Source organism: Calothrix sp. NIES-2100, assembly GCF_963875285.1.
Lineage (GTDB): Bacteria > Cyanobacteriota > Cyanobacteriia > Cyanobacteriales > Nostocaceae > Aulosira.
This window is the reverse complement of record NZ_CAWNLA010000001.1, coordinates 1-115,343: the sequence shown is the minus strand read 5'-3', so window position 1 is coordinate 115,343 and position 115,343 is coordinate 1. Positions and strand designations below refer to the sequence as shown.

Sequence of the window (115,343 nt, the reverse complement as noted above, 5' to 3'; positions counted from 1 at the left end):
TTTGATTTTAAATTTGATTTCCATATTTTTTAGTTTATTAAGAACAAATTGAGTATTTGAGCAAAAATTATTGATTTTTCTCATGACTTTAGATAATGTCAGGGAAAAACTCATTTCTTGAGTACAAATTTTAGCTAGCAAGTAACTCGCAAAAAACCAACCTATAACATCCGTCAGTCCGGCTTTAAGCTTGAGTACAAAAGACCCCGCACCCTAAATCCTAAATACTAGGACATTACTCTAAAAATACTAGTACCTATACCCTAAAAAATTTTTGAATCCCTGATGAAATAAAAGCTCTAGCCTTTGAGTACAACTTTAATAACTTTAATAAATATGATCCCACTCAACTAAACTGCTATTGAGGGAAGCGGCTGATATAAATCGTATAGGATTTACGCAGAGATTCCCCTCTACCCCCCAACATTCCCAGGATAAAACCTGGAGATGAAGGGGGGACTTCTTAACCCCCTAATTATCAACACAAGCAACTACCTTTTATGCTTTTAATGCACCAGCTTTAACCTCAAAAATAAATTATTTCAGTATGATTGAATACTAATTTACAAACAGGTTAATGTTTTTCAACATATTTATGATATTAACTTAATGTTTGCCTTAAACAAGCCTCGTTTAGTAGTTAGTTCAGCATAAACTTACTGAAAATTGATAAATGTTAACTGATAACTTTTTAGATATCAGTTTTGTTTTTGTAACCAAATAACAAAAGTTCTTATCTTACTGGGTGCATACTACCTAGGAAGGGAAAAACAACATGAAAGTCAAGCTTTTAAATGTTCTCACTGTCTGTGTAATTACCTTAGCTGTGCTATCTCCAGCCATATTAGTATTTAGCATAGTTTGGGAACGTCATATAGAGTTAGCAAAAGCACAGAACTCAACTTGTGAATTGAACAATAATACTAAAGCAAATGACTTCTTGTTTTCCCAGAATGAGGGTGTAAATTCCTCTAAAAATCAGGCAAGTATTAACACCTTTCAACCTCAACTAAAAACCCAAACTTTGACGGCTGTAGAACAATATCAACTGGCAACTATGCTCGAATGGTTTTTCTTACTCACACCTATTTGTGTTGGGTTGGGAATTATTGTTTACGACAGGTATCTTGTTTATCGTAATGCTGTTTTTAGAGAACAAGTAGAAATGCTAGAACGCCTGTGGCAGCAAAGTATCGAGCAGTAAGCATTTGCCAATTCACTCCCATTAAATTCACAAAAGTACCATGACAGAAGAACGCCAAGGTTTGTATTTTGATTTAATCGATCAGCTACTTAAATGTCCTAATGGTGAAGAGCCAGATGTTTTAGAAGCAAATCCAGAATTAATTGATGCTGATTTTGTATATGCAGTACTAAAAGTAGCGACTGTATTTGCCCATGAAGGTAATCAAGAAAGTGCCAAATTCTTATTTTTTATCGGGCGTGAATTAGCAAAGCAACTGGGATTATATCCGGAAACTGAAGCGGCAAATTCTGAATCTAATTCTGAACCAGAAGTTTCAACTAAGGAGTAGGAATGCTATTGACTGCAACTGACGCTGGAAACATAGCGTTAGAGTTTCTCATGGCAGAATGGAATATCTCAGAATCCGACAGAGAGTGGTTTATAATTTTAAATTCTCGTCTAATTGGTGAGAGTTGGTACATCGTAGAATTGGGTGTAGCCGGATTTCCTGATCGCTGGTTTATCCAAGTTTATGATAACGGAGCTTGTGACCCAAATTATACATTTATTTCACCGATCCGGGGTTCAGATGGATATATTGACCTCGTAGATTTACCACACCTTGTCGCAGAAGTTTTAGTCTCGGAACGGAATGCTCGGTAATTCGTAATTCGTAATGACGCTCGTTCCTCGCTACCGCTTCGCTAACGTAATTCGTAATTCCAAGGCAGTCACAATTAAATTTTTAATTTAATTAAGACAATTCATCTTGAGGGTGTGTTATGTCTAAAGTTGATGCACATTGAATTCTTGATGATGCTGTAACCTAAGCCATAAGACACCCTAATAATTAGGAATTATCAATTACGAATTCATCTAATCCTGAATTTGTTATAACATCTTTTATTCTTTAGCTTTCTCTTTTTCCAGCGGTCGTAGGGGCGGGTTAAGTGAGATAGTCGTGAATAATGTGATCATATCTGTGAACCCGCCCCTACTGCTTGTGAGAACTGCGCAATGACTCAATATAAATATTTATTTAAGGTGATATTTAATTAAATATCACCTTTTTTATATAGCTGTAGCCAGATAGATTAGGACATCAAGCTAAGATTAAACCCTGACGATAAAACGCTTTCAAGTCAGTCAACCATCAACAGTCAACAGTCAACAGCTATATATTTTGAATAGCCGGGTAAATATTTAATATTTCTTACCAAAGAAGTAGCACCAAATGTCAGCTTTGAATGACAAATGTATGTTATATTAATATCGTGATGAACGCTACAGAAATATCAATTGCTATGATTGCCGAAGACATCCTAGCCAAAGAATTTAAAAGAGTCGTCAATCACTATTACCCCAGCGTTGGAGAATTACTTGATAATTGTTATGTGAAGGTAATTACCTGTTTTTGGGGAAGGCCTGCTAGACGATTACAGTATATAGGGATTTATTGTTCTGACGAAATACTTCCCCTTGTACAAGGCAAAAAAGAGGTACTTAGAGAAATAGCAGATAATATGGGACTAGTTCAGGTAGTGTGTATGAATGCAGGGCGATTGCTACGCGATCCGATGTCGAAGTTAAAGCAGAACAATCCGCGCCTATGGTTAGAGTTACATTGGGTTGCTGCATCTTAAAATAGCGAGTACCTGCGGTAGGCACAAAGTGCCAACGCCAACCAAAAATGAAAACAGGACTTTTCTGCAATTACGATAATTATCATCAGGATGCCCGCCGTGCCATCTTAGAACAAGTTGCATTGGTAAAAGAGGCAGAAAGCCTAGGCTTTGAAGAAGCTTGGGTGAGTGAGCATCATTTTAGTGAATCCAATCTTAGCCCATCGATGTTGCTGTTAATGGCACATTTAGCAGCCTTAACTTCAACGATCCAACTAGGCACAGCTGCGGTGTTACTGCCGTTTTATAACCCAATTCGGGTAGCGGAAGACATAGCCACTTTGGATAATTTGTGCAATGGCAGATTGTTATTTGGGATTGCCAAAGGCGGGCCATTTCCCGAACAAAACAAACATTTTGCCACACCAATGGGAGAATCTCGTGCCCAGATGCTAGAGGCGATCGCATTGATTGAGAAGCTTTTATATGAAACAGATGTATCATTTAATGGGCAATTTTATCAATGCGATCGCCTGAGTGTTTACCCAAAACCATTGCAACGACAAATTCCCGTATATGTAGCCAGTGGAGATGATGACGGTATAGGGTTTGCCGCCAAACATTCCTTTGGTTTAATGGGGGGGCCACCATTTTCTCTGCCCAGATTGCGGAATACTGTTGCTAAATACCGTGCCTTAAATTCTAGTGGTTCCGAAAACCTAATACTGACTCGTTTCTTTTATGTTGCCAGGACATACGACGAAGCAGTAACAGAGGCGTTGCCTTTCATCCGCAAATTCAGCCAGAAAATGACAGCAAATGCAGCTGTCGTCATGCAGAAAAGTTCTACCGGACATAAACCATTTGATCGCACCAATATTTGTTTTGAAGAAGACTATTTAATTGAAAACTCAATTATTGGTGATGTCAAAACCTGTCGAGACAAAATCAAATTATTTCAGGATGAATTAAATCTAGGCACGCTGGCACTCAAACCCTCATCATGTGATTTGCAAAAAAACCTGGAGAGTTTGACGCGCTATAACCAAGAGGTGCGGAATTATGTCTAAATTACCCTTGCTGCCTCCAGATGATTTACCGCCAACGGAAATCACAAAAATGGATGGCATGTTGCATCTGGAACTGGAACAATCGATTGGCAGATGCTTTTATCAAGCCTGCGATCGCATTACGCAAGCATTATTAGCTCAATGCCAATGGTATCTCACAAGTAATAGTACTACCTTGATGCTGATTATTGACTGCCCTGATATAGTTTCTTACTGGCATATAGTCAGCAATATTCCCCAACTGGGCAACAGATTAGAACGGTTTACTACTAACGCCAAAATCCGCGTTTATCCCCCATTTGGTAAAGGTGGGCCGTTTGAAATTAGCGTCAATGAAATCTCTGCTTATCGCGATTGGATTTAATTAAGACAGGGAGATATGGGGACGCGGGGACACGGGGAAAATTTTCTTTGCGTCCCCGCGTCTTATATTCACCCCGTCTGCTTCGCCACCTATAATAAAAGAACTCAACGCCAGCGAGACAACGGTTATGTCCTCACCCGATCTCAAAAATGCGTTACCAAGTACTGATGAATTGCCTTGCAGTGACGATACACCAGTGGATAACGTAGACCGAAGGGCTTGGCGAAGCCTAGATCAGAATTTTTTGCCCAATGTTTTACTTTTCTTACTCAACACAATTTGGGCCAAGCGGATGGATTGGTACTTTGGTGTAGACATGGCTGTGTATCACACCACAGGGGTGAATCCGAGAGTACCTGTAGTCCCAGATGCGTTTTTGAGTGTAGGCGTAGAACGCAAAAAAGGTGGTAAATCGCGCACAAGTTATGCAGTCTGGGAAGAAAACGAAATTGTACCCATACTCACACTAGAAATGGTATCGCAGACACCAGGGGGCGAATACGATGAGAAAATGGCGATATATGCCAAACTGGGTGTGTTGTATTATGTGATTTACAATCGCGAATTTTGGCGACGTGACCAACATCAACCGTTTGAAGTGTATAAGTTGGTGAATGGAAACTATCAATTACAGATAGGTGAACCCTACTGGATGAGCGAAATCAGTTTAGGAATTGGACGATACCAAGGTATAGTAGCTGGTATTCCTCAAGAATTATTGTCTTGGTATGATGAAAATGGCGATCGCTATTTGACAGCCGAAGAACGTGCGGAAAAATTAGCACAGTATTTACGCTCTGTTGGTATCGATCCTGAGAATCTACCTAGTTAGTAAGCAGGATTGAAGTATGCCTTATAGTGAGTTTACACTCCGCCGTGTAAAACAAGATTTTAACTTGACTATATTAGAGCAACCGACTTTTTTAAATAATCCTCAGTCTATTGAACCTAGTGCATTTTTGGCATCATTTCTAGAAAAATATTTACCGCTGGCTTTAGCCCTGAACACTGAAAAAGCTCGCTCAGAAATGCTTATATGTCCGATCCTGTTAGAAGTAAAAGAAATTCTTCAACAGAAAATTAGCCTATTTTCGGGTAATGACTTTACTATAGATCCTGTTTTAGGACTGAGTGGTGTTTGCGACTTTTTGATCAGTCTTTCTCCCGAACAGTTATTTATCGAAGCACCTGCGGTAGTTGTCGTGGAAGCTAAACGTGAAGATCTCAATAGTGGATTAGGTCAATGTGTAGCCGAAATGATTGCTGTACAACGTTTTAACGAACAGAACCATCAAACCCTAGCTGTGATTTATGGAACTGTGACCACAGGCGATCGCTGGAAATTTCTTAAACTAGAAGGTCAAACTGTTACCATTGGATTATTGGAGTATACTATTCCTCCTGTAGACAAAATCCTTGGTATTTTGGTGAGTTTTGTTCGTTAATTTTGAAGAAGACACGGAGACGCGAGGACAATACCCAATAAATTTGTAGTGCGTTCGCGTAGCGTGTCCGAAGGACAAACGTCTCGCTCGCTGATGTGCAAAAGCGAGCAATAGCATAAATATTGGTAATAGTCAAGGTAATGCAGTTTAATTTTCCTGTACTGGAAAACTCGACCTGAAAGCATTCTTATTAGATCATGAAGAATGATTACAGACAACGAGTAAAAAACAATTACGATGAATTTCTTAACTAAAGGCTGGGCTGGGATTGAAGGCCAATTCCAAATTAATTGGGATTTGCTCAATACCTGCTTGCAATTTACGCTTTGGGGAATATTCTCGCTGCTGTTGGCTGAGGTAGTCAGAGATAGCTATCACGCCTTGTGTCACCAGTTTACTTGGCTGAGTAAATGGCACAACAAGCACCACATGGCATATCGCCGAGATTTATCGATAGTTTCCCCAAAAATTTACCAAGAATCCCAGCTATATAACGACATTGTCGAGTCGAGTATACTGGTAGTTATCGTCACAATAGTTGCTTTGTTGCTCAACCAAATGGGTTTTTGGTTAGGAGTAGCCTATGCTTTTACCTTCTTATATGGTGCGTCTCGAAGATATTTCCTAGGGAAAATTGACACCGATTACACCCATCTTCCTGGGCCCTTAGAAACTATTCCATCAGCTTGGTGGGTGAATCGGTCTTATCACTGGCGTCATCATTTTGATGATGTTAACGCTTACTACAGCGGTGTATTTCCCTTAGTAGATACCATATTAGGAACCGGGCTGTCCCTGAAGGGTAAAACCATCGCTTTAACTGGCGCTTCCGGTACTTTAGGGCAAGCATTAGCGGCTGAACTGCTCAAGCATAATGCTAAGGTTGTAGCATTAACTACTCATCCAGAAAAATTACAGGTGCAAGATAAGCTAGCGGTCATTTCTTGGCAATTGGGTAATGAAGCGGATTTGAGAAATAGTTTAGAGAAAGTCGATATTTTGATTCTCAATCACGGAATCAATGTCTATACTAGCCGGACACCAGAGGCAATTAACTCTTCTTATGAAGTCAATACTTTTTCCACGTTGCGGCTGATGGATATATTTATATCAACTGTGACAGGGCCACAATCAAAAGCAACTAAAGAAATTTGGGTAAACACTTCTGAGGCTGAAGTATCTCCGGCTTTGAGTCCCCTTTATGAACTAAGCAAACGCGCCTTAGGTGAGATTGTGACGCTGAAGCGTTTGGATGGGGATTGTATAATTCGCAAGTTAATTTTAGGGCCGTTTAAAAGTCAACTCAATCCTTATGGAGTCATGTCAGCCCAGCAAGTAGCTAGTGCCATACTGTTTTTAGCAAAACGAGACTTCCGCAATATTGTTGTGACGATAAATCCTTTAACATATCTACTTTTTCCGGTGAAAGAAACTAGCACTTGGCTGTACTATCAAATTTTCAGCAAGAAAGCTAAGAATGAATAATATTTCTTAATGCATGAATGCGTGAATTTTGAATTATTTCGCCGCTTGCTTCCTCTTTCATTCAGAAAAAATCAAAAAATAACCCTCTTCTTTCACTTTTAGCAGATAAAAATCATACTCTGGAGTTTTAGCATTTTATTACCAACAAAAAAGCTAAAACTTTGATTAATAGATAACAGTCTTGGTAAATCAGGGTTTGAGATTATATCTGGGGATGGTGATGAAGAGGGTTGATAACGTTAGTTAGGTAAATACAAGTATCAAAAGATATCAGCGCCTGAAAATGGTGAAATACTGGCTAGGAGTTATGGTTGGGTTTGAGCAAATGAAGAGCTGAACTACAAGCAGTATTTGCTAATTTGATACCAATTTCAGACACAGTATCCTATTGGCACTCACTAACTTTGACAGAACAGAGTGCCAATTTATGGCTCAGGTAAAAGAACTTATCCTGATTTTATTCCACAACTGATGTTGAAGCTCCTTCAGCAGATGGAGGGACGCTTGGTAACTCCAGACAATATCCAGCACCGTATACTGTTTTGATATAGCGGGGATGGCGGGGGTCTGGTTCGAGTTTTGTTCTGAGGTGGCGAATATGTACTCGAATGGTTTCAATGTCGTCATCTGGGTCGTAGCCCCAAACTTCCCGGAGGATTTCGCTAGGAGAAACTGTCTGTCCGTGGCGCTGGAGTAAGCAATGAAGTAACTCAAATTCCAAGTGAGTCAGTTTTACGGTCTCATGAAACCAGATGGCCTCAAATCTTTCGGGAACAAGGGTCAGTGGGCCATAATTGAGAATCTCACTGTGCTTTGCTGCTTGAGGAATACGGTCTGTGCGCCGCAACAGTGCGCGCACTCGTGCCAGCATTTCTTCAACTTCAAAGGGTTTGGTAAGATAGTCGTCGGCTCCGGCGTTGAAGCCTTCCACTTTATCTTGAGTTTGGCTTAAAGCCGTCAACATTAACACGGGAATCTCAGATGTCCGCTCATCCCGACGCAGGCGCTGACAAACGGTAAAGCCATCAACCCTGGGCAACATTAAGTCCAGCATAATCAAGTCTGGTTGTAGCTGGAGAGCTAAAGCCTGACCTTTGATCCCGTCTTCTGCTTGACTAACATCGTAGCCAGCCATTTCCAAGTTGACGGCAACGAGTTCTGAAATTGCTGGGTCATCGTCTATGACAAGAATCCTCGGCATTCTTAAAAAATTATTACTACTTATTAAGGATAAATAAGAACCTTTGGTAGATACAAAGATTTCTGTATTGATTATAAAAAAGAATTGAAATCTAACATAAAGCTTAAGATAACAAGATTGAGAAATCTTTCTTAGAGTACACTACATTCTCTATATGATGTGTTTCCCCCCCTACAATCCGGCTTTTTTACTAAAAAATGGTGTGGCTATGACTGTATACACCGCTTTGTGGGGAAGCCGTTATTGGCAAAATACAATTCAACATCCAGAGCCGAAATACCATAAAACAGTCGTAAATGGTGGGCACGGTGTGCCAATTTTTTGTTGGGTGGCAATACCAGAAAAAGCTCGCGGTACGATTATTGCCACCTATGGGATTACAGGAGAGTTAGGTAGGGAATGGTTTTTGAGACTCTTCGGACGTAAAGCTTACGCCGCCGGGTATGCTGTGATGTTATTTGATTGGCGCGGCCACGGTAAGACAGCAGAATTATCGCCGACTTTGACATCCGATGGCTTGTATGAAGGAGAAGATTTTGTCTGCTTAGCCGCCGCCGCTGCATCGATGGGCTGTCCAAAGCAATTTTGGTTTGTGGGGTTTTCTTTGGGTGGACAATTGGCGCTGTGGGGGCAAAAAGCGGCGATGGATTTAACTAGCAGCGATCGCGATTTAGGAATAAAATTCAGCGACATTGGCGGGAGTGCGGTGATTTGTCCGAATTTGGATTCGGTGCGATCGCTATCTTATTTAGTTAAAGACCCCTTTGGCAGATATTTCGAGGCAGCAATTACTAAAAATTTGAAAAAACTAGCTTGGCGAATACATGACGCTCACCCTGGTAGCCTTGACCCGGAAGCGATTCAACGGGCAAACAGTATCTGGAATTTTGACAAGGAATTAGTAATTGAGCGATTGGGTTTTCCCTCTGTAGAAGCTTATTACCAAGCCAGCAGTGCTTTACCATTACTGCCTCATCTTTCAAAGCCGACTTTGATCGTATATGCCGCTGATGACCCTTTTTTTCACCCAGCTATCATCCCGGAATTAGAATCTGCTAGTAAGAGCAATCCGATGATAGATTTACTACTCACCCGTTACGGTGGACATATTGGCTATTTAAATAGTAAAGCAGGTCAACGCCAAGCACAAGATCCAGACCCTTGGTGGGCATGGAATCGAGTTTTACAGTGGATTGAACACCAGCGATTGTCCCACCCTTGAGAAGAAAATTTTCCTACTGAGGTTGGAAGATTTGTGATTGAGACTGGCTAATAATTGATTGTTCAGCTCTAGCTAATAAGTAAGTTCCGATCTTACGTCTAGTTGATTGTGCTTGGGCAGTTGAAGGGTGAGGCAATGGAAACTCCTAAAATTAGTAATTCCGCTTTCAGAAGGCTTTCAGGACAGCAGGGGCTGTTGGTAGGCTTGGGGCTGGGTCTCGTCTTAGCTATTGGCGGGATGACTATGTTTTCACGTTTTGGAGGGCGTTCAACTGCTCCCACGCAAACTGCTCCCGCCGCAAATGCAAAAAACTCGGCATTACCGGTGCAAGTTCAGCAAGTTGGCACTAGTACGACCGAAGAAAGTTCCGATTTTGTGGGAGCCTTAGAAGCGCAGCAAAAAGTCACGCTACAACCGCAAATTCAGGGGCGAATTGAAAATATTCTCGTGTCTAGTGGTCAGCGGGTGCAGAAGGGAACACCCATCGCATCTTTGAGTTTAGATCAGACTCAGGCAAATGTCGCCAGTTCCATTGCACAGTCCAGTGCCGCACAAGCAGGGTTAAAAACGGCTCAAGCACAGCTACAACAAGCCCAGGCGCAGCGTACTAAGGTGGCTGCAAATCTTCAGCTTCAACAAACCCAATTTAACCGCACCCAACAATTAGTGAGTGAAGGAGCCCAGGCAAAACAAGAGTTAGATGTTGCCAGGAATAATGTCCAAGCGGCGATCGCGGATTTACAAGCCGCAGATAAAGAAGTTACAGCCGCTAATGCCGGGATTCGGCAAGCCCAAGCCAATATCCGCGCAGCCCAAGCAGGTACAGCGGCTGCCCAAGTCAATGTAAATCAGAAACGAGTGGTATCACCGATTACTGGCGTAGTCGGTGAATTTCCTGTCAAAATTGGCGATTATGTCAGCACTGGACAAACAATCACCACAATTATCCAAAATGATGCACTGGATCTGAATCTTTCTGTGCCTTCAAATCGCTTGAAGCAACTGCGAATTGGCTTACCCGTGCAGTTAGTCGATCCCACCACACAGAAAGTCATCGGCACTGGTACGGTTAACTATATTTCGCCAACGGTCAGTTCTAATCAGCAGTCGATTTTGAGCAAGGCACGCTTTGCCAATTCTCAAGGGCGATTGCGCGATGGGCAATACGTTCAAGGGCGGATCATTTGGAATCGACAACCAGGAATATTAATTCCTACCGTCGCCATTTCTCGGATTGGTGGACAAAGTTTTGTCTTTGTCACAGAAAATACAACTGTCAATGGCAAACCGCAGCAAATTGTGCATCAGCGTTTAGTGCGTCTCGGCGATCTTCAAGGGCCCAATTATCAAGTTCTTGATGGACTCAAAGTCGGTGAAACCATTGTTACCTCTGGCATTCTCAAACTGCGAGAAGGCACACCCATTCAACCCCAATCGTAAATCCAGGACACTCGATCATGTCGATCGCCAATACCTTTATCAAACGCCCGGTGCTAACTACCGTTTGTACCTTAGTGATTCTGATTGTGGGGTGCGTGTGTATTCCCCTACTACCACTCAATTACTTGCCAGATATTGCCCCGATTCGCGTTCAAATATCAGCGAATTATACCGGGGCGGATGTCGCCACTGTTGAAAGTGCAGTCACAACAACGTTAGAGCGGCAAATTAACGGTGTCGAGGGAATGCAGTACATGACCTCGAACAGTTCAGCGGGAAGTAGTCAAATCTCAGTATATTTTGGGTCACAAACTGATAAAAATATCGACCAGGTGAACGTGCAAAATCGCATCGCTAGGGCGACACCACGCTTGCCAACGAGTGTGCAACAACTTGGAGTGACAGCACAAACGGCTTCCACAAGCATTTTGTTAGTCTATACGTTTTATGCAGAAAATAATGAGTATGATCCGCTATTTATAAGTAACTATATTGACTTGAATTTACGAGATCAACTGCTGCGAACGCCAGGAGTTGGCGATTTGACAATTTTTGGGGAAAAGCGGTATGCAATGCGGCTGTGGCTCGATCCCAATGCCTTAGCGAGTCGGCAATTAACCGTAGCAGATGTAGCAACAGCATTGCGATCGCAAAACATTCTCGCTGGAGCCGGTACTTTAGGTCAAGCGCCCATACCCCCAGGTCAAAGTTATGAAATTCCCCTGCGGGTAAATGGTCAGTTTCAAAATGCATCGCAATTTGAGAACCTGGTGATTAAAGCCGGTAGTAATGGTAATTTAATTAAACTCAAAGATGTGGGTCGTGCGGAACTCGGCTCGGAGACTTACGCCAGCAATGCGAGAAATAATGCTAAGCCAGCGATTGGTCTTGCAATTTATCAGTCACCAGGAAGTAATGCGCTGGATGTGGCGAAAAACATTGAAGCGCAGATGGACGAACTAAGTAAAGACTTTCCACCGGGATTAAAAACCAAAATTGTCTACGATACCGTTGGGTTTGTGCAAGCTTCCCTGGAAGAAGTGGTGAAAACCCTAGCCGAAGCGATCGCTTTGGTGGTATTGGTAATTTTTCTGTTTCTCCAAGACTGGCGCGCCACTGTTATTCCCATTGTGGCGATTCCGGTTTCCCTAGTCGGCGCATTAGCATTTGCTTACATATTTAAATTTTCACTCAATAATTTAACTTTATTTGGCTTAATCTTAGCCACAGGGTTAGTAGTTGATGATGCCATTATCGTTGTCGAAGCGATCGCCCGCAAAATTGAACAGGGAGTTAGACCATTACAAGCTTCCTTTGAAGCAATGGAGGAACTGACTGGTGCAGTGGTTGCAACATCCCTGGTGTTGATGGCGGTGTTTATTCCGGTAGCATTTTTCCCCGGTTCCACCGGTAAAATGTATCAGCAATTCGCCTTAGTAATTGCCTTCTCCATCGCCATTTCAACATTTAACGCGCTGTCCTTCAGTCCCAGTATGGCGGCGATTTTACTCCGTCCGCCCCAACCCAAACGCGGCCCATTGGGCTGGTTTTTCAACAAATTTAATCAAATCTTGCAATGGATTATTGACCGGTTTTTAGCGATCGTCAATTTTTTAATTCGCCTGCGTTACGCTGTCGTAGCATTGTTTGTTGTGGGTTTAGCTGGGACTTATTTTATGTTCACCCATGTCCCCACAGGATTTGTCCCCAATGAAGACCAGGGGATTGTCTTAGGCATTATTCAAGGCCCGGATGGAGTCGCCCTCAACTATACAGATGAAGTAATTACCAAACTTGAACAAATTCTGCAAAAAGAACCAGAAATTGAGAACGTTTTTGCGACTTCGGGATTTGGTTTTGCTGGTAGCGGCTCAAATCGCGGTGTATTCTTTGCCAAGCTGAAACCTTGGGAGGAACGTACTAAAACAGAGCAAAGCGCTTCGGCAATTTTAGGGCGAATTAATGGCGCATTTCAAACCATCCCAGATGCGATTATCACCGCAGTCAATCCGCCACCAATTCAAGGTTTTAGTACTTTGGGCGGATTTGAGTTACAGTTGGAAGACCGCACCAACGGGCGATTGACAATTGATGACTTTTTTGCAAATGCCCAAGCGGTGATCGCCCAAGCAAACCAACAACCAGCCCTAGGTGGTGGCGTATTTACGCAGTTTACCGCCAGTACACCCCAGTTTCAAGTTGACTTCGATCGCAATCGTTTAGAAGCGCTCAACGTCGATTTTCAGCAAGCTGTTAACACCTTAGGCGCTGCGATTGGCTCGCAATATGTCAACGATTTTACTCTGGGACAGCAGAGCTATCGCGTTTATGTGCAAGCTGATGGCAACTATCGGCGATCGCCAAATGATATAAATCAGCTGTATGTGCGATCGGCAAATAATCAAATGGTGCGATTGAGTGAAGTAGCAAAACTCACACCCATTACAGGCCCAGCCGTCATCTCTCATTACAACGGCTTCCGTGCTATTAGTATCCAAGGTAGAGAAGCACAGGGTTACAGTAGCGGACAAGCGATCCAGTCAATGCAGCAAGCAGTCACCGCCGCAGCCATACCAGGCGTTGGTAGCGATTGGACAGGAACCGCCCGGGAAGAATTATCCGCAGGTAACTTGGGGATTCTAATTTTTGGCTTCGGGATCATTATGGTGTTTCTCACCCTAGCTGCGCAGTATGAAAGTTATGTTGACCCCGCAATTATTTTGTTAACTGTACCTTTAGCGTTGTTAGGTGCGTTAAGTGCCCTATCGTTGCGCGGTTTGGTGAACGATGTCTACGCCAACGTAGCGTTGGTAATGTTAATCGGACTCGCCTCTAAAAACGCGATTTTGATTGTGGAGTTTGCTAACCAAGCCTATGAACAAGGGATGACAATTCCCAAAGCAGCCTTGACAGCAGCCCAAGAACGATTTCGCCCAATCGTCATGACTTCATCTGCGTCATTGCTGGGATTTTTCCCCCTGGTTGTCGCCTCAGGCGCAGGTTCAGCCTCGCGCTGGTCGTTGGGAACGGCGTTATTTGGGGGGCTACTGGTAGCAACAGTTTTGAGTTTGCTGATTGTTCCAGTGCTGTATGTGATTATCAAGAATTTGGAAGAACGCTTCTTAAAGCGCAAACCTTCCCATCAAACTAAAAAGTCTACCGCCGATAGACAGGACGAAGAACAAACAACAGCGATCGCTCAATCACAATCGGCTGCGGTGGGAACTCAAACCGGCGGCGATCGCCCATCGAATGATTCCTGATAAAAAACCACCCATGAAAACAGATACAGCGTTTTTTAGGTAAATAAAGTATACAGGTAGGGGCACAACAATGTTGTGCCCTTACAATTATCTGTACTTCACCAAGTAGCAATCTGCTACAAGCCTTTAACACTTGTGAGCGAGCCTTTAATACTCGTGAATGAGTCTTTGATACTCGTAGGTGACTCTTTGATACTTGTGAACGAGTCTTTAATACTCGAATTTCTATCAGATTTTGATATTAAAAGATTTAAAGATTAAGATCCCACTGAGAAATACACTGTGACAATGAAAGTGTACCCTCATCATCCACCTGGGGTATTAACTATCAAAGCAAAGCAAATGAACGCCAAACTAATCGCTTTCTCTAGTATTGTGACTGCATTTTTAGGCGCAGGAATTGGTTTTATTATTGCCTATTTACTTCCTTGCCCCTATACAAGTTCAATGTATAAAGATTTGGCTCAAAAATACGCCATTATTGGTGGAGTTGCTGGCTTGCTGATTGGCTCCAGTCAGGAAATGGTTCGCGAACTCAAGCAAGAACGGGACGCGGAAGAAGAATTACTGCGGGATTTAGATAAAGCGATTCGCTCAAATACAAATAAAGAAAAGTAGGGGCGTACAGCTGTACGTTCCTACAGATAATAGATTCAATCAAAGACTTACAAAAAATAAATTACCCATATTCCGTAGTACGAGCATCTTGCTCGATGAATGAACATCAGCTTCCGAGACGCTCGCACTACATATTGGGTATTTAAAAAATTGGATATTCCTTAAGACTTTTACTCAGGAATTTACCAGCCACCCGCCTCTAAACCATATCGAGCTTTAGTGTAAACATGATCGCCACCATTTTCAAATTTAGCTCGAGTCACAGGAGGCTTAGGAGTACCGCCAGTTTCGCTTCCTGGACATGGAGCAGAGATACACTGGATACCACCACTACCACCTTCCTCACCTAAAGCTAAGGTAGTTACTTCTCCGCCTTCTTCATTTAAAGCTTTGGTAGTTACTTCTCCACCTTCTTCACCTAAAGCCAAGGTAGTAAAAACAGTTCCACCTTGGACTTGGACAGCTTCCTCTTCTGAAAGGTTTTCTTCAAAATCGCATTCGATCATTTCTAAGTCAGAAAGGTTGAGAGCAAAAGGGTGTTGCATAAAATCTTTCCTCAATTTAAGCCACTATTAACCAACAAAATCTTGCCAATGGGAAATTTCAAAATCATTAATGAATCCCAGCCATCATTAGTTGCAAACTCTACTGTTAGCTAGATTCAATTAACTATTTTCTAGAGTAAATCAATTTGATATATAGTTATAGTGATTTTGGTTGGCTTATTAAAAAAAGACAGCCAAAATGGCTAGATTTTTTTCTAACTCTTTAATAAAGTCTTTGATAAAGGATAAATTGGATTTAACTTAATTCATAAGTAAACTCAGCAATTTGTCTGTAATGGGATAACCTGTTTGTTTTTCAAAGTGCAAAAACATTGGACTAGGATTTGCTTCTAAAAATATATATTCGCCCGTGGGTTTTAACCGCCAATCAATCGCCGTCCACTCTAACTTTAATGCTTGAGTAATGGCTAGACATTGCTGTTGTACTGATTCAGGTATTTGGATGGGAATTAACTCAGCTTCCATATCTTCCCGGAAATCTAAAGCAGGGCTACGAATTTCCGCAGAGTAAACTGCATCAGCAATCACATAAGTACGAATATTTGTCCCGGGAATATATTCTTGGAGGGTGACAGGAGAAATTTTTAAAGCCAAATTCAATCGTTTGGGATCTAAATGCGCCTCTGTGACTAATTGAGTATGCGCACCACCATACACTGGCTTAAAAATAACTTTTTCTAGAGACTGCGCAAACTCTGTAATTTCCTGGGGATCGTTACCAATGAGAGTGGCGGGAATCTCGACTCCAATTTGTTTAACTGCTCTGAGTTGTAAGGGTTTCTCTTTATGATATTCGTAAGCTTGCCAAGAATTTACCCAGCGACATGGACAAGCTTGCATGAGCGATCGCAATGTACTCATAGAATCATTGATGGCGATTCTTTTTTGCTCGGAATCCTTTAACTCAGGTATATAAACCCCAGACAACTGTCGCCAAAATACACTTTTAATATCTGTAAAATTTAAGCGCCGCTCTCCTGGTAGTATCAATCCTCCCATTTGAGTGTCAGGTCGCCAAAACATTTGCAACTGCGAGGGAAATAAAGTAGTATCTACATAATCTGCACTTACCCCTGCTTGGGTTAAAGATTGTTGAATATGTGCAGCATGTGCATCTTCAGCATTTCCCAAAACTAAAATATTCATGTAACAAATAATTAAGAATTAATACTAAGTTTGTCATTAACGTGAGTTTGACCAGTAATTGTTCTTAACATCACCTCCCTGCTAAGAGAGGTTCGGTTGCTGGGGGAGGTTCATCGAACTGACTGCTAATGGGTGGTTGATTAACGCGATCGCTGTATTATTTATCTGCGGTCAAAAATCTGAAAGTGATATTTCAATTCGTTAATTTAAACTTTAACTGTTTAGCTTACAGTTTTGTGGTCATTTTGGCGCGAAAATTTTTCAATCCTAGAGACGGGCTATGTAGGGAAAACAAAAGCATAGATTCACAAAGCGTAATCAGACTATCAACAGCCGACACGAGGACAGACTAACGTAAAGAAAATTCATGCAAACATAGATCAGCACCAGGATACTGATGTGTAACACCCGAAAACTCTGTTTACCTGAGGCTATGCGCCTACCAGGATGGAAGATAAGGTATAGTTACCAAAAGACACATCTGTCCGATCTCCGCAGCCGTTTGTCCGGAGATTATGCCATCTTGTCTTCAATTAGATACTATTGATGCTAGATAATGGGAAAGCTTTGTGATTTACTTGCCCATCTAGAGCCAAAGAAAAAATTAACACCTATGCGAACTCACTATTGCGGCGAACTCCGAAAAGAACATATTGGAGAAACTGTTACCTTGTACGGATGGGTAGACCGTCGCCGCGATCATGGGGGCGTGATATTCTTAGATTTACGCGATCGCTCTGGCATTCTCCAAATTGTCAGCGATCCCCAACGCACCCCAGATTCCTATGAGCAAGCTAATGCTCTGCGGAATGAATATGTTGTGGCAATCACTGGTAGAGTGACACAACGTCCCGACGAATCCCTAAATCCTCGCCTACCTACCGGCGAAATTGAAATCTACGCCGATAAAATTGAAATCCTCAATGGTGTGCGCAAACAGTTACCATTCCAGGTTTCCAGCGCTGACACCGAGAATGTGCGCGAAGAATTACGGCTGAAGTATCGTTACTTGGATTTGCGACGCGATCGCATGGCGAAGAATATACAATTGCGTCATCAAGTTGTCAAAGCCATGCGTCGCTATTTGGAAGACATCGAAGGTTTTATTGAAGTTGAAACCCCGATTCTTACCCGTTCCACCCCAGAAGGGGCGCGGGATTATATCCTTCCCAGTCGCGTCAACCCTGGTGAGTGGTTTGCTTTACCGCAATCACCGCAATTATTTAAGCAATTGCTGATGGTATCCGGTCTAGACAGATACTATCAGATAGCCCGTTGCTTCCGCGATGAAGACTTACGCGCCGACAGACAACCGGAATTTACGCAGTTGGACATGGAAATGAGTTTCATGTCTCAAGAAGAAATTATCCAACTCAATGAGAAGTTAGTTGCTTATATCTTCAAAACTGTTAAAGGAATTGAGTTACATCATCCTTTTCCCCGTCTTACCTATAAAGAAGCGATGGAACGCTACGGTAGTGATAAACCAGATACTCGTTATGGTTTGGAACTAGTTGATGTTTCTGATATCTTAAAAGATTCTGGGTTTAAAGTTTTTCGAGATGCGATCGCCAATGGTGGTATCGTCAAAATCTTACCCATTCCCAATGGTAACGATGCTATTTCCAATGTCCGCATCAAAACAGGCGGTGATATTTTCAAAGAAGCGAGTGAAGCAGGCGCTAAAGGTTTAGCTTACATCCGCGTTCGCGAAGAGGGTGAAATTGACACCATTGGCGCAATTAAAGACAACCTCAGCCCTGAACAAAAAGCGGAAATTTTACGCCGTACAGGTGCAAAAGCCGGACATTTGCTGCTATTTGGGGCTGGTGATACCGCCACAGTTAATAAAACTTTAGATAGATTACGGCAATTTGCTGCTAAAGAATTTGGCTTAATCGATCCAGAAAAAATTAACTTGCTCTGGATTACCGATTTCCCCATGTTCGAGTGGAATGCTGATGAAAAACGCTTAGAAGCGCTACACCACCCCTTTACTGCACCCCATCCCGATGATTTACATGACTTAAAAACCGCCCGCGCCCAAGCCTATGATTTAGTATTCAACGGCTTTGAAGTTGGCGGTGGTAGTCGGCGGATTTATCAGCGCGATGTTCAAGAACAGGTGTTTGAAGCCATCGGTTTGTCCCCCGAAGAAGCCCAGAATAAATTTGGCTTTCTTTTAGAAGCCTTTGAATATGGTACACCGCCGCATGGTGGTATCGCCTACGGTTTAGATCGGTTAGCGATGTTGTTAGCGAAAGAAGAATCCATTCGCGATGTCATCGCTTTTCCGAAGACACAACAAGCCCGTTGCTTGTTGACAGATGCGCCTTCTGGGGTGGATGCGAAGCAGTTGAAAGAATTGCACGTTGCTTCAACTTACAAACCAAAAACTTAGTGAACTAGCGAATTGTCTAATTAGGTGGGCATTGCCCACCAATTACCTGAATTGAAACGGCAAAGAAATTAATAATAGACCTCTTTGCTAAGAGCTATAATTTGTTTCAAAATTAATGTGTAGATGACAACAAACAAACTTAAAGCCTTAGAGCTTTTTGCTGGTATCGGTGGATTTCGCCTGGGTATGGCAAATTCAAACATTCAAACAGTATGGGCAAATGATATCGATCAACTGTGTTGTAAAGTTTATGAAAGTAATTTTGGTAAAGACTCTATTGTTTTAGGCGATATCAACGAAATATCTTTATTAGACATTCCCAGTCACGATATTTTAACTGCTGGCTTCCCTTGCCAACCTTTTAGTCCTGCTGGTAAAAAACTCGGTGTGAGAGATAGATTTAGGGGAACACTATTTGAGCGAATTATACAAATACTAGACCAGAAGCAACCAAAATATTTTTTTTTGGAAAATGTCAAAAGACTTTTGACAATGGAAAATGGCTATCATTTTCGATTAATTTTAAATGCACTTTCTGAATTGGATTATTTTATTGAATGGCGACTAATTAATCCATTGAGTTTTGGAATACCCCAAAATCGAGATAGAATTTTTATCTTTGGCACGAAAATTAGCTCAATAGATATAACACCTTTTGATTTAGAAAAGCTATCGGTTTTTTTGACTCAAAATGACAATATTTTATGGACAAATCTCGAAGAGCCATTGGTAAAATATATGTGGCCAATTATGGCTATGAAAAGTAAAAATGATAATTGGGGAGTTGCCTATAAACATAAGATGTTCAGTCAAAAGATTTCATCATTGCCTGATATCCAGCCTAGAAAAAGGCTTCAAGATATTCTTCAAGATGAGTCAATAGTGGACACTCAATTTGATTTTACTGCCGAGACGCTGGAGCGGATTAAGCAAAGTAAGCCTGTCAATCGCTATTGTAATGGAGTTGAAATTTTGTACAACCAAGATGGAGGGGCGAGACTTGGTTATACTATTTTTGGAATTAATGGTATTGCATCAACACTGACTGCTTCAACATCTAGGCATTATGAACGCTACCAAGTAGGTGATAAATTTCGACGTTTAACTAATATTGAATATGCCCGACTTATGGGTTTTCCTGATACTTGGTGTCAAGTTGCCAGAATTTACGATCAATACACATTATTTGGAAATGCCATTGTACCAGCTTGTGTAGAGTGGGTATGTAAAAGAATTGGTCAAAGAAATTTTGAATTGTGTAAACCTAATTGGCAGCAATTAAGTTTGGCTATTTAAAAAATGCAACCTCTCACCTTATCTTCCCTCAAAACTGCTGCACGGGATTTTTGTACTGTAATTAGTGCCACACAAATTCCGAATCTATACGGGGTTACAGATGGTAAAGCTGTAGGGACATACGTTGAATTTACTTTTAATCAATATTTATCGATAAATTACGAATACACGATTGGTAGTGCTGCTTTGGGAATTGATTTTCCTGAATTAGAAGTTGATTTGAAAGTAACATCAATTCGACAGCCCCAGTCTTCTTGTCCCTTTCGGAATGCTAGTCAAAAAGTATATGGATTGGGCTATCATCTGTTGATATTTGCATATGAAAAGATTGATGAACATAGCTCTCGCACTGCTAATTTAAACTTCCAGAACGTCGTTTTTGTAGCCAGAGAACAAACTGGAGATTACCAAACAACCTACGGGTTAAGAGAAATCTTACGTCGTCATGGTAACAAAGAAGATGTCATAGCATTTTTAGAGGAACGTAACTTTCCTTTAGATGAAATTGGCCGTGAGGTACTTGCAGAAAGAATTTTGCAGCAACCGCCAGAAATGGGCTACCTGACAATTTCTAATGCACTACAATGGCGGTTGCAATACAGTAGGATTATTCAGGTAGCAACTACGACGACAACGATAGGTGTAGAAAATCTACTGCTAGGGTGACGGGTGGGATAATTTCATACTTCATACTGAGCGCCTTCAGTTGACTCTTGACAAACAAAAACCCGCCGTAGCGGGCTTATGCACAACAAAACTAAGCACAATAAAAGCTTCATTTAGGCGAAGTATCTCAATTCAGCTTCTAATTGACGAACTAGCTTTTCGTCGCCCTGGGTTCTGGCTACTTGCAAGCGGCGTTCTATATCTCTTTGAATGTTTTGTCTGTGGGCATCTCTGGCTCTGTTTGCAGCTTGTAATCTATTTGTATTCATAATGATTACCTCTTTAAGATTTCACCTTTTTATCTTGTTTTCCTAATATAGCACAAATTTCGTAGCGGTTGTTACAGAAAAATATTCTTTTTTGCATGTGTATAGATATACGTCTAATGTACCAATGGATAAAGTAAGAATCTCTGATGCATCCTGGACTGAGGAGCAACAATTACCACCAGCTAAAATCCTGACTTTATTGAGCGATTTTGGCGATCGCGATGTCTATGTGGGGGTGATGAAGGGAGCGATCGCGCAAATCAACTCTCGGCTCAAGGTGATCGATTTGACGCACCAGATTCCGCCGCAAAACATTGCTGCTGCTAGGTTTTGCTTAATGAATGCTTATGCTTATTTTCCGCCGGGGACAGTGCATGTAGCGGTGGTAGATCCGGGAGTGGGAAGCCAGCGCCGAGCGATCGCAGTCGAATTTGCTGGTGGATTTTTGGTAGGGCCAGATAATGGCATCTTTAGTGGAGTACTCAGTCAAAATCCAGCGATCGCAGCGGTTGAGTTAACAAATTTTAACTATTGGCGCACCCCCCAACCCAGTAACACATTTCATGGTAGAGATATATTTGCACCAGTGGGAGCTAATTTGGCTAGTGGCGTACCGATCCCAGAACTAGGAAGAGAAATAGATCCCGCAACCTTGGTTCAACTAAATATAGGTGAATGCCAAGAAACAACAACCGGTGTAGTAGGTTGTATTCAATATATTGACCACTTTGGCAACTTAGTGAGTAACATTCCCGGAAGATACGTCCAAGGCAAAACCTGGCGCGTGCAAGTCCGTGGATTGAGTATACCAGGGTGTGAAACCTATAGTGATGTAGCAGTGGGAGAAGCGATCGCTTTAGTTGGGAGTCACGGCTGGGTAGAAATTGCGATCAATAGCGGTAATGCACATTCACAATTGCAAATCAACTTGCAAGATAGGTTAGAGGTCATTTGTCATTAGTCATTAGTCATTTGTGATTAGACTAAGTACGAGGGACTCATTCGCAATCTAGATTCATAACTGATTTACTATGACTACACAAACATTATCAGCCCCAGAAGTATATCAAGGTCAGTTTGGGGAATTTACAATTACTCAGAGCGATCGCATTGGTGTGATTATCTACCGCGCTGGATTAATGATAGCTGCACTCAGCTTTGCTATAGGTAGCGCTTTAGTATTGTTCAACAATCAGCCAATTAACTTTACCATCTTAACTTGGCTATACGCCTGTTTTACCCTCGCTCTCGGTGTGAGTTTATTGACCATCCATATATATATGGCATTACTGCACCGATTTTTACAGATTTTTTGGGCGATTGGTAGCATTGCAGCCATCGGATTGGCGCTATCTAACAATGAACCTTTGGCTGTTTACGTTTACAATCATCCTCTTAGCTTATTCGGAATTGGATTTACCTTTGTTGCGCTCACAGGTATTTATTTCAAAGAAGCTTTTTGCTTTAATCGCCTGGAAACTCAAATCTTAACCTTCACAGTACCACTGTTGTTACTCGGTCATTTAGTCGGAATTTTACCAATTCAGGGGGAACAGGTGCTATTGGGAATTTGGGCAATTTTGTTTTTAGTATTTGCTTTGCGTAAGACAGTGCAAGCAATTCCGGCGGATATTGGCGATAAATCTGTGTTTACTTATTTGAAACAACAGCGTTCACAACAGGTTTAATAGAGAAGCGAAAAAATCGCCAACAAATAAAACTTCCCAAAATCAGATTAATCAAACGCCAATAAATTTGGACAGTAACGGTTCAGGGATAGATGATTTTCACGATTCTGTCCGTTACTTCTCCCATCAAATCAGCAGAAATCTTGGTTGTGCAAGGATGGCTACCAGACTATGCAATACAAGAAGCTGTGGCTGAATTTAAAAGCAGTAATTATCGCCAAATCATCACCACAGGAAACTAAAGTTGTATCTAGTGGTCTATCAAAATAAAAATTATGGACTGTAGTGCGGGCCGAAAAGCCCGCGTGAGCGAGACGTTTGTCCTTCCCTGCGGGAGGCTGCGCCAACGGACACGCTACGCGAACACACTACCAAAAATCCCTCAAAACAAAATTGACAGACTACTAGTGGTTCACCACATTGATTTTGATGGGGAAATCAAATTTTAAATTTCTCTTCTTTCCTTCTCACTTCGTGTACTTCGTGCCTTTGCGGTTCGTTTTTTGCCCATCGTATTTAGTGTGGTGAACTACTAGTAGGTATTTTTCAAACATTGCAGCTAGTTGAGCTTCATATCCATCCAACCCACTCTCAAAAGCTCCACCTTGCTGTCTTGGTTGTACATGACCTTGAGTCTGATTCTCAGTATATTAGTTTTTATACAAAACTTTTAGCTACAGCAAACCTTAGAGCCACTTTCTGATTGGGATATCACCTTGAGAATCAGCCTTTAGTATTTGTTCTCGCAAGTCGATGGTATCAGCTTTGATTGTACTCTTTCCTGCACTACTGAAGTGTACCTCATTTACAGGCAATCTGCTGTAATTTACCTAAGTGTATCAACTTTTATGCTTATAAAAAACATATAAAACTTACAGAAAAATCCATAAATCAACTGAGACAGTTAAGGGTTGGGAACGAACAAAATAGAAACAAATAGCGTTTCTATTTGCTCTACTCATGTCTCATTTACTGAAAGCGACTAGTTTAGAAAGCCAAGATACGTTGATCTCCAAGCAAGTTGAGGGTATTGCTTCCTACAGCGATTTTAATAACCAGACGAGCGATAATTACACGGCTTTGGTTCAGAACACCAACTTTCTCCGGACAGCTTTGCTCTCACACCCTGTTTATACTCAGGTCAATGATCTTGTCGCCCTGAGAGTCTTTATGGAATCCCACATCTTCGCTGTTTGGGACTTCATGACCTTGGTGAAAACGCTTCAGCGACGGTTAACTTGTGTAGATATACCGTGGATACCTGCCAAAGTTGCAAGTTCTGCCAGATTTATCAACGAAATTGTTTTATCCGAAGAAACCGATGAAGTTAAACCGGGTTACTACATCAGTCATTTTGAGCTTTATCTATTAGCTATGGAGGAAGTTGGCGCAAATTGTCGGCCTATGCAAGCTTTCCTTGAATGTCTACATCAAGGTGATATAGCTGAGCAAGCGCTAATATCCCTTCCCATTCCTGCAACAACTAAACAATTTGTGCTGAACACTTTAAGCAGTGTTCAGGGTTCAACTCATGAAGTTGCTGCAACGTTGCTTTTTGGTCGTGAGGACATCATTCCCAAAATGTTCAGCCGCTTATTGGAGCAAGTCGAACAGGCAAAAGGCGTTCGCTGTCATGCTTTTCGTCTCTATCTTGAGCGCCATATGCATTTAGATGAAGAAAGCCATGCACCTATGGGTAAGAAATTGCTGATCAATCTTTGTGAGAACGATGTCAAGAAGTGGGAAGAAGCTCAGCGGATGACTGAACAAGCACTGCGATCGCGCCATACCTTGTGGGATGGAATTGAGCAAGCTATCTATGCGGCAAAAAGCAATGTGTGTTTTCCCGCCGCTTCAGGTTAAGAGTTTATATCAATTCGTAATTCGTCAGACACCATTAAGGAAATTAGTAACAGTATGTATGGATTAATCAACAAAGCAATCCAAGATATGATTTGCAGCAAGTTTGGCCCAGAAATTTGGCTAGAAGTGCGGCACAAAGCCGAGGTAGAAGAGCAGTTTGTCAACATCAAAAGCTATCACGACAATGTAACTTACCGATTAATCCTAGCTGCAAGTGAGATTTTAGGATTATCCGATGCGGAAGTCATGAAAGCGTTTGGAGAACACTGGGTACGCTACACGGCGGCAGAAGGTTTCAGCGAAATCATTGATATGTGCGGAGAAAGCCTGCCGGAGTTCCTCGAAAATTTAGATAATTTACATGCTCGTGTTGGAATTGTGTTTCCAAAACTTCAACCCCCTTCGTTTGAGTGTGCCGAAGCTGAAGAAAACTCCTTGCATTTACACTACTATTCTTCCCGCGAAGGATTAGCCCCAATGGTATTTGGCCTTTTAGAGGGTTTGGGGAAGCGCTTTGATACCAAGGTTGAAGTAACACAGATTCAAAGTCGAGAAGAAGGTCATGACCATGACGAGTTCGCCGTTAACTACCAAGCCAACAGATCTGTCTAAAGAAGGTGCTAAATTTTACCTTAGTCCCCAGCTATTCGCTGAGGCTTTTCCATTTCACATTGTGTTTAATCGCAATTTGGAAATTTTACAGGTGGGAGAAGTTTTGCAACGAGTTTGCCCCAAGCTGTTAGTCGGCGATCGCCTTAACGATCATTTGCGTGTAATGCGTCCTAGTGTTGCGGTCGATTTTGAGATATTTCAGAAGCGATCGCGCTCCGTCTTCTTGTTAGAATTTCTACACCATGATTTACAACTTAAGGGGCAGATGAGCTATGACGACACTCAAGATGTCATCTTTTTTCTCTGTTCGATTTGGGTCACCGATGTCAGCGATTTAGCTCCCTTGGGAGTCAAGTTCAAGGATTTTCCCATTCATGATTCAATCTGTGATTTTTTAGTGCTTCTGCAAGTGAGGAGTACGGCTCTAGCAGATACTCAAAGGCTAACGACGGAACTGACCCACAAGCAAGTACAGCTTGAGCAAGCTTTAGCCTCTCAAGCGCAACTGGCTCAAACCGCAAAGACTCAGGCTCGAGAACTTGAACACGCACTCAAGGATTTGCAGTCAACTCAAGCGCAGCTCGTACAGACCGAGAAAATGTCGAGCTTAGGACAACTCGTAGCCGGTGTCGCCCATGAAATAAACAACCCGGCAAATTTCATTCACGGGAATTTAACCTACGTTCATGAGTATGTTGAAAACTTACTAACACTGGTGGAGGCTTATCAGGAAGAGTATCCCCAGTCCAGTGAGGGGATTCAGAGCTTGATCGAAGACATTGATTTGAACTTTCTCAAAATAGATATTACTAAAGTTCTGAACTCGATGCAGGTGGGATCTGAACGAATCAGCGACATTGTGAAATCGCTGCGAATTTTTTCCCGCCTTGATGAAGCTGAATGTAAGGAAATCGATCTTCATGAAGGAATTGACAGCACGTTGATGATTCTGCGAAATCGGCTGAGAGGACGATCTAACCATGTGGAAATTCAAGTGATTCGAGAGTATGGGTTGTTGCCAACAGTAGAGTGCTACGCTGGGCAACTAAATCAAGTTTTTATGAACATTCTTTCTAATGCGATCGATGCTTTAGATGACTTTAATGAAAAACGAACACAGGCAGAAACTCTATTAAATCCAAGTTACATTCGGATTCGGACTGAGGTATTTGACGACAATTGGGTTTGTATTAGAATTTCGGATAATGGTCCAGGAATTTCGCCAGCCATTTGCTCCAAGCTGTTCGATCCGTTTTTTACTACGAAACCTGTGGGCAGAGGAACTGGATTAGGCTTATCAATTAGTCATCAAGTGGTTGTTAATCGGCATTGTGGACGGCTTTACTGTCATTCAGAGGAGGGACATGGGGCAGAGTTTGTGATTGAAATTCCCTTACGTCAGTTGGCTTATGAGGACAAACGCATCTTACTTACTAATAAATACTAAAAAACTTTTTCAAAATGACATAAATTACTGTAAATTTTGACAAGCAGATAAATAAAAAAAATAACAATTTTGAATTCAATTAATTACATATTCCAGATTAATTCCTATGCAATAATACTCCAAAATCTCATCGATTGGCTAGATGAAAATATGTTGTTGTAGCTATACCTCTGCGACCGGATTTGGTCTCTGGCTATCTAATTGAATTTTTCCATAGCTACCTAATTACAACGAATTTTCCGCAGTAATTCTAAGCTAATGCGCGCTAAAAAAGCATAACTACTAATAAGGGCTGTTAACTGTTGACTGTCAAAGGTCAACTGTCAACAGCCCTCACGATGGATTGTGCAACTTAAAAGCATAATAGCTTACTAGAGTATCAATTTTCTCATAAGTGTTGTAAAACGCTAAGGAAGGTCGAACCTTTGCATTGAGGGTAAGGGGGAATGGAAAAATAATTGTTTCCCGATATTTAATCTCACAGATTTCTCTTCCCCTTTACCCTTTACCCCTTTCCCCCGACAAAACTTGACACAGTTCGGTTAAATCGCGCCTACTTACTTAGTAGTGCATGAACAGATCAAGCAAATTTGGGAATACTCAATCAAGGTGGTGTGAGGATGGAAAAGTGGGAGAAGAACGCGCGTATTGGTTAGCTTGGTCGCAAATTTCTGGGATTGGCCCAGTATTGCTACGGCGCTTGCAACAGCATTTTGGCACACTGGCAACAGCTTGGAAAGCGACTGGGTTGGAATTAGCACAGGTAGAGGGTTTTGGTTCGCAGACATTAGAAAAAGTAGTCAAACAGCGATCGCGTCTCCATCCAGAACAACTACTGATCAAGCACCAACAAGAAAACCCCCATTTTTGGACACCAGCAGATGCAGATTATCCCCGGTTACTATTAGAAACACCCAGTCCACCTGCGATTTTGTACTATCGCGGGGAAGTAGAACTCCAAGAAAATCTCGGACATAAACCCTTAGTTGGGATTGTCGGGACTCGTCAACCCTCAGATTATGGCATCCGTTGGACTCGCCAGATTAGTACAGCTTTAGCAAAAAACGGTTTCACAGTTGTTTCTGGGATGGCTGAGGGAATTGATACCGAAAGCCACTCAGCCACAATGAAAGCAGGTGGACGGACGATCGCAGTTTTAGGTACGGGTGTAGATATCATCTATCCACCCAAAAATCGGGATTTGTACAAACAAATTTTGACTGCGGGATTAGTAGTCAGTGAATATCCCGCCAAAACTCCACCCGATCGCACCCACTTTCCGCGCCGCAATCGCATCATTGCAGGTTTAAGCCGCGCCATTTTAGTGATAGAAGCGCCTTTAAAATCCGGCGCTTTAATTACAGCCACCTACGCCAATGATTTTGGTAGAGATGTCTATGCATTACCTGGAAGATTAGACGACTTGCCATCCCAAGGGTGTTTAAAATTAATTAGTCAAGGAGCTTCGATGATTCTCAAAGAATTAGACGAACTCTTAAAAATGCTGGGAGCAATACCACAATTGGATGTAGTTGCAGAATCCTCAGCACCGCAGCAGTTGCCTTTAACCAATTTATCACCAGAATTGCAACAGGTAATAGATACTCTAGGGTGTGATGCTTTACCCTTTGATTTTATTGTGCAAAAAACTAACTTGAATACAGGCTCAGTTTCCAGCGCTTTATTACAGTTAGAATTAATGGGTTTGGTTTCCCAATTACCAGGAATGCGATATCAGAAAATATAATATTTTATCTTGGTAAGAGACTAAAGTTACACTAATTCAAAAAACTGATAATTAACTTACAGAATTGAGAGGAATCATTTATGAAGTTAGAAGAATTATGAAATTTATAATAACTGCGATCGCTCAGGCAATTAATTGATACTAATACCCTAATTTATCTTAATGTATTAAACCCAAATTAAGTTGAACGATTAAGGTCTTTAAAAGATGCGATCGCACTCATTTTTAAGTTTTTTAACTTAATTAAAATAGGTTTTTTCTATTTTATTAGCTAGCTGCTGAGACTGCCGAATCGGAATTTTGATCGCAAACTCGGCTCCCTGACCAGGTATAGAATAGCACTGTAATGAGCCGCCATGCTTTTCGGTCACAATCTGGTAGCTAATCGACATTCCTAATCCTGTCCCTTTACCAACTGGCTTAGTCGTAAAAAATGGTTCACACAATCGCTTTTGCACAGATTCTGGAATACCATAGCCGTTATCCGAAATCCGGATCTGTATGTGGTCTGAATTTACTATCTCTGTACAAATCTGAATTTGGCTAGGCTGTTGTTTAATCTCCGCAAATGTGCGCCATTGGTCTCGTTCTTCCAGGGCATCGATTGCATTGTTAATAATGTTCATAAATACTTGGTTGAGTTGTCCGGCATAGCACTCAACTAATGGCAGGTTACCATAGTTTTTAATCACTTGGATTTCCGGATAATCTTGCTTGGCTTTCAGGCGATTCTGTAAAATCATCAACGTACTATCAATCCCTTCATGGATATTGACAGATTTCATTTCGGCTTCATCCTTACGGGAGAAATTCCGTAAAGAAAGTACAATATTTTTAATTCTTTCTGCACCAACTTCCATTGAATAGAGTAACTTGGGCAAATCTATCACAAGGAAATCTAGATCGATTTGCTGGCTTTTGTTGTGGATTTCCGTTTCTGGGTTGGGGTAATGCTGTTGATATAATTGCAGTAGTCCTAGCAAATCTTGAATGTAGTCTTTGGCAGGATTTAAGTTAGCATAAATAAAGTTAACGGGGTTATTGATTTCATGGGCTACCCCAGCCACTAATTGACCCAAACTAGACATTTTCTCATTCTGCACTAGCTGAGCTTGGGTTCGTTTCAGTTCCAGTAAGGTAGTTTCCAGATCGGCTGCTTTCTGCCGTAATTGGGCTTCGGAGTGTCGCAAAGCTGCTTCGGCTTGTTTGCGAACACTGATATCGCGAGCAATTGTGGAAGCACCAATGATTTTACCTGTGAAATCTTTAACTGGAGAAATGGTTAGCGAAATATCAATCAAGGTTCCATCCTTGCTTTGACGCACTGTTTCAAAGTGATCAACCCGTTCTCCGCGCCTGAGTTTCTCGATAATTTGGGATTCCTCATCGATGCGATCGCCAGGAATCAACATTGTTACAGATTGAGCGATCATTTCTTGTGCTGTGTAACCAAACAGTCTTTGTGCGCCACGATTCCAGCTGACAATCACACTATCCAAGGTTTTGCTCATAATCGCATCATCCGAGGACTCGACAATTGCTGCTAGACGAAACATAGCTTCTTCAGCTTTTTTATGTTCCTGACGTAGTAACAGTTCTGCCTGTTTACGATTTGTGACATCTTCAATTAATAGCATCACCCCGTTGACAACTCCCGTGCAGCTGTACCAAGGTTGAAACGTCCATTGTCGCCAGCCTGTTAAACCATGAGTCTGCTGAAATTCCTCCTCTATACACAATCCCACAGCTGCCATCACACAGTGCTGATATGCCTGTGTCAATGATTCACTGAAGTGCCGAAATACATCTTTGTGCGATCGCCCAATAATCTCTTGTCCCTCCAAGCCTAGCTCACTCAACCATCGTTGGCTGGTGAGTAAATACTTCATTTCGCAATCTAACATCGCAGCCGCAATTGGTAGGTGTTCCAAAAACAAACTATAGAGATTATTTTGCAAACAGTAATTATTAATCGGAGAATAGTCACTCATAGCATATCAATATTGGAGGGATACTCAGGCATAATAGATACCAAACTAGAAAAATTAGACAGCTACATAATATGAATTATCAGGTAAAAAATCCGATGACTACATCCGTATAAACCGAAGGTAAGCAATGGTTTTCTTTAACCACAGCAAGCAATATCAACTGCTGATTAAGTTTGCGATTAAAGCTATATAATTTATTTTTTTCAATCTCAAAATTACAAGAATCTATCTATTGGTAGATGCCATTTAAAAATTTGATGTCAAGAAGATTGCAGCTTAGTCAGATAAATATTTAACTCTTAATACCCAATGTCTCCTTGTCAACTTGCCAATTTGGGAATTAACTTAAGTGTTGCAGCTGTGTTAGTATTCACAATTTCTTTCTCCCAAAGCATGGGGTGATATTCAATTTTGCGCCAATAATCAACCATATCTGTGTAATGCTTATGGAAGGCATGACCTGATTGTCCTGGGGTATGAATTGCTACCGATTTATCCAGATTATTCAAATCTACAATCATCCGTAGGGAAGGAATATCTGTCACCTCAAAAGATTGGTTGGCTTTCCAGCGATTTGCGTTGACGGTTTCCCCATTCCCTCCAGTAGCAAAATTACCCCGATTAAATAAAGCTTCCATAGGTGCAACTCCAGATTTACCTAAAGTAGCGTTACGAAATGTAACGGTATGTAACTTACCCCAGTTCCAGGAGTTTGGATCTTTACCTTGAATTTGTTCGAGTTCATTTACAGCTTCCGTAAAAGCCTGACGCACAATTGTGTCACGGTTCTCTAGGGTTGGGGTGTTGCGGTTATCCCACCAGCTACTATTTGGCTGTTTCACCAGATTTTTCATAACTTCATACCAGCGATCGCCTCCATCGGGAAAATACTCTTGAGGTAACTGATCGTGGAAGGTATCTGCGAGTAAGTGTTTCCAGAATACCTCAAACAAAGCCGCCGCAGGCGATGACATTTCTAGCTGCATATTCCAATTGATGAGTAATTGTCTTGCAGCTTCCAGCTGTAGGGTATCCAGGGAGATAGCTTTTAATAATGGTACGAGAGTTTTGGCATTTAAATTGCGGTTATCGCCCTGGATCAACTCTACATCCAGCAGGGATAAAAGTTGATCTGCCTGGGCAATCATCTCGACAATCCGCTGTGCGCGGTAGCCATAAACCCAGTCGGTGGTAATTAAATAAGGATATTTATTTTGGACTAAATTGTTAGCGGTAACAATGTAACCTTGGGGTGGGTTAAAACTTTTGGGTAGCTGCTCAAAGTCAATATAGCCTAGCCACTCATATTCATCTGTCCAACCAGGAACCGGATAGCGCCCATTTCCTTTGGCGCGGATGGGTAATTTACCTGGCATTTGGTAGCCAATATTGCCATCAACGTCAGCATAAACTAGGTTTTGGGCAGGGACATCAAAGTTTTTCGCCGCCGTGCGAAATTCTTCCCAATTTTGGGCACGATTCAGTAAAGGAATAGCATATCCTAAAGTAGCCGGTTCTAAGGCAGTCCAGCGCAAAGCCACAGCGTATTGTGGCGGGATTTCTACCCCCTGATTTGCACTTAACTGTTGTAACTTAGGTGAGACATCCGAGAGAATGGGGCCATGTCTGGTGTAGCGCACTGTTTGCACAATCGGCTGATTTAGAGCAACTTGAATCGTCTCTTGGACTAGTTGCATATCCACCCATTTACCATTAACCTCATATTGGTTGGGGTTGTCTGGGTTAATTTTCTCAATGTATAAATCCATGACATCTGGTTCCACATTGGTCACACCCCAAGCAATGCGATCGCTATGACCGATAATTACTCCTAGCATCCCCGCGAAGGAAAAGCCGGTCACATTGTAGGGACATTCTGCACTCTTGGGTATACAGTGCAATCCCACTTCATACCAAATCGAAGGTAATTGTACTGCTAAATGCGGATCATTCGCTAAGATTGGCTTACCTGTACTCGTGCGCTTCCCCGATATTACCCAGTTATTCGAGCCAATCCCAATTCCCCTAGAACCGATTAATTCCTCTAAAGCTAGCATGGGCTTGGTAATTGACTCCAAAGCTGGGGTAATTGCTGATTTTGCTTCCACAATACTAGAAGCAATCAATTCTGTCTCGTCAAAATCGTCGTCCTCTCCGGTTTTTCTTTGTTGCAGGTCTGGTAAAATTACTGGTAAGTCTTGGGGGTATGGCGGGAAAAGTTCTTCTACCTGAGCCAGATTTAAGGTTTTCAGTAAAATGGTACGTTCAATTTCCCGCTCAAAGTTTCTCCCCAAATCATAAGCCATCACCTTACCCCAAGTTAGGGAGTGCAGCATTTGCCAAGGTTCTGGTTTATACCCAGGATTGAGCAATTTCAACACCGCATATTCTAGACTGAGTTTACTGCCTTGATGCTCTGCTAGATAAGCATTTACTCCATCAGCGTAGGCTTCCAGATATCCCTTCATCTGAGCATTAACTTGTGCGATTTCTTGCTGCGCCACCCTAGCCCAACCCATTGTTCGCAGATACTTGTCTGTGGTGATTTGGGAGGAACCAAACATTTCGGAGAGTCGCCCAGAACCGATGTGTCGCCAAAAGTCCATTTGCCAAAACCGGTCTTGGGCGTGGATGTATCCTTGCGCCATAAATAGATCGTGGGAATTGGCGGCGTAAATGTGGGGAACACCCCATTGATCGCGCTGAACGCTTACCTCAGCCTTCAATCCCGAAAGAGCGATCGCTCCATTTTCTACAGGAAAGGATTGACGCACATTATAAGTAACACATCCTACTAATAACAGTCCCAACACTAATAGTAAAATTACGAAGTTCTTAAGTGCCTTAAGCAACCGAAATTTTCTGGATCTTCTCATTGGCGCGGGACGTAGCATAGCATTGTTAATCAAACCCCCGCACATTGTACTGCTTGAGGTGCGCTTTGGAGTCAGAATCTTAATTCAATGGTCTTAACTAACGCCAAATCCAGTGTATTCTCGAACATAGGGAGGCTGAAGCCCCAGAATAATATCGTCTTTCTCAGCACCCTTTACTCTTAGTTTATCGGCAATTGGTGTATCTGTTTGATTGCGTTGAATCCAAATCTTACCTGATCTAATTTCCAAATGAAGCACACAGTTGTAAATTCGTCGATGTCCATTCCATCCCAAGTCAATTAATAAATAACGATCGTTGGCTAAATCAAAGACTGTTTGTGATTCAATGTCTCCACCAATGGTTTTTCCTTGAGATTCTTCTGTCAATAACTGCTGAATATATTGGCGATACTTCGTTAATTTATCCATTTGACTATTACCTCATTCATTGAATCATAAATTATTAATTTAACTTGGTATTTCTTAATGGAAGCTTTGGGTAAATCTCGATTAAAAAAAGATTCATAGGCTTGAAGCGGAACAGCTAAATATAGAAGACGTTCTGGTTCTGTGTCTTCTAAAACTAGACGATAATTCAAAAATTGTCCCAAAGCTAGATGAAAATCAAAAATAGCTGAATCACTTAAAAAACTTTTGATTTCTACAGCTATTTTTTGTTCAGCTTTTTCTGCTCCTACAAGTTGCTCTGCCCCTAAATCGATGGAAATTTTATCCTCTTCACCAAATTCAACCCGTAATGGGTCATGAGTTCTAAATTGCATAAATACTAATAAGGGCTGTTGACTGTTGACCGTTGACCGTTGACAGCCCTGACGATGGATTGTGCAACTTAAAAGCAGAATAGCTTAACTTTTCTGTTCATGCTGAATTATTGGCGATCGCTATCTGTGGAAAAATGCGTAGAATTCTGAATTATTCGGCAAATATATTCAGGTAGGATAGTGGGAGGTAAGAAATGGGATTAGCTGGGTTAAAAATTGTGTTGGTGGAGCCAGCAGGCCCATTAAACCTGGGGGCGATCGCGCGGGCGATGAAAAATTTTGGACTCAATCAGCTAGTCATAGTCAATCCCCAATGCGATCGCAACTCGCCGGACGCAATGAAAATGGCGGTTCATGCTAAGGAAATTCTCGAATCGGCGATCGTGGTGCAGACATTACCCCAAGCCTTGCAAGGATGTGTCAGGGTAATAGCCACCAGCGGTAGGGTTAGCAGTTGGGAAACACCTTTAGAAAACCCCCGCACCGCCTTACCTTGGTTACTAGAAGAACCAGAACAACCAGTAGCTTTAATTTTTGGTAGGGAAGACCGAGGATTAAGCAATGAAGAATTAAACTATGCGCAGCGGTTTGTGCAGATTCCCACCCATGAAAGTTATCAATCCTTGAATTTAGCTACGGCGGTGGCTATCTGCTGTTATGAATTGGCACAATGTACAGCGCCACCAGCAACTCAATCACCATCAACCCCGGAACTCGCACCTTGGGATTTGCTGGAAGCCTATTATCAACAATTAGAATCTTTACTGTTAAAGATTGGTTATCTTTATCCCCATACTGCAACTAGCCGCATGGAAAAATTTCGTCAGTTATATAATCGTACACACCTGCAAACAACTGAGGTAGCGATGTTGCGAGGGATTTTGCGGCAGATAGAATGGGCAATTACAAATTATCGTGAATAGTCAGTGGTCAGTGGTCAGTTGTCAAATATCTAAGAGTCATTAGTTATTTGTACCCTCCTGCCTTTGCCCCTCATCAAAGAGAGCAACTTAGGCTAATATGTACCCATTCATCTCCCCAAAATAGATAATATAGCTTAAACTAAACACAAAAATGCTACTTACTGGCAAAAAGTGAATTCAATATTAAAGTATAAAAGTACTTGAGGAGTGAGTTTTGGGTCGGGAGTCAGCAGGAAAACCATAGAGTGGGTCACAAGGAGTAGCGGTGTCAGAATCAAGTGACAAACTAAGAGCTTTCTCACGGCGTCAACCCGAAAACCGCCGCCAGCGTCCACGTAAAGTTCAAAAAGTGGAAGCTAAGAAAGTCAAAGTACCTAATCAAAAGCGTGGTGTCGCTAAAGAACCCCAGATTACATATGTAACAAAGACTGACAATCCCTCCTCCGCAATGGCTGCTAGGGTATCCAGGCCAAAAACAGGGCTAGTAATGCCAGCTGCGGTAAAACCAATTCCCAAAACAAAGGTAGCGCCTCCTCAAGTACAATCTGGTACTGTAAAGTTGAAGACAGTGCGAGTCGAGCGGCATGGGTCTTCAAGAAACACCAGGCGATCGCGTAAGACACGTTTAAAGCCAATGGCCAGAACTTTGTTGTATACCATGCGCTTGCTGATTGTGGGAGTTGGGATCGGCGCGATTATGGGCACGATTTTGTCAGTGTTAGACCCCGCTAGTCACATGACTCCCAATTCTGCAAACCCAGGTAATACCAATGTAGGGCAATCCCAACCCCAAGCAACCCCAACTGCGGCAACGCCTTCTGGCTTATATTTGTCTCAGGAAATTATCCCCTTAAAAACTGCCGTACAAAGTCTGACAGCGGCAAATCCAAATCTGGCACCAGGAGTGTTGTTAGTTGATTTGGATACAGGTAGTTACGTAGATATAAATAGCGCCGCCAGTTTTCCCGCAGCTAGTACAATTAAAGTCCCGATTTTGGTGGCTTTCTTCCAAGATTTGGATGCAGGGAAAATCCGCCTCGATGAAATGCTGACCATGCAGCAGCAGATGATTGCTGGTGGTTCCGGTAATATGCAATACAAGCCAGCGGGAACCCAATACACAGCTTTAGAAGTCGCTAGTAAAATGATTACCATCAGCGACAATACAGCTACGAATATGCTGATTGCCCGACTGGGAGGAATCGAAGCGCTGAATCAGCGGTTCCGCAGTTGGGGTTTAACAACTACAGCCATTCGCAATCAACTCCCAGATTTACAAGGGACAAATACTACTAGTCCCAAAGAATTAGCAACCTTGATGGCGATGGTAAATCAGGGGAATTTGGTGAGTATGCGATCGCGCGATCGTCTACTGGATATCATGCGCCAAACCCAGAAAGACACTCTACTCCCATCCGGTTTAGGAGCAGGCGCTACTATTGCCCACAAAACAGGCGATATTGGCACAATGTTAGCAGATGCAGGTTTAGTTGATATCCCTAGTGGCAAACGCTACATCGCCGCAGTCATGGTACAACGACCCAACAACGACCCCCGTGCCGAAAAACTGATTAGCGCCATTTCTCGCGCCGCTTACCAGCAATTTAGCCAAAATACTCTGATACCTAATGGCACAACACCTAATATGCCAGCAACCAATATGCCGGCAACCAATATGCCAACAACCAATATACCAACAACCAATATGCCACCAACAGGTTATCAGTCACCAGTGATGGCTCCTCCTATACCCAACAGTACAGTTAACACTTTACCCATGAATGGTTATCCGCCCCCAGTCATGGTTCCTTATCCTAACAGCATGGTAAACCCGATGCCTAACCCTGTTTATCCACAATCTCCAATGATGAACCCCCAATATTATCCACCCAGGTAGGTAGAGGGCAGGGAGACAAGGGGGACAAGGGGGACAAGGGAAGGGAGATGAGGAAGTGTGGGAAGTGTGGGAAGTGTGGGGAGTGTGGGGAGTTTTATTCCCAATGACAAATGACCAATGACTAATGACTAATTTCCTATGGAATCAACTACACCGTCAATTGAATTTTTTGCCGGACTTTTTGAAGAACTCAGTAATGTCAGTTTGCGCCGCGAAGTCCGCACTGGTAAGCGCATAGTTGTGATGTTTTTCGAGAAATTGCAGGCTTTGGAAGGGTTAAATAGCTTTACGAAAACATCTTTGAATTCCTTGCGTTTAACTGATGAAGAAGGCGAAATAAATATTACACCAGCTTCTACTCGCTTCATTTTTGGCGGTGATGAAGGGGATGAACTACAACGAGTTGAGTGTAAATTAGAAATTGAGCAGGACGATCGCTGGGAAAGATTTATGCGATTTATGCATCGCTATGCTGCGGCTAATGGGATGGAGTATGGTGAACGCTAGATTTTGCAGTTAAGTTGCGATCGCTGCGCAGCATTGTGTTAGGATAGCGATTAATCGCTAAAATTTGGTCTATTTTGCCAAACTCAAGTAAAAATTAGCACAAAATATAATACTAAGACTTTATTCTGTCTATTGCAAGTTGGGGCAATGAAGGAATAATCCTCGCGCTTCTAGGGTAGACAATATCAATAAATGGTAAAATAAGAGATTGTGCTGTTGCTTGAGTTTAGATTATGCTGGGCTTCCCATTCACTGTGTCTGTGTGTAAGACAAGCTATCTGGGAAAAAGCAAAAAGCACGCGGATACAGTAAGCTATATGGGTGCTAGATAAAGGTTAATGGAAACGTACTTAGTGGGCTAGGAGTATGATAAAATTTGGTTCGTTGGTACGTTCCCGAAACAACAACTTGGGCATAGGGAAGGTAATTGAGATATCTAATACTCAGGCAATAGTTGAGTATTTTTGCTCAATAGGACAACGCAAAAAAGAAAGTTTACCCTTAAATTCCCTATCTCAGTGTAAACTTGAGTGCCAAACTCGATGCTATATTTGCCCGGAAGGCCAAGAATCATGGCTGATTGGCAGAATTTACGAGTGGGATGAGGAAGTTCGTCAATATCGCGTTGACTTACCTGATAAAAAGACGATTATAGTCAGCGAACAGCAAATATACGTCCGTTGTCGTTTACCGCAAACAGACCCGATCGAAACTTTGGCAATGAAGGCGCAAGAAACGCCATACTTCCACGATAGACGCTTTGCTTTGGTGAAATCCCTAATTGTACAACAGGCTGTGAGTCGGGGAATGACGGGATTAATTTCCGCCAATATTCAGCTTTATCCACATCAAGTCGAAGTTGTCCGTCGTGTACTCGAAGATCCGATTCAACGTTACCTGCTAGCGGATGAAGCGGGATTAGGAAAAACCATCGAAGCTGGTGCGATTCTGCGTCAATATTTATTGGATGAACCTTCTGGACGCGCGGTAGTGCTAGTTCCGCAATATTTACTTCCACAATGGCAGCAGGAATTAGAAAATAAGTTTTACGTCTCCCACTTTCCCAAGCGGGTAGCGGTGTTGGCGGTTGAGGATATGCACAGAATCAACCCGAAAGCAAGTATTGGCTTGCTAATTTTAGATGAAGCGCACGAAATTGCAGGAATGGCGACTTCTAGGGATACAGCAATGCGCCAGCGTTTTGAGACTTGCAAAAATCTTGCCCATAAAAGCGATCGCTTGCTTCTATTATCGCCTACCCCGGTTCTCAACCATGAGCAAGATTTTCTCGCAATGCTGCATCTGCTTGACCCGAAAACTTATCAACTTCATGACTTAGCAGGTTTTCGTGAACGGGTAGTAAAACGCCAAGATATTGGTCTAATTCTGCTGTCATTTACAGAAGATGCAAACTCTTCCCTCCTGCAAACTAATCTCAAGCAACTCCGTAACCTATTTGCGCCAGACCAGTATTTACTGGAATTGCTAGACAAGCTAGAGAATAGTTTACAAGCAAAAGCCGGCAATACAATGGAAATTGTCCAGGCAATTCGTACCCATATTAGTGATACCTACAGACTTCACAGAAGGATGCTGCGCAATCGTCGCGCTTCTGTAGAAAATGTCATTTCTGAGCGGAATATTACACTCAGAGCAGAGTACGATTTAGATGAGCGATCGCCTGACATCCATGAACTAATTGAACAGTGGCGGAATCAAGCTCCTGATGAGCAACAATATCACCAAATTTTGCTCTTGTTCTTCCGTGCTTCTGGTACGTGGTTGGGTATTTTCAAACAAGTAATTCAAGCACGGTTAAAAGGTTTAGCCATTGGGGATTTAATTGGGGAATTTGGTGCTGATAGTGTGCGCATCCTCACAGAAACTGCGAAATTTGCTGAAGAAGCAGAGATATTGCAAAGCCTGCTGCGAATTATCGAACAACCTTCAGAGGATGGCGATCGCCTGGAATTACTCAAGACAGTTATCCTCTATCAACTCTGCGAACCTTTAAAATTACAATCCTTGAAATTTAACGGGACGAAATTGCTTGCAGAGGTTCAACAACGGATAAAAAGACCGATACCCGGAGACAGTTTGCCAAAAATTGTGGTATTTACTAGCTTTGTGCAAACTTGTGCCGAAATTGTCCGTTACTTGAGCAATAATTTTGGTGAGGGAACTGTTTTCAGTCATCAACTTGGACAAACTCCCGCTCAAGTAGAAAAGAACATAAATCGGTTTAAACAAGACCCCAAATGCTTTATTTTAGTTTGCGACTCCTGCGCCGAAGAAGGTCATAACTTAGAATTTACCAACTACATGATCTATTTTGACTTGCCTTGGTCGCCAAGTCGTCTAGAACAAAGAATTGGGAAGATAAACCGGATTGATCGACCATTGAATGTTGAGTTGACAGTATTTGCTGGCGTAGACTTACCGGATAGTCTCCATGATGCATGGTATCGGTTATTAAAAGAAGGGTTTAATATTTTTGGGCAATCTATTGCTAATCTCCAGTTTTATGTTGAGGAAAAATTACCAGTCTTAGCCGAAATCCTCTTTAAATCTGGTGCAAATGGCATCTTAGACAGTATTGAATTAATTCAAAAAGAAATTGCCCAAGAACAAGTAAAAATTAGCGAACAAAATACCCTAGATGAAATAGATGCTCTAGATGATAACGCTCATCAATATTTTCAAGCTTTAAACGATTATGATGCTCGTCATCAAGAAATCCAGCAAATAACTGAAAATTGGATTTGTCAGGCGTTGAACTTTAAACCGATCGCTAATCCTAATGTATCAACACTGAAGCGTTATAAACCTACCGAAAACACATTAATTCCCGCAGATGATTTGAGCAGCAATTTTGCCGGTATCTTAGAAGACTTTGGGACTTTTAACCGTGAGGTAGCAAATCAACAGCCTGCTGTGAAACTCTTCCGCATTGGGGAGAAATTTGTAGAAGCACTATCATCTTATATTAATTGGGATGATCGGGGTAAAGCTTTTGCAATGTGGCGAGTGGAGGAAACTTGGGACGCAGGAGAAGGTGAAGAGTGGTATGGTTTCCGATTTAATTTTGTTATTGAAACAAATTTAACAAATAACACAGAAACTACTCCAAAATCTAAAATTTTTCAAAGACGCGTAGATGGCTTATTCCCGCCAATTGTAGAAAGTGTATTTATTGATGCGCGATCGCAACCAATGTCTGCTGTTGCAGATGAAACACTTTTAAATATCCTGCAACGTCCTTATAAAGGTAAAGGGGCTAAATCCCGAGATTACAACATAGCCAAAGGTCGGTTATCTATTCTTGATGACTTCATTGAGTCTAGCAATTGGCAAGAATTTTGCTATCAAGCCCATCGCCAGTCTTTAGAATTACTCAGTCAGCGTCCTGAATTTATTACATTATGCGAAAATAGGGCTACCCTGGCTGAAAAGGAATTAGCTAAGAGACTAGACCAATTGCGTCTGCGTCTCAACCGACATCTTAACCAAGAGCAAATTTCTGATCCGGTACTGGAGCAAGAACTCAATAACGAAACGAAATTAAATCAAGTAATTATCGAAGGAATTCGTCATCCTACCATTCGCCTAGATTCTGTTGGTTTTATTATCGTTTCTGGGAGACATCCAGCTAAATCTGAAGATGATTGATCATTTGTCATTGGTAAGGATTTCAAGTCTCTTTACGTTTCGTAACATAAAGCAGATTGTATGTACATGACGGAGAAAAATTAATCATATAACTCTCAATACGGTTCGGTTAAGGGGGAAAGGGGAAAGGGAAAAGGGCCCATTCAAACCTTTCCCCCTCACCCCTTAACCTTTTCCCTTTTCCAAAAGGGAGACTCGATCAGATGAGTTACATTCTCAAAGCTAAAAGATTCTCTATCTGTGGTTTTGTTATCAAGACAGTAAGCAGCAATAGATTAGCGGGTTTTGTATGCCTTTCAATATACTCATATATGAATATGTTTTACCACTTTTATCTCAGCATTTAGATGCTGGGAAAGGGATTTACCTAAATGTTTAAATGCTAATAAAAGATGGCAAGAAAATTACCGCCTATTCTTAATAGGTCACCCGGTAATTCTCTAAGTTAGTAATTTTTAGCCAACTGGCAACTGAACATGATGGAAAACACATTAATTGATAAAACCTTCCGTGACAGCAATGGCAACGTTGTGATAGCGCAGATGCCAAACCTACCACTGATTGTTTGGATAGTAACTAGTTTACTAGCTTTAATCTTTACCAGTGGCACAATCAATACAGTATTACATGTAGTGGCAAATGGCTCCTTGTTTACTTGGGCTTGGCTGGAATTATTTGACGGCGTTAATTATTTTCGCAGAGCCTTAGGTCTTGCTGTATTGATTGGTATTATCGCCTTCAACATTTATTAGTTATCGCGGTTGTTTGAGTTACAGCATTCTTTACCGAACAATTGCGAGAATATACTTAGACGACTTAAAGGAGCGATCGCCAAGCCCTAAGGCAAAAGGGCGATAAGCTAGACTAAACTCTGACAGAGTGCAGTCCCCTAGACTAGACACTCTGCTGAGTCTAATGGAACCAGAATGTGCGCAACTTATTCAGTTTTTGTAACACAACCATTTTTGTAACAGAATCCTTTTGTGAACCTCGACATCAGCAAACACAACAATAGCGTGTTTGTTCTTAAGTAGGTCGGCGCAATTAAAGACAACTGGCGAGGTCTGTCATTTGTCATTGGTCATTGGTAAGGGTTTCAAGCATGTTTACATTGCGCAACATAGTTTGGTTTATTCCCGCCGACTTACTTAGAGTGTTCCATAAAATAAATGATCCAAAACCCGTCATTGCTTCGCTTCGCTCGCAATGACAACTGGGCATTTTTTTACTTGGAATACTCTTATACCAATTCAAATAATGTTTGCGACACATCAATATATTCTAGAGGGCACGGCAGTGCCCATACGTGTCAACTTAACATGAAACCCGCTTGGTGAAAAGGTTTCGCCCTCACCCCCAGCCCCTCTCCCCAGGGGAGAGGGGAGCTAGAGATTCAATTCCCCTTCTCCTTGGGGAGAAGGGGTTAGGGGATGAGGGCGTGGGGGATTTGTACAACGCTTGCCCGATATAGCTTTCGGCTTAAGTTGACACCTATGGGCAGTGCCATGCCCCTACCATCTGTCGCATTCTTTTTTCAAATTGGTATTAGATGATATTCATGCCTTTTTACATCAAAAGCCCAGTCATCATGACCGGGCTTTTGATGGGGTTATATTTCCCCAATAGCTAGTTATAAAAGTTACCTATAAGTTGTTTTCTGCTGCAACTACCATACTCAGATAAGTAACTACAGAAACCAACTGACTGTATTTGCCTATATTCTACTGAGGGGCACACTCTTTTGAAATAAGAGAATCTACTGAATTTTTCGAGAAACTATTTGCAATCTATGTGAATTTACAGTGATTGCTTAAGTGTACCCTTGTGTAAGACAGCATTAGAATCCATCTCCAAAAATATCGTCGGGATATCCTTTCTAGTTGTTGATGAAACCTATAATTAGCAATATTTTGTCACATCCTCACCACATACATCTACTAAATATGATAAACACTTAAAACGAAGACCAATGACTTCTTCATAAAAGGGGTTCAGTTTACACAGAGGTGGGATCTGAAATATTGTATGGCCTAATATTGTGACTGTTTTTGCAAAAGGACAATGGGAGGGGATGATTTTGCATAATAGTTTAGCCAGATTATAATCATGTATTTCTATCCCATCAATTTGAGAGCGTAGCTGGTTTAATAAACTGTGATTCAATTGACCTTTATTTAATAAATTCATTGCTCAAATTTCCTTCATCAATTTGTTGCCCCTTTAAAACTACAACTATCTTCAGAGAAAAACATCGTATAATTACCAAACTATTTTTTCTATTTTTAAAAATTGATTTTTAATTCAGTAAAATTACGGAGAAAGTAAAACCTGACCAAAAAGGAAGCCTGGGGAAGCTTGGGTGCTTGCAAGTCCCTAAATTTGTCGGACAGTCATCGCATCCGCAAAGGCACAATCACCTGCTTAAACGCTGTTGCAGAGTCAGCAAGCTTTGAGTCTGTTGAAACCGCACAGTCAAAGTGTTGCACTGTGGTCTATCACCCTGGTAACGCTCGCAATGCCATCTCTGCAACTCGTTGCAACTCCTCGCGGCTGGCACCACTGGCTGCTTGGACTGCCATTCCATGAATGATTGTCGCGAGGTAGCTTGCCATATCTGCGGGGTCTGCATCGGTTGGTAAGTCACCTTCTAAGATAGCTCGCTTCAAGCGCTGGTGGATTGCCGCTTTACCCGCAGCACGGCGCGCTACCAGTTCCCGGCGGATGGTGTCGGATTCTTCCGAGCAAGCGATCGCACCCTGGACTATCAGACATCCGCCTGGGTTGCGTGGGTCAGTTAGCAGATCGATAGCTCCACTGAGCAGCCGTTCAACAACAGCCCGTGCAGTTGGCTCGGCGATCGCTTCACTGATGTAGGATGCTGGCCCCTCGACGTAGCGATCCAGTGCTTTGCGAAACAAGTCTTCTTTGTTACCAAAGGCCGCATACAGACTGGGGCGAGTGATGCCTAAAGCCTCAGTCAAATCTGACAGAGAGGTGCCTTCGTAACCTTTGCGCCAGAACACCTTTAGTGCCTGGTCTAAAGCTTTATCAATGTCGAAGAGCCGAGGACGACCGCTCATTAGAGTAATTTCTGATTATTATACCTATCGATATATTAGCCTAATTGACTTGCTTTTTCAAGTAAGCTATACTTTATCTACCGAACGGTATAAAACACATTTTACTAATCCAATCATGGCAAATAAACTAACAGGGAAAGTTGCATTGATCACAGGCGGATCGCGTGGTTTAGGAGCAGCGATCGCCAAACGTCTCGCCGATGATGGCGCAACAGTCGCCCTCACATACACCAGTTCGCCACAAAAAGCCGACGAAGTTGTGCGCACCATTGAATCAGCAGGTGGTAAATCTCTGGCTATCCGCGCCGACAGTAGCGATGTCGCAGCAGTGAAAAACGCCGTCGCCGAGACAGTGAAAGCCTTTGGTCGTCTTGATATTCTTGTGAACAATGCGGGGGTTGCTGTCTTAGCCCCAATCGACCAATTCTCCCTAGATGATTTTGATCGGCTGGTTGCAGTTAACATCAAGGGTGTGTTTGTCGCCACCCAAGAAGCTGTTCGCCACATGGGCGAGGGCGGGAGAATCATCATGATTGGTAGCATCAACAGTGACTCCGTTCCTTTTGTTGGCGGCTCTGTTTACGCCTTAACCAAAGGTGCGATCGCCAGTTTTACTCGTGGTCTTGCCCGCGATCTGGGATCTCGCGGTATCACAGTCAACAATATTCAGCCCGGCCCCATTGACACCGACATGAACCCAGCGAACGGCCCCTTTGCTGACAACTTGAAACGAATAATAGCCCTCGGTCGCTACGGACAAAGTGACGAGATTGCAGGTATGGTTTCCTATCTTGCCAGTAGCGAGGCTGCTTACATCACTGGTGCCAGCTTGAACATTGATGGTGGCTTCACAGCTTAGAGAGAAAGCAGGGGAATGGGGGAAAGGGGAAGAAGGATTTTCATTTTAACTATATTATTGGCAAAGTGTTGCGATACCAGTTTCTTCAGAGTCCTGAGTGCTCAGTCTTCTGTAATCTCGCTAGTGGCGCGATTCGTTGGTAAACTTTCCTTCATTTCCCAACCATCATTAGGAGCGATCGCTTATTTTAAGAACTTACAAAAGAAGCAATCGCCCTGAAGCAAATCACCAAATTAAGCTATCTGCTTGACTCCATATATATTTTTTGACAAGTTTTACAGGCTGCGATCGCAATTTGAAACTGTTCTGCATCTTTAAGAGTTTGAGGATTCTTGAAAAGTAGATCATAGTGCAGGCGATCGCTCAAGCATCTGAAATTTCCAGTAGCCGAAAGTGCGTGAAGCTCCCAAAGGAAATCGCCCCTCATATTTAGCAGACATACGCGTAGCGTTGGCTCAGCCTTTGCCAACGAGAATAGCTATTTTCTCGTTATGTTCTTGAACACGAGTAATCAAAGGAAGATTTACTTTTGTTTACCAATTTATGGTTGATTCAGTAGACTTCTTGCAGAAGTGGGGAAAAGGGTAAGAAAAAACCCTTTCCCTTTCACCTTTTCCCGTTCTCCCCTCTTGTAAACATATTTTTGCAAGAGGTCTAGGTAGTTGCTGAAAGCATATAGCAATCCTAAATGATTTTTTTAACTTCCGTAATTTTCTTGAGGGAATGCGGTGAACTACCCAACACCCATCTGAGTACAGATAGGGTGTGGGCTTCCGGTTTCATCGACAAATGCCTTTCCACCTTGCGGCTTCTTGGTCTTACTTCGCCTCAACTCGGCAAGAACGGGGTTCCCTCCGTCCAGAGATAATATCCGAATACCTTCTGTTCTGATGTTCTGGCTGGCGTTAGAGTCCCTATCGTGATGAGATTTACACTTCGGACAATCCCACTCTCTGATATCTAGCGACAACTTATCAACAACATGACCACAACACGAACAAGTTTTTGAACTGGGGAAAAATCTATCTATTTCAACAAGCTGACCAAACGAGTCTTTTAACTTGTAATCAAGGAAATTGATGAACATCCCCCAACCTACATCGGATATACTTTTAGATAGCTTCCGGTTCCGTACCATTCCCTTGATGTGAAGGTTTTCCACAACAATAATTTGACTTTCATTAACCAACTTTCTGCTGAGTTTATGCAGAAAATCTTGACGGGAATTTGATACTCTCTCGTGAACCTTCGCCACTAGTTTTTTGTGTTTGTGTCTTGATTTACTCCCTTTGACTTTACGGGCAAATTTTTTCTGTTTCCGGGATAGATTTCTCTGGTGACATTTCAGGTGTTTAGGGTGGGAATACTTAGTAAATCCTTCCCCGTCATGGACAATGGCAAAATCCTTTAGCCCAAGATCAATACCGAGTATTTTATCTCTACTTAATTTATCGTTGCTGCATTCAACCTCAACCAGAATTGAGGCAAAGTACTTGTCAGTAGCAGTTTTACTGATGGTGACAGTTTTAATTATTCCCTTAAATACTCTATGAAATACGGCTTTAACTTCACCAATCTTAGGAATCTTCAGATTATTATCTACAACAGTGACGTTTTGCGGATACTGAATAGACTGCTTATCAAATTTTGATTTAAACTGAGGAAATTTAGCTCGTCCATCAAAAAAGTTTTTGTAAGCTTTGTTTAGGTTAATAGCTACGCACTGCAAAACTGACGAATAGCAATCTTGCTTTAACCAAGGGTACTCCAATTTTAACCGAGGCAGTAAACCCTTGTACACACTCATCTTTAATGACTTTCCAGTTGGTTCATAGTTTTGAATGCAAGCATTAAGTGCATAGTTCCAATACCACCTTGCACAGCCAAACGATCTGGCTAGACTTTCTCGTTGCTCAGTTGTTGGGTATAGCCTGACCTTAACTGCTTTCAACATTTTTAATCACCTCCTTGTTATCTGATAATATCGCAAAATGTAGGTAATTAGTGGGTACAAAAATGAAGGCAAAATGGTTTAAAATGCGAATGAGTGAACGCAGATTAAATAAGCTACGACTATATGCAGCAATAAAGGATACGACAATGACTCGCGTTATTGAAGACCTTATTGACTCATTAAAAATCCCTGAAATAGGCAATTCGTCATCGACCAACATTGCTGATTAAACTGCGTTTAATGCCGCTTGTAGGTCAATTCCTCATTGCCCATAATTCATCCCACGCTCCCCTGAGTACAGGGTGAAACGTGGGGCTTCTTCTGCTCCAGCTCAAAAATCCTACTTATCAGATTGATAATCATCAAACCGATATATCATAAAGATAGCTTTACAAAAAGATACAATGATAGAACGCCCAATCAAGAAATCGGATCGTCCGTCTCAAGCAAATACTGACAACAATGCGGAAAATTTGGATTCTGTGCTGCCTACAGATTCCAATCCCACAAAATCAAAACCAAGAGGTGATCGTTCCTCTGGTAAAGGAAAAAAAGCGTCTTTTGGTGATGAAAGCAGGCAGCAGGTTAGTCCTGCACTAGTCCGTGGTCCGAAACCCGTTCAACCTAAAATCAATGTCAAAACAGAGCCGGAAACAGAATCAGAACCTATCTCTGAAGAATCTCAAGATTAACATATTACGGAGGAGCTAAGTAGCACATAATTAGTAAAAACAGATAAGCTGAGAATTAATCAGCTTTCATCTCCAGCCTAAGAGTGCTATCTTACCTAATTGCTGGCTATTGATACCAAGAACATTGAAGCGTTGAATTATTATAAACCCTTGACATCTCCCCTGGTTGAAACACAGGGGATTCTAAACGCATGTTGCTACGCAGGCTGAAGCTATGCTGCGCAACGTTTACGATATGATTTATTTAATCCCTTAAACAAATCAACTCGTCTTGGGAGTGTCAAGGCTCCCCTACCCAACTTGGCTAGGCTAATGCCTAGCTGTGTGGCTACTTTTCTCAAAATATTTGCTGCACCATTACAGTCAGCATTAATCAGCAATCCTGTAGAAGTTTTGTAAAATCCACGCTTCACCCTTTGTCCTGACGGTTTCCATACGTTGGGTTTTTCACCATGTTTAGGGAGGCTATCGCAGGCAGTAATTTCGCACATTTTGCCAATATAGTAATTGCGATCGCACAATCCCTGAAAAAACAAAAACACCAGGAAATATCAGTCAATAGGGTTTTAATGACTAATCTCAAACTAATCTCAGAATATCAGTGCTTTGGTGGCAAAGTCGGCTTTTACTCCCACCCTTCCTCAACTTGTAATGGAGAAATGCGCTTTGCTGTTTATCAACCACCGCAAGCTACTACTGAACCTGTACCAATTCTTTATTTTCTCTCCGGTTTAACTTGTAACGAAGAGAATTTTATGGTGAAAGCCGGGGCGCAACGTTACGCTGCGGAGTATGGTTTAATGCTAGTTGCACCAGATACGAGTCCTCGGAATACTGGTATTCCTGGGGAAGATGATGATTGGGATTTTGGCACAGGTGCGGGTTTTTATGTAGATGCGACAACAGAACCGTGGAAAGCGCATTATCAAATGTATAGTTATGTTGTGCAAGAATTACCTGCTATAGTTACCGCCAACTTTCCTACGCTAGCTCAAAAGCAAGGTATTTTTGGTCATTCAATGGGAGGACACGGGGCGCTAGTGTGTGCAATGCGTAATCCGCATCTGTATAAATCAGTCTCAGCCTTTGCACCGATTACCGCACCTATGCGTTGTCCTTGGGGTGAAAAAGCATTCAGTCGTTATTTAGGAAGTAATCAAGAAGCTTGGCGTAGCTATGATGCTAGCGAATTAGTTAAACAAGTAGGTTATGACAATTTTATTCTCATCGATCAAGGGACTGCTGATAAATTTGTCACAGCACAACTACTACCAGAAATATTTGCGCAAGCTTGTGCGGAAGCGAAACAACCCTTAAATTTGCGTTACCAACAAGGCTACGACCACAGTTATTATTTCATCGCCAGTTTTATAGAAGATCATATTCGTCATCATGCGATCGCTTTAAGATAATTTGTCAATTGTCATTGGTCAATTGTCATTTGTCCTACTTGTCCCCCTTGTCCTCCCGAAGTTCTGTTCGTCGAAGACGTTGGCGTTCGCGCAGCGTCTCCCCTTGGGAGAAGCCAGACGCTCGTACCTCGCTACCGCTTCGCTAACGCCGGACGCCGGCGCTCAGACTTCTCTCCTTGTCCCCCTTCCCCCGGTCGCCGAGAGGAGCCGTACGCGCAGCCCCTCTCAGTATTTCACCGGAGAAGATATGCAATTGTGCTTGATTATTACGCTTATTAAATAAATATTAATAATCTGCGGTTTTATTTAAAATAACGTGATTGAAATTGATGAAAAAAATACGCAAAAGCAGAGATAATTTTTAAAAGCTAGAAAAACGAAAAACCATTCATTTGGCTGAGGTTTGATGTTGATAAACTGCTCCGACTTCAGGGAATAATTTACAAAAGAAGACTCGGTTGTCATCAAATTGCAGCGCAATTGTTGGGAAGCAGAAGTTAAGTGAAAGAAAAAAAGTAAGAGAGTGTTTAGAATTGTATGGCTAATAATAGTGCTATGACCGCAGCGCTACGCTTAAGCGAAAAGTTGCCCTTTCCATTGAAGCGTTTGGCAGATTTAGCTTATAACTATTGGTGGAGTTGGAGTGGCGATCGCATTGCGTTATTCCAAAGTATCGATCCCCAAGAGTGGGAACGCTGTGGACATAACCCAGTGGCAATTTTAGAGTCAGCAAGTTACGAACGTCTCACCCAATTAGCAGAAGATCCTTTTTATCTCAAGCAAATCTCGGCTTTAGCCCGTGAGTTTGACCAATACATGCAGCAAAAAGATACTTGGGTAAGTGGTGTTGCACCGCAACTAACTAAAGAACACCCAGTAGCCTACTTTTGCGCAGAATTTGGCATTCATGAATCCTTACCAGTCTACTCAGGCGGCTTAGGGATTCTCGCCGGGGATCACCTAAAATCATCCTCAGATTTGGGCGTACCAATGGTGGGTGTGGGCTTGTTGTATCGCCAAGGTTACTTCCGCCAACGCTTAAACCGTCATGGTTGGCAAGAAGATTACTATATTGACAACCCCTTTTTGCGGATGCCAATTGAGTTAATTAAAACTCAAAATGGGGAACCGTTGATTATCCAATTAGAAGTACGCCAACGGCTGGTGAAAGTCCAAATTTGGCAAGTACAAGTAGGGCGAGTCACATTATATTTACTAGATAGCGATCGCGAAGACAATGACCCCATTGACCGCTGGTTAACTGGACACCTCTACGGCGGTAACTTAGAAACCCGCATCGCCCAAGAAGTAGTATTAGGTATTGGCGGTGTCCGCGCCTTAGAAGCTTTGGGAATTAAACCTGCTGTCTATCACCTCAACGAAGGACACGCGGCTTTCTGTACATTAGAAGTTGCTCGTTTGGAAATCGAACGGACTGGTAAATCTTTCTATGACATTGAAGCCACAGTCCGCGATCGTTGTGTATTTACCACCCATACCCCCGTTCCCGCCGGACATGATGTTTTCTCCCCGGATTTAATTGATTCCTACTTTGCCCAATACTGGCCGCAATTGCGCCTTTCCCGCGAACAATTTCTGGCATTAGGGGCCAGAAGACTGGGCGATCCTTGGGAACCATTTGGGATGACTGTTTTGGCTTTGCGGATGACTCGTGCTTGTAACGGTGTCAGTGAATTACACGGCCAAGTTTCTCGTAAAATGTGGACAGTGCTTTATCCCCAACTTTCAGAAGATAAAGTCCCCATTGGTTACATTACTAATGGCGTTCATGCACCCACTTGGACTGCGCCTTTGTTAGCTGACTTATACAATCAGTATTTAGGCGAAGATTGGAAAACTCGCGCTATGAACCCCGAAATGTGGGAAAAGGTTGACGAAATACCTGATGAGGAACTATGGTGGCGACATCGAGTTCTGAAAGAAAGACTGATTGCCTATACCCGTTATAAAGTTAAAAAAGCCCGAGAACAACGGGGTGAAAGTTACGAAGCTATTCAAGCTGCTGACACCTTGCTTGATCCTGATGTATTAACTATTGGCTTTGCGCGACGTTTTAGCCCTTACAAACGCGGCGATTTAATTTTACGTGATGCCGAACGGGCATTAAAGATTTTTGGTAATGCCAACCGTCCAGTACAAATTATCTTTGCAGGTAAAGCCCACCCAGCCGATGAAGAAGGTAAACGAATTATCCAAAGATTGATGGAATGGTGTCACCATTCAGCAATTATTAACCGAGTTGCCTTTATTGAAGATTACGACATTTACACCGGACAAAAACTCGTGCAAGGTGTAGATGTTTGGCTGAATAATCCCCGTCGTCCTCTAGAAGCTTCCGGTACAAGTGGACAAAAAGTCTGCTTTAACGGTGGCTTGAATTGCAGCGTCCTTGATGGCTGGTGGTGCGAAGGCTACAAAGCCGATAGCAATGGTAAAGGACTTAACGGTTGGGCAATTGGTGAAGATGCCCACACTAGCGATCAAGAATTACAGGATCGCATAGATTCGCGATCGCTTTATCAACTCCTAGAAGAAGAAATCGTTCCCCTGTACTACGATCAAAATTCTCAAGGTGTTTCCCAAGGTTGGGTGCAGATGATGAAAACATCAATTAAAACAAATTCCCCACTGTTCAACACCGATAGGATGATTGCCGACTACGTTTCTCAGGTGTATGTCCCAGAAATTGCTACCCGTGTAGAACCAATTTTGGCGAAAGTCCTAGTTTAAAAAGTTTGCTTTCCTGGTTTTGATTGAGGGGTGGGGTTGCTCACCCCTTTTTTTGTCTATCAGAACATAGTGGGAGCGTTTCATCCCCTGAGATTTATCCAGGGGATGAAACGCGACTCAACAGGATTTATCCTGTTGTTTCCCTTAATCATCATCACTTTCTACAAAGCCTAATATAATTTTGTAGGAGGTAATAAATAGTGTTAACCCTGACTTACGAATACAAAGCCAATCCTAAAAACGAGCAAATCAAATTAATTGAACACACACTTGATGTTTGTCGGCAAGTGTGGAATTTTGCTTGACGCGAACGCAAGGATTGGCTTAATTCTCGCAAGTCACCGATGAATGCTTGTTCGATCACCTGTGAATATATCATCCCAGCAGATGCACCATTCCCTAATTACTACACCCAAGCTAAATCCTTAACAGACGCTAAAGAGCAATATCCAGAATTAAAAACTGTAAATGCTCAAGTCCTCCAGCAAGTATTGCGAAAACTAGAAACTGCATTCGTTGACATGAAGCGTAAAGGGATGGGTTTCCCGCGTTTCAAGGATAGATACAGAATGCGCTCTTATGTTTATCCGCAGCTAGGCAAGGGTAAATTTATTCGGGGTAATCAGATTAAGTTGCCCCAATTGGGTTGGGTATGTTTGTTTTCCCGCCAAATCAAACAGCCACTTTTTACGATGAACCAGAAACAATTTTGCCAGTTTCAGAATTTGCTAAAGATTTCCATCTTACCGTAGAAAGCTTGTTTGCTTGGTTGCGGGAATGAGCTATGCTGAATTTATGAAAATTTGGCAAGCTGATTTTTACCGCAGTCCGCAACTAGATACTGCTGGACAAAATGTCTGGGAGTTGTTGATTTGTGATGCGACTCGCAACTTAGAGTATGTCGCTACCTGTCCCCAAAAAGAAGCGAATTCAACTTGGCTGAGTGCGCAAATTCAACTAGCCGCTGGTGAACAATTGCCAGATATAATACAAATATTTCGTCCGCAATCTTTAAGTTTAATTGAGGCCGCTGGGCGTAATTTAGGTATTGCTGTCGAACCTACCCGCCGGACTTTGGCTTTGAAGCAGTGGTTACAAGAAAAACAATCATCCACAACCATAGATAAACCACCCCCCGTACCTTTACCAGAGAATCTTTGGGGAGAACAATGGCGTTTTGCAACTTTGAGTGCTTTTGATGTAGAAACAGCATTTAGCGATCGCCCGATTCCAATTCTACATCTCCCAGAATCTCTTAAACCCCTAAATCTCGGTTTATCATCAACAACACCAATTCCCGGTGTAGTGATTTACGGTGGTAGACAATCAATGCGGTTAGCCCGGTGGTTACACGAAGCCCGTCCTGTAGAGTTGAATTATGTTGCTGGCGCGCCCGATGGCTTGGTATTAGAAGCAGGATTAGTAGATAGGTGGATTGTCGCCACCTTTGAAGATGCAGAAGTTGCTGCTGCTGCTAAACTTTATCGACAGCGTCAACAACTCAGTCACGGACTACACTTTTTGTTAGTGCAACCAGACGATTCTGGGATGACTTACAGTGGCTTTTGGTTGTTGCAAACAGAAGATTAACTTAGGGATTTGGAAATAAAAAACTCCACCCACGGATCGGAGTTTTGTAGGGGCGGGGTTACCCCCATACGTGTCAACTTAACATGAAACCCTTGCCAAAGCTTGATTTTGAATTAAATCGCTTAACATCAAGATCCGCGTTACCCCACCCCGGCTTTGCTGACGCAAAACCTCCCCTCCCCGTTTACGGGGAGGGGATTGAGGGGTGGGGTAAAATGCCTGTGGAATAAGCGTTTTAACTTAAGTTGACACCAATGGGTAACCCCGCCCTTACAATTTGGGATAATTTATTTTTTGGTATTCTCTAAACTTTCTGCAAGCGATCGCCTGTTTTCAGGAAATGCAAGCATACATGTAGAATCCAACCGGATGTATTTTAATAGTCAAGATATTCGCTCAATGCTGCAAAACTATCTGGAAATATTAAAACAGACAATAACTGAATACTTTCACTCCCATCTTTGGAAATTCCATATATCAAATCTAATTATCTATTGCTTACCGAGATTAACAAGATGAAAACCCTAATTATTGATAACTATGATTCTTATACCTTTAATCTTTACCAATTAATTGCAGAAGTTAATGGGGAGTATCCCACTGTAATTTATAACGATCGATTTGCATGGGATGAAGTGAAACAGTGGGAATTTGACAACATTGTGATTTCACCAGGGCCTGGTCGTCCGGAAAACTCAAAAGATTTTGGAATTTGTCGTTTAGCTATTCAAAATACTCAAGTACCGCTTTTAGGCGTTTGTCTGGGACATCAAGGACTTGGTTATGTGTTCGGCGGAAAAGTTATTCATGCGCCTGAAGTTCGACACGGTCGGCTGAGTCAGGTTTATCACAATGGGACTGATTTGTTTGCGGGAATTCCTTCTCCTTTTTCTGTTGTGCGCTACCATTCCTTAATAGTTGCAGATGACTTACCAGACTGTTTAGAAAAAACAGCGTGGACAAATGACAACCCGATCATGGGAATGCGCCATCGTTCTTTACCGCTATGGGGTGTGCAGTTTCATCCAGAGTCAATCTGCACTGAATATGGACAAACCTTATTTGAGAATTTTCAAAAGATTACCCGAAAATTTGCCCAAGAGCGCCATAAAACTTCCCAAAAACAGTATTGGACAGGAAATAGCAAAACTGCTCCCATACCTTCAAGTTCTTCTGCTCAAAAACAGCAGCAGAAATTTGAACTTTGCACGCGCCAGCTAAATCTGAGTCCTGATACTGAGCAGATGTTTGTGCATTTGTTTGGTAACTCGCCAAATGCTTTCTGGTTAGACAGTAGTCGTGTTGAAACTAGTCTTTCTCGCTTCTCGTTTATGGGAGATAGTAGTGGCGAAAACAGTCTGCTGATTCGTTATCAGACGCTAACCCAAGAACTCACTGTGACAAAATCTGATACCATCAGCCGCAGGGAAGAGGGAATTTTTGAGTATCTCAAGCGGGAACTGGAACAGCGACACTGCACATCTGAAGAGCTACCCTTCGATTTTAACTGCGGGTTTGTGGGTTACTTTGGATATGAATTAAAGGCAGAATGTGGATCTCAATTAAAGCACCCTTCTACCTTACCTGATGCCATGTTTTTGTTAGCCGATCGCACGATCGCAATTGACCACCAAGAGCAAACCCTCTATCTGCTTTGTCTAGTTCAGCAGGGACAATACGACTTAGCACAAGCCTGGTTTGAATCGATCGAACAACAGATTGAGAACCTTCCTTCTCTCTCGCCTATTGTCATTGAGAAGAAACAGACACCTGTAATCTTTCGATTAAGTCGGTCAGAAAAAACTTATCTGAATGATATTGAAAAATCTTTGCAGGAAATTCACGAAGGAGAAACTTATCAAGTTTGTTTGACAAACCAGATTCACACAGACACGACACCCGATCCACTCTTCTTTTATCGGACATTACGCCAGATAAATCCTGCGCCATACTCTGCATTTTTGCGCTTTGGTGATGTGGCGATCGCTTGTTCATCCCCAGAACGATTTCTACGCATCGATCGCCAAGGTTGGGTAGAAACAAAGCCCATCAAAGGAACACTACCACGAGGAAAAACACCAGAAGAAGATTTTATCCTGCGTGAACGATTACGCCACAGCGAAAAAGATAGAGCGGAAAATCTGATGATTGTAGATTTACTCCGCAACGATCTGGGACGGGTATGTGCAGTGGGTACTGTTCATGTTCCTAAATTGATGGATGTGGAAACCTATGCCACAGTACATCAACTGGTGACGACGATTCGCGGTCAATTACGCGCCGGAATGAGCGCCACAGACTGTATTCGTAACGCTTTCCCTGGCGGTTCCATGACAGGCGCTCCCAAACTGAGAACAATGGAGATTATCGATCGATTAGAGCAGGAAGCACGGGGAGTTTATTCAGGAGCGATTGGCTTTTTGGGATTGAATGGTTCAGCTGATTTAAATATTGTCATTCGTACTGCTGTGCTGACTCCAGAGCAAACCTCAATTGGCGTTGGCGGTGGTATTGTGGCACTTTCCGATCCCCAGATGGAGTTCCAAGAAACACTGCTGAAAGCAAAAGCATTGATTCATGCCATGATGCTCACAACACATGGAGCCTTTGATCCTAACCACTATTACATCCAAGGAATAGAAACAGAAGTTTCTGATAGCTATCAAAAAGTGCGGGCATAGATGCTTAACAATTCAAAATTCAAAAATAAATCTAATTCAAGTAATTCAGAAATTTCTTGGATTCTGTGAACAGTTGCCAATACTTTTTGAGCGGGTAGATGATTGGATTCGCCTTCACAGATTACCGTTATGAATAAACAACTGATTTTTGGAACACTAGGACTCTCTGGCACTTGCTATGAGCGAGCAACTAACGCTTACAAGGAAAAATTGTTACGCATCTTTTTTGATTTTTATTACTACTTGTCTAATATTTAGATCCGAGTGATCCTCGGTTATGTAATGACACTTGTGAGAAACATAATTTTCGGCAAAATACTCGGACAATGGTATTTTGAATCGTTTTAATTTTTTGACATATTTTGAAAATATGACATGATCAATATAATATGAATTATGAAGCATTCTTCCCTCATGATTTAAACCAGGTTCCTTAATAGGTTTTTCGGCAACAAATAGAATTTTCTCTATCTTTCCATCATTTATTTCCAGCCGCGAATGTATACTCTCTAAATCGTATCTTCTTTGATAAAAGACGGCACCATCAGCATTAGTGGCAGACTTCCAATAAAAGGACTTGGAAGATATCCATTCTTCAACATAGTTACTAAAAGCTGGTAAAGTTATGACTGCTATACCACCTGGTTTTAAAACTCGTAATATTTGCTTTAATGCTTCTGTATCTCCATTGTATGGGATATGTTCTAAGACAGATATACTGAAAATTTTATCGAAATAGTTTTCCGGATAGGGAATGATTTTTGTTGCATCAAACACTTTTGTTTCAATGTTCAATCCAACCTCTTGTTTGAATATTTCAAAATCATTGACAAAGTAATTTTCTAGATCAGCAGCTACTACGTTAGTATATCCAGATAAACTATAATAAAGCGCCAAAAGTTTAGGACTAGATACATCTAAAATTAGCTCTTCTTTTTTGGCATCTAATAAGAGCATTGTCAGAGGTATTTCCATAATTCTGGCATAGTTCATTGGACTATATAACCATGTCCTAAAATGCCCGGTTTTTCTGACATTTTGATTAAAAATATTATTAAAGATAAAAGGTGATATAACTTTTTCTATCTTTTTTTGATGAAGACGTACTGAATCTATGATATTTAGCATTTGACTCTTTCTATTTTTAGCTAAAAGGATGTTTGCTCCCGTATTGTGCGAATCGGATTCACGGCTACACAAAAGAAGTCAGCCTGCTATTTGGAAGACTAACACAATATCAGTAATCAGACCGGAAGTCCGCTAGGAAAAATAAATCTGTGGAGTAGATGCTTTATTTAGATAGATATCACACCAGTTACTTGCCCCAATCAAGGCAAAGACCAGTTATGCTCATTTAAAATTTTTTAATAAGTATTCACTACTGAGCATACATCGGTAAAAACCAAAACAATACCGTAGTCGCTAGCGCTACGTTATTAATGGGTGATTTAAACTATGTCTATCATATATCAAATTTAATATCAATCCGGCGGAGTCGGTAATGATAAAGCTATAGTAACATTTTTTTGTCAATGCGTACTTTCTATAAAAACCCCGCACCACCTTTCGTGATGGTGCGGGGAGAATACACTAGAAAAGAGTCAGAAGATTTAGGAAGCTAGAGCTACTGTCACTAATTCCTGTAATTCACCTTTTTGGTACATTTCAATTAAGACATCGGAACCGCCGATGAATTCGCCGTCAATATACACTTGGGGAATTGTCGGCCAGCTGGAATATTCTTTAATTCCTTGACGAATTTCGGGGTCTGAGAGAACGTCAAAAGTCTCGAAGGGAACACCCAAGGTATTCAGAATCTGTACAACGTTGTTGGAGAAACCACATTGAGGCATTAACTTGTTTCCCTTCATGAAAACAAAAATTTTGTTTTGTTCTACTAAGTTGTCAATTTTTGCTTTGAGTTCTGGTGTCATGGTGTTTCTGTTTCCTACTTTTGCTTATAGTCGGGAGTAGTCAGCGCCTGTAGCGATCGCAATTTTAGGAGCCAGTGCGCCCTTGCGGGTTTCCCGCGTTGAAGCAACTGGCGTGCGACTGAGTTTCAACAGTCTGTATTTAAACTGCTAAGAAGCGGCTGTTGTCTGCCAAACTTCAGGAGTATAAGTTTTGATTGCCAGTGCATGAATCGCTTCAGTTGACATAGCTTCCTGCAACGCACCGTACACTAACTGGTGTTGTTGCACCAGTCTCTTACCTGCAAACTGCGATGACACTACTGTCACTTGATAGTGGTCACCACCACCAGTCAAATCTTGCACCTGAATCAGTGCATCTGGGAGTTCCGCTTTGATCATTTCCTCAACCTGCTGCGGACTAATCATCGCATTTCCTAAAAAAACTTCTTTTCTATTATTAACAGATAGAGAGCGATCGCCTTTACCACTGGCAATTTTTGGCAAGGTTAAGGAACGAGACGCTCTAGGCACTGGTTTTCCATCATCCCCAAAATGATGGGAGATAAATACATTCTACCATTAAGCCATGCCCACAAAACGGCATCTTGGCGCTGGTTTGCTTATTTTTGCGAAGAAGATGAACCACCGCCTTGTCGGGGATAGGGTGCATCCACAAAGCCTAACTCATATAGCTGTTGATAAGCTTTCTTACCCAATTCCCTTGTGGGGTTTTGACTCTTGATAATTTGGATCAGCAAAGGAACAGCTAATTCTGATTGATTTTGTGCCCGATGTACCAATGCGAGTCTATAGGTAGCTTCATCTCGCAATTGGGCGCTATCTTTGGCTTTTTGCCGCTGAGAATCAGAAACTCTGTTGTCAATTCCCGAAAAACTAGCGTTGAGATCCTGATAAAAATTAGATAGCTGATTAAAAACCTGACGTGCTTCTTGGAGTTTTTTGGCAGCTACATCATAATTTTGAGCAGAAACAGCAGCTTCGGCTTCTTTGAGAAGACGCTGTCCACTTTCAATACTTAATAGGGTAGTATTTTGGGTGACAGGACGCAGGTTGTTGGGATTGTTGGGGTCAATCGGTTGTGGTTGGTTATTGCTTGGTAAATTGATTACCTGAGCATGAGTAGGTGATAGCAGACTAAGGGTTGCTATGAGTGATAAAGAAGTGAGGCGAATCCAGGGAACAGCAGCGGCTAGGTTCATGGGATCAATTCGTGCGACAAATATATAAAAAGCAAATGGAAACTTCGGGTATCTTACCTCTGTTTTTCTCTTTGACCAAGCAAAGCAACATACTAAGTTTCTGTGTTTTAGACTGAAAATCAGGCTAATGGAGTTCCCTTAACTTTTAATCATACTATGTATAGAGTGTTCCTATGAATGATCCCGTTAATTCCGCCAATTCTGCCAACACAGGTATTCCCGCTAGCAATCTGGGAATGGTATTACAACGCGGTGGTGAAGAATTAATTTTAGAAAAGGCTTTGGATCGTTTCAGTGTCCGTCTTGTTGGCGATCGCCCTTCTCAGGTATTATCTCAGTTTGGTTGGGGGACTTGGCAGCGCAGCATTCCCCAAGCACGGCTAGAACTTTTTACAGTCGCACCCAATCAGTTAGAAAAGGCAATGTCCCAAGCCCGTGCTGAGGAAAATGTTGCTTTTGCTAGCCATATTTACAAACTCAAAGATAATCCCGGAACTTTTGTTTATCTCAATGACCAAATTACAATTCAATTTGCCACTGATGTTGATCAGCCTAGGATAAATGCTCTAGCTACGACATTCAACCTAGTCCAAGAAAAACCAGTGCTTGGTTTGCCTAATACTTTTGTATTTACTGTCAGTAAACAAGCCACAGAAAATCCCATTAAAATTGCAAATCAATTGCAAGGACTCAAGGAAGTATTAGCTGCTGAACCGAATATCCTGGTGCGCCAGGAAACTCATTATAAACCCCGTGACCCGCTTTATACCCAGCAATGGTATCTTAACCACAGTGGCGGTAACCAATTGGCAGTTGGTTCTCATATTTCTATAGAAAAAGCCTGGGATATCACTCGCGGTGTCCGTTCTGTGGTTGTGGCTGTGGTAGATGATTCTTTTGATTTAAACCATCCCGATTTTCAAGGTAGTGGTAAAATTGTTGCCCCTAGAGATTTAAAAGAAAATGACTTTTTACCTTTACCCGATCAAGAAGAAACCAGCCACGGTACAGCTTGTGCAGGGATAGCTGTAGCCGAGGAAAATGGTAAAGGAATTGTGGGAGTTGCGCCTGGTTGTGCTTTAATGCCAATTCGCACCACTGGGTATTTAGATGATGAATCAATTGAGGATATCTTCAATTGGGCAATCGACAAAGGCGCTAGCGTGATTTCTTGCAGTTGGGGCGCATCGGCTGTTTATTTCCCCCTGTCTTTGCGTCAACGCGCTGCTATTACCCGCGCTGCCACCAAAGGGCGCAATGGTAAAGGCTGTGTGATTTTGTTTGCGGCGGGGAATGCTAACCGCCCAGTTGATGGTACTGTTTACGAGCGCAATTGGCCAAAGAATTTGCTATCAGGTAATACAGATTGGCTCAGTGGTTTTGCGGTACATCCTGATGCGATCGCTGTCGCTGCTTCTACGAGTTTGAACAAGAAATCAGCTTATAGCAATTGGGGTAATAATATAGCAGTATGTGCCCCTAGTAACAATGCTCCTCCGGGGATGTGGTTTCAAGAAGCTGGGTTTATGGAAACACAACCAGCGATCGCCACTTCTCTTTCCGGCCTAGGAATGCTCACCACCGATCAATTAGGCGCAGCAGGTTACGATCAAGGTGACTTTACCCGTACCTTTGGCGGTACTTCTGGCGCTACACCTGTAGTCGCCGGTGTGGCAGCATTGATTTTATCAGCAAACCCTGACTTAACCGCCCAACAAGTCAGGCGGATATTACAAGAAACCGCTGATAAAATTGTGGACACTAACCCTGACCCCCAATTGGGTTTACGTGAAGGAACTTACGACAGTAATGGTCATTCCCAATGGTTTGGGTATGGGAAAGTGAATGCAGCTTCATCTGTACAAGCAGCACAGCAAATGCGTACAGGCGCAGCAACTTCTAGCAAGCAAATCAAGGGGAGAAATGATAGCCCCCTAGGGATTCCAGATAATAATAGACAGGGAATCAAAAGCGCGATCGCCCTGGACGAAGCCAGTCCCATCCAAGATATTCAAGTTACCGTTAACATCAGCCACGATTTTTTAGGCGATTTAGAAATTTACTTAATTGCACCCAATAATCAACAAATTTTATTGCAAAATCGCACCCTAGGTCGCCGTACAGCTTTACAAACAACATATACAGTGCGATCGCACCCAGCCCTCAAACAATTGCTCTCCTCCTCAGCTAAAGGACGTTGGCAATTATGGCTAGTCGATTATGTACCACAGGATGTTGGTCAATTGAATAGCTGGGAATTAAATTTGAGTATTTAGTCATTTGTCATTCGTCATTTGTCATTTGTCAAAACAAAGGCAGATGGTGAGGCACTGCTTTTCTTCGGTCAAGGCTTAATATAGCGATTATCGGTTGAGTCCAATACACTCGTAAGGGCGAACGGCCGTTCGTCCCTACACGCGACGATATAATTTTGTATTGCTTCCAACTGAAAACGGCTATATTCAACGATTAAGTCTTAGTCTTCAATGGTTAAGGGTTATTAGACATTATTACTTATTGCCACCTGACAACTGACAACTGACAACTGACAACTGACCAATGACAAATGACCAATGACAAAATTAAGAATTAGGAATCTCTACAAATGTATGGTTAGTAATTTCTGTTTCTTGGTGACTGAGTTGTTGCAAAGCTTTGGCTAAATCGTTAGTTAAGCATTTAGCATTTTGTTTGAGACAACCATGACTGTAATCTGCAACCTTGATTGCTGGGGCGATGTGAATAATCACATCCGTACCCCAATTTGGATAAGTTTGGCTGTAATGGATACTAATAGGTATAATTTTAATTCCCAAATCTGGCTGAGTCGATTCAGCACTCAAAGCCAGACGCGCAATTCCCGGCTTTAAAGGGTGAACTTGACCATCACGGTAAATACCACCTTCTGGGAAAATTACCAAGGTTTTTTTCTGCCCAAGCAGCTCAACTCCATGCCGTAAGGTAGTAATTGATGGGTGTTTAATATCAACAGGAAACCCCCCTAAGCGTCGGACAAACCAACCTTGCAAACCTTTGCATTCGCTACTAGTCACCATAAATCGCAGGTCGTTTTTTTTGTGACAAGCGATCGCCGCATAGGGTACAAGCAACGCATCCCAACGCGCACGGTGGGTAGGAGCAAGAATCATAGGCCCAGATTCAGGAATATGTTCTTGTCCAATGATTGTAATTCGTCCAAAGAACGTTGGTACAAGTAAGTGCCGTCCTAATAGATACGCCAGAGGACCTAACCAAGGAGAAACCCGCGAATTCGTAGAGGTAGTATGAGCCACCGGGATATTTGCGGGGGTAGTTGCGGGGGTAGTTGCGGGAGTATTTGCTGGTTTTTGCTGGTAAGTAGGGTTAGCAGAGTAAATTTCCATCATGCTGGTGGCTGCTGATTGTCAGCTAAAATGTGACGAAACCTTGATTAGTTACACCGTAATTTTTCTTTCATCACTTGTGTCCTACCTATTGGACAGTTTCGTCTCTGTCTGCTAATTTCGCTTATCACGTCGGGTAGCAAACCAAGCTTGCAATTGCTGACGACAAGCAGACTCTAAAACGCCTCCAATCACTTTTAGGCGGTGATTAGAGGCTGCACTATCAGGGATGTTGGTAACAGTACGAATTGCACCAGTTTTGGTATCGTCTACTCCATATACCAGCAATCCAATACGGGCGTGTATAATAGCACCCGCACACATTGGGCAAGGTTCTAAAGTTACGTAGAGCGTGCATTGATTGAGATGCCAATTTTGTAAAATTCTCCCAGCTGCCCTCAAAGCAATAATTTCTGCGTGGGCTGTGGGGTCTTTGTCGCGTTCTTTGCGGTTTTCACCCTCCGCCAGCAAATTTCCTGCAACATCAATAATCACTGCCCCTACAGGAACTTCTCCGGCTTCACCTGCTGCTTGTGCCAATTCTAAGGCACGACTCATCCATTGTCGGTGAACAAGATAATCTGGGTATTCAATTAACATCAGATTATTAAAAATAATTATTATAGATAATATCAAGTCTGCCAATTATGGATATTGAATACTAGCGATCGCCCCAATGTTGAGCAATCAAGGTGCGAGATCGTTCCGTTGCAACCCTTCTTCCCCATGTTCTGAGACTGGTTTTATCCTTGTTGGCGTTGCTGCTCTAGATGCTGGCGGTGAATTTCGGGGAAATTCTCTAAATCTTCTAATGACTTGGGTGCTGGGTAAACTTTGGCGTTGGGGTTTTGGAACCTGTCAATGTAGATTTGAAGTGCTTCTTCATCTTCCCTATGCTCAAGGATATATTGACGAAACTCGGGACGGGTCATTGCTGTGAAATCACGCTTACTCATAAATACCTCCAATATCCATTGGTGTTAATGATGATTTCTGTTTCTTCCCCAGCTAAGATAAATACGTCTTTTGTCCGGCTATTTACAGTTACTAAATATATTGGTACATACATTTGAGTTAATCTATAGCTGAGAATGAAACAGACTTCGATTTGTTCTGGCGTTGGCATATCCTTAAGCGCACCCTGTTGCCAATTGCTAACCAAACCATTTTATTGTTCTTTACTACTTCCAGATTTCTGATTTTTTCACTTTTAGCCGTCTCCTGAAGCGATGTCTTCTCTAGCCTACTCTGCTGAAGTGCTGATTACAGGTTGTCATGACAAAGCCCACCGTAGCGGGCTGATTTGATTTTTATTTGCGGTTATAGCTGGGAGTATTTAACTAACCTGGAGGTGCTAATTTTGTCTATAAACGGCTGTTTGAGCTAAGAGAGGGTCGAGTTGACCTTGGGTATCCAATTGATAAAGATCATCACAGCCACCAACATGTTGATTATTAATGAAAATCTGGGGAACTGTACGGCGTCCGTTGGCTCGTTCTGCCATTTTTGCTCTGGCGGCTTCGTCACCGTCGATTTTGTATTCCTGAAATTGAACGCCTTTCCACCAAAGTAGCATCTTAGCGCGGATGCAGTAAGGGCAAGTTTGCCAAGTGTAGATTTCAACGTTAGCTTTTACTTGCTCTGGATGTCGGTTTAATAGAGGATTGAGAAAATTCAGCATATTTGCATGTTATCGCTTTTTGTGAACTGTCTCTAGCTTAAATTATATGAACTACTCACCCCAGGGAAAGTGCGATCGCATCATCGGCTTACAAAGTGCGAATAAACTTACAGGCGTGGCGATTTTGTAATATTTGTCACAAAAATTCGTAATATTGCGAATAAAAATTTGTCTATTTTCATGTGATATTTATTATGACAATTCATACTTAACGCTCCCGTTGTGGAATTTCCTGTCTATGAATAGTATTTCCATACCTACACATAATTGGAATAGTGGTTTGTATGAGGATAAACACGCCTTCGTGTGGCAGTATGGTGAGGATTTATTGCAATTACTTAACCCGAAAGCAGGGGAGTTAATTTTAGATCTCGGTTGTGGAACCGGACAACTCACAGAAAAAATTGCCCAAACTGGGGCCCAGGTGATGGGAATTGATAGCGCCGCCACGATGATTGAGAAGGCGAGACAAAATTATCCCCAGATTGAGTTTGATGTTGCTGATGCTAGGAACTTTCAAGTAGAAAAGCCATGCGATGCGGTGTTTTCCAACGCTGTATTACATTGGGTGAAACAAGCAGAACAAGCGATCGCATCCATTCATCAAGCACTCAAACCCGGTGGGCGGTTTGTGGCAGAATTTGGTGGGAAGGGGAATGTGGGGGCTATTGTCACAGCTTTAGAAAATGCGATCGCCTCTATGGGAATTCACCAACCACAAACACTCAATCCTTGGTACTACCCCAGCATTGGTGAATATGCTACTCTCCTGGAACAACAAGGTTTTGATGTCATCTATGCTAGCTTGCGCGATCGTCCCACTCCTCTAGCAGACAAAGAAGCAGGCTTAGCCAACTGGATTGAAATGTTTGCCGGCGCATTTTTTGTCGGAATATCTGCTGAACAAAAAACACAAATAATTCGTCACGTAGAAGAACAACTCAAGCCAACTCTTTATCAAGATGGAACTTGGACAGCAGACTACCGAAGAATTCGCATTCTAGCTATCAAACTTTAGATAAATATCATAAAAATATCTACCAGTGGTCAGCGATCAGTGGAAAAATAAGTAAGCTAATGCGCGTCTAAATTGCATAACTACTAATAAGGGCTGTTAACTGTTGACTGTCAAAGGTCAACTGTCAATAGCCCTGAGGATGGATTGTGAAACTTAAAAGCACAATAGCTTAACATCTGTCCAAGTAAGATATTCAACTAAATTCAAAAACAACTGACAACTGACAAGCGAAACACAATAAAAACTATGCTTATCCAAAAAAATTCTGGTTGCAAAACATCGCTACCACTATTATTAAGTTTTAGCCTAGCGATGATTTCTCTTGTACCAATACGACCTTCACTAGGGGAAAATTCCTCTATACCAAAGCCTTCTAAGGCACCTTTAGAACTCAGCTTATTAACGAAACCAAAAAGTAATGTGGTTACAGCTACTACGATTAACCAAGGAAATTTAACCGTTCCTAGATTATGGCGGGCACAAAATAGCGCCGAGAACAAGCTATTAGCTAATTGGATAGCATATCCCGCTTCAGTGCTAGAACCTGCGCGGGTAGATTTAGTAGTTAATCAGCAAATTTGGAGTTTATTAGATTATCTAGAACGCTACGACTTTATCAATCGTTTGGGTACTGCGGCGAGAAGGGATAATTATAATGTTCGCGTATTTAATTATCAGGAAGAACTGTTAGGAAGCTATACTTGTAACTTTAGTATTAGTCCAGCTTTATGTAATATCAATATGCCTAGTCAGAATAAGTTTGGTTGGCGACGTTCTTCATGAAGGATGAAGGATGAAGTATGAAGTATGAAGGATGAAGGATGAAATTACTAAATAATCTTCGTAATACCAATTTACTATGAAGATGCATATAATTAGCCTGCTCTGGCAGGCTTTGTATGTATAGCCCCACCCTTATAGGGTGAGGGCGATAATGTGCAGCCTCACATAGAAATTGGTATAAGTTGTCAGATGTCAATGGTCAATAGTTAATAGTCAGTTGTATTTCTTATCCCCAGTCTCTTTTACCCAGAAGCGTTGGGAGATTTGGCAATTGATTTTCATCCTTCATCCTTCACATTTCATCCTTCATTTATCCTTTCTGAATTAAGGCGAACAAATTCTCATACTCTTTTGTTGCTGATGGAGATAAAGGAAGTAAAAATTCACTTTTAGTGAAAACTTCACGATTGTTTACTAATATATTTCTTAATGGTTCCTGAATTTCTGATGAGGTAATATTGGGCGCAATTGGTGAATTAGTTTTGCTCAGCACAGAAATATCCTTTGCGATCGCCGGCTGCAAACAAAAATCAATCCATTGATTTGCTAAAGTGTCTTTGTCAACGCCAGTTGGACGTACCCAGAGATCAGCCCATAAGGCGGTTCCTGACTGGGGAATAATGGCTGTTAAGTGCGGATAACTCGCCAGCACTGGGATAACATCGTCAGACCAGCCAACCGCCAGCCAAGTGTCCTCAATAATTAAAGGTTCTAAGTAGGTCTGGGAACTGTAGAACTTGACTTGTTGATTTAAGGTGCGTAGTTCTTTCTCCAATTCGGGAATTTGGTCAAGTTTCTCTGTATTGTAGGATTTTCCTAATTTCTTTAAAACCAGACCAATCACTTCTCGTGGTTGATTGAGTAGAGAAATCCGCGATCGCACTTCATCTCGCCACAAATCACTCCAATCTTGCGGTGTCCATCCTAATTGTTGGAACTTTTTCCGGTTATAAACAATCACCGTACTACCCCAACGGTAAGGAACAGCCCAAACTTTTCCTTGAGAATCAAGATTACCTTGGTCGTTGCGCCTTACTAGTTGCTTCCAGCGATCGTCCAAATTCGTCCACTGTTTAATCTGCGGTTCATTGATTGGTTGAATTAGTTTTTGCTCAATTGCAGATTTTAGCCAATAATCCCCCAATGTCACTAAGTCCGCGATCGCTGTTTTTTGGTCTTGCTGCCAAGGGATTAAGCGCCGCCATCCTTGTTCATCTTTAGATTCTGGGGGTTTGTGCCAATTTTGCAATTGTTTATATAAATCTTGTATCTGCCCTACAGGAGAAAACTTTAACTGCGGCTGTGGTTGTAAGGCTTTCTGAAATTTATTAACTACCTGACCAGGGATAGAACCTTTTAATAGCTGTACTTTCAGTTGCGTCTTGTTGTTACCACTACAGCCAATCAGCAGTTGTGAAAGTGCTAATGTACCTGTGGCTAATAAAAACGAGCGGCGATCCATCGATTTTGTATATGAAGTTCTAGATTATATAGCAATCCTAAATCAGTTGCCAACAAATGTATTGCGCTTGGCGTGTCAGTGGTCAGTTGGGGCGGGTTTATTTAGATCATCGTTAATCAGCGAGAAATATTTGTAAACCCGCCCGTACAGTTGTCGGTTGTTTTGATGAAAGTTTAATGGTTCATACCTTCATGCGCGGGTTCACAGATATCCTAATTCATTAACAAATATCCAAATAAACCCACCCCTACACAATCATTTAAATAAAAACTTAGATCCTGGGGTGGAGTTTTTTTCTATATAATTGCTAGATCCTACCTGCGGTAGATGGCGCTCTTCAGTTTCCCTTGCTTCAATAGGGTAAATATATCCTATCCTGGTAACGATTTTACTTTTTAATTTACTATTTTGAATTGCTTTTTTTTCAGTGAATTTTTTCGGAAATCCTCAGTTCTAAATAATTCTCTTGTGCAGAGCCTAATTGTGATCGTTTCCTGATTAGGAAATTAGGGTAATAATACCTACGCCACTTGCATGTAAGTATTTTGACAGTTTTCGGGTAAAAGCATTGCGCTGTAACCGTACTAGCTAGTAGTCAGTGGCAAAGAGATATTGAGACAGCCACGCCACTTAACTACAACTCTTCAAACCCCACCCCAGTCGGCTCAACTTTGGAAACTAATGCACGGCGCTGGCTTTGCAACACAGTAGCTATACAAGTCAGGCATTAAACTTTCATCAAAAACAACTTACAGGCTTTGAGCAGGAAAATATTGGAGATAAGAGGCAAAAAAACTCAATTTTACGAAAATTAATGAGTTTTAGGGCTAATAACAACTCAATAGTTAACTTTTTGTCAGAATATTCATGAGTATGACTTAGAAAAATATTGAGTTATGTTGATAAGTAATGACTTTGATATCAGATTCGCAAAAAAGATGGCAAAAATTAAATAATTCATAAGTATATTTAAGTCTGCCAGTAAATTGAATAACATAGAGAAAATATGCGGATTAGGGTATTAAATGGAGCCATTACAAAAGCAGATCATGACTTTGAGCTATAAGCTGGATGCCCTCTGCCAAGTGATTGAGGAGCTTGACAGTAAAGTGTCTCAAACTTTATCAGAGTGCTCTTTAGCTAAAACCCAGGCAAGAGATAGCTATTCAGAAAATAGCAACGCCGTACATTACCAGTACAAAGGAAATCTCCATTTCAATTCTGAACTGGAACATAAGGATGTATTGTCGGATGGGATGTATCCAGAGATGAATCGTCAAAGTGGAGAAAAAACCCTGACACCAGAAATTCAAATACAACGACTAACAGCACAATTAACAGCAGCTTACAATCGCATTGCCGCTTTAGAAGAACAATTACTGCGGGAGAGAATTCACTAATAAGTTAATCGTCCAAGAGATTTACCTGAAATGGCTGAGTCTTGGTATCCGCTATTGGTTATTGAATCTGCTCAAGCGCTCAAGTTGTTTTTCAATGGCTGCCAAAAGTTGTGGTTGCTGCCAACCTAGACTAAGATAAGCAGCGATCGCAGCTCCACCAGCGCCCATGCCTTCTTTGACAAAACCCTGCTCGTAAGCTTGGAGTTGGGGATAAAGAGAATCAGTAAAACTCAGTTGAGTCCCTAGTAGGGGTGGGATCTCCCCACCCAGGGTCTCCCCAGCTTTAATTATGTCTTGATTACCTAAACTCAAAGCTAATTCCACCGTACCACCTGTGGGATCTTCTGCCACCCAGCGGGTTGTACCGACAACCACTTCTTGAGGTTGCCAAGGTAAATTGTAAGTTTGCGCGATCGCCTGAATCAGCGCATAAACTGCGAGCATTTGCGTTCCCCCAGCCAGCAACACACCACAGCTACGACTCGCGGCGATCGCCATTCCTGCTACTACCACCTGCATCGGATCGCCCACAGCGGCGACGAGTTGGAGAGGATCAAGGGAATCTGTATTTGCTTCTAGTCCTCTTGCCTTGATTTTCTCAAGTCCTGCTTGTACCAAAGCGGATTTTTGTCCGTGGTTACAAACAGGATGACTGCTGTTAACTTTCCCGGCGGCGGGTATTCCCAAGCCAGTTAAAATTGCCAAAGCGGTAGTTGTGCCACCAACCACACACTCACCTAAAATTAAATAACCCTGTTGAATATTGGCAGCCAGTCGAGAACCCCAAATCAGCCCTTGTTCTAGCAAGTGGTGTACCGTTGCTAGTTCCATAGCATTCCCTTGACTTAAACACCTAGCCGGAAAGCCCCCCAAATCAATTATCGGTACAGCAGGGGGCTGGGGTAAGCCAGCATTAAATAAATAAATAGGAGTTTGCAACGCCTCAACTACAGCACGGGAAATCAGCACAGGTGAAGCACCCGCTGCTAGTGGTGGTAGAGGATATTGGGGCTGGTGTTCTGCACCGTAATATAAAAATTCAGCATCAGCACAAGCAGTATACTTTCGGTCTTCGGGAGTACGTCCAGCCGCCGAAATCCCTGGAATTAAACCAGTTTCAGTAAATCCTAAAACACAGGCAAACACAGGTAAGCGATCGCGATACTTAGCAATCCAAGCTTCACCTTGGGATATTTGGGTATAAATATTAATCATAACTGCGTTGTTAGTTGTCATTAGTCAGTTGTCAGTTGTCTTTTTTGCCAATGACTAATGACAAATGACTATTGACCATTATTCATAATCCATTAAGACTTGTACCCAACGTGGCGGACGGGAGATAGGATTTCCCAGGCGATCTAAGAGCAGCCATGCCGCTATGTGGACGATAAATAAATAGATAAAATTGTTCAGCATAATTAAAGCGATCGCCCCGAATTGAATCCAAAAGATACTGGGATTTGCCAATAACCCTAGAAATAGGAATAACCACTCTGCCCACTTTGTGACTACGTTGATCCCATAAATCCAAAGATCCTCACCAGATAACAAAGATAGTAACCATACCCGGAAAAAAGACCCTATAGTACCGAGTAGCATACCCAAGGTAATAGAAACTATCCAGGGGACACGACGATTCCAGGTTGTTCCTAATAGTACGCCCATAAAACCATAGGGCATTACAAACAACAGACTCCGGACTGGCCCCATCAACACCGCCAGCAGTAACCCAGATGTGACTGCTGCCATCCACGCTGCGCGTCGCCCCCAACGGAGATAAACTAGTGCGATCGGTACGGGAAAAAATATCCGTAAAACTGGCCCCAAGGGAAAGTAATAATTCACAAACCAAATCAAACTAGCAGTACTCGCTAAAAAAGCCGTTTCCACCATTCTCAGCGGTGTATCAACCTTGAGTTGGGGAGGTTTGAGTGTGCTGTGATTCCCCAACTTGATCTGACTAGTTTGAGATTCAGATGATGGGCCTTGCTCTGGCTCCTCTGGCAGAGAATCTAAGATACTCATAGCTGTGACGCATTTAAATTGTATATTGACTCATCAGGGCTATCTTCTGCCATTTGTCATTCATCATTTGTGCTGACAATTGACAAATAACAAATGACAGTTTTCACGACAAAATGTCCAATTTAGACACGTATTAGCTCAATTGACAACTGTTTACACGATCATTCTTTCCAATGCTGACAAATCGGGAATACAGATAATGTCCTGATCCCGTCTAATCAAGCCTTTTTTTTCTAACCGAGTCAACACTCGTGTGACTGTTTCCCGCGCTAGCCCACTTAAACTACTTAATTCTCGGTGTGGTAAATTGGGTATTTCCGTTCCTGTCTGTGCCTTTTTTCCTTGTCCTTCTGCCAAAAATAGCAAAGTATCCGCCACCCGTGACTGGCTGTCAGATTCCCGCAAGCGCAGCCGGCGATTCACTTGGCGTAAGCGTCGCGCCATCAGTTGCGCTAATCGCATTCCTGCTAAAGGTTCTGTTTGCAGTAACTTGACAAAATCCTGAGACGGCATACTACCAATTACTGTAGCCGTGAGAGTAATTACATCCGTAGAGCGGGGTACTTCATCTAGCGCTGCCATTTCACCAAACAATTCACCCTTACCGAGAATATTTAATGTCACCTCTTTGCCTTCTAGGTTATAGGTGCGGATTTTGACCCAGCCATCCATAATAAAATATACAGAACCACCCCAGTCATTTTCCAGTAGAATTACCTGATTTGCTGGGTGAGTACGGGTAACAAGATGGGTGAGAGCTAGTTCTACAACCGTTTCTGGCAACCCTTGAAAAAAGGGAGCCGAGGTGATCATCCAGGGATTTGCAGGTGTCTGCACGCTATATCGGTCTTCCATTACAACATCTTAATTACATACTTCTTAAATAAAACTGTTGGATAAACAACAAACGCGATCGCTATGTTAAGCCTAAGCTATCAAAACACTACCCTTTACAAAAATAAAACTAAACTATGTTACACAAGAAAGCGATAACTGAGTCGTTTTTCAATAATTTTTCCCAATGGTGTTCACACTAACAATTATGCATCAAGCAGATTTTGGTTCTGGAAGTCGTTTGGGGCTAACTGGACTGCAAGCCCGATAACTTCAGAACATAGGTAACCAACATTAATGATACTCAAGGGAGTTAATTTTTGCTAACTTAAAACTTTTGGGTGTTTTCGGCAATCTGCAACTGGCACATTCATGATTATAGGTAAATTACTTCGTAGTCAGGACTTGAGTCCTAAATTCTGAAGTACTTTCATTGGTGACGAAGAACTTATCAAAACTTTGGTGTTAGACAACTAGGTATAAAAAATCCCGATAATTTGTAGCTTGGTCAGTACACAAATTTTTTGCTTACCAAAAGTAGTTTACTTAACGTTGGTCATTTTTTTGATTTTTTATGCTATGAAATCTGAGAAGCTACAACATTATTTGTCTGGTGAAGCTAAGACAGCACACAGTAGACTGCCGTGCTGTTAACACTGCCAACCATCTATTGTCCTCTCTTGACTGTCAGTAGCTAGCAAGCCGATTTTTGTAAACAGGTACTCATTGACGATCGCCAAAATTGCCAAAATTTATCAGATCAAACCATTGCACCCAGAAATCCCACGAGTAAACGCCAACCCTCGTAACTTTAATTATTGTAAATTAATTTCCTCGCCAATTAACGTAAATTTCTACATAAGGTATCTAAAGTGACTTCTCAAGCTGATGAAATTCAAAGATTGATTGCAGACATTGACAACTTACTAGACAGTAATTTTAAGCGCCTGTCTAAGCTTTTACCTAGTCACGCTACGGAGCCACGAGAGGTTTTAGAGCGGATTCGCGATTTTCTCGGTAGGTTCAACGAAAGTGAACCTTTAGCGAAGGATGCTCAAAGTCAACCCTCGGAACACAAACCGCTATCACCTTTGTTAGCAAAATTTGTGGAACAGACTCATCCTCAGCCTGTCAGCCAAAACCAGCAACCGGATGCAGCACAGATTACCGCCGCGTTGTCTCAAAAATTAAGTAGTGAAGTTTCAGCTTTAATTGAGCCGTTAAAAGCAGAATTAGCCGGATTATTGCAAGAGCGAGCTGCTCTTGTCCAAGAAATTCGCCAATTGGAGCAAAAAAGGCTGCAAAACTACTCTCTCAGTCAGCAATTGGCAAATCAAGAACAGATAATTCACGAATTTTTACAGGTGCTGGGCAATCGCTTGCTGCCGACTTTAAGCTCACAATTAGCTGAGAGTTTGGCAAATTTACCGATCGCGGCCAATTCAAAGCCAACAGATCAAAGTTTAGTAGAAACATCAGATCCCCAAGAGCACTTAACAAAGCTAGGCGGGAACTTAGATCAGCGCTTAGCATCCCTAGATGGAACTGTAAATGTTGTCTTTGAAGCACTACAGCGCAACATTCAGACTTATCAAGAATCTCTAGCGCAAGCACTGGCGAGAATGCACAGTCAAGGAATGCAAGGCGAACAGGTAATGGCCAGCTTTGTGAATAACTTGACGCAGTATTTACAACAATTTCCTGCTGATCAAGCATCTTCATCGACAAATCAGCAAGATATTCATTCAGCTGCTACTCAGCCAGAGTTAGGAACGGGGCGATCGCCAATTAGCCAAGCAAAAGCCGAAGATTTCCATACAGTGGTGTCTCAACTGCTAGCAGATGCGCCGCCATCTTCAGGACAAAATCCGCCTCCCATCCCAACTACATTCAATCTGGATAGTCCACAACTAGATGAAGTAGATGAAGTAGACGAACTTTATGCCAGTTTGTTTAGTACAGAAAATGTTACCAACCAAGTTCAAGAAATTCCCGCGCCACAGGTGGAGTTTAACGAACTATCTACCCAACAAACTACAACTGAATCAGAATTAAATATCACTGATAGCCAACCTGTGCAAGTTGTGGATTCTCCTGGGGAAACAGTCGCGAGTGTGACACAACAAAATTTAGAACTAATTCCCGATCCCCCAGCACCACAGACTGAGTCATCACCGGAGTGGAACGATTTATTTTTTGAGGAAGTTACACAGACAACTAGCTCGCCAGCCGCAGATAGTCCAGCCGCAGATAGTATTTATCGTATTACAGCCCTGACAGACCTATTAGTTGATTTAGGTGCCCAACAGCAGGTACTTCCAACCGCCGAACCAGCCCAAGAAGTCACAACAAATACCCCTGAAGCCAAAACAGTAATTGCTAATCAACAACAAGAGCAATCTTTAGATAACTATATTCCGGCTTCGTCACAGGAAAATTTGCTCCAACCAGAAGCAACCGCTACCATGCCTGATATTACCTTGGATGACGAGCAGTTGCAGTTATTGGATCAAGATTTGGCTCAATTTGATGGGTTACTAAATACCCAGTCACCGCTAATTGCTAGCTGGGTGAGTAGCAATAATAAAAGCCATGAAGAACAATTACACACTGAGCCTGATCGGGCAGAATTAACAGAAAATAACCCCACTGTTGCTGACTCCATCGAATTACCACAGCTAGATGCTGGTGCTGTTCCCCAAGCAGAACATGAGTTAGATTTTAGCCCGATAATTGAAAAAAAAAAGGAAAGCACAACTGGCTCTTTGGCGAGTTCTTCAGTTTCTACGGCGCACAATTTCAAACATCCAGCAGTTTCAACTGACAATATTTTGGAGTCGCGCTGGTATTTAGGAATTGATTTAGGAACAACGGGAATTTCGGCGGCACTATTAAATAGTTCAACTTTCGTAGTTTATCCGATCTACTGGTCAGCAGAAAACCAAGCCGGAGCATCTTCTTTTGGGCAATCGTTGCGGTTACCAGCAGAAGTATATCTACCCACAGCTTCTGTACACCAAGGTGAAACCGAAAGCACAGAAACTCATAAGCAAACAGCACCTGCATCTGTCAGTCCGGAGAACTTGGCGAGTAAGTCAGATTCCGAGGTGAAAAACACTCCCTACTCAGCACAGTTGAAACCGTATTTACAAGTAGCTATTCCTTACAAAAATGCTAGACAAAAATGGGAACCTGTGCTGCAATTCAATGAATTTTCTGCGGGGCCGTTAATTTGGGTTGTGCGATCGCTCTCTAAACTCCTCTTAACCCTGAAATCCGATCGTCAAAGTACTACTCAAGGTTTAATTGCTGCGGCTGTGGGTTTAGACGAACAAAGTTTTCGGACAATTATTAATAATATTGCTGGTGCAATCTGCACTTGTCCATCGAGTTGGTCTGAACAATATCGCTTTAATGTCCGGGAAGCATTACTGACGAGTAAATTAATCCAACATCCACAGCAAGTATTTTTCATCGAAGAAGCGATCGCCAGTCTGTTAAGTGTTCTCAATGCTGGCAACGGACAAACAGTACAATTAAGCACGAATCAAGGTTTGCGTCCCATACAAATCAACGAGCAGCCGTTGGTGGGTAATACCCTAGCTTTGAGTATTGGGGCTACCACCACCGAAATGGCATTGGTAGATTTGTCAGAAAATTTCTCTCAATTGACTCATAATGATTTCATGCTCCATAACTTTGCCTATGGTGGCAAGGGTATTGAGCAAGATATTATCTGCCAATTGCTTCTACCACCAAAATCTCGGCAATCACGCTCAGAAATTGGTAGCGGACAAATTAGCTCTCAGCCGGGATTGTGGCGATCGAATATTCCCGGTTTAGAGCAAATGTATTGGCAAAGTTTGGGTTTGGAAGAATTAGAACTCCCGCGAGTCGGAGAACCGGATATTATAGCTCGCGTTCGCCTCCAGCAGCGTCTAGAAAGTTCCTTGCTCGGACAAGCTGTACTCGATGCCGCATTAGCTCTGAAGCTGATTTTACAACATCAGGAAACTTTCACCTTAGATTTAGCCGACCAGCGCTGGGTATTGGAACGGCGAGATTTAGAAAGCCAAGTATTAGTTCCATTTGTCCGTCGCCTCAATCGCGAACTCAACAAATTGTTGGTAGCCCGTGGTATCCCCACAGAAGCAATTAATCAAGCAATCTTGACTGGTGGAGTTGCTTCCATCACCACAATCAACCGTTGGCTGAAGCAAAAACTACCCAACGCCAAGATTATCCAAGATTCATATCTGGGTGAAAATGGCGCTCCCAATTGTAGCCGAGTTGCCTATGGTTTGGCTATGTTACCTTTACATCCCCAGGTGTTAGAAATACCTAAGCAACAATACACAGATTATTTCCTGTTTACAGAATTACTACGGCTCTTACCAGAACGTCCCCTATCTTTTAGTGAAGTTCTCCAGTTATTTGAGGGAAGAGGTGTTAACACCCGCACTTGTCAGCAACGCCTGTTAGCTTTCTTGGAAGGTGAGTTACCTGCGGGTTTAATCCCTAACAGTCCAGATTCCACCTGGCTCACCCAAAGTTCCCAAGATAACCCAGATTATCAGGCGATCGCCGCTACTCCCCTATTTGAAAAACAAGGTAATCTCACCTATCGTCCCAATTCCCAACAACTGCTGTTGTTACGTCGCTATTTGGACGCAATTAAAGCTAGTACTCGCCAATCTTTGGAAGAACCATATACACTGAGTTTTTCCTTAGAATTTGCTCATTAGTGGGACTTTGAAAATCTTTCGTAGTCAGTACTGAAGTACTTTCTTTTGAAGTACTGAAGTGCTGACTACGTTTTTTTTACTTATCACGTATTGTTAAATCTTCCGAAACAATACTGAAACTTTATATTATTTCTAGAAATTTAAAAGATTGTGTAAAGGTGGCGTTGAAAGGGCAAAAAATTGTCTATATTAGCACTCAGTACAACTCTTATTGGAAACGGAAAATACAGTAGCAACGGCTAAGTTCAGTAAAAACCGAAGGCTAATTATGTCCATTTCAACTTTCACTACTGACGCCAAAGATTGTATTGTGGATAATTTAACATTCTTGAGTCAGATTGATTCAGTTAATTTATCACCACAACCTTTACACCCTTCTATCAGCAGCAAAGCAAAACGATTAATCGATATTTGCGGTGCGATTATCGGACTAACGATTACAGCTTTAGTAACAGTTCCCATAGCTATTGCTACTTTTATCGATCATCCCGGTCCGATATTTTATTGCCAAGTTCGTTGCGGTCTTCATGGGAAACCTTTCCGCATGTGGAAATTCCGCTCAATGGTTGTCAACGCCGAAAAACTTAAGCATTTAGTCAAAAACGAAGCTCAAGGGCACATTTTTAAATCTGTAGATGATCCACGCATTACTCGCGTAGGTAAAATTCTGCGGCGCACCAGTCTAGACGAATTACCTCAGTTTTGGAACGTGTTAATGGGAGATATGAGCCTAGTTGGTACTCGTCCACCCACTCCTGACGAAGTCATCAACTACGAACCACACCACTGGGAAAGATTGCGAGTCAAGCCAGGAATGACTGGAGAATGGCAAGCTAACGGTCGTTCCAGCATTAACGATTTTGAAACAATCGTGAGTATGGATATCGATTATCAGCGTAAGTGGTCTATCGGTTACGACCTGATTCTAATTTTGAAGACTATCCATGTGGTGTTGTTAAAGGTTGGTGCCCATTAAAACCAATTTTTCAAAATTCACTTTATTGCTGAATTTTGAATTGGTATCACTTGTTGCCACTCTTGCCAGTTAGGGTGTGCCTATCTCGAGATGAGATGAAGTTCAACATTATGAATTCTAACTCCAATAATTCTGGGAATTTATCATATTGAACTTTGAATTGTTTAACCTTTAACCCCACTACCAGTTTCCGTAGGTACGATAAAACGTTGTAAAAACAGAAAAAGTACCAATACAGGGGCTATAGAAATTACCGAACCAGCAGCTACCAAACGCCAATCAAGAGAAAACGTACCTGCTAGCTTGGCGACTCCTAGGGGAAGGGTATACAAATTTTCGTCTTGAATGACAATTAACGGCCAAAGAAAGTCACTCCAAGAACCGATAAAGACGAAAATAGCCAGGGTCACAAGTGCCGGACGAATTGCTGGCAACATAATATACCACCATAAACCTAACTCGGAGCTGCCATCCATACGGGCAGCTTCTTCTATTTCTTTAGGAACGCTCATAAAGGCTTGTCGTAAGAGAAAAATGCCAAAAGCCGAAGCTAAGCTGGGAAACATCATCCCCAAATAAGTGTTTCTTAAGCCGATTTGCACTGTCAAAATATACAGGGGAATCATCACGATTTGAAAGGGAATCATAATCGTGGAAACAATGGCAATAAAAATCCAGTCTCGCCCAGGAAATGATAGTCTGGCTAAGGGGTAAGCTGCTAAGGCGCAAAACAGCAGATTCAAAGCGACAGTCAGTAGAGCTACCAAAGTGCTGTTATAGAGGTACTGTCCAAAGGGTAGAGACTGCCACACACTAGAGAAATTAGCCAGTGTCGGTTGAGAGGGTAATAACTGCGGTGGTGACTGCAATATATTTTCTGTGGGCGATTTTAAGGCTGTACTGATTAACCATAGTAAGGGAAACAGCGTCAGGAGTGCGATCGCTCCCAACAACCCATAAATTCCTAATATTTGCAGTGGTGATTTGTGATGTTGTGAGTTAGTCATTGGTCATTAGTCATTGGTCATTGGTCATTTGTCATTTGTCAATGCTAATACCAATTCACGAAAACCCTGATACAGCATTGTTGTGCCCCTACCAACGTATTTGTATCATGATTAAAGTCATGTATTATATCATGTTTTAGTTGATTTAAACCAACTTGATCAACATATTTTTCGATAACTTAGGCAAAATGCTCGCCCGTTTATAATAAATCCTCGTCCATTTATAATAAATCCTCGTCCGTTTATAATAAATCCTCGTCCGTTTATAATAAATGCTCGTCCATTTATAATAAATCCTCGTCCATTTATAATAAATCCTCGTCCATTTATAATAAATGCCCGCACATTCAACATCAACGTTAATGTCGTCACGATCCCAACCCAAGCTTGCTGGTGTTCATTCCGTAGTGCAAGATGCTCGCACTACGGAATATGGATAATTTATTTTTTGTAAGGGACTTCCAAATAAAAAAAGATTCCAATCATTAACCTACCAAACCCGCAACTCGTAGGGGCGGGGTAACCCACATACGTGTCAACTTAACGTGAAACCCGCTTGGTGAAAAGGTTTCGCCCTCACCCCCAGCCCCTCTCCCCTGGGAGAGGGGAGCTAGAGATCCAATTCCCCTTCTCCCTGGGGAGAAGGGGTTAGGGGATGAGGGCATGGGGGATTTGTACAACGCTTGCCCGATATAGCTTTCGGCTTAAGTTGACACCAATGGGTTACCCATTGGTGTCAACTTAAGTTAAAACGCTTATCCCACAAGTCTTTCACCCCACCCCTTAATCCCCTCCCCGTAAACTCTGAGGGGACGTTTTGGCTTTAGACAAAACTGGGGTGGGGTAACGCGGATCTTGATGTTAAGCGATTTAATTCAAAATCAAGCTTTGGCAAGGGTTTCATGTTAAGTTGACACGTATGGGGGTAACCCCGCCCCTACAATTTGGCATAATTTATTTTTTGTAAGTCCCTTAACAAAGCAAGTTTGATAATTTGCTCAATTTATTCTCTGTAGCAACGAAATTTAAAGGTTTATCCCAATATGCAACGGGTAATTGCGGTAAATAAGCAAAATCAAAGATAATTCCGATAGTTGGCTTTGTCGCCCATTCTGGCGAACTCAATAAGCGATCGTAATAGCCGCCGCCATAGCCTAAGCGATATCCTTGATAATCGCAAGCCACGCTAGGAACTAAAATTAAATCAACTTCTTCCGGCTTGATAACTGGCGCGTGGGGATGGGGTTCGCTAATGCCATAATTACCAATTGCTAAAGTATCTTCAGGATTCCAGAGATGCCAATACATAGATTTACCCACACACCGGGGAAATCCCCAACAGTATTTATTATCTGTAAACAGCGGACTTAAATCGGCTTCTTGGCGAAAGCTGAAATAAGCAAGTATGGTTTTAGCTTGGGTAAATAAAGGAGAGTTTTGCAGTTGCGTACAAATGCGATCGCTTTTTTCTCTCCATTCGTTCACCGTCATTAATTGGCGTTGTTTCAAGAGATTACGCCGGAGTTTGGTTTTAGCTAATTGCGAATCATCTACGATCATTCTCAGGGATTTATCAATAAAAATATGGAATATGATATAGGACTTAAGCAAAGGTAATACTAATTTTAAAAAGGAATGCGACAGATTGTAGGGGCACGGCATTGCCCATTGGTGTCAACTTAAGTCAAAACGCTTATTCCACAGGCATTTTACCCCACCCCTCAATCCCCTCCCCGCTTGCGGGGAGGGGAGGTTTTGCGCCAGCAAAACTGGGGTGGGGTAACGCGGATCTTGATGGTAGGTGATTTAATTCAAAATTAAGTCTTGATAAGGGTTTCACGTTAAGTTGACACAGGTGGGCATTGCCGTGCCCTCTAGAATATATTGATGTGCCTAATCCAACATTTCTGGATCAATTCCTAAAGCGTTGAGTTGTTCCGGGGAAAGATTACGTAACTTTTCCACCAGTCTCTCGCGTTTTTGGCGCTCAAGTTCAGCTTTTTGGCGTTCAAGTTCAGCTTTTTGGCGCTCAACTTCAGCGCTTTGTTGCTCAATTATGGCGCGTTCCTCACCTGTTAACAATAAATTTCCTTCCGCATCCCACCAGCGTAACCAAGGTAATTCGGCATTTTGATATAATCCCTGCCAAATACCCAACTCTACGCCCAAAGGTGGAATAGGGTAGTGTCCGCGATCGTTGGCTGTCATGAGTTGATAAGCATTATCAACCAGGTGATAAACTTCTACCTGGGCTTTTGCGACTTCGTAAATTCCATAATAAGGAACGCGAATTGCTTGTTCGTAAACCCAAAACTTGCCAACATTCCCCGCTTCCCCTTGGGATGGCGGCGTTTTGTCTCGTTCCTCTGTACCGTCACCTGAAACAAATTCCAGCACAATCAACGGTGCAATATACTCCTTCCACAGTACATAGGAACGCCGCATTTTCCCATCGAGAGTTGGCGGTACATTTGGTACATAAAACCAATCGGGTGCTTCTGCACCTTTTTCTGGGGGATCTGTTAATCGCCAGTAAATACCAGAATCTTGTCCAATACAATATTGACCGTCAGGATGAAGTTGTTCTAAAACAGGTTTAATAGAATCTGTAATTAAGATACTTTGGGGATGCTCCTGAAGATTTTTCACAAATTGACCATCTGAATCTGGTAACTGGTTGTGATCGGGTAAAGTTAATGCCGATACGGAAGTCATGGGCTTTAACAAAGGATTTATCTCAATTTTATTGCGCTTCGCGTGTCAGTTGTCAGTTGTCAGTTGTCAGTTGTTTTTAGAAATAGTTTAACTATGCTACAAGTGACCACAGTTGTTTCACTGAGAATGGTGGATAAGTTTGTTAGGGAACTCCAAAAAATAAACAACAGCTTAAAGTTGTTGACGGTTGACTGTTAACTGTCAACCGTCAACAGTCAACAATCACTTCGGGAATATTTTTTTACTTGAAAGTCCCTTGTACTTCTTGCGGATTATTACCCATCAACTTGAGATCACCAATGAGTCTACCTGAGGGTGATGTCTTCATAGGGAAAAATTCCTTAGCCTAAATTGAGAGTGCAATAAAAGGTATTAAGGAAACAATTGCTATGACAACCAATATTTCTACTGAAATTAACAAGAGTGATAATAAGTCACTCTTAACTGGTGTTCTCTTGATTGTGTTAGGAATTATAGCGATCGCAGTCCCTGCTATCTCGACAATTTTTGCAGAAACTTGGGTAGCAGTGATTCTGGCTTCTGCGGGATTTGCTAAACTGTTCTATGCATATAACACCCGCAACGAAGGCGGTTTGGTTTGGAAAGTTTTGTTAGGCGTACTCTACATTGCAACGGGTGTGATGTTGTTGATTTACCCATCAACAGGTATCCTGACATTGACACTATTGCTGGGTAGCTTCTTATTAACTGAAGGTGTTTTTGAATTAATTCTGGCATTTAGACTGCGTCCCCAACAAAACTGGACATGGGTATTGGGTAACGGCGTTATCACTTTAATTTTGGGTGCAATGATTTGGTTTCAGTGGCCTTTTAATGCACCTTGGCTGATTGGAACATTACTTGGTGTCAGCATTCTCTTTACCGGTGTCTCACGGGCGATGCTGTCATGGAATGGAAGCTCTAGCTTGAATAAGCCAGATCAAGCAGCCGGTACTGCTTAAGGCTGTAGTTTTATCTAGGGTGAGCATGAGTGAAAATTTTCCGCTCACCCCTATGGGGCGATCGCATTTCATTGGATTTAATTTTTCAGCCGATGCGATCGCGATCGTGTGATTTTAACAAATATGACATATCAGGCCCCGAAGGAATAATACCACCGGGATTGAGGGGAAACAGATTACCATAGTAGTCTTGCTTCACACTTTCTAAGTTACAGGTATCAGCAACACCGGGAAGCTGATACATATCTCTTAGGTACGCTCCTAAGTTGGGATAATCCTGAATTCTGTGGCGATTACACTTGAACAGCCCATAGTAAGCCACATCAAAGCGGAACAATGTTGTGAATAATCGCACATCTGCCAGGGTAAGATGATTTCCACAAAGGTATCTACTTGTCTCTAAGGCGGCTTCAATTTCATCTAAGGTGGCGAATAGTTCATCTATAGCTAGATTATAAGCTTGTTGGGTTTGCGCAAAGCCGCAACGATAAACACCGTTATTCACACTTTTGTAAATCTTCTCATTCCATTGGTCAATTTTTTCTTTTAATTCGTCAGGATACAAATTCAGCGTCGGATGAAGAGCGAACTCATTGAATTGGGAGTTCAGCATCACAATAATCTCTGCACTTTCATTGTTGACGATAGTCTTTGTTTGTTTGTCCCACAAAACTGGAACTGTCGCCCTTCCACTGTAGCCCGGTTGAGCCAGCTGATATAATTGCGCAAGGCTAGCGCAATCTTCTTCTGGTTGATCGAACACCCAACCGCCTGCGATCGCCGAAGGAACAACAACGGTTACAGATATCACATCTTCTAATCTTTTCAACGCCCGAACAATCAAGGTGCGGTGCGCCCAAGGACAACTCAGCCCTACATAGAGATGATAGCGCCCCGCCGCTGCTGGGTAGAGACTATTTTTCTCTGTGCTAATAAAGTTTCTTAACTGACTGCTAGGACGAATATACTCTCCCGACTGATTGCGAGGAGCAATTTTCGCCATCATAGTCTGCCACATTGTTGTCCAAACAAACCTACCCAGTTGAATAATCAGCTTTGGCGGTAGTGATTTTCCCTTCTTTTTTGTTGAGTTAGTAGACCCTACATTAAAATTTTTGACATCAGTCATAGTTAATAATTAGCAATAGAGTGAAGGCTGAGGGATCAGTAATTAATCTCTGCATGTTGCCAGAATTTATCCCTTGCGTTTTTGCATTAGCAATAAATGCCTGTCTTGTGCAGATCTACTCTTGGACGTAGCTAGCTCTATCTGGAGTATTGTCAAAAGATTTGTATTTAATATCAATTTTATCACTTAAGTGGGAAGAAACTTATATTGATTTTTTATTAATATTATTTTCAATCAATAAAAAATAACTTTTTAATTTTACGAAAATGGCTATACTTGATCAAAACAAATCTAACCAAAATTTAAAAGTAGAAGCTAAAGCAGAAAATCGTCCTCGGACATTGGGATTGCCGGATGCAACATTATTAATGGCTTTAGTACTGATAGCTGGTTTTGTGAGATTGGGCAATGTCAATGAGCAGGACAGAAGCGGCTTTCCCAATCTTGCCAGCACATCAGAACTAACGACAAATCCCAGCGAATTTATCGGCAAAACTGTAACAATTAGAAGCACACCAGTTCAGAAAGTTAACTCCAGCTCTTTCATAATTAACGATCAGCCACGAATTAGCAAAGACTCTATACTAGTTGTGAATGCATCAGGCGTGGCTTTCAATTTGCCCACTAATCGCAATCAAAAAATTGAAATTAGAGGTCAAGTTCGTAAATTAGTAATTCCGGAAATTGAACGGAATTTTGATTTGACTTTACAGGAAGAAGACTATGCAGGATATATAAATAAACCTGCGATTATTGCTCAGTCTATTAATTTAGTAGACTAATATCTTGAGGGGATGAGGGGTAGAGGGAGATAAGGCAGACAAATGACTATTGGACTATTGCTAGAGTGCCTTTTTGACTATTGACAAATGACTATTGACAAATGACTATTGACTATTGCTATGCTTTTGCTCCCGCTTTTTTGAGGATAGCAACTATCTTCTGCCAATTTCCTTCACGGGCGACACTCAACGGTGTTGCTCCTAGCTTGTTTTTGACATTTAGCTGTGCGCCCTTGGTAATTAGCATATTCACAACCTTGACATACTCATCTTCATAGTGTTGAGCTACTGGTGAACAAGCAAACATCAGTGCAGTGCTATCTTTTTTGGTTTTTACATTCACTAAAGCACCTTTGTCCAGTAAAAATTTTGTCATTTCTGCTCCAGCACGATAGGTGTACCGGGCTGCAACCATTAACGGAGTTATACCATTTGCATCGGCAAAATTCACATCTGCTCCCCGCTGCACCATTAGTTCCACACTCTGCATTGAACCGTCACTTACCGCCAGCGAAAAGTATCTATTGGGATCGCCGCCGTTGTCTAAAAACTTTTTTAAGACCTCAACCTGATCTGTTGAAATTGCCTCAATTAATATTTCTTCTTGGTTATCTGTCTGTGCTTGTGCTACTGCAATTGAGGGTGTCCATAGACACAGCAATAGTAGTAGCCATCCCAAGTTCCAATGTGAAAGTTTTACCAACATATCTCAAGTAAATAAATACACCTTGGCCAAACTTCACATTGGTAACTATGTTTTCCGGAAGGTATAAACTTTTATCAAATAGGGGGCATGGGGCATGGGGCATTTCTTATTTATCCCCCTGCCCCTACTCCCTACACCAGACTAATTAATAACCAGAATCGCGAGTATACTGTGACTCTTGAATAATGACTTGTGACTGTTGAGCATTAATTGACCCACCTCTTCTAGCAATTTGCTGCTGAGAAAACATTTCCCGCAAAACCATTGCTGGGTCTACATAGTTGCTATCATACTTGAGTCCCCAGTGTAGGTGAGGCCCTGTGGTGCGTCCGCTCATTCCTACTCTGCCAATTCTGATCCCAGTAGGTAGTTGTTGACCTTCAGCGATTTGAATTCCCCCGGCGCGATCCACTAAATAACGGCGACCAGATATGGTTTCCACATGTCCTTCCATGTGGCAGTAGGTATGCTCCCAGGCTCCAGATCTGATGATTATATGAGTACCGCAGGCATTGCGATCGCCTACTTTAATTACTTTACCAGCCCACCAATTGCGGATGTAACTACCTTGCGGGGCGGCTATATCTAAGCCTCCATGAAATTCCCAGTTATCACCACCAGTAGCTGAACGGCGATAACCAAAGGCAGATGTGTAACTTTGAAAGTTTTCGACAGGAAAAGAGGCGGCTAACCAAGCATTGCCTGTATTTACTTTGTTTGACTTGACTTCTCTAGCTCCGGCAATTTCTGGCTTAGGCAATAGAGTAATTAAGCTGACAAGACTCAACCCTAACATTAATAAAGTGCTTCCTGATAATATTACTCTTTGTCGCCACTGATTCATTTTTTTATTCCTCAATCCAATAAAATTATCAATAAATTGCTGTGAAACTTCAGTTTAATTCGGTTGAAAAAGCTGCTATGAAAGCTACCTGATTATTGATGTCTAATTATTGTTAACATCACAATATATGGCTTGTACATATTACTATGTCAAGTTATCCAGCTTACAATATCATGCTTTTTTAACTATCAAGTCTGTCTGATTGGCTATGGAAATCAAAAACCGCAAAATGAAGGCAATCAGTATTTTTAATACATTTCAGTACACAAGTATAGTCGTTAATTAGCATAGTGGTTAGCTAGTAATTACGGATTAAGTAATATTTAATATTATAGGTTTTTGCTGGTTTTCACGGATGTGTTTGTGATGCTAATTCATACATTAAGAGTTCAAAAGCAAGTCATAGCTGAGATAATATACTCTCAAGAGAGTTGCCAATCCGGCAAAAGGCTGTTAAGTTAATTTACTTAAAAGATTAATTTAGCATCTATCAAAGCTTTATAAATAAAATAATGGCTTTACAAGACCCCGACAAACTATGCTGACAGATATTTGGCCCTTCCAGTTTGAATTGGACACAATTGCGATCGCAGGAGCGAGTTTGTGGTCTTTGGCGCTATACTTAGCTTTTTCCCGAGTCAGTGAATGGGTAATTGAACAACTCAACCGTTGGTTTAACTTTGCCGAGCGATCGCTGTATACTAGCAAATCAGAATTTGAAAAAACTCGCAAAGCTAGAGAATCCCAAAACGCTTTTTACGCTTCTTTGTTTAGTATTGTGCCTTTTCTGGTTGTGGGTGCTTTAGTCCACTGGGGTTTAGAAATCAGTTTAGGCCCTAGTTGGGGCATCAGTACCGGTATACTTGCTTGTATTAGCTCTGGCATTTATGAACTAGGGCGACGAGATGGGAGTTCTTCAGAATAGGAAGATGGGCATTGGGCACTTGTACTCTCGCAAGTCGTACCCTACGGGAAGCAAGCTACGCGGAGCGTCTCGTTCGCGTAGCGTCTCCCCTTGGGAGAAGAGAAGTATTGGGCATTGGGTATGATTAATCACACAACTAGGCTAAGTAGCCGGACAAAAATGTTTACAGTCATTGCGAACGAAGTGAAGCAATCCCAACCCCTGTGATTGCTTCATTCCGCTGACGCTCCATTCGCAATGACATTGTGTAATTAATTCTGTCAGCCTACTTATCATCCCTAATTCTCATTACCCAAAGTCCTGAATTATTTGTGAGAAGTTAGATACCCGACTGAAGACGCTACTGGCAAATGGTAGGTCTGACTTCTCAATTAAGATAGAACAACTTTATCTCGCATACCCAAAATAAAGCCCGCAGGCTATAAACCTGGGGCTGTCGTTACAAACCTTGCGCAAGCAAGCTCAATTTCTTTAGCCCACAAAGGTAAGCTCATGTTCGATTAGCCGCACCCTTCGAGGGTGACGGCGGGATTACGGCATAAGCGAGGAGTCTGGATTTGCAATTATTAATCAATCTTTCAATCGCTTAGATGCAGAATTATCTAGGATGAATGTGCTGTCTAGGGCCCCATCCAGGATTGATAATAGCTGCTAAATCTTCTTCAGATAATTTCGTAATTTCTGCTTCTAATTCTGCGACTGTGAAATTATAGCCACGCTCTTTAGCAATTTGGATAAAGGCTTCTGGATTTGATGTGGCTTTCAGTCTTTGCTTTAATGCTTGATCTTGTTTTACTGTTTTAAAAAGTTCGGCAGCATTTTGTTGCGGCATGACAGTCCATCTCCTGTTTGAAACATTAGATTTGAATTGAGTAATTTGACTCCTGTCGTTTTGCCAAATTTACAAGCCTAGTAGAAAATATCTTCGCTAAGGTTATAAACTTCCATCTTAAAACTAATAGAGAAAATAAATTGATTTTGACAAAAAAATATAACTTTCGACTAGTAGTCCACCAAATTCATTTTCATGGTTTGTAGTCAGCAAGCGTGCTTGTTGAATGCATGACTTCAGTTTTGAGATTCAGGAGCAACATGGAGTTTTTCTGTCTTGAAATATACTTTTGTTTGACTGGCAAGGCTATCCAGGCTAAAACCAAAAGTATTAATTATTACAGTTAGATTCATGAATTTTCGGTGGTTGGGATGAAAGAGAAAGATAAATTTTGTGATTAATAATGATCTAAACCTCGTCCATTTTGAAACCTGGAGTAGTGCGGGACGGAAAGCCCGCTAAGAATAGCAGGGAGCAAGATGCTCCCACTACTTTTAAAACTATGCTTATCAAAAGAGATGTGGTTTACAACAATATTTTCCAGACTTTTATACAGGTATTTATTAGGTTATGTAGCTATACGTGTAAAAATTACTAACATCTCTCCTGTTGTTCATATCAAACTCGGACTGCTATATAACAATTAGTTTTTTGTAAATATTTTGAGAAACTATGACTGGTAAACGCTTCTATCATATTGGTTTTGGGCAAGAAGACTTAGGTAGCTCACCGCCAGAAATCGCGTTGTTATCTGGTGATCCGGAACGTGCGCGTCTGATTGCGCAAACACATTTGCGGGATGTGCGATTATTATCGGAGAATCGGGGACTTAATACCTATATGGGATATTTAGCTAACGATCGCCTGATTTTATCTGCTACTAGTGGAATGGGTGCGCCTTCTTTAAGTATTGTGGTGAATGAGTTGATACAAGTAGGTATCCGGAAAATTATTCGCATTGGTACTTGTGGTTCAATTCAACCGCATGTGTCGGTTGGTAGCATTGTCATTAGCAGCGCCGCATTATGTCGCCAAGGTGCAGCCAATGATATCGCGCCTGTGGAGTATCCAGCCGCCGCCGATCCTTTTCTCACAGTTGCGTTAGTGAAAGCAGCCCAAGAGTTAGGTGTTGAGCATCATTGGGGAATTACCGCCTCGGTAGATACATTTTACGAAGGACAGGAACGCACAGATTCAGCTAATCCCTATTTGATGCGATCGCTGCAAGGCATTACAGAAGAATATCGCCACTTGAATATCTTGAACTATGAAATGGAATGTGGCACCCTATTTAAAATGGCGGGAGTGTATCAATTTGCGGCGGCGGCTGTTTGTGGTGTAGTTGCACAACGTACTGTTTCGGAAAATATCATCTATCCCCAGAAAGATATTGCTGTGGAAAATGCGATCGCAACTGCTGTACGTGCAGCCGCGAATTTAGTATCCCCTTAAGAGTTCCATTCCATTTGCAAGGAGAAAAATATTGTTTCCCATGTGGCGAGTGCAATCTCTCATCTTCACAGTTATTGGATGCCTTGTTTTAGTGATTACGGTTAGTTCGGGAACAATCAAAGTTCTAGCGCCATCTTCTGTAACCGCCGCTGATGCAACAATAGTCGCTGTCACAACACCAAATTTAGGGCGACACTTCCAAAAATTGGGGCTGGAAGGTTCGATATTGATTTACGACTTAAAAAATAATCGTACCTACGAACATAATCCGCAACGCAACGCCACGGCAATGGTTCCCGCCTCCACATTCAAAATTTTCAACTCGCTGGTGGCGCTAGAAACTGGAATTCTTCCCAATGATGTGGCTATCCTGACTTGGGATGGGATTCATCGAGAAATAGACGCTTGGAATCAGGATACAAATTTGCGTCAAGCTTTCCAGAATTCCACAGTCTGGTTTTATCAAGTCTTAGCACGTAGATCTGGATATGAACGGATGCAACAATTCATTGACAAAGTTGGCTATGGCAACCGTCAAATTGGTACAGCCGCAGATATTGATCGTTTCTGGCTACAAGGGCCATTGAAAATTACACCCAAAGAGCAAATTAATTTCTTACAACGATTGTATCAAGGTGATTTACCATTCTCCAAACGGACAATGGAACTTGTCAAAGATATCATGGTGCGTGAACAAACTCCAGACTACACACTCAGGGGAAAGACGGGATGGTTAACCAGTAGTAAACCAGAAATTGGTTGGTTTGTCGGTTATTTAGAACAGAATAACAATGTGTATTTTTTTGCAACGAATATTAACCTACAAAAACCAGAAGATGCACCTGCACGAATTGAGATTACACGACTTAGTTTGAAGGATTTGGGCTTAATGTAGGTGTTAAATTGCCACAATAGATTTAAATAATTATGGAGACAGGACTGTGAGTAATCAGGGTCAAAAAAGATTAGACGCTGCTTTAGCGATCGCAACTTATGCTGTGGGTAATAGTACAGCCTCAGCAGTGCCAATCCCTGGTGGAGAAATTCCCAAACAAATACTTTTAACTGCGTCTGATGTTCTCATGTACACCAGGATCTGGAAAATTTATTTTGAGGAAGACTTATCTCAAAAAGAACTTGTGGAGATTTTAGCAGAGTTGGGATTAGTAACAATCGCCGCGACCGGAACAGCTTACTTTGTCAGCAAAGTCAGTACAGCATTGCTGAAAGAGATTACCAACTGGACTGGGTTATTAGGATGGGGTGTGGTTGCGGCGATCGCAGGTTCGATGAGTGGTTTATTTGGCGCTGCTTGGGCGATGTATTGCGATCAATTGTATTCTCAAAGACAAGCTCAACCAATTCGATTACAGCTTGAGGCGGCGAAAAGTACTTCCGACTAACAGAATATCCCATCGCTGTGTCAGCAGAGGAAGCACAGGAGGTAGAGGAGAAATAATTTGGTCATTCATGGGATAATTTAATTACTGCCAGTCCCAAATCCGACTCAGATCAGCGCTCAATTACACCAATAATTAAGGCAATAATTATCGGGACTAAAATCGGGATAGCAACTATCAAGCCCCATTTCCCTACCTTAATCTCCTCACCTTCAGATTTGAGAAATGCAATCCAACCGCCAACTCCCATCAGCAGCCAGAGAAACCCGAAGGCCAGAAATATAATAAATACTGAGTCTTGTTGCATGTTGAAGAAATTTAGTTTGATTTCATATCATACTCAAATCTGGCAGATATACTGAATTATAGCGAGCGATCGCGCACAGAGGGAACCCTCCACAGCTATCCCCTCTGCGTTGTCTATACTCGCGATCGCACCATGTAATTAGGAAGCATTTTCGTCTGCAATCTGCTTCTTCACCATGTCAATTTCTCCAGCTAACTCTTGGCGCGTAGAAGCTTTCACAAAAAAGCGCAAGACAAACCAGGTTACGTAACCAAATCCAATCAATTCAAAAAATTGAGCAACAAACGGAATATCATTTAATGCATTTGTTATTGCCAATAATATTCTCAGACCAGTCATCACTGCAACCAGCACAGCAAAGCTAACAACCGGTAGCCTATATTCGTTATAGAAACTAACAATATTTTGTGGCAAACTTTCCAGAAAATCTGAAATCTTGCTGCTGATTTCTGAGACTTTATCATTAGATGTATCAGCACTTGCTAGCGTTGATAGATTTCCCGGCTCAGAACTTGTAACTGTTGGCATGTCGTTGGTCAAAGCTGCGTCAACATATTCTGAATGTTGTTCTTTAACTTGCATAAGTTTTGCTCAACTGATTTTGGTGTGGATGGAATACTACCATTCCTGCATTATATCAATTAGTTTTCATCAGCCAGTTGGCAGATAAATAATTTACATCATAAGTTAGAAAATCACTTTTTTTGATCGCCACATTATTAATGCTTCTCAGCGAGCAATTTAAGCTCAGCAAAAGTATATCTTTAGGCTCACGCAATTATTCAGAAAAAATGTAAATACTGAAATAAGAAATTCCCCACTATAGCCATTTAGTTTCACCAGTAATATCCACTCACAGAGTAAGATAAATGACAACTTCTACAAACCAAAATCAGCATATAGATAAACTGCATGAACTGATTCAAGATATTAGCTGTGCTATGTTAACCACAGTCGATGAAGATGGCAGCTTACACAGTCGCCCCATGAACCAGACTAGCGAAATTCAAGCAGATGGGACACTTTGGTTTTTTACCAATGCAAGTACTCATAAAGTATTTGAGATTGAGCATCATCAGCAAGTGAATCTCAGCTTCACATCTGCCGAAGATGAGCGATATATTTCTCTATCAGGAATTGCAGAACTTTTACAAGACCGTAATAAGATGCAAGAGCTATGGAAGCCAGAACTCGAAGCTTGGTTTCCTCAAGGATTGGATGAATCTGATATCGCTTTGCTCAAGGTGAAAATCAGCAGGGTTGATTACTGGGATAGTCAATCAAACTTTCAACAACAAACCATTAACTTGTAGACTCTAGGCTGACAAAATCCAGATATATTTCGTATCGTCTAGCATCCAAAAATTGATAGAGGATTGTAATATATGCCTTATCAACAGATTGACGATTTACCAGATTCAGTCAGAGCGCATTTACCAAAGCACGCCCAAGAAATTTTTCTGGCTGCATTTAACAATGCTTTAGCAGAATATAGTGCAGAAGAACCAGCATTTCGTGTTGCGTGGAGTGCAGTAAAACGCGATTACGAAAAAGGTGATGATGGGGAATGGCATAAAAAGCCAGAATAATTCATTTTTACCTAGCAAACCTGTAACTCATCGTCATATCCTTCTAAGAAGATGTTTTAAAAGTCCTCTTGTTGGTAGCAAAAAATTCTAGATCCCCTTAAATCTCCCTTCTTAAGGGGGACTTTGAGAGATTCCCCCCTTTTTTTAAGGGGGGCTAGGGGGGATAAATAAGTGCTTATAATCACAGCCAACCACTTTTCAAACAACCTCTAAGCTCTGGCTTATATGATGTAAAAAAGGGGTGAAATTATGGAAAAATCCCCCTTTTTAAGGGTCATAATGCTGGGTTCACAAATATTTAATAAAACCCCAATGATTTTCCGACATCCTCTAACTTCTTTTGCGATTTTTTATCCCTTTAGGTTTGCTAAATGACCTGATAATGCGATTAAGAATGTTAGATTTTGGTCTTTTATGACCAGCAGTCCGCCTCATTTGATTAGGCTCAACATCTTGTGTTTCAGGATGATTTAAGGGTACAGCATTCTTAGTTGGGATAATCCCACTACCATATCTGCGAGCATAAACTTGGGTAAATTCAGCCCCGAAAAAGAGAATCTGAGCAGCGTAATAAATCCAAGCCAAAATTACTACTAGTGAACCAGCAGCACCATAGGTTGAGCCAAAACTACCGTTACCTAGATATTGTCCTAACAAAAACCTACCAATAGAAAATAACAAGGAGGTGATAGAAGCACCAATTAACACATCATTCCAGGTGATTTTGACATCTGGTAGAACTTTAAAAATTAGTCCAAATAGTATTGTAGTGATCGCAAAACTTAAGAGAAAGTTAACAAATTGCCAAATCCAATCAAAACCTGGTAATAAGTTACTAAAGAAAGTTACCAGCGCTGTCAAACCTGCACTAATTACTAAAGAAACTAGCAGGAGAAATCCAATTCCTAGAACCATAGCAAAAGATAAAGCGCGTTGGCGAACCATATTGTTCATGCCTGCTCCTGGTTTTGGCTTGACTTCCCAAATCGTGTTGAGAGCATCTTGTAACTCGTTAAATAAACCAGTAGCACCTAATAGCAGAACGAAAATACTAATAATTGAGGCGATGCTTCCAGTCTGTGGTTGGTTAGCATTTTTGATAGCTGTTTCAATAAATTCTGCCCCTTGTGTACCAACTAAACCTTGGATTTGTCTAACAATTTCACCCCTAGCTGCTTCTTCACCATATACTGCACCGACGATCGCAATCACAATAATCAGCAATGGTGCGATCGAAAAAATTGTGTAATAAGCTAATGCTGCCGCTAATCGTGAGGCTTTATCCTCACTCCATTCCTTAAAAGTCTCTTGGAATAATTTCCAAATTGCTTGCCACCTCATGCTGTCATTCTCCCGCTGCCAGATATTACCCGCCTCAGATATATTGGATACTGATTTACTGGTGAGCGTCATCTGCCTAAAGGTGTTTGAAGAGCATCCTGGAGGCAGAATGTAAAATAATTGCTAAAAAGGCAGATGGTGCAGCCCTGCGCTGTTAGCGTAGCGGTAGCGACTGTGCGTAGCGTCAGCAGTCCCCATCTAGGCTGTTTCCGTTGTTAGCGAATCATCGAGCGTCCGGGGGACTGCACTAAAGTATTAATACTGATTTTTGGCATTTTTAATAAACATATATTTTTATCAACAACACGAAAAATCAAAAATTTTAGCTTGCGTAGATAAGCTTAGTTTGTATAGCCTCACCTTATTAGGTGTAGGTGCAAGATATCAGTTAGCCAAATTTTTGCATATCCTCCAACACCTCAGAGATATATAGGTGAGAAGCTAGCAAGTTAACTTCTCTTCTAGTTGGAAACTTAGTATTTTAGGAGACATAGCAATGAAAGGTAGGAAATTAGCAGTAGCCGCGATCGCATTAGCAACATTGATTCATACTCCCAAAGCTGAAGCCAAAAGCTTGTTCAATAATCAACAAATACTAGCCTCAAAAGTCACCGCACAAGTTCCTAACTCAAATGCTGAAAATAATACTGAAGCCGATCTCAAACGAGGAATTGAGCGTTTAGAAAAAGAAGACTATCAAGGAGCCATAGATGAATTTAACAAAGTCTTGGAGATTGAACCGAAAAATATTTATGCTTATGTTGGCAGAGGTGCTGCCAAGATGTACTTAAAACAATATCAATCAGCAAAATCGGATTTTGATACAGCCTTAGAAATTACTCCCGATATTTCTTTAGCCTACTATTTTCGCGGGATTACCAATTATGTTTTACAAGATAAACCAGCGGCGATGTCTGACGACAAGCCGCTACGCGTCTACGCTGATTTACGCAAAGCATCCACACTGTTTAAACAAGAAAACAAACTAGATTTAGCTCAAAAAGCAGATAGCGCCATTAAAGAGATAGAAGCTAGCTAAAGGATTGCACAATTCTGATGGCTGATGTAACAACTGGGTTGTTCAGAGTTTTTACCAACCCGGTTTCATCGATCAAGCTGGTGTCATGGGATGCTAGCAAATATGAAAAAATATCTAAATCCCAGAGATTGGGCAGCTTTTACCCTGATTAGTATGAGAATTATGCGCGATGTCTACGACTGGCTACGCCTACGCACAAGCAGAATCATTTTAATCGCTTTGAGTGCTTTTCTGGTAACAATTGCACCGACATGGCCGCAGAATTTCTCTAGATTTTTGTTTGCACCCCAGGTGTTAGCGCAAACATCAAATCATCAGCAAACTCAGGCTGTCTCTGGTAGTTTTATTGATTACTTCGCCCAGGAAAGGGAAATTAAAGCACATCAGGGTAGCGTCAACAGCGCTAGTTTTAGTCCTGATGGTAAGTTAATTGTCACGGCTGGTGCTGATAACACTGTTCGTGTTTGGGATTTTGCTGGAAAGCAGGTAGCAGAATTAATAGGGCATCAAGGCAATGTTAAAAGTGCTAATTTTAGTCCTGACGGAAAGCTGATTGTCACGGCATCTTTTGATGGTACTGCCCGTATTTGGGATATTTCGGGCAAACAGCTAGCTGAGTTAAAAGGGCATCAAGGTAATGTTTATAGTGCTAATTTTAGCCCGGATGGAAAACAGATAGTTACCGCAGGTGCAGATAAAACTGTCCGGTTATGGGATTTATCAGGCAAACAGCTAAAGGAATTTAAAGCGCATGAAAGTAGCGTTTACAGCGTGAATTTCAGCCCTGATGGCAAACGCATTGTTACTGCCTCTGCTGATAAAACAGCGCGTGTTTGGGATGTGTCTGGTAAGTTATTAGCGGAATTAAAAGGGCATCAAGATACTGTTTGGAGTGCAAGTTTTAGTCCTGATGGACAAAGCATTGTAACTGCTTCCGATGATAAAACTGGCTGTGTGTGGGATATATTGGGGAAACAGTTAACAGAATTACGAGGACATCAGAATAGTGTACTGAATGCCACTTTTAGCCCCGATGGACAGCAGATAGTTACGGTATCAGTTGATTTTACTGCGTTGATATGGGAATCATCAGGGAAGTTAGTAGGCAAGTTGCAACAGCATACTGGTGGTGTTAATAGTGCCAGTTTTAGTGCCGATGGTAAATGGATTGTAACAGCAGCAAATGATGGTACAGCGAGGCTATGGGATACACAAAATATAATTTTGACTGAGTTACGAGGACACCAGAAAGAGCTAAGGAGCGCAAGTTTTAGTCCTGATGGCAAGCTAATTGTAACATCAGCAGAAGATGGTACGGCGAGGGTTTGGAACATCGCTAATAAAAAACTAGTAGCAGTTCTTAAAGAAAATAATTACACTGTTACAGCCGCGAGTTTCAGTCCAAATGGCAAGCTAATTCTTACCTGTTCCCCAGGTTCTATTCATATATGGGATATATCGGGCAATTTGTTGACAGAAATAATAGATTACGAAAATTTGATTCAAAGTCCTCGTTTTAGCTCTGATGGACGGCTAATTATCGCTACAGGAGATGATGGCTATCATGTGTGGGAGACTTCCGGCAAGCTAGTAACAAAAATAAACGGGTATTCTTTGAGCCTTGATGGACAGAGATTTGTGAGTTTCACAAGCAAAACTGTTAATATTTGGGATTTGTCTGGCAATTTATTAACAGAAATTAAATACCCTGGAGCAAGTAGCGTTGCATTTAGTCCCGATGGCAAGCAAATTGTTACCGTCTCCAAAGACAATATTGCTAGGATTTGGGACGTTTATGGTAATTTTATAACGGAACTGACAGGCCCTCAAGATTATACCAATATTCCCATTTTTAGCCCAGATGGAAAGCATATTGTCGCAACTGCTTCAGATGAAAATACCCGCGTGTGGGATTCATCAGGTAATTTGTTAGCAACTTTTAAAGGTAGTTTATTCCCTGATGGTATTAATTTTAGTCCAGATGGAAAAAGGCTGTTTGCTCCCTTTGGTAAAAGCGTTCGTGTGTGGGATTTGTCTGGTAATGTGTTAGCAGAACTTACAGGATTTCAAGGAAAAATAACTAGTGCTAACTTTAGTGCTGATGGACAACAATTAGTAGCTGCATCCGACGACTATACTGCTCGTGTCTGGTACTTGACTGAAAATATGTCCCCACAATTTAAGTTGCCTGACACACCTTTTTCCAATTATATTGACCCTGATTCTCGCTTAAAAAACCGGATTACAGAAGCTTATATAAGCTTTAGTCCTGATGGACAGCGTGTGATTGTCTACTCTGATTACGGCATTGCCCGTGTGTGGGATATATCAGGTAAACTATTAGCAAAGTTGAGAGGTGTAACTGACGGGGTGAATTTTAGTTCTGATGGACAGAAGATACTTACTACTTACCGCAACCGCAACAGCCGTATATGGGATATTTATGGGAATTTGTTAGCTGAACTTGAAGGGGGAAACACTGCGAAATTTAGCGTTGATGGCAAGCGAATTGTCACTACTTCTTATAGAAATGGTTTTGTTAGTTTATGGGATATCTCTGGCAAGTTAGTAGCAGAACTCAAAGGGCAAGAGGCAAATTTTAGCGTTGATGGAAAACGAATTGTAACTACTTCCGTCGATGATATTGCCCGTGTTTGGGACATAAACGGCAAGTTAATCACAGAATTAAAAGGGCATGAGGCTATAGTCACAAAAGCTAGTTTTAGTCCAAATGGACAAGAAATAGTGACTATATCTGAGGATAAAACTGCTCGTTTATGGAATATTTATGGTAAACAATTAGTATTACTAACAGGACATCAGAATGAATTAACCAGTGCTATTTTCAGCCCCAATGGTAAGCAAATCATCACTATGTTTAATGATAAAAATTATACCTCTACTGAGGGAAACACTTATACAGCTATTTTATGGAATATAGATGGTAAATTACGAAAAGAATTTAAACAGCTTAAAGAGCTTTGGGGGGCAGGGGATAGTGCAAGTTTCAGTCCAGATGGGCAGAGAATATTAACTGTATCTAATAATGACACTGTGAATATATGGGATTTATCAGGTAAAAAGTTAGTAGAACTCACTGGTTTTGATCGTAAGCATTTTGTCAATAGTGCTGGTAAAGCTTTTATCAAAAGTGCAAGTTTTAGTCCAGATGGTAAACTGATTGTCGCAGCATTCAATGGTAACACCGTCCGTGTATGGAACTCTAATGGTAAGTTAGTAGCTGAACTCAAAGGAGGATTGAATAACAACGCCAGATTCAGTCCAGATGGTAAAAAAATTGTAACCATATCACAAGATACAACTGCTCGTGTTTGGGACTTGTCGGGCAAATTAACCTCCGTACTTCAAGAAGGAACTGAAGTACAGGTCAAGAGTGCAAATTTTAGCCCAGATGGACAGATGGTTGTTGCTGTTATGGAAAATAATACTCCTCGTCTATGGGATGTCTCAGGTAAGTTCCGAGCAGAACTACAAGGACATGAGTTTTGGGTTGGAAGTGCTACTTTTAGCCCGGATAGTAAATTAATTGTCACCACATCAGGTGAAGATGCACGTATTTGGGATACTTATGGCAAACAATTGGCGATACTTCAGGGACATCAAGGGTCGGTTATTGCTGCAAGTTTTAGCCCAGACGGAAAACGAATCATCGCTCAAACAGATGACAATACAGCCTATATTTGGGAAACTTCTGGGAAACTAATAGGTAAAACCAACGAAAATTTAGAAACTTTCAACCCTGATGAAAAACTAATAATCGCTGAATCTAAGAACGATAATGATGGAAATACCCGTATATTAAATAGTTCTGGCAAGCTAATAGCTGAACTAAGAGGACATCAGGGCAAAATCAACACTGCTTATTTGAGTCGAGATGGTAAATTAATTGTCACTGGTTCTGAAGACGGAACTGCCCGTGTATGGGATACAAATGGCAAACAACTCGCTATTTTGAGTTCACCAAATCCCCCATCTTCCCCGAAAGCTGAAGCAGACAGACTACGCGATCGCCAATTCTACGCCCCCAACTGCGCCCAAGCACTCGATCCTTGGCAAAAAGCTCTAAAAATCTATCAAGAAATCTCCGACAACGAAAACCAAGCTGTCATCCTCGAACAACTCGGTAACGCTCATTATTGCCTCAGCGATTACACAAAAGCTATCGAATCCTACAATGATGCTTTAGCGATCGCCAAACAATTCAACTATCCTCAAAGACAAGTTAATAATCTTGCCAATCTCGGAAATGTTTACAATTCCTTAGCTGACTATGAAACAGCAACTAAGTATTACAATGACGCTTTAAAAATTCTAGAGCAGTACCAAGACACACAACTCAAAGCAGAAGTTTTACAAAGTCGTGGTAATATTTACATTGCTCAAGGTAAATATAACGAAGCAATTCAAGACTTATCACAAGCATTAGCTATTGACAATAATGCCTCTAGTGTTGCTAAAACTAAAGTTAATTTGGCAATTGTCTACTATTCTTTAGGCGACTATAACAAAGCTATTCAATATTACAAAGAAGCTGCCGAATTTACTCCCAGTGAAGCACTCGGAGGTTTAGGTAATGTTTACCTGGCACTGGGCGATACCACAAAGGCGATTGAGTTTCATTCTTCAAGTTTAGCGAAAGCACAACAAAATGAAGATAAAGAAGCAGAGGGCAATGCTTTAAATAATCTTGCCAATGCCCTGCGTCAAGCAGGCAAACTCCCTGAAGCTGAAAAACATTTACGAGATGCGATCGCTATTTGGGAAAACCTCCGCATTCAATTAGACGATGCCAACAAAATATCTATCTTTGAAAAACAAGCTCGCACCTACCGCTTGCTACAAGAAGTCTTAATTGCTCAGAATAAAATGGCTGAAGCCTTAGAAATATCTGAACGCGGTCGGGCAAGAGCTTTTATTGATTTACTCAATAAACGATTATCGCCTAATCAAACAGAACAATCAAAAGTTACTGCACTGAATATTGAACAGATTAAACAAATTGCCAAACACGAAAATGCAACCCTGGTTCAATATTCAATTATTACTGATGAATTCAAAGTTGATGGTAAACCGCAAACTCAAGATTCTAAACTATATATTTGGGTAATTAAACCCACAGGTGAAGTCACATTTCATCGAAGCGATCTTAAGCCTTTGTGGCAACAAGATAAGCTAACTTTAAAGCAATTAGTTGACAAAACTCGTCTATCAATGGGTGTGATAGACATCAAGACTCGCGATGCTGGTGGTATCAAAATTTCAGCAGCAGAGGGAGCAAATCAACCTAAACGCTTACAGCGACTCCATGACTTGTTAATAAAACCCATTGCAGACATTTTACCCCGTAACCCCAATGACCGAGTTATCTTTATCCCTCAAGGTGAGTTGTTTCTTGTTCCTTTCCCAGCGCTGCAATATGAACCAGATAAATACTTAATTGAAAAACACACGATCCTCACTGCACCATCAATTCAGGTATTAGATTTCACATCCCAGCAAAAACGACGTGTAGAAACGTTAAATGCCAAGTCTCTAATTGTAGGTAATCCAACGATGCCAAAAGTGGAGTTGGAACCAGGAAAACCCCCTAAACAATTAAATAATTTACCTTGGGCGGAAAAGGAAGCTAAAGATATTGCTTCAATTCTGAAAACTCAAGCACTGACAGGTAATGAAGCGAGTAAAACTGCTATTTTACAGAAGATTTCGCAAGCAGGAATTATTCACTTTGCCACCCATAGTTTACTTGATGATAACCGGGGATTGGGAAGTGCGATCGCTCTTGCACCCTCTGGTAAAGATAACGGTTTACTCACCGCCGAAGAAATCTTAAACCTCAACCTAAGTGCAGATTTGGTCGTTCTCAGTGCTTGCGATACCGGACGCGGACGCATTACTGGTGATGGTGTTATCGGTTTATCTCGTTCCTTAATTAGCGCAGGTGTCCCCAGTGTCATCGTTTCTTTATGGGCAGTTGATGATAATTCCACATCATTTTTAATGACAGAATTCTATAAAAATCTGCAACAAAAGCTTGACAAAGCCACTGCATTACACAAAGCTATGCTGACAACTATGCAGAAATATTCTCAACCCATAAATTGGGCTGCATTTACCTTGATTGGCGAAGCTGAATAGCCCATTTTACCAGTTATCAAACCCTAAACTAGCGACAAGATGCGTGCTGATGTAGCTGTGAAAGCGGTGCAACAAGAACGATAAAATCATAGATAGCTTGAAAAGCGATTGGTTCTCCCAAAGCAGTTACCAGCACAATCCACTATTTACAGGTAATTGGCTACGCTAGCGCAGGCGACTGGAGTCCATTGATACCAACCGGCAACCCAGAGGAGGTAATGAGCATTTTAATCCGCCAAATTCTCATGCAATAACCTATCATCGGTCGCGAGGGGTCAGATCCCCGACTTCTTGAAGAAGTCGGGGATCTTGTAGCCAATCAAATCTAACGTCTTAAACTGCGGGGGTCGAGTGCATCTCTTAGACCATCACCGAGTAAATTGAAAGCAAGTACAGTCAGAATAATTAACAATGCTGGCGGCCAGATGAGCCAAGGTTGCAGTACCAAAATCGATGCATTACTGGCTAGAGAGAGCATATTACCCCAAGATGGGTCTGGTTGTTGAATTCCTAAGCCGATGAGACTCAAGACAGCTTCGGCGCCAATAAAACTGGGAACAGCTAAAGTTGCAGAAATAATCACATAGGTAGCAGTTTGTGGCAAAACGTGACGGAGGATGATATATAGTGGTTTACCGCCCATTGCTCGTGCTGCTTGGACAAATTCTCGCTCTTTTATTGATAGTACCTGTCCGCGAATTACCCTTGCTAAACCTGCCCAGCTAATTACTGAAGTAATTACCACAATCAACAAAAACCGTTGGGTGCTACTTAAACCTGGTGGTAATACTGCACCCAATGTCACCAACAAGTAAATGCTGGGGAAAGTCATCAGCACTTCTGCAAGGCGCATGATTAAGGTATCAATAATACCGCCAAAATAACCAGAAATACCGCCGATGAGTAAACCAAGGGGGTAGGTGATGATCACACCAAAGATACCAATAAACAGGCTGATGCGACCTCCATGTAATAAACGGCTGAATTGATCGCGCCCTTGATCGTCAGTACCTAAAATGTTAAATTTTGCTTCGCCAGTAGTGCCAAACAAATGCCAATTTAAAGGTATACCAGGGATAATGGTGACTTCGTCCCACTTGGGTGGTAGTGGTAAACTTAATTGAAACACGCGGTATTCTGGGCCAGAGACAAATAAACGCAGGGGTGAAGGTTTTTTGAAGTCTACGAGCAATTTGCGATCGCCTGTTTCTAAGTTGGTGTCTCCCTGAGTCGTAGGATAAATATGAGGGCCGATAAACTGTCCTGATGGCGAAGTCCAGTGAATCTTGGTTGGTGGTAGCAACGAACCATTTGGTTGTGATGCATAAGGATCGTAAGGGGCGACGAAATCAGCAGCAATTACCGCTACATAGAAAACTAATAGCAAAATCGCCCCAAATCGCGCCAAAGGATTCTTTTTCAGCCGTTGCCACCAATCCATAATTTTAATCAAAAGTCAAGGGTCAATAGTTAATAGTCAAGGGTTAAGGGTTAATAGTCAAGAGTCCACAATCGAGAATTTCTTGACCATTGACCAATGACTAATGACTAATGACTAATGACTAATGACTAATGACTATTAACTAATAACCGCAATTCTTCTTGTTGTTTTTCATGTTCTACGACAAACACATTGGAGTAAAGATTAGCTAATATTTGTTTACCTTGCTGTGTTAGCGACAGGTAACGCAATGCGTCTTTGACATAGGGATAAACGCCATTCCAGTAAAATTTTGCGTAATTCTTCCGTAAATCACCTGGAGTTTGATAGTTTAAGACTTTATTCATCCCAGTTTCTTCAAACTCATAAAATAAAGAAGTAATTTTCTTTAAGTAACGCGGATCGCTTAATTGACCAATCAAATCAGCTGCGCGTACTAAGCCTGCATAGTTATTTGTATCTTGATGATCTTCAGCTTTCGGGACAGGGAATCTAGTTAATTCAATATTAGACTTAATTACCTCAGCATCAATTAATTTGTGTCCACCAAAACGTTCATCTATAAATAGCTTACCCCGATCCACATGATAAGGTATGAGACTGGCATCAGAAGCACCGGTAGGCAGAGGAACCATTTGGTCATTTTTGCCAGTCGCATATAAACCTTCCGCTTCTTGGTCTTGGCGACAAACTCCTTTAACATAGCCAATATCATGACAGACTAAGGAGATAATAAAATGTAACCAATCGTCACTGGAAACACCACCCTCTCGGATATGTTTACCCCGTAAAATTTCCTGTCCTACTAGGGTCACAAGAATCGTGTGTTCGACGTTGTGATACAGTGCATCACTGTTGGCAATATTTTCTAAAGCCATGTTTCCAGCCCAAGCAATGATATCTTGATAATCATGTTTGAAAGCGCCATAGGTGCGGTGATAACCTTCTCGAATTTGAGCGACAAAGGCATCAATTAAAATTTCCGTAGCATTGAACATCTGTGGTTACTCACTTAGATAATAATTTATTTGTTTATTTGCAAAACTGCCAGAGCAGTCTGAAACAATTCGTAATTCGTAATTACTGGGGGACAGAGCGACTACTGATTACAATTATGAATTAGACAGCGCCTAATTAGGAATTAGAGCAAAGCGACTTGACGATTATACAGATTTTCTCCTTTTTAGGTAGATGAGATTTCTATCTATTTTTATATTCTTCCCACAAGATAGGCTATCCTTTCATCGGCAGACAAAATAAAAAATTTTCATCTCCCTGGATGAAAAAGAAACAGAGGGGACAAGGGGGGACAAGGGGGGACAAGGGGGGATAAGAGGGGACAAGAGGGGACAAGGGGGGACAAGCAGGGCTGTTTCATTCCCTCAAAGGCTCATAATGTCAAGGGTTATGTTTCGCAATCGCGCGAATTTTCTAGGCGAAAATTTGATTTTCCTGGGTTGAAATGTAGGTTTTCTCTCACTTCTATACCAAAAAAACATCGCCCATGATATTGACAAATTCCACCTCATTATCGAATGAAACAGCCCTGGGGAAGGGGGACAAATGACTATTGCCCAATGACAACTGACAAAGCGCAAAGTCTGAGCGGAGGTTTCCTCCGTAGACGCGGAGCGGCTTGCCGCAGGCATCAGAACTTTGTAAGAATGACTAATGACAATTGACTAATGACCAATGACAATTGACTCAGCACTCTTTCCAGTAAAGAGTTTAAATATTTAATATAATTTAATAAAAATCAACCTTTCTTAAAAAATCCGAGTAGAGTATTTTATATACATTAGGAGGTAAAGGTATGACGATGGGTGAAGAAAGTTCATCAGAAGTCAAGACGGAAGAACCTTTGGGGGTTGAGGATGCTAGTTTTCCGAGAAAATTAGATGAGAGACAAACTCGCCTGTGGTTAATGCCTTTATTGCTAGGTACTGGTTTAGGGTTTGCGATCGCACTTGGTGGTGTGGGAGCATTCAAACATAATGCAGCACCTCAACAAAATGCTGTAGCGAATAAACCAGCATCGCCAGTTAAACCAGCGATGACAGTAACCATCGCTGCTGTAGAACCTGCGAGTATTGCCCAGACTCTCGCTACTACTGGTACTGTAGCCGCATCTGATTTAATTCCTGTCTTACCCCAAACTAACGGGCTGCAAATTCAACAAATTCCCGAAAATGTCAAAGAAGGGGCTTTTGTCAAAAAAGGCCAAGTGTTGGCAGTCTTAGATGATTCTATACTGCAAACTCAAATTAGCCAAGCTAAGGCTGATGTGCAATCGAAGCAAGCGGATGTGACATCTAAGCAAGCGGATGTGACATCTAAGCAAGCAACTGTCTCAGCAAATCTGGCAATTGTCAAGCAAAGACAAGCGGATTTAGCCCAAGCACAGGCGAGGTTAGAGGAAGCCGAAAAGAATTTTCAGCGTTATCAAAAACTTGCTGCTTCCGGTGCAATTAGTCAACAAGAACTCGATACCCGTTCTTACACTGTGAAAACTGCAACTGAAGGAGTGCGTTTAGCAAAGGAAAATATTCGTAGCGCCCAAGCTAATGTTGGTGGTAGTCAAGCAAATATCAGTATTGCCCAAGCGAATGTCAACAAAGCCCAAGCTGATGTGCGTAATAGTGCGGCGAAGGTGGGACAGTTACAAACCCAAATCGGACAAACCTTAGTGGTTGCGCCTGTGTCGGGAATTATTGCCGAAAAACTCGCCAGAGTTGGGGATGTCACAGGTGTACCCCCGCAAACCCAAGTAGGGAATATTATAGGCGGGACACAAAAGCTGTTTTCCATTATTCGCGATCGCAAATTAGAACTGCAAGCCAAAGTCCCCGAAATTCAACTTCCCTTAGTAAAAGTAGGCGCAACGGTAGACGTCACCTCTGATTTGAATCGGCTTGTGAAGTTGGAGGGAAGAGTCAGAGAGATAGAACCTATGGTAAACGACCAAAGAAGGGAAGCTATCGTCAAAATCGACATAAGAGCAACAAATCTGCTAAAACCAGGAATGTTTGCCCGGGCGGCGATTACCACAAATAACGCTATGGGAATGACAGTACCACAAAAAGCCGTTCAACCCCAACCTGATGGCAGCGTGATTGTATTCATGCTATCGGGTGAAGACATTGTTCGCGCCCAGAAAGTAGAACTAGGAGAACCGATAAACGGTAACAGGGTGGAAATAAAAAGCGGATTGAAATTAGGCGATCGCGTGGTAGTTAAAGGTGCAGGTTATCTCAAAGATGGTGACAAAGTATTAGTAGCTAGGGACTAGGGGCTAGGGGTGCTGACTACATAACTCTTTGTTGTCACTGCCTTAACTTTTCGCAAAAACTCAAAACTAAAATTTACGATGTCTTTTAATATCTCTGCTTGGTCGATTAAAAAACCTGTTCCTACGATAGTCTTATTTTTGATTTTGACGATAGTCGGTTGGTTTTCTTTCACTTCCTTAGGTATAGATACCAACCCCAATGTTGATATTCCCGCAGTTTCGGTGATAGTCACCCAACCAGGTGCAGGCCCAGCGGAACTTGAATCGCAAGTGACAAAGAAGATTGAAGATGCGGTTGCTGGGTTGGGCAATATCGATAACATGATATCGAAGGTTACTGATGGTAATTCTACAACGACAATCAATTTTTTATTAGGGACAAATAGCGATCGGGCTACCAATGATGTGCGAAATGCGATCGCTCAAATTCGCCAAAGTTTACCGCAAGACATCAACGATCCGATTGTCCAACGTCTCGATTTTGCTGGTGGGCCGATCATGACATACGTTGTCAAATCCGATCGGCTTTCTGTAGAAGAGTTAAGCAACCTCACAGACCAAACTATTAGCCGCGCCTTGTTAGCAGTTAAAGGTGTCGCCCAAATTAAACGTGTGGGTGGGGTTGATCGGGAAATTAGAATTAACCTCGATCCCAATCGCTTGCAATCTTTAGGTATCACCGCCACCCAGGTAAACGATCAAGTCCGCGCTTTGAATATTAACTTACCTGGTGGACGTGCAGAATTAGGTGGTAGCGAACAAAGTATCAGGACATTAGGTAGCGCCGCCAGTGTCAATGTGTTGAAAACCTACGAAATCATCTTACCTGCCGGTGGTTCCGTACCCTTATCCAGCTTGGGGACTGTTGAAGATCAGTTTGGTGACATCCGACAAACTGCAAGCTTGAATAACAAGCCAGTGGTAGCCTTTCAGGTTCTCCGCAGCACTGGTAGCGTCATGGTGACAGTGGAATCCGGAGTTAAAGCCGCAGTTCAAGAACTAGAAAAAACCCTCCCCCCAGATGTGAAGCTGGATTTAGTTTTTACCAGGGCTGATGTGGTTCGCCAATCCTACGAAAGCACCATTGATGAGTTGATTCAGGCTTCGGTGCTGGCGGTTATCGTCATTATGCTATTTTTACGGGACTGGCGCGCGACATTAATTACTGCCGTTGCCCTCCCCCTATCAATGATTCCCACCTTTGCCGTACAGCAAGCATTAGGTTACACCCTCAACAACATGACATTGCTAGCCTTAGCCCTAGCAGTCGGTAACCTAGTCGATGATGCCGTCGTGGAAATTGAAAACATGGAACGGCACATGGCAATGGGGAAATCAGCTATGCAAGCTGCTTATGAGTCTTCGGAAGAAGTAGGATTAGCTGTGATGGCTTCTTCCGCGACGATTATTGCTGTATTTCTGCCCGTAGCTTTTATGGGTGGGATTCCCGGACAATTTTTCCAACCCTTTGGCTTTACGGTTGCGATTTCCACAATTTTTTCAACCTTAGTCGCCCGCATGGTTACCCCCATGATGGGGGCTTATTTACTCAAGGATAAAGACCAAACACAGAAAAAGGCCAGATTTATCCCATTTTTCAATTCTAAATTTAAACTATCCACCCACCACAACAAAAACAAAAAACTTAGCACTATCAAGCCTCGGAGATTTCAGCCTTATAAATCGCTGTTGCAATGGGCACTCAGACATAGATTAACCACAATTGCGATCGCGATCGCTTTCTTCATGGCTAGTGTAATGCTAGTTCCCATGATTCCCAAGGGTTTCGTTGATGATGGCGACTACGGTCTTTCTAGTATTGCGATTGAAATACCCCCTGGTTCCACTTTGGCAGATATGAATCAGGTAGTAACAAAGACAACTAATATTCTCCTAAAAAACCCTTATGTTGCTCAAGTAGTAGCCACTGAAGATTTGAGTACAGCTACCCTGGCTGTCAATCTCAAACCCAAAGAAGAACGCAAGATTTCCCAAAAACAGTTTGAGGAACAAATCCGCCCCTTATTCCAACAAATACCAGGAGCGAGAATTAGTTTCCAAAGCCAAGTACCAGGTGATAGCCGAAAAGGTTTATCAATAGTTCTCCGCAGTGAAAATCCCCAAGCCCTCAGCCAAGCATCTGAAGCACTAGAAAAGCAGATGCGAACCATACCCGGATTAGTGGAAGTCTCTTCTAGCGCCAGTTTGGTGAAACCAGAAATTCTGGTAATACCCGATCCCCAACGCGCCGCCGATTTGGGTGTTACCGTGCAAGCGATCGCTCGTACAGCTTCCCTAGCAACGATTGGTGATAACGATGCCAACTTAGCCAAATATAATTTAAGCGATCGGCAAATCCCCATTCGCGTGCAAATCGATCCCAGAGCACGCGCAGACATCAACAATATCAAAAATCTCCAAGTTCCCAGCCAAAATGGTAGCTTAGTTCCCCTCCTCGCCGTTGCAGATATCCGCTTTGGTAGCGGCCCTGCAACCATCAACCGCTACGATCGCGCCCGTCAAGTTGCAGTCGAAGCCAATTTGCAAGGTATCGCCTTGGGAGAAGCAGTCCAAGCAGTAAATAAACTACCAATCATGCAAAACTTGCCCCCAGGAGTAGTACAACAACCCTCCGGCGGTGCAAAAATTATGCAAGACATCTTTAGAGGTTTTGGTAGCGCTTTGGGATTAGCAATTCTCTGCATCTATGCAATTCTCGTGTTGCTGTATAACAACTTCCTGCATCCGCTATCGATTATGGCAGCCTTACCCTTTTGCTTAGGCGGTGCATTAGTAGCCTTGATGGTGATGCAAAAACCCTTAGGACTCTATGCCTTAATTGGCATTGTACTGCTGTTGGGGGTTGTCACCAAAAACTCAATTCTTTTGGTGGACTATACAATCATCAACATGCAAGAAGGCAAAAGCCAACGTCAAGCACTTATAGAAGCTGGTGTATCACGCTTACGCCCAATTATGATGACCTCTATGGCGACAATCGCCGGTACTCTACCCCTAGCATTAGGAATTGGTGTCGGTTCCGAAGTCCGCCAACCGATGGGAATCGCCATCATGGGTGGCTTCACAACTTCTACATTACTAACGCTGGTGGTAGTACCAGTGATATTTAGCTATATTGACAACTTCCAACGCTGGATCATGAATACATTACGCTACGGCTTCGGCAAAAAACCACCCCGCCCTGCATCCGGCGAACATGAAGTCATTAGCCTACCATCAGAGCGCGAAAAATCTGCTTCTTAAATTTAACCTTGGTAGATTGTGGTATAATAGCAGCTAGTTATAGCTTAATGGCTAGCTGCTGTTTGCGGGTGTAATTCAGTGGTAGAATGTCACCTTCCCAAGGTGAACGTCGTGGGTTCGAGTCCCATCGCCCGCTTTTAAGTAAAATCCTTACAGCGTAAGCTTTTCAAGGTTTTTCTATCTTGCTCATTCTCCTTGATAATTCCCATTATACCCTTTATCGCGTGCTTTTATTGGGTCATTAAAGGTCTTTTTGGGTGCAAAACTGGTGTAAAACTGGTGTAAAAAATCTAAAACATATGTACTAATAAAAATTACGCCATGAACTCAAAAATTAGTGCAGCCAAAGCTTTAAAGGGAAATGTCCAGGTCATATCTTCTAACAATAGGTTGCAATTAAGGTTTAGCTTTGCTGGCAAGAGGCATTACCTTAGTATGGGTTTGCCAGATACCATTGTTAATCGCAAAGCTGCTGAAGCTAAAGCAAGACAGATTGAGTTAGATATACTTTCAGGTAATTTTGACCCTACTCTGGCTAAATATAAACACCATACCTATTGGGCGAGAGAACTATCTCGATTTTACTGTACTACAGATGGCAGTTCTGATGACGCGAACAGTAACTGACATCAGGATTTTTGGCAATTCTTTACAAAATGAGGGTTTCTATGAGTGTGACTTCCCAACCCAATTCACTATTTCAATTAGTTGACCCCAACTCTGTGAAACCCCATCCATTGTATTTGTCGATTTACGGAGAATTAGAAGATGTTTCTGATGTCATGAGATTAATTCAACACTCTCAGTACCCTAGACCGTTACTGATCACGATGGAAAATACCATTGTTAACGGCCATCCTTATTGGAAGGCAGCACTGTTATTGGGTTGGAATCAGATTCCAGTAGAGATCAGAGACTTTCCAGATCGGGAAGCTGAATTGGAAGCACTGTTGTTAGAAAATGCCGATCGCAAAAAGACAACCGAACAAAAAGTGCGTGAAGCCATTGCTTGGGAAGGGATCGAAAAAGTCAAAGCAAAGCGACGACAAAAGATGGCTGCCACTACTACTAATCAAAAATTAGGCAGAAGAGTAAAAACAACGCTTGTGGAAAATTTTCCTGCATCGTCTCCAGGACAAACCCGCGATAAAGTAGCAAAGCTTGTAGGTTTAGGTAGTGGTCGTAATTATTCCAAAGCGAAAAAGGTAGTTACAGCAATAGATAAGCTTCGACAACAAGGCAATGACAAATCTGCTAATGATTTACGAAAAGCCTTGAATGAGCAAAGTGTAGATGCAGCAACTAAGCTGATCAAAGCACATCCATCCCAGAGTGCAAAACAAACAGATGATCCAGAACGCAGTTGTTGGAATTGTCAATTTTGCAGTAAAGAACAGGTAAAGGATAACCACACCTTCTACTGCTATAAATTTGGTTTGTTGAGTTTTCTAGAGAAGGATGCTCAAACAAGAGGCGACTCATATCTTGCACCTCTACGTACAACCTCAGGTAAAGTCCAAAGATGCGCGATAAAGCTACCTCATTTTTATAGGTTTTTATCGCTAAATTGAGGGTTTTGGTTTGTTACTGAGTAATAAAATTACATCAATTTTTCTTGGTGCAAGATGTGAGGCGAGGAATGTCTTGCATGGCGATATCGCTCTTGTGAATATGAAGATTCTCAATCTCTACCGAAAAAATCGTATTTCACCCTCACACTGCCATCACACTTACAAACAATGTTTGAGGACGCAGCCAGAGCATCAGGAATGACTTTGGTGGACTGGACTTGTCATCATCTTTTACAAGCTGCCCAATCAGCGAAAATCCCCTTACAAGTCTAAAAAATAGCTTTAAAGAAGAATAAAGGAATCAGAATCAATTAGTGAGGCATATAAAACCCTTGCATTTATCTGCCAGTTATAGAATTCATACCCTCATTCTGAGAGGTTGTTTGAAAAGTCGGGAATGTTGTAAAAAAGCTCTCTCAGTATACGCTGTGAATAGATAACAAACAGCACCGAGAGAGTGGTATGAGTAAAGCATACAAGAGCAACCTGAGTTTAGAGCAATATAAATTGATTAGTGACCTAATTCCGGAAGCGAAACCAGGTGGTCAAAAACGTGAAGTCAATATGTGGGAGGTGATTAACGCGATTTTCTACATTTTGGTAGAAGGAGTTAGATGGCGATAAGCCTTCGGCATAGCTTCGCTTACCGCTGCCTGGAGACTTTCCAGCTTGGCAGACGGTCTACACACAATTGGGAACTGGCGTAAAGATGGAACTTGGCTAAAAATTCATGACAGCCTGAGACAATGGGTTCGGATAGAAAATCAACGCCAACAAGCGCCCATCCGAGGCAATAATTCACAGTCAAAGCGTGAAAAGCGCCGCAATGGTCAGCAAGTTAGTTGGTTTTGATGCAGGTAAAAAGACCAAAGGACGTAAGCGATTTATGACCGTCGATACCTTGGGATTAGTGTTGAGGGTTTTAGTCACCGCAGCCAATGTAGCTGAACGAGAAGGAGGAAAACAAGTTCTCAAACGGGTCAAACAGTCTCATCAAAAGATATCTCGTTTGACAACCATCTGGGTAGATGGTGGTTTTGATGGAGAACCTTTTATGCAGTGGGTGATGAATGTTTGCCGTTGGATTGTGCAGGTAGTTTTGCGATCGCAAGAGGCTAAGGGTTTTGTGTTGCTCAAAAAACGTTGGGTTGTAGAGCGAACTTTTGGTTGGCTCATGGGATGTCGCCGATTAGTTCGCGATTATGAGTTATTGCCCGAAACATCCGAGACTTTTATTTATCTTGCAATGATACGTATTATGGTGAGGCGATTGGCATAATTTTTAGCCCTCAAAAACTTTTCAAACAACCTCTTAGGTTTTGACCATCGAGCGAAAATTAATCAAGCCTCAGAAAGCGCCTATCACGAACGATTTAAATTTGCGCTCAAGCACCAAACCAATTTATCCAAGAATCTGGCTTAGTTGCCCAAATAACTGATTATCCAGTCACTGAAATTCCTCAGTTGATGTACTACTTTGATTTAACGCCTGCTGATGTAAATTTGGGGCATATAACCACAAGAAATCAGCAGGATAAAATTAAAATATTGCGTGAAGGAACTCCATTGCAATTAAAAACAAATCAATGGGGTGATGGTTGGAAGATTTGCACAGAACGTCATGAACAAGTTGGCTGTTTGTCACGTAAGGGAAAAGAACTTTTGAGTAATAAAAAGATTGTCCCAAACCAATTTCAATTTAAATTTGGTGAGGTAACAGTAAGATACATTTATCATCACATCAAAATAGATGATGTGACAGGAGATATTTTAGAAGACTGGTTTGTTGTGATTCCCAAAATTCGAGTCTGCCGCGAATAATTAAAATCGACCAATTTGGTTTGATTGTAGCTGGTTTGAGTACAATCGTGATATCTATGTTTGGATGATTACCTGGACATCACAACTCAACCTGAGAATGACAATATAGGTGCTGTTATCTGTGACTAAGTTACTGATATCAAGACATAGAGGTGAAACAATCATGTTCATTTTCAAGATTTTGAGCGCGCTGATTTGGAATATAGTCATCTTCGGTGGTTTACTATTCTTGCCAGCCGGGACATTAAATTGGTGGCGTAGCTGGGTGTTGCTCGGTGTTGTTGTTGTGGGAACCGTAGCAACGATGATTGGTGTTTTTCGAGATGATGATGCTTTATTGCAAGAACGTCTCAAACCACCCATTCAAGAAGAACAACCCCTGTCCGACAAAATTCTTGCCAGTCTACTAATTGTCTCATTCCTGGGTTTGATTGCCTTCATTCCCCTAGATGTCTTTCGATTTCACTTGTTTGCTCCACCAAAGGCGTTTGCTTCATTGTTGGGCTTATTCCTATTTATTATAGGTTGGGGGATTATTTCTCTTTCGTTTAAAGTTAACACCTTTGCCGCAACTGCGGTTAAACATCAAGCAGATCGGCAACAAACAGTGATTGATAACGGAGTTTATAGCATTGTCCGACATCCCATGTATGCAGGTGCAGTTCTGACGATGGTTGGTATGTCCTTGTGGTTAGAATCCTATGCGGCAGCGCTACTAGCGATCGCTCCCACTATAATCCTGGTCATCCGAATTCAATTTGAAGAGCAATTTTTGCGGCAAGAACTCCAAGGCTACGATAGTTACATTCAAAAAGTTAGGTATAAGTTATTTCCATATCTCTGGTAAGTTGTGAATGCTGGGATCATAATTTTTCTCTAAATTTGAACCACTGCGTTGGATGGGTTCCCCGGCAGCCGCGCAAGTGGCGTTGGGTAAAGGTTTTTGATTATATGCTAACGGATGATATTTGCGAGACTTATATCTTGCTCGTCATCAAAAACTCGAATCAGCAAAGATGCGGCTATTACATCCCATTAAATTGATGTTGGCTAGTCTGGTTAATGATTTAACTGAAGTGGCGAAACAAATCCCAGCAGGATTTGCAGTTAAAGATCAGTATGATGGCATCCGTGCCCAAGTTGACATTGCACCTTACTTGCAAGTAGACGACTCAATTCGGTAAATCTACTGCCTATATCTCAAATTGGGGACATCCAAGAATTAAATTACTCAATTCCTACATCAAACACTAGTATCCAATTTCTGCTCCCCCTGCTCCCCCAAGCGATTAATTATTTTTTTATTTGGAAGTCTCTAAGGCTCCGGGTGGAGCTAAAATTTCGTCACCAATCTCGGCAGAAATGCGTTCAAATAGTGCCATATCCGGTGCTGCTGTTTCATCCAGTGTGCCGACTGCTGCAATCAGCCGAGCAAAGCTACTGGGCGCAGCAACAACCAATCCACGAGCAGGTTGATCGCTGAATACGCCGATCGAATGCGGTCTACAAGGAGAGATCAAAAAGTTTTCACCAGCACTGAGTGTAAACTTGTTTTCACCTACCCAGACTGTGAACTCTCCTTCTAGCACATAGAGTTGTTCCGAATAGCGCGTGTGACGATGGAGAGGTGTTTGCGTACCAGGTGAGAAGTAGCCTTCGATCAGATCGTACTGACCTCTAGTTGTTGTATGATCGGCAATGATATTGAGGCGAGAACCAAAAAACCAGAAAGATTGTGTCATAAAATTGCTCTGATTAATGCGTGAGTTATTTATTACAGTTGTTAGATCGGTCTCAACATTTAGGTGGTGGAGGCAGCAGCTTTAGTCCCTGCTTCTTCGAGACTGCGGCGATGTGCTCAATGTCTGATTGGTATCCAGCCCTGTGATCTGCCTTTCTTGGTTTGCTTTAGGTGATCGCCTTAGCTGCGACCTGGGCTTGTGCGCGGGGCTGGGCGGATTGCTGGGCAAACACGAAGGTGAGCGGTGCTAGAAACACCATTGCTACAAAAAGCGCGACAAGGAATCGTGATAGGAGGACAAAGGCAACTGTGGTGCGGGGTTTGGTTGTGTAATGCACTTTTTTCAGTTTGGCCATGGTGTTTTCTCCTTGGTGCAAATTGTCTGTTTCACAACTTAGGCTAAACACGATCAGTAACATCAGTAACCGTCAACTTCGACGATGGCGTTTGTAAACTCTCGCGGCGCTTCTTGCGGTAGGTTGTGTCCAACCCCGCCCCTAACGATTTGATGTGCGTATTTGCCCGAAAATTTCCTTGCATAGAAATTGGCATCTGGGTGCGGCGCACCGTTGGCATCACCTTCGAGAGTGATGGTGGGTACGGCGATTGCAGGGGCTGCAGCGAGCCGCTTCTCAAGATCGTCATACTTCGACTCGCCTTCAGCCAGACCGAGCCGCCAGCGATAGTTATGGATCACGATTTGGACGTGATCCGGGTTGTTGAAGGCAGCCGCGCTACGCTCAAACGTCTCGTCATTAAAGTGCCATTGCGGCGAAGCAAGCTTCCAGATGAGCTTGTTAAAGTCATGCCAGTATTTTTCGTAGCCAGCGCGGCCCCGCTCCGTCGCGAAATAAAATTGATACCACCATTGGAGTTCGGCCTGCGGCGGTAGTGGTGTCTTGTTGGCTTCAGGGCTGCCGATCAAATAACCACTCACGGAGACGAGCGCCTTGCAGCGCTCCGGCCAGAGTGCCGCGATGATGTTGGCTGTTCGCGCGCCCCAATCATAACCAGCGAGAATGGCCTTCTCGATCTTGAGTGTATCCATCAGCGCGATAATATCGACAGCGATCGCCGACTGTTGCCCATTGCGGAACGTCTCGCTCGAAAGAAAGCGCGTCGTGCCATAGCCGCGCAGATATGGAACAATCGCCCTGTACCCTGCCGATGCCAACAAAGGAGCGACATCGACATAGCTGTGAATGTCGTAGGGCCATCCATGCAGGAGGATTACCGGACGACCATTGGCCGGGCCAACCTCAGCGTATCCAACATTTAGAACACCAGCATCGATCTGCCTCAGTGG

General features: G+C 42.0%; 99 protein-coding genes, 1 tRNA gene and 1 pseudogene. 61 read left to right on the top strand and 40 right to left on the bottom strand.

Going from position 1 to position 115,343, the window contains the following annotated elements:
- Window positions 1-775: 775 nt before the first annotated feature.
- The 9 genes from AACU32_RS00505 (at window position 776) to AACU32_RS00465 (ending at window position 7,172) form a co-directional block, all read left to right on the top strand.
- Complete coding sequence (locus AACU32_RS00505) at window positions 776-1,204, top strand: hypothetical protein (protein ID WP_096596841.1); 429 nt, start codon at window positions 776-778, stop codon at window positions 1,202-1,204.
- A 40-nt stretch (window positions 1,205-1,244) separates the two neighbouring features.
- Window positions 1,245-1,535: a hypothetical protein gene (locus AACU32_RS00500; protein ID WP_096596839.1), complete on the top strand. Its 291-nt coding sequence runs from the start codon at window positions 1,245-1,247 to the stop codon at window positions 1,533-1,535.
- Between the two features lie 2 nt (window positions 1,536-1,537).
- Entirely contained in the window at window positions 1,538-1,849 is a 312-nt protein-coding gene (locus AACU32_RS00495; RefSeq protein ID WP_096596837.1) for a hypothetical protein, read from the top strand.
- Window positions 1,850-2,463: 614 nt separating this feature from the next.
- The gene (locus AACU32_RS00490; RefSeq protein WP_339377368.1) at window positions 2,464-2,829 is read left to right on the top strand and encodes a hypothetical protein; all 366 of its coding nucleotides are present in this window, start codon (window positions 2,464-2,466) and stop codon (window positions 2,827-2,829) included.
- 47 nt (window positions 2,830-2,876) lie between these two features.
- Entirely contained in the window at window positions 2,877-3,878 is a 1,002-nt protein-coding gene (locus tag AACU32_RS00485; protein WP_096596834.1) for an LLM class flavin-dependent oxidoreductase, read from the top strand.
- The gene (locus AACU32_RS00480) at window positions 3,871-4,242 is read left to right on the top strand and encodes a hypothetical protein (protein ID WP_096596832.1); all 372 of its coding nucleotides are present in this window, start codon (window positions 3,871-3,873) and stop codon (window positions 4,240-4,242) included. The genes AACU32_RS00485 and AACU32_RS00480 overlap by 8 nt, the downstream gene beginning before the upstream one ends.
- 127 nt (window positions 4,243-4,369) lie before the next feature.
- Window positions 4,370-5,074, top strand: a complete 705-nt coding sequence (locus AACU32_RS00475; protein WP_096596829.1) for a Uma2 family endonuclease — start codon at window positions 4,370-4,372, stop codon at window positions 5,072-5,074.
- Window positions 5,075-5,090: 16 nt separating this feature from the next.
- Window positions 5,091-5,687, top strand: a complete 597-nt coding sequence (locus AACU32_RS00470) for a hypothetical protein (protein WP_096596827.1) — start codon at window positions 5,091-5,093, stop codon at window positions 5,685-5,687.
- A 237-nt stretch (window positions 5,688-5,924) separates the two neighbouring features.
- Window positions 5,925-7,172, top strand: coding sequence for a bifunctional sterol desaturase/short chain dehydrogenase (locus AACU32_RS00465; RefSeq protein ID WP_096596824.1), 1,248 nt, complete (start codon window positions 5,925-5,927; stop codon window positions 7,170-7,172).
- Window positions 7,173-7,629: 457 nt separating this feature from the next.
- On the opposite strand, the gene AACU32_RS00460 is transcribed toward AACU32_RS00465, so the two are convergent.
- Complete coding sequence (locus AACU32_RS00460; RefSeq protein WP_096596822.1) at window positions 7,630-8,373, bottom strand: response regulator transcription factor; 744 nt, start codon at window positions 8,371-8,373, stop codon at window positions 7,630-7,632.
- A gap of 154 nt (window positions 8,374-8,527) precedes the next feature.
- Here AACU32_RS00460 and AACU32_RS00455 point away from each other — a divergent pair, with 154 nt between their 5' ends.
- The 4 genes from AACU32_RS00455 (at window position 8,528) to AACU32_RS00440 (ending at window position 14,916) form a co-directional block, all read left to right on the top strand.
- Entirely contained in the window at window positions 8,528-9,595 is a 1,068-nt protein-coding gene (locus AACU32_RS00455; RefSeq protein WP_096596819.1) for a YheT family hydrolase, read from the top strand.
- Window positions 9,596-9,730: 135 nt separating this feature from the next.
- On the top strand, window positions 9,731-11,035 hold the full coding sequence (locus AACU32_RS00450; RefSeq protein ID WP_339377366.1) for an efflux RND transporter periplasmic adaptor subunit: 1,305 nt from the start codon (window positions 9,731-9,733) through the stop codon (window positions 11,033-11,035).
- Window positions 11,036-11,052: 17 nt separating this feature from the next.
- Window positions 11,053-14,298, top strand: a complete 3,246-nt coding sequence (locus tag AACU32_RS00445) for an efflux RND transporter permease subunit (protein ID WP_096596817.1) — start codon at window positions 11,053-11,055, stop codon at window positions 14,296-14,298.
- Between the two features lie 282 nt (window positions 14,299-14,580).
- Window positions 14,581-14,916 (top strand): hypothetical protein, encoded by a 336-nt coding sequence (locus AACU32_RS00440; protein ID WP_339377365.1) that lies wholly within the window; start codon window positions 14,581-14,583, stop codon window positions 14,914-14,916.
- Window positions 14,917-15,098: 182 nt separating this feature from the next.
- Here the strand turns inward: AACU32_RS00440 and AACU32_RS00435 are convergent, their stop codons facing one another.
- Together AACU32_RS00435 and AACU32_RS00430 are read right to left on the bottom strand one after the other, a co-directional pair.
- Window positions 15,099-15,461, bottom strand: a complete 363-nt coding sequence (locus tag AACU32_RS00435; protein WP_096596812.1) for a hypothetical protein — start codon at window positions 15,459-15,461, stop codon at window positions 15,099-15,101.
- 261 nt (window positions 15,462-15,722) lie between these two features.
- Window positions 15,723-16,628 carry an MvdC/MvdD family ATP grasp protein gene (locus AACU32_RS00430; protein WP_096596810.1) on the bottom strand — a complete coding sequence of 302 codons (906 nt, stop codon included), beginning with the start codon at window positions 16,626-16,628 and terminating at the stop codon, window positions 15,723-15,725.
- Window positions 16,629-17,241: 613 nt separating this feature from the next.
- Between AACU32_RS00430 and aspS the strand changes: the two genes are divergently transcribed.
- The 3 genes from aspS (at window position 17,242) to AACU32_RS00415 (ending at window position 20,991) form a co-directional block, all read left to right on the top strand.
- A complete protein-coding gene (aspS, locus tag AACU32_RS00425) occupies window positions 17,242-19,029 on the top strand; it encodes an aspartate--tRNA ligase (protein WP_096607798.1) in 1,788 nt (595 codons plus the stop codon).
- Window positions 19,030-19,152: 123 nt separating this feature from the next.
- Entirely contained in the window at window positions 19,153-20,325 is a 1,173-nt protein-coding gene (locus AACU32_RS00420; RefSeq protein ID WP_096596807.1) for a DNA cytosine methyltransferase, read from the top strand.
- A gap of 3 nt (window positions 20,326-20,328) precedes the next feature.
- Window positions 20,329-20,991, top strand: coding sequence for a restriction endonuclease (locus AACU32_RS00415; protein WP_096596805.1), 663 nt, complete (start codon window positions 20,329-20,331; stop codon window positions 20,989-20,991).
- A gap of 113 nt (window positions 20,992-21,104) precedes the next feature.
- On the opposite strand, the gene pirA is transcribed toward AACU32_RS00415, so the two are convergent.
- A complete protein-coding gene (pirA, locus tag AACU32_RS00410; protein ID WP_339377364.1) occupies window positions 21,105-21,260 on the bottom strand; it encodes an arginine synthesis PII-interacting regulator PirA in 156 nt (51 codons plus the stop codon).
- 124 nt (window positions 21,261-21,384) lie between these two features.
- Between pirA and AACU32_RS00405 the strand changes: the two genes are divergently transcribed.
- The 7 genes from AACU32_RS00405 to dprA all read left to right on the top strand — a co-directional run bounded on the left by AACU32_RS00405 (window position 21,385) and on the right by dprA (window position 28,617).
- The gene (locus AACU32_RS00405) at window positions 21,385-22,221 is read left to right on the top strand and encodes an SAM hydrolase/SAM-dependent halogenase family protein (RefSeq protein ID WP_096596802.1); all 837 of its coding nucleotides are present in this window, start codon (window positions 21,385-21,387) and stop codon (window positions 22,219-22,221) included.
- Window positions 22,222-22,291: 70 nt separating this feature from the next.
- Window positions 22,292-22,948, top strand: coding sequence for a DUF2301 domain-containing membrane protein (locus AACU32_RS00400; protein WP_096596800.1), 657 nt, complete (start codon window positions 22,292-22,294; stop codon window positions 22,946-22,948).
- 92 nt (window positions 22,949-23,040) lie between these two features.
- Window positions 23,041-23,190 (top strand): hypothetical protein, encoded by a 150-nt coding sequence (locus tag AACU32_RS00395; protein ID WP_339377363.1) that lies wholly within the window; start codon window positions 23,041-23,043, stop codon window positions 23,188-23,190.
- Between the two features lie 718 nt (window positions 23,191-23,908).
- Window positions 23,909-24,811, top strand: coding sequence for a DUF3050 domain-containing protein (locus tag AACU32_RS00390; protein WP_096596797.1), 903 nt, complete (start codon window positions 23,909-23,911; stop codon window positions 24,809-24,811).
- Window positions 24,812-24,865: 54 nt separating this feature from the next.
- Window positions 24,866-25,423, top strand: coding sequence for a heme NO-binding domain-containing protein (locus tag AACU32_RS00385; protein WP_096596794.1), 558 nt, complete (start codon window positions 24,866-24,868; stop codon window positions 25,421-25,423).
- On the top strand, window positions 25,374-26,870 hold the full coding sequence (locus AACU32_RS00380; RefSeq protein WP_339377361.1) for an ATP-binding protein: 1,497 nt from the start codon (window positions 25,374-25,376) through the stop codon (window positions 26,868-26,870). The genes AACU32_RS00385 and AACU32_RS00380 overlap by 50 nt, the downstream gene beginning before the upstream one ends.
- A gap of 628 nt (window positions 26,871-27,498) precedes the next feature.
- A complete protein-coding gene (gene dprA, locus AACU32_RS00375; protein WP_096596789.1) occupies window positions 27,499-28,617 on the top strand; it encodes a DNA-processing protein DprA in 1,119 nt (372 codons plus the stop codon).
- A 239-nt stretch (window positions 28,618-28,856) separates the two neighbouring features.
- Here the strand turns inward: dprA and AACU32_RS00370 are convergent, their stop codons facing one another.
- The 4 genes from AACU32_RS00370 to AACU32_RS00355 all read right to left on the bottom strand — a co-directional run bounded on the left by AACU32_RS00370 (window position 28,857) and on the right by AACU32_RS00355 (window position 34,266).
- Window positions 28,857-30,608, bottom strand: coding sequence for a PAS domain-containing sensor histidine kinase (locus tag AACU32_RS00370; protein ID WP_096596787.1), 1,752 nt, complete (start codon window positions 30,606-30,608; stop codon window positions 28,857-28,859).
- A gap of 320 nt (window positions 30,609-30,928) precedes the next feature.
- A complete protein-coding gene (locus AACU32_RS00365; RefSeq protein ID WP_096607797.1) occupies window positions 30,929-33,484 on the bottom strand; it encodes a penicillin acylase family protein in 2,556 nt (851 codons plus the stop codon).
- Between the two features lie 93 nt (window positions 33,485-33,577).
- A complete protein-coding gene (locus AACU32_RS00360) occupies window positions 33,578-33,913 on the bottom strand; it encodes a XisI protein (protein ID WP_096596785.1) in 336 nt (111 codons plus the stop codon).
- Window positions 33,901-34,266: an element excision factor XisH family protein gene (locus AACU32_RS00355; protein ID WP_096596783.1), complete on the bottom strand. Its 366-nt coding sequence runs from the start codon at window positions 34,264-34,266 to the stop codon at window positions 33,901-33,903. Before AACU32_RS00355 ends, AACU32_RS00360 begins: the two co-directional genes overlap by 13 nt.
- Before the next feature lie 194 nt (window positions 34,267-34,460).
- Between AACU32_RS00355 and AACU32_RS00350 the strand changes: the two genes are divergently transcribed.
- The 5 genes from AACU32_RS00350 to AACU32_RS00330 all read left to right on the top strand — a co-directional run bounded on the left by AACU32_RS00350 (window position 34,461) and on the right by AACU32_RS00330 (window position 42,014).
- A complete protein-coding gene (locus tag AACU32_RS00350; protein ID WP_096596781.1) occupies window positions 34,461-35,189 on the top strand; it encodes an RNA methyltransferase in 729 nt (242 codons plus the stop codon).
- A gap of 265 nt (window positions 35,190-35,454) precedes the next feature.
- Complete coding sequence (locus AACU32_RS00345) at window positions 35,455-37,086, top strand: serine hydrolase (protein WP_096596778.1); 1,632 nt, start codon at window positions 35,455-35,457, stop codon at window positions 37,084-37,086.
- A 138-nt stretch (window positions 37,087-37,224) separates the two neighbouring features.
- Window positions 37,225-37,593, top strand: a complete 369-nt coding sequence (psb28, locus tag AACU32_RS00340; RefSeq protein WP_096596776.1) for a photosystem II reaction center protein Psb28 — start codon at window positions 37,225-37,227, stop codon at window positions 37,591-37,593.
- A 366-nt stretch (window positions 37,594-37,959) separates the two neighbouring features.
- On the top strand, window positions 37,960-41,262 hold the full coding sequence (dpdE, locus tag AACU32_RS00335; RefSeq protein ID WP_096596774.1) for a protein DpdE: 3,303 nt from the start codon (window positions 37,960-37,962) through the stop codon (window positions 41,260-41,262).
- 479 nt (window positions 41,263-41,741) lie between these two features.
- Window positions 41,742-42,014 carry a hypothetical protein gene (locus tag AACU32_RS00330; RefSeq protein ID WP_096596771.1) on the top strand — a complete coding sequence of 91 codons (273 nt, stop codon included), beginning with the start codon at window positions 41,742-41,744 and terminating at the stop codon, window positions 42,012-42,014.
- Between the two features lie 1,147 nt (window positions 42,015-43,161).
- Here AACU32_RS00330 and AACU32_RS00325 read toward each other — a convergent pair.
- Entirely contained in the window at window positions 43,162-43,449 is a 288-nt protein-coding gene (locus AACU32_RS00325) for a Mo-dependent nitrogenase C-terminal domain-containing protein (RefSeq protein ID WP_096596769.1), read from the bottom strand.
- Window positions 43,450-43,757: 308 nt separating this feature from the next.
- On the bottom strand, window positions 43,758-44,342 hold the full coding sequence (locus AACU32_RS00320; protein ID WP_096596767.1) for a TetR/AcrR family transcriptional regulator: 585 nt from the start codon (window positions 44,340-44,342) through the stop codon (window positions 43,758-43,760).
- A 115-nt stretch (window positions 44,343-44,457) separates the two neighbouring features.
- Here AACU32_RS00320 and AACU32_RS00315 point away from each other — a divergent pair, with 115 nt between their 5' ends.
- The gene (locus AACU32_RS00315) at window positions 44,458-45,201 is read left to right on the top strand and encodes a 3-oxoacyl-ACP reductase family protein (protein ID WP_096596765.1); all 744 of its coding nucleotides are present in this window, start codon (window positions 44,458-44,460) and stop codon (window positions 45,199-45,201) included.
- 733 nt (window positions 45,202-45,934) lie between these two features.
- Here AACU32_RS00315 and AACU32_RS00310 read toward each other — a convergent pair.
- Window positions 45,935-47,155 carry an RNA-guided endonuclease InsQ/TnpB family protein gene (locus AACU32_RS00310; RefSeq protein ID WP_339377359.1) on the bottom strand — a complete coding sequence of 407 codons (1,221 nt, stop codon included), beginning with the start codon at window positions 47,153-47,155 and terminating at the stop codon, window positions 45,935-45,937.
- A 404-nt stretch (window positions 47,156-47,559) separates the two neighbouring features.
- Here AACU32_RS00310 and AACU32_RS00305 point away from each other — a divergent pair, with 404 nt between their 5' ends.
- Window positions 47,560-47,847, top strand: coding sequence for a hypothetical protein (locus AACU32_RS00305; protein WP_096596761.1), 288 nt, complete (start codon window positions 47,560-47,562; stop codon window positions 47,845-47,847).
- Between the two features lie 212 nt (window positions 47,848-48,059).
- On the opposite strand, the gene AACU32_RS00300 is transcribed toward AACU32_RS00305, so the two are convergent.
- A complete protein-coding gene (locus tag AACU32_RS00300; protein ID WP_339377358.1) occupies window positions 48,060-48,389 on the bottom strand; it encodes a hypothetical protein in 330 nt (109 codons plus the stop codon).
- Window positions 48,390-48,416: 27 nt separating this feature from the next.
- Here AACU32_RS00300 and fghA point away from each other — a divergent pair, with 27 nt between their 5' ends.
- The 6 genes from fghA to pabB all read left to right on the top strand — a co-directional run bounded on the left by fghA (window position 48,417) and on the right by pabB (window position 56,281).
- On the top strand, window positions 48,417-49,259 hold the full coding sequence (gene fghA / locus AACU32_RS00295) for an S-formylglutathione hydrolase (RefSeq protein ID WP_096596759.1): 843 nt from the start codon (window positions 48,417-48,419) through the stop codon (window positions 49,257-49,259).
- A 537-nt stretch (window positions 49,260-49,796) separates the two neighbouring features.
- Window positions 49,797-52,010 carry an alpha-glucan family phosphorylase gene (gene glgP / locus AACU32_RS00290; protein WP_096596757.1) on the top strand — a complete coding sequence of 738 codons (2,214 nt, stop codon included), beginning with the start codon at window positions 49,797-49,799 and terminating at the stop codon, window positions 52,008-52,010.
- 200 nt (window positions 52,011-52,210) lie between these two features.
- On the top strand, window positions 52,211-52,315 hold the full coding sequence (locus AACU32_RS00285; RefSeq protein WP_339377357.1) for a helix-turn-helix domain-containing protein: 105 nt from the start codon (window positions 52,211-52,213) through the stop codon (window positions 52,313-52,315).
- A gap of 39 nt (window positions 52,316-52,354) precedes the next feature.
- The gene (locus tag AACU32_RS00280) at window positions 52,355-52,762 is read left to right on the top strand and encodes a hypothetical protein (RefSeq protein WP_339377356.1); all 408 of its coding nucleotides are present in this window, start codon (window positions 52,355-52,357) and stop codon (window positions 52,760-52,762) included.
- A 43-nt stretch (window positions 52,763-52,805) separates the two neighbouring features.
- Window positions 52,806-53,600 carry a Tab2 family RNA-binding protein gene (locus tag AACU32_RS00275; RefSeq protein WP_096607796.1) on the top strand — a complete coding sequence of 265 codons (795 nt, stop codon included), beginning with the start codon at window positions 52,806-52,808 and terminating at the stop codon, window positions 53,598-53,600.
- A gap of 515 nt (window positions 53,601-54,115) precedes the next feature.
- Window positions 54,116-56,281 (top strand): aminodeoxychorismate synthase component I, encoded by a 2,166-nt coding sequence (gene pabB, locus AACU32_RS00270; RefSeq protein WP_096596756.1) that lies wholly within the window; start codon window positions 54,116-54,118, stop codon window positions 56,279-56,281.
- A 213-nt stretch (window positions 56,282-56,494) separates the two neighbouring features.
- Here pabB and AACU32_RS00265 read toward each other — a convergent pair whose 3' ends face one another.
- The 4 genes from AACU32_RS00265 to AACU32_RS00250 form a co-directional block, all read right to left on the bottom strand.
- The gene (locus AACU32_RS00265) at window positions 56,495-57,481 is read right to left on the bottom strand and encodes a class I SAM-dependent methyltransferase (RefSeq protein WP_339377355.1); all 987 of its coding nucleotides are present in this window, start codon (window positions 57,479-57,481) and stop codon (window positions 56,495-56,497) included.
- Between the two features lie 410 nt (window positions 57,482-57,891).
- On the bottom strand, window positions 57,892-58,215 hold the full coding sequence (gene grxD / locus AACU32_RS00260; protein ID WP_096596752.1) for a Grx4 family monothiol glutaredoxin: 324 nt from the start codon (window positions 58,213-58,215) through the stop codon (window positions 57,892-57,894).
- A 147-nt stretch (window positions 58,216-58,362) separates the two neighbouring features.
- Complete coding sequence (locus tag AACU32_RS00255; RefSeq protein ID WP_096607794.1) at window positions 58,363-58,620, bottom strand: BolA/IbaG family iron-sulfur metabolism protein; 258 nt, start codon at window positions 58,618-58,620, stop codon at window positions 58,363-58,365.
- Window positions 58,621-58,814: 194 nt separating this feature from the next.
- The gene (locus tag AACU32_RS00250; protein WP_096596750.1) at window positions 58,815-59,414 is read right to left on the bottom strand and encodes a hypothetical protein; all 600 of its coding nucleotides are present in this window, start codon (window positions 59,412-59,414) and stop codon (window positions 58,815-58,817) included.
- Between the two features lie 173 nt (window positions 59,415-59,587).
- On the opposite strand from AACU32_RS00250, the gene AACU32_RS00245 reads away from it, so the two are divergent.
- Window positions 59,588-61,690 carry a S8 family serine peptidase gene (locus AACU32_RS00245; protein ID WP_096596748.1) on the top strand — a complete coding sequence of 701 codons (2,103 nt, stop codon included), beginning with the start codon at window positions 59,588-59,590 and terminating at the stop codon, window positions 61,688-61,690.
- A gap of 306 nt (window positions 61,691-61,996) precedes the next feature.
- On the opposite strand, the gene AACU32_RS00240 is transcribed toward AACU32_RS00245, so the two are convergent.
- The 5 genes from AACU32_RS00240 to grxC form a co-directional block, all read right to left on the bottom strand.
- The gene (locus AACU32_RS00240; protein ID WP_096596746.1) at window positions 61,997-62,800 is read right to left on the bottom strand and encodes a 1-acyl-sn-glycerol-3-phosphate acyltransferase; all 804 of its coding nucleotides are present in this window, start codon (window positions 62,798-62,800) and stop codon (window positions 61,997-61,999) included.
- A 111-nt stretch (window positions 62,801-62,911) separates the two neighbouring features.
- Complete coding sequence (gene tadA, locus AACU32_RS00235) at window positions 62,912-63,397, bottom strand: tRNA adenosine(34) deaminase TadA (RefSeq protein ID WP_096596744.1); 486 nt, start codon at window positions 63,395-63,397, stop codon at window positions 62,912-62,914.
- A gap of 143 nt (window positions 63,398-63,540) precedes the next feature.
- On the bottom strand, window positions 63,541-63,753 hold the full coding sequence (locus AACU32_RS00230; RefSeq protein ID WP_096596742.1) for a DUF6887 family protein: 213 nt from the start codon (window positions 63,751-63,753) through the stop codon (window positions 63,541-63,543).
- Complete coding sequence (locus AACU32_RS00225; RefSeq protein ID WP_339377354.1) at window positions 63,750-63,959, bottom strand: DUF6888 family protein; 210 nt, start codon at window positions 63,957-63,959, stop codon at window positions 63,750-63,752. The genes AACU32_RS00230 and AACU32_RS00225 overlap by 4 nt, the downstream gene beginning before the upstream one ends.
- Window positions 63,960-64,151: 192 nt before the next feature.
- On the bottom strand, window positions 64,152-64,478 hold the full coding sequence (grxC, locus tag AACU32_RS00220) for a glutaredoxin 3 (RefSeq protein ID WP_096596740.1): 327 nt from the start codon (window positions 64,476-64,478) through the stop codon (window positions 64,152-64,154).
- A 238-nt stretch (window positions 64,479-64,716) separates the two neighbouring features.
- Between grxC and AACU32_RS00215 the strand changes: the two genes are divergently transcribed.
- Both AACU32_RS00215 and AACU32_RS00210 read left to right on the top strand, forming a co-directional pair.
- Window positions 64,717-65,496 carry a class I SAM-dependent methyltransferase gene (locus tag AACU32_RS00215; protein ID WP_096596738.1) on the top strand — a complete coding sequence of 260 codons (780 nt, stop codon included), beginning with the start codon at window positions 64,717-64,719 and terminating at the stop codon, window positions 65,494-65,496.
- A gap of 246 nt (window positions 65,497-65,742) precedes the next feature.
- Window positions 65,743-66,279, top strand: coding sequence for a hypothetical protein (locus tag AACU32_RS00210; RefSeq protein WP_096596736.1), 537 nt, complete (start codon window positions 65,743-65,745; stop codon window positions 66,277-66,279).
- Window positions 66,280-66,589: 310 nt separating this feature from the next.
- On the opposite strand, the gene AACU32_RS00205 is transcribed toward AACU32_RS00210, so the two are convergent.
- Window positions 66,590-67,741, bottom strand: coding sequence for an extracellular solute-binding protein (locus AACU32_RS00205; RefSeq protein WP_096596734.1), 1,152 nt, complete (start codon window positions 67,739-67,741; stop codon window positions 66,590-66,592).
- A gap of 1,025 nt (window positions 67,742-68,766) precedes the next feature.
- On the opposite strand from AACU32_RS00205, the gene AACU32_RS00200 reads away from it, so the two are divergent.
- Complete coding sequence (locus AACU32_RS00200; protein ID WP_096596732.1) at window positions 68,767-69,141, top strand: hypothetical protein; 375 nt, start codon at window positions 68,767-68,769, stop codon at window positions 69,139-69,141.
- Window positions 69,142-69,192: 51 nt separating this feature from the next.
- Here AACU32_RS00200 and cobT read toward each other — a convergent pair whose 3' ends face one another.
- The 3 genes from cobT to AACU32_RS00185 all read right to left on the bottom strand — a co-directional run bounded on the left by cobT (window position 69,193) and on the right by AACU32_RS00185 (window position 72,021).
- On the bottom strand, window positions 69,193-70,356 hold the full coding sequence (gene cobT, locus AACU32_RS00195) for a nicotinate mononucleotide-dependent phosphoribosyltransferase CobT (protein WP_096607792.1): 1,164 nt from the start codon (window positions 70,354-70,356) through the stop codon (window positions 69,193-69,195).
- Between the two features lie 78 nt (window positions 70,357-70,434).
- Window positions 70,435-71,166, bottom strand: a complete 732-nt coding sequence (locus AACU32_RS00190) for a DUF2232 domain-containing protein (RefSeq protein WP_096596729.1) — start codon at window positions 71,164-71,166, stop codon at window positions 70,435-70,437.
- A 153-nt stretch (window positions 71,167-71,319) separates the two neighbouring features.
- Window positions 71,320-72,021 carry a Crp/Fnr family transcriptional regulator gene (locus AACU32_RS00185; RefSeq protein ID WP_096596727.1) on the bottom strand — a complete coding sequence of 234 codons (702 nt, stop codon included), beginning with the start codon at window positions 72,019-72,021 and terminating at the stop codon, window positions 71,320-71,322.
- Between the two features lie 851 nt (window positions 72,022-72,872).
- On the opposite strand from AACU32_RS00185, the gene AACU32_RS00180 reads away from it, so the two are divergent.
- Window positions 72,873-76,745 (top strand): DUF2397 family protein, encoded by a 3,873-nt coding sequence (locus AACU32_RS00180; protein WP_096596724.1) that lies wholly within the window; start codon window positions 72,873-72,875, stop codon window positions 76,743-76,745.
- Window positions 76,746-77,013: 268 nt separating this feature from the next.
- Entirely contained in the window at window positions 77,014-77,721 is a 708-nt protein-coding gene (locus AACU32_RS00175; RefSeq protein ID WP_096596722.1) for a sugar transferase, read from the top strand.
- Between the two features lie 164 nt (window positions 77,722-77,885).
- Here AACU32_RS00175 and AACU32_RS00170 read toward each other — a convergent pair whose 3' ends face one another.
- The 3 genes from AACU32_RS00170 to AACU32_RS00160 form a co-directional block, all read right to left on the bottom strand.
- Window positions 77,886-78,728 (bottom strand): carbohydrate ABC transporter permease, encoded by an 843-nt coding sequence (locus AACU32_RS00170; protein ID WP_096596720.1) that lies wholly within the window; start codon window positions 78,726-78,728, stop codon window positions 77,886-77,888.
- Between the two features lie 972 nt (window positions 78,729-79,700).
- Window positions 79,701-80,288: a 5-formyltetrahydrofolate cyclo-ligase gene (locus AACU32_RS00165; RefSeq protein WP_096596717.1), complete on the bottom strand. Its 588-nt coding sequence runs from the start codon at window positions 80,286-80,288 to the stop codon at window positions 79,701-79,703.
- 333 nt (window positions 80,289-80,621) lie between these two features.
- Window positions 80,622-81,443: a Uma2 family endonuclease gene (locus AACU32_RS00160; protein WP_096596714.1), complete on the bottom strand. Its 822-nt coding sequence runs from the start codon at window positions 81,441-81,443 to the stop codon at window positions 80,622-80,624.
- Window positions 81,444-81,832: 389 nt separating this feature from the next.
- On the opposite strand from AACU32_RS00160, the gene AACU32_RS00155 reads away from it, so the two are divergent.
- Complete coding sequence (locus AACU32_RS00155) at window positions 81,833-82,405, top strand: HdeD family acid-resistance protein (RefSeq protein WP_096596712.1); 573 nt, start codon at window positions 81,833-81,835, stop codon at window positions 82,403-82,405.
- Between the two features lie 85 nt (window positions 82,406-82,490).
- Here the strand turns inward: AACU32_RS00155 and AACU32_RS00150 are convergent, their stop codons facing one another.
- Window positions 82,491-83,534 carry a glutathione S-transferase family protein gene (locus tag AACU32_RS00150; protein ID WP_096596709.1) on the bottom strand — a complete coding sequence of 348 codons (1,044 nt, stop codon included), beginning with the start codon at window positions 83,532-83,534 and terminating at the stop codon, window positions 82,491-82,493.
- A gap of 266 nt (window positions 83,535-83,800) precedes the next feature.
- On the opposite strand from AACU32_RS00150, the gene AACU32_RS00145 reads away from it, so the two are divergent.
- Window positions 83,801-84,316, top strand: a complete 516-nt coding sequence (locus AACU32_RS00145) for a hypothetical protein (protein ID WP_096596707.1) — start codon at window positions 83,801-83,803, stop codon at window positions 84,314-84,316.
- A gap of 118 nt (window positions 84,317-84,434) precedes the next feature.
- Here the strand turns inward: AACU32_RS00145 and AACU32_RS00140 are convergent, their stop codons facing one another.
- Window positions 84,435-85,022, bottom strand: a complete 588-nt coding sequence (locus AACU32_RS00140; RefSeq protein WP_096596704.1) for an ankyrin repeat domain-containing protein — start codon at window positions 85,020-85,022, stop codon at window positions 84,435-84,437.
- Window positions 85,023-85,167: 145 nt separating this feature from the next.
- Window positions 85,168-85,866: a M23 family metallopeptidase gene (locus tag AACU32_RS00135; protein ID WP_096596702.1), complete on the bottom strand. Its 699-nt coding sequence runs from the start codon at window positions 85,864-85,866 to the stop codon at window positions 85,168-85,170.
- A 538-nt stretch (window positions 85,867-86,404) separates the two neighbouring features.
- Between AACU32_RS00135 and AACU32_RS00130 the strand changes: the two genes are divergently transcribed.
- Window positions 86,405-86,791, top strand: coding sequence for a hypothetical protein (locus AACU32_RS00130; RefSeq protein WP_096596700.1), 387 nt, complete (start codon window positions 86,405-86,407; stop codon window positions 86,789-86,791).
- 598 nt (window positions 86,792-87,389) lie between these two features.
- On the opposite strand, the gene AACU32_RS00125 is transcribed toward AACU32_RS00130, so the two are convergent.
- The gene (locus tag AACU32_RS00125) at window positions 87,390-87,623 is read right to left on the bottom strand and encodes a Nif11-like leader peptide family natural product precursor (RefSeq protein ID WP_096596698.1); all 234 of its coding nucleotides are present in this window, start codon (window positions 87,621-87,623) and stop codon (window positions 87,390-87,392) included.
- A 672-nt stretch (window positions 87,624-88,295) separates the two neighbouring features.
- Between AACU32_RS00125 and AACU32_RS00120 the strand changes: the two genes are divergently transcribed.
- Genes AACU32_RS00120 through AACU32_RS00110 form a run of 3 tightly spaced genes read left to right on the top strand, consistent with a single transcriptional unit; the run spans window position 88,296 to window position 90,478 of the window.
- Entirely contained in the window at window positions 88,296-89,075 is a 780-nt protein-coding gene (locus AACU32_RS00120; protein ID WP_096596695.1) for a nucleoside phosphorylase, read from the top strand.
- Window positions 89,076-89,115: 40 nt separating this feature from the next.
- Complete coding sequence (gene blaOXA, locus AACU32_RS00115) at window positions 89,116-89,970, top strand: class D beta-lactamase (protein WP_339378661.1); 855 nt, start codon at window positions 89,116-89,118, stop codon at window positions 89,968-89,970.
- Between the two features lie 46 nt (window positions 89,971-90,016).
- On the top strand, window positions 90,017-90,478 hold the full coding sequence (locus AACU32_RS00110; RefSeq protein ID WP_096596691.1) for a hypothetical protein: 462 nt from the start codon (window positions 90,017-90,019) through the stop codon (window positions 90,476-90,478).
- 109 nt (window positions 90,479-90,587) lie between these two features.
- On the opposite strand, the gene AACU32_RS00105 is transcribed toward AACU32_RS00110, so the two are convergent.
- Complete coding sequence (locus tag AACU32_RS00105) at window positions 90,588-90,782, bottom strand: hypothetical protein (RefSeq protein ID WP_096596689.1); 195 nt, start codon at window positions 90,780-90,782, stop codon at window positions 90,588-90,590.
- 138 nt (window positions 90,783-90,920) lie between these two features.
- Window positions 90,921-91,364, bottom strand: a complete 444-nt coding sequence (locus AACU32_RS00100) for a CAAD domain-containing protein (protein ID WP_096596686.1) — start codon at window positions 91,362-91,364, stop codon at window positions 90,921-90,923.
- Window positions 91,365-91,651: 287 nt separating this feature from the next.
- On the opposite strand from AACU32_RS00100, the gene AACU32_RS00095 reads away from it, so the two are divergent.
- Window positions 91,652-92,095 (top strand): pyridoxamine 5'-phosphate oxidase family protein, encoded by a 444-nt coding sequence (locus AACU32_RS00095; RefSeq protein WP_096596685.1) that lies wholly within the window; start codon window positions 91,652-91,654, stop codon window positions 92,093-92,095.
- Between the two features lie 72 nt (window positions 92,096-92,167).
- Window positions 92,168-92,371 carry a ChaB family protein gene (locus AACU32_RS00090; protein ID WP_096596683.1) on the top strand — a complete coding sequence of 68 codons (204 nt, stop codon included), beginning with the start codon at window positions 92,168-92,170 and terminating at the stop codon, window positions 92,369-92,371.
- A gap of 330 nt (window positions 92,372-92,701) precedes the next feature.
- Here the strand turns inward: AACU32_RS00090 and AACU32_RS00085 are convergent, their stop codons facing one another.
- On the bottom strand, window positions 92,702-93,712 hold the full coding sequence (locus AACU32_RS00085; protein ID WP_096596680.1) for a YihY/virulence factor BrkB family protein: 1,011 nt from the start codon (window positions 93,710-93,712) through the stop codon (window positions 92,702-92,704).
- Window positions 93,713-94,208: 496 nt separating this feature from the next.
- On the opposite strand from AACU32_RS00085, the gene AACU32_RS00080 reads away from it, so the two are divergent.
- Together AACU32_RS00080 and AACU32_RS00075 are read left to right on the top strand one after the other, a co-directional pair.
- Entirely contained in the window at window positions 94,209-94,751 is a 543-nt protein-coding gene (locus AACU32_RS00080) for a tetratricopeptide repeat protein (protein ID WP_096596678.1), read from the top strand.
- A 102-nt stretch (window positions 94,752-94,853) separates the two neighbouring features.
- Window positions 94,854-100,910, top strand: coding sequence for a CHAT domain-containing protein (locus AACU32_RS00075; protein ID WP_339377353.1), 6,057 nt, complete (start codon window positions 94,854-94,856; stop codon window positions 100,908-100,910).
- 325 nt (window positions 100,911-101,235) lie between these two features.
- Here AACU32_RS00075 and AACU32_RS00070 read toward each other — a convergent pair whose 3' ends face one another.
- Both AACU32_RS00070 and AACU32_RS00065 read right to left on the bottom strand, forming a co-directional pair.
- Window positions 101,236-102,351: an ABC transporter permease gene (locus tag AACU32_RS00070; RefSeq protein ID WP_096596676.1), complete on the bottom strand. Its 1,116-nt coding sequence runs from the start codon at window positions 102,349-102,351 to the stop codon at window positions 101,236-101,238.
- Between the two features lie 128 nt (window positions 102,352-102,479).
- Window positions 102,480-103,349, bottom strand: coding sequence for an Npun_R2479 family HD domain-containing metalloprotein (locus AACU32_RS00065; RefSeq protein WP_096596674.1), 870 nt, complete (start codon window positions 103,347-103,349; stop codon window positions 102,480-102,482).
- Window positions 103,350-104,170: 821 nt separating this feature from the next.
- Between AACU32_RS00065 and AACU32_RS00060 the strand changes: the two genes are divergently transcribed.
- The 9 genes and pseudogenes from AACU32_RS00060 to AACU32_RS00020 all read left to right on the top strand — a co-directional run bounded on the left by AACU32_RS00060 (window position 104,171) and on the right by AACU32_RS00020 (window position 113,480).
- On the top strand, window positions 104,171-105,640 hold the full coding sequence (locus AACU32_RS00060; RefSeq protein ID WP_096607790.1) for an efflux RND transporter periplasmic adaptor subunit: 1,470 nt from the start codon (window positions 104,171-104,173) through the stop codon (window positions 105,638-105,640).
- A 78-nt stretch (window positions 105,641-105,718) separates the two neighbouring features.
- Entirely contained in the window at window positions 105,719-108,904 is a 3,186-nt protein-coding gene (locus AACU32_RS00055) for an efflux RND transporter permease subunit (protein ID WP_096596672.1), read from the top strand.
- A gap of 64 nt (window positions 108,905-108,968) precedes the next feature.
- Window positions 108,969-109,040: transfer RNA gene (locus tag AACU32_RS00050), tRNA-Gly, on the top strand.
- A gap of 185 nt (window positions 109,041-109,225) precedes the next feature.
- Complete coding sequence (locus tag AACU32_RS00045; RefSeq protein ID WP_096596670.1) at window positions 109,226-109,531, top strand: Arm DNA-binding domain-containing protein; 306 nt, start codon at window positions 109,226-109,228, stop codon at window positions 109,529-109,531.
- A gap of 41 nt (window positions 109,532-109,572) precedes the next feature.
- Complete coding sequence (locus AACU32_RS00040; RefSeq protein ID WP_096596668.1) at window positions 109,573-110,475, top strand: ParB N-terminal domain-containing protein; 903 nt, start codon at window positions 109,573-109,575, stop codon at window positions 110,473-110,475.
- A 462-nt stretch (window positions 110,476-110,937) separates the two neighbouring features.
- Window positions 110,938-111,754 (top strand): annotated as a pseudogene (locus AACU32_RS00035) (IS5 family transposase).
- A 188-nt stretch (window positions 111,755-111,942) separates the two neighbouring features.
- Window positions 111,943-112,296 (top strand): hypothetical protein, encoded by a 354-nt coding sequence (locus AACU32_RS00030; RefSeq protein WP_096596666.1) that lies wholly within the window; start codon window positions 111,943-111,945, stop codon window positions 112,294-112,296.
- Between the two features lie 163 nt (window positions 112,297-112,459).
- Window positions 112,460-113,143, top strand: a complete 684-nt coding sequence (locus tag AACU32_RS00025) for a methyltransferase family protein (protein ID WP_096596664.1) — start codon at window positions 112,460-112,462, stop codon at window positions 113,141-113,143.
- Window positions 113,144-113,264: 121 nt separating this feature from the next.
- Window positions 113,265-113,480 carry a hypothetical protein gene (locus tag AACU32_RS00020; RefSeq protein WP_339377352.1) on the top strand — a complete coding sequence of 72 codons (216 nt, stop codon included), beginning with the start codon at window positions 113,265-113,267 and terminating at the stop codon, window positions 113,478-113,480.
- A gap of 117 nt (window positions 113,481-113,597) precedes the next feature.
- Here AACU32_RS00020 and AACU32_RS00015 read toward each other — a convergent pair whose 3' ends face one another.
- The 3 genes from AACU32_RS00015 to AACU32_RS00005 all read right to left on the bottom strand — a co-directional run.
- Window positions 113,598-114,038, bottom strand: coding sequence for a cupin domain-containing protein (locus AACU32_RS00015; protein WP_096596662.1), 441 nt, complete (start codon window positions 114,036-114,038; stop codon window positions 113,598-113,600).
- Between the two features lie 166 nt (window positions 114,039-114,204).
- Window positions 114,205-114,393 (bottom strand): hypothetical protein, encoded by a 189-nt coding sequence (locus tag AACU32_RS00010; RefSeq protein WP_339377351.1) that lies wholly within the window; start codon window positions 114,391-114,393, stop codon window positions 114,205-114,207.
- Between the two features lie 62 nt (window positions 114,394-114,455).
- On the bottom strand, window positions 114,456-115,343 hold an 888-nt coding region (locus AACU32_RS00005), incomplete at its 5' end, for an alpha/beta fold hydrolase (protein WP_339377350.1).

What these genes read in the sequence shown, in the direction of transcription:
- AACU32_RS00150 (WP_096596709.1), bottom strand. Translation starts at nt 83,534, where the DNA reads ATGACTGATGTCAAAAATTTTAATGTAGGGTCTACTAACTCAACAAAA.
- AACU32_RS00125 (WP_096596698.1), bottom strand. Translation starts at nt 87,623, where the DNA reads ATGCCGCAACAAAATGCTGCCGAACTTTTTAAAACAGTAAAACAAGAT.
- AACU32_RS00190 (WP_096596729.1), bottom strand. Translation starts at nt 71,166, where the DNA reads ATGAGTATCTTAGATTCTCTGCCAGAGGAGCCAGAGCAAGGCCCATCA.
- AACU32_RS00325 (WP_096596769.1), bottom strand. Translation starts at nt 43,449, where the DNA reads ATGAATTTATTAAATAAAGGTCAATTGAATCACAGTTTATTAAACCAG.
- AACU32_RS00185 (WP_096596727.1), bottom strand. Translation starts at nt 72,021, where the DNA reads ATGGAAGACCGATATAGCGTGCAGACACCTGCAAATCCCTGGATGATC.
- AACU32_RS00310 (WP_339377359.1), bottom strand. Translation starts at nt 47,155, where the DNA reads ATGTTGAAAGCAGTTAAGGTCAGGCTATACCCAACAACTGAGCAACGA.
- AACU32_RS00350 (WP_096596781.1), top strand. Translation starts at nt 34,461, where the DNA reads ATGGGATTAGCTGGGTTAAAAATTGTGTTGGTGGAGCCAGCAGGCCCA.
- AACU32_RS00025 (WP_096596664.1), top strand. Translation starts at nt 112,460, where the DNA reads ATGTTCATTTTCAAGATTTTGAGCGCGCTGATTTGGAATATAGTCATC.
- AACU32_RS00105 (WP_096596689.1), bottom strand. Translation starts at nt 90,782, where the DNA reads ATGCAACAAGACTCAGTATTTATTATATTTCTGGCCTTCGGGTTTCTC.
- AACU32_RS00055 (WP_096596672.1), top strand. Translation starts at nt 105,719, where the DNA reads ATGTCTTTTAATATCTCTGCTTGGTCGATTAAAAAACCTGTTCCTACG.
- AACU32_RS00120 (WP_096596695.1), top strand. Translation starts at nt 88,296, where the DNA reads ATGACTGGTAAACGCTTCTATCATATTGGTTTTGGGCAAGAAGACTTA.
- AACU32_RS00240 (WP_096596746.1), bottom strand. Translation starts at nt 62,800, where the DNA reads ATGATGGAAATTTACTCTGCTAACCCTACTTACCAGCAAAAACCAGCA.
- AACU32_RS00085 (WP_096596680.1), bottom strand. Translation starts at nt 93,712, where the DNA reads ATGAGGTGGCAAGCAATTTGGAAATTATTCCAAGAGACTTTTAAGGAA.
- fghA (WP_096596759.1), top strand. Translation starts at nt 48,417, where the DNA reads ATGACTAATCTCAAACTAATCTCAGAATATCAGTGCTTTGGTGGCAAA.
- pabB (WP_096596756.1), top strand. Translation starts at nt 54,116, where the DNA reads ATGAAAACCCTAATTATTGATAACTATGATTCTTATACCTTTAATCTT.
- AACU32_RS00175 (WP_096596722.1), top strand. Translation starts at nt 77,014, where the DNA reads ATGTCCATTTCAACTTTCACTACTGACGCCAAAGATTGTATTGTGGAT.
- AACU32_RS00010 (WP_339377351.1), bottom strand. Translation starts at nt 114,393, where the DNA reads ATGGCCAAACTGAAAAAAGTGCATTACACAACCAAACCCCGCACCACA.
- glgP (WP_096596757.1), top strand. Translation starts at nt 49,797, where the DNA reads ATGGCTAATAATAGTGCTATGACCGCAGCGCTACGCTTAAGCGAAAAG.
- pirA (WP_339377364.1), bottom strand. Translation starts at nt 21,260, where the DNA reads ATGAATACAAATAGATTACAAGCTGCAAACAGAGCCAGAGATGCCCAC.
- AACU32_RS00380 (WP_339377361.1), top strand. Translation starts at nt 25,374, where the DNA reads ATGACCATGACGAGTTCGCCGTTAACTACCAAGCCAACAGATCTGTCT.
- AACU32_RS00435 (WP_096596812.1), bottom strand. Translation starts at nt 15,461, where the DNA reads ATGCAACACCCTTTTGCTCTCAACCTTTCTGACTTAGAAATGATCGAA.
- aspS (WP_096607798.1), top strand. Translation starts at nt 17,242, where the DNA reads ATGCGAACTCACTATTGCGGCGAACTCCGAAAAGAACATATTGGAGAA.
- AACU32_RS00470 (WP_096596827.1), top strand. Translation starts at nt 5,091, where the DNA reads ATGCCTTATAGTGAGTTTACACTCCGCCGTGTAAAACAAGATTTTAAC.
- dpdE (WP_096596774.1), top strand. Translation starts at nt 37,960, where the DNA reads ATGATAAAATTTGGTTCGTTGGTACGTTCCCGAAACAACAACTTGGGC.
- AACU32_RS00445 (WP_096596817.1), top strand. Translation starts at nt 11,053, where the DNA reads ATGTCGATCGCCAATACCTTTATCAAACGCCCGGTGCTAACTACCGTT.
- AACU32_RS00040 (WP_096596668.1), top strand. Translation starts at nt 109,573, where the DNA reads ATGAGTGTGACTTCCCAACCCAATTCACTATTTCAATTAGTTGACCCC.
- AACU32_RS00170 (WP_096596720.1), bottom strand. Translation starts at nt 78,728, where the DNA reads ATGACTAACTCACAACATCACAAATCACCACTGCAAATATTAGGAATT.
- AACU32_RS00490 (WP_339377368.1), top strand. Translation starts at nt 2,464, where the DNA reads ATGAACGCTACAGAAATATCAATTGCTATGATTGCCGAAGACATCCTA.
- AACU32_RS00060 (WP_096607790.1), top strand. Translation starts at nt 104,171, where the DNA reads ATGGGTGAAGAAAGTTCATCAGAAGTCAAGACGGAAGAACCTTTGGGG.
- AACU32_RS00450 (WP_339377366.1), top strand. Translation starts at nt 9,731, where the DNA reads ATGGAAACTCCTAAAATTAGTAATTCCGCTTTCAGAAGGCTTTCAGGA.
- AACU32_RS00030 (WP_096596666.1), top strand. Translation starts at nt 111,943, where the DNA reads ATGTACTACTTTGATTTAACGCCTGCTGATGTAAATTTGGGGCATATA.
- AACU32_RS00045 (WP_096596670.1), top strand. Translation starts at nt 109,226, where the DNA reads ATGAACTCAAAAATTAGTGCAGCCAAAGCTTTAAAGGGAAATGTCCAG.
- AACU32_RS00155 (WP_096596712.1), top strand. Translation starts at nt 81,833, where the DNA reads ATGACAACCAATATTTCTACTGAAATTAACAAGAGTGATAATAAGTCA.
- AACU32_RS00415 (WP_096596805.1), top strand. Translation starts at nt 20,329, where the DNA reads ATGCAACCTCTCACCTTATCTTCCCTCAAAACTGCTGCACGGGATTTT.
- AACU32_RS00400 (WP_096596800.1), top strand. Translation starts at nt 22,292, where the DNA reads ATGACTACACAAACATTATCAGCCCCAGAAGTATATCAAGGTCAGTTT.
- AACU32_RS00280 (WP_339377356.1), top strand. Translation starts at nt 52,355, where the DNA reads ATGAATGCTTGTTCGATCACCTGTGAATATATCATCCCAGCAGATGCA.
- AACU32_RS00100 (WP_096596686.1), bottom strand. Translation starts at nt 91,364, where the DNA reads ATGCAAGTTAAAGAACAACATTCAGAATATGTTGACGCAGCTTTGACC.
- AACU32_RS00165 (WP_096596717.1), bottom strand. Translation starts at nt 80,288, where the DNA reads ATGATCGTAGATGATTCGCAATTAGCTAAAACCAAACTCCGGCGTAAT.
- AACU32_RS00015 (WP_096596662.1), bottom strand. Translation starts at nt 114,038, where the DNA reads ATGACACAATCTTTCTGGTTTTTTGGTTCTCGCCTCAATATCATTGCC.
- AACU32_RS00475 (WP_096596829.1), top strand. Translation starts at nt 4,370, where the DNA reads ATGTCCTCACCCGATCTCAAAAATGCGTTACCAAGTACTGATGAATTG.
- grxC (WP_096596740.1), bottom strand. Translation starts at nt 64,478, where the DNA reads ATGCTGAATTTTCTCAATCCTCTATTAAACCGACATCCAGAGCAAGTA.
- AACU32_RS00465 (WP_096596824.1), top strand. Translation starts at nt 5,925, where the DNA reads ATGAATTTCTTAACTAAAGGCTGGGCTGGGATTGAAGGCCAATTCCAA.
- AACU32_RS00215 (WP_096596738.1), top strand. Translation starts at nt 64,717, where the DNA reads ATGAATAGTATTTCCATACCTACACATAATTGGAATAGTGGTTTGTAT.
- cobT (WP_096607792.1), bottom strand. Translation starts at nt 70,356, where the DNA reads ATGATTAATATTTATACCCAAATATCCCAAGGTGAAGCTTGGATTGCT.
- AACU32_RS00210 (WP_096596736.1), top strand. Translation starts at nt 65,743, where the DNA reads ATGCTTATCCAAAAAAATTCTGGTTGCAAAACATCGCTACCACTATTA.
- AACU32_RS00145 (WP_096596707.1), top strand. Translation starts at nt 83,801, where the DNA reads ATGGCTATACTTGATCAAAACAAATCTAACCAAAATTTAAAAGTAGAA.
- AACU32_RS00200 (WP_096596732.1), top strand. Translation starts at nt 68,767, where the DNA reads ATGGAGCCATTACAAAAGCAGATCATGACTTTGAGCTATAAGCTGGAT.
- AACU32_RS00095 (WP_096596685.1), top strand. Translation starts at nt 91,652, where the DNA reads ATGACAACTTCTACAAACCAAAATCAGCATATAGATAAACTGCATGAA.
- AACU32_RS00385 (WP_096596794.1), top strand. Translation starts at nt 24,866, where the DNA reads ATGTATGGATTAATCAACAAAGCAATCCAAGATATGATTTGCAGCAAG.
- AACU32_RS00315 (WP_096596765.1), top strand. Translation starts at nt 44,458, where the DNA reads ATGGCAAATAAACTAACAGGGAAAGTTGCATTGATCACAGGCGGATCG.
- psb28 (WP_096596776.1), top strand. Translation starts at nt 37,225, where the DNA reads ATGGAATCAACTACACCGTCAATTGAATTTTTTGCCGGACTTTTTGAA.
- AACU32_RS00405 (WP_096596802.1), top strand. Translation starts at nt 21,385, where the DNA reads ATGGATAAAGTAAGAATCTCTGATGCATCCTGGACTGAGGAGCAACAA.
- AACU32_RS00160 (WP_096596714.1), bottom strand. Translation starts at nt 81,443, where the DNA reads ATGACTTCCGTATCGGCATTAACTTTACCCGATCACAACCAGTTACCA.
- AACU32_RS00130 (WP_096596700.1), top strand. Translation starts at nt 86,405, where the DNA reads ATGCTGACAGATATTTGGCCCTTCCAGTTTGAATTGGACACAATTGCG.
- AACU32_RS00505 (WP_096596841.1), top strand. Translation starts at nt 776, where the DNA reads ATGAAAGTCAAGCTTTTAAATGTTCTCACTGTCTGTGTAATTACCTTA.
- AACU32_RS00275 (WP_096607796.1), top strand. Translation starts at nt 52,806, where the DNA reads ATGAAAATTTGGCAAGCTGATTTTTACCGCAGTCCGCAACTAGATACT.
- AACU32_RS00370 (WP_096596787.1), bottom strand. Translation starts at nt 30,608, where the DNA reads ATGAGTGACTATTCTCCGATTAATAATTACTGTTTGCAAAATAATCTC.
- AACU32_RS00230 (WP_096596742.1), bottom strand. Translation starts at nt 63,753, where the DNA reads ATGAGTAAGCGTGATTTCACAGCAATGACCCGTCCCGAGTTTCGTCAA.
- AACU32_RS00080 (WP_096596678.1), top strand. Translation starts at nt 94,209, where the DNA reads ATGAAAGGTAGGAAATTAGCAGTAGCCGCGATCGCATTAGCAACATTG.
- AACU32_RS00250 (WP_096596750.1), bottom strand. Translation starts at nt 59,414, where the DNA reads ATGAACCTAGCCGCTGCTGTTCCCTGGATTCGCCTCACTTCTTTATCA.
- grxD (WP_096596752.1), bottom strand. Translation starts at nt 58,215, where the DNA reads ATGACACCAGAACTCAAAGCAAAAATTGACAACTTAGTAGAACAAAAC.
- AACU32_RS00420 (WP_096596807.1), top strand. Translation starts at nt 19,153, where the DNA reads ATGACAACAAACAAACTTAAAGCCTTAGAGCTTTTTGCTGGTATCGGT.
- blaOXA (WP_339378661.1), top strand. Translation starts at nt 89,116, where the DNA reads ATGTGGCGAGTGCAATCTCTCATCTTCACAGTTATTGGATGCCTTGTT.
- AACU32_RS00320 (WP_096596767.1), bottom strand. Translation starts at nt 44,342, where the DNA reads ATGAGCGGTCGTCCTCGGCTCTTCGACATTGATAAAGCTTTAGACCAG.
- AACU32_RS00430 (WP_096596810.1), bottom strand. Translation starts at nt 16,628, where the DNA reads ATGAATATTTTAGTTTTGGGAAATGCTGAAGATGCACATGCTGCACAT.
- AACU32_RS00090 (WP_096596683.1), top strand. Translation starts at nt 92,168, where the DNA reads ATGCCTTATCAACAGATTGACGATTTACCAGATTCAGTCAGAGCGCAT.
- AACU32_RS00255 (WP_096607794.1), bottom strand. Translation starts at nt 58,620, where the DNA reads ATGATTAGTCCGCAGCAGGTTGAGGAAATGATCAAAGCGGAACTCCCA.
- AACU32_RS00460 (WP_096596822.1), bottom strand. Translation starts at nt 8,373, where the DNA reads ATGCCGAGGATTCTTGTCATAGACGATGACCCAGCAATTTCAGAACTC.
- AACU32_RS00135 (WP_096596702.1), bottom strand. Translation starts at nt 85,866, where the DNA reads ATGAATCAGTGGCGACAAAGAGTAATATTATCAGGAAGCACTTTATTA.
- AACU32_RS00205 (WP_096596734.1), bottom strand. Translation starts at nt 67,741, where the DNA reads ATGGATCGCCGCTCGTTTTTATTAGCCACAGGTACATTAGCACTTTCA.
- AACU32_RS00355 (WP_096596783.1), bottom strand. Translation starts at nt 34,266, where the DNA reads ATGCAATTTAGAACTCATGACCCATTACGGGTTGAATTTGGTGAAGAG.
- AACU32_RS00390 (WP_096596797.1), top strand. Translation starts at nt 23,909, where the DNA reads ATGTCTCATTTACTGAAAGCGACTAGTTTAGAAAGCCAAGATACGTTG.
- AACU32_RS00500 (WP_096596839.1), top strand. Translation starts at nt 1,245, where the DNA reads ATGACAGAAGAACGCCAAGGTTTGTATTTTGATTTAATCGATCAGCTA.
- AACU32_RS00075 (WP_339377353.1), top strand. Translation starts at nt 94,854, where the DNA reads ATGAAAAAATATCTAAATCCCAGAGATTGGGCAGCTTTTACCCTGATT.
- AACU32_RS00495 (WP_096596837.1), top strand. Translation starts at nt 1,538, where the DNA reads ATGCTATTGACTGCAACTGACGCTGGAAACATAGCGTTAGAGTTTCTC.
- AACU32_RS00140 (WP_096596704.1), bottom strand. Translation starts at nt 85,022, where the DNA reads ATGTTGGTAAAACTTTCACATTGGAACTTGGGATGGCTACTACTATTG.
- AACU32_RS00305 (WP_096596761.1), top strand. Translation starts at nt 47,560, where the DNA reads ATGATAGAACGCCCAATCAAGAAATCGGATCGTCCGTCTCAAGCAAAT.
- AACU32_RS00330 (WP_096596771.1), top strand. Translation starts at nt 41,742, where the DNA reads ATGGAAAACACATTAATTGATAAAACCTTCCGTGACAGCAATGGCAAC.
- AACU32_RS00245 (WP_096596748.1), top strand. Translation starts at nt 59,588, where the DNA reads ATGAATGATCCCGTTAATTCCGCCAATTCTGCCAACACAGGTATTCCC.
- AACU32_RS00360 (WP_096596785.1), bottom strand. Translation starts at nt 33,913, where the DNA reads ATGGATAAATTAACGAAGTATCGCCAATATATTCAGCAGTTATTGACA.
- AACU32_RS00480 (WP_096596832.1), top strand. Translation starts at nt 3,871, where the DNA reads ATGTCTAAATTACCCTTGCTGCCTCCAGATGATTTACCGCCAACGGAA.
- AACU32_RS00485 (WP_096596834.1), top strand. Translation starts at nt 2,877, where the DNA reads ATGAAAACAGGACTTTTCTGCAATTACGATAATTATCATCAGGATGCC.
- tadA (WP_096596744.1), bottom strand. Translation starts at nt 63,397, where the DNA reads ATGTTAATTGAATACCCAGATTATCTTGTTCACCGACAATGGATGAGT.
- AACU32_RS00395 (WP_339377363.1), top strand. Translation starts at nt 23,041, where the DNA reads ATGATTTTCACGATTCTGTCCGTTACTTCTCCCATCAAATCAGCAGAA.
- AACU32_RS00365 (WP_096607797.1), bottom strand. Translation starts at nt 33,484, where the DNA reads ATGAGAAGATCCAGAAAATTTCGGTTGCTTAAGGCACTTAAGAACTTC.
- AACU32_RS00455 (WP_096596819.1), top strand. Translation starts at nt 8,528, where the DNA reads ATGATGTGTTTCCCCCCCTACAATCCGGCTTTTTTACTAAAAAATGGT.
- AACU32_RS00070 (WP_096596676.1), bottom strand. Translation starts at nt 102,351, where the DNA reads ATGGATTGGTGGCAACGGCTGAAAAAGAATCCTTTGGCGCGATTTGGG.
- AACU32_RS00065 (WP_096596674.1), bottom strand. Translation starts at nt 103,349, where the DNA reads ATGTTCAATGCTACGGAAATTTTAATTGATGCCTTTGTCGCTCAAATT.